A 115,343-nucleotide genomic window follows, 5' to 3' on the forward strand; every position below is an offset into this window, starting at 1 on the left:
GGTAAAGTAGGTTACAACTCTCTAAATGATGCGTGTTACCTAAACGAACCTTGTGACGACGACAGTTTTGCAGCATCTATGCACCTGGGCTACAGCTTCAACGAGTACGTTGCAGCAGAGTACGGTGTTGATTACCTTGGTGACTTCACTGCAAACTTCAAAAAGCCGGGCCTAAACACCGTTGACGGTGATCTTTGGGCGTTGACTCTTGCTCCTAAATTCAACCTACCGCTAACGGATTCTTGGAATCTATTCGCGAAAGTTGGTGCTGCATACATGATGGCGGGTGACGAAAAAGATTTCGTACCAACAGGCTCTCTGGGTGCTGAATACCAAATCAACTACAACTGGAGCCTACGTGCTGAATACCAACGTTACCAAGATATGTCTGATGACGTGATTGAAGATATGGATTCAGATTTCTTCGGTATTGGTTTTAACTACAAGTTCGGCTCTGAGCCAGTAGTTCAAGAAGAAGTGGTTGAGGAAGTAGTAGAAACACGCCCTGCAACACGTATTGTTGAGCATGTTTACCCTGCTCAAACAACAGCGACAGTACAATTCGACCTAGAAAGTGCAGAAGTGAAAGATGCATCGACCCTTTCTGGTACCGTTGATCTGATGAACACTTACCCACAAGCTCAAGTTGAGATCACGGGTTACAGTGATACGACGGGTTCTGCTGCGTACAACCAGCAACTTACAGAAAAACGCGCGAAAGCCGTTGCTGACGAGTTCCAAGCAAAAGGTATTGCGGCTGAGCGTATGACAGTGAAAGGCATGGGTGAAGCTAACCCAGTAGCAAGCAACGAAACACGTCAAGGTCGTCAAATGAACCGTCGTGTTGAAGTAGTTGTCCCTGCGTTTGAATACCAAACCACTGAGAAAGCAGAATAATTCCTGCTTAAGAGACAGTTCCAAAAGCCAGCGTGTATCACGCTGGCTTTTTTGATCCCGCTTAACAAACTCAGCACTTTCATCAATTTGTCATCACCAGTTCATACCATGGCTACTGAGTATTTGGGAGAGTGTTATGCAAAGTTTACCGCCGCTTAATTTGCTCCGAGCGTTTGAAGCCACGGCGCGATTACAGAGCTTCACTAAAGCCGCAGAGGAGCTAAATGTGACCCGTGCGGCCGTCAGTCAGCAGGTGAAATCGCTAGAACTGCAGTTAAATGCAACATTATTCGAGCGCAAGGGTACGCACCTTACGCTGACCAGCTCAGCAAAAGAATACTGGCCGGTGGTTAACCATGTGCTTCAAACCTTATCAACCTCTACCCATCATTTATTTACTCGCCCACAGAACAAGCAAATTACCTTACATGTCGCCCACAGTTTTTGCTCGCAATGGCTAATGCCAAGGCTGGCCGATTTTCAGCGTCAATTTCCAGATGTTTCCTTTAAGATCTCGACAACCGCGAATACGGTTCCAAACGCCAGTGCGATTGCAGATATAGAAATTATTAACGGAGATGGCGATTGGCAAGAGCAACAAGCTATTCAGCTTACCCTAGAAAACTGGATCGTTGTAGCAAGCCCCGGCTTTATTCAGTTAAATCCGATTGATGACCTCACGAAGTTGTCTCAAACACCTAAAATTTGCACCGGGGGTTATCATGAATCTTGGCAGGTATGGTTTGCGTACCAAGGTTATCAAGGCAAGGTGAGCAAAGTGATAGCCGAATTTGAACATTCATTGCTTGCTATTCAAGCTGCAACCAATCAACTTGGTGTCTTGCTGGTGAGAGACTTTCTTGTTGAGGATGAGCTGCAACAGGGGATATTAGTGCAAATCGGAGATTGGGGTATGCCCAGCTCCGGCGCACACTATATGATGGTTAGAGCATCAGAAAAGTCACACGTAAACACCTTTGCCCAATGGTTAATACAAAGCCTTTGATGTTTTACGGTCTATTTTTACAGCGGTACTTATTCTTGCGATTTACCTAACAAAATGCGCGGTTTCTTATAGGGTCAGTCAACCTTCTCTAAAAGCTTTGAGTGTATGATGATCTAACTTTACGTTATCTGATGCGCGCTTAATCCACACAGGATACTGTTATGGAAACAATGCAAGGCGGTAGAGAAAATGCCATCTATCGAAAAGGGAATTTGATATCTCGTCCTGCCAGTTATTGGACGATGACTATCCATCAGCTACTTACCTATCTTCATTCACGAGGCTTTACGGCATGCCCTAAAGCGGTTGGTATTGAAAAAGGAAAAGAGTGGGTTAGCTATGTCGAAGGAGAGACTTACAACTATCCATTGATTGGCAACATTGCTTCTGTTTCCGCGCTCCAATCTGCGGCAAAAATGTTACGCGATATGCACGATGCATCTGAGGGTTTCCTTAAGCAATATCAAAATGAAACGCTGCACTGGATGCTGCCACCACGAACACCACAAGAGGTTATTTGTCATGGTGATTTCATGCCATATAACGTGGCACTCCGTGGAGAGTTTGTCGTTGGTGTGTTTGATTTTGATACGGCGCATCCGGCGCCAAGAGTTTGGGACGTCGCTTTTTCGGTCTATGGTTGGGCACCATTTAAAACCGATGAGCACGATAAAATGGGCTGTTTGGAACAACAAATTCAGCGCGCAAAACTTTTCTGTGACGCTTATGGCTGTTCGAGATTGGAACGGGAAGAGCTGGTGGAGGTGATGACACATCGACTCTCCGCGTTAGTTGATTATATGAGAGGGGTCGCAGCTCAAGGTGATGATAGGTTTCAAGCGAACCTAGAAGATTGCCATCATACCGCTTACCTCAACGATATCGAGTACCTAAGAAAACATAGACAAGTCATCACCCTAGGACTTTTAGGTTAGGGCTGGGTGATATCTTTAATGACATTGAATAACCACTGGTTTATCGGGGCTTGCTGTTGTGAGCGACGACAGCTCATCACGTAGCGAACATCAAGTTCTAACCCGCCAGGAAGCGCGATACTTCGGCAGCCCTTAGGCACATGTCCACTCATGGTTATACCAAAATGATCCGTTTGTAGGAGCACTTTTTGAATCATCGCAGGGTGTTCAATTTCTACCTTAGGTGTGGTTCTGAACCCCATATGGTTGAGTCTTTCCAACAACGGGTATCGGTAGTCGTTCCATCCCGGCGTTTTGAAAAGTAAAAAGGGGTAGTTTTCTAGCTCTTGGAAATGTTGAGCGGGATGCTCATCTCGAACAAAAAATACGGCTTTTCCTCGACCTAGTTCGTTTTGAATAATTGACTGCGGAAGATCCTCATCAAAATAATGAATCGCAATAGCGTTTTCACCCTCAGTTAATCGCTTTTTCGCGTCGCTCCCCCAACGTAAACAAGAGAACTTTGCTTTTGGGGCGTGTTTTAGTAATTCTAAGTAAAACTTGTCACCAAAGTAATCCCAAAACAATGTGTTCGCATAAATAGTGATCGAGCCGTCAAAATGAGCGGGTGAAAAACTCTGTGGTTTGATGGAATCAATACTGGTGAGTATTTGTTCAAAATGTGGCATGTTCGCTTCGACAAAAGCGGTCGGTTCAAAGCCATTTTTAGTCTGAATGAACAAAGGATCATCGAGCTGCGCTTTCATTTTTGTCAGGTTTTTGCTGATTGATCCTGAGGTCTTTCCGAGTGAATCTGCCACCAATCGGACGCTACGTAACTCATACATCCGTTTTAGTACCAATACGTTTTGAATGTCCAGATTAATGCTCATACATCGTCTCATTTATCTTCTGCCGAGAAATCATATCTCTGAATTTCTGAATAAAAGACAACGTTCGGTCAATTTAAGCATGCTGTCGTATCTTATGGTTTATTGAAGGCGACGGTGGACAGCAAATATGCTTGGTCATATCAATTTAGTGGTTTGGATTTCCATTTGGTAAATGATGACTTTCCTCGTATGAACATGTTTCTGTTGTTACAGTTTTTTCATCCAAAGAAAGTAAGAACAAAAACAGAGGTGACGTATGAAAAAATTAATCGCACTTGGTTTGATGGTTTGCTCAACAAACATAGCATTAGCTGGCGATGGGTCATACACGGGCACGATTGATATGACGATGGCTACGAAAAATCAGGTCGACGTCGAGCGCGCAGATTCTCAACTGACGCTGAAAGGTCGAAATGAAACGGCCTATGGCGGGGTAATCATCCAAACGGATGCTGCTACACAAAAAATTGAACTTCGTGGTCGACGTGATTAATCGAAGATGTTGTTGTTAAGAAAATGCCGCGAATATCGCGGCATTTTTTATATTTTGAGATAGGTAAATCATCAAACTCAGCTTTGAACTTCAACCCCAGCTTCGATCTCGACTGGTTGCGCTTGAGTATCGCTTTCTTTCGCCGCATCAAGCATCTTGCGAATAATGAGTGACGCTGCCATTGCGATAGCGACCATCACGACAGCAAGGACAGTGAGTAATTGGAAATAATCACCATATACGTTTTGTACAATGTCTTGTGTGATGGTCTGTCCTTTCTCTAACGCGATAGAGGTTGAAAATGCAGCACCAATAATACCGCTCAATGCGATTGCCACAGAAAATAGGCTAACAGAGAAGTTTTCGATGTGCTTCGGCGCGACGGAAAGAATAAACGCTACGACCATCGAACCCACGATGACTTCTGCAATCGCCTGGAAGAAGTGAATAGCGAGAAAGATTTCTGGCATGATCACGACATCTTCACCCACGGTAGTCACGGCAAACGTCAAGATACCAAACGCTATCGCGGTCAGTACAAATGCCAAGGCGATTTTTGTCGCGGTAGAGAGGTAGATATCGCGCTTTTCCAGCAACCCAAAAAAGCCAGCTACGATAGGACCACCAACCATACACCAAAGCGGGTTCATTGCCATTGCTGCTTCTGGTTCGAGCGGAATAAAACCAAATAGAGAGCCTTTTAATGTGTTGATAGCCACCATGTTCATCGAGGTCATCATTTGTCCGTAGTAAACAAAGAAACAGGTTGTCAGCAAGGTCACAATTAAGATGGTCCCCATCTTCAAAGACTCAGCTTTGCTTGCTTTAAGCATCAGAGATATGAAGTATGCGATCGCCGCCCCTCCGATGGCGTATACGATATTTTGGCCAATATCCATGTTTGAAAACATGAAAAATACCAACGCGATCATTGCCAATGAAATCAATGCAAAGAGTACCCAGTTTTTTAAACTTACGGTTTTTTGATCAAGCTCAGAGGCTACGCCAACAAGATCTTTGCGGAATACCAATAGCATGATCAATGCCGCTGCTGCCATAACAGCAGAGATGGTAAAACCGCCATTAAAGCCGATCACAAGGACAATCATTGGGAACAAATATTGACCTAAAAAGGCGCCAACATTATTCACTGAATAATTGATTGGGTATCCTTTTTCAAAATCTTCTTGTGATTTGAACGTTCGTTTATAGAGGCTAGGGTAAGAGGGTGACATCAAGCCGCGGCCATAACTGGCGAGCGCAATACCACACATTGAAAGTGGAACGTTAGAAGCAGAAGCCCCCAGCACGAGTAATACGTAACCGGATGCAAAAGCGAAATATGCGATAGAAAGTGAGCGATAAGCGCCTAAAAACTTATCTGCAATAAAGCCGCCCGCAATCGCGAAAAGTGGCCCGATCGCCGAAAAAGCACCAACGATCATCATCGTATCGGCTTCGTTGTAATTTAGATCCTCTAGAAAAAACCGAGTTAGACTTACTAATACACCGTAAAATGATAAGCCAAACATCATTTGGCAGAACATCATGGATTTATTGAGTTTATTCCACATAATTTTGTACTCACATTAGCGGAGAAAGGTAGGTATTGTTATTTCTATTAAATAGTAATGAAACGAAAGATTGAGTATTGAAATAATTGTCGCATAACGTGGAAATGCTGCACTATATTTTCTAATGCTTAGATGGCTAAATGCTAATGTGTTGTTCTAGATCAATTTGAATAAAGCAGTTCTTAATTCTGCTTTTGTTTATTTTTTTTGTATTTATTACTGATTGAGACCGAAGGGGTTTTATAGGATTACTGGTAAATAAAAAGAGGTCTTACGAGAAAGGAAATTGCTGACGAAGTGCATCGCCAGCAATGATATAGCGGGCTTATTTGACTATTCGCATGGCGGTGCCATATGAATGACGGCCAAGCCACCTAAGGAAGTTTCACGGTATTTTTTGTTCATATCTTTACCAGTTTGATACATGGTTTCGATAACTTTATCTAATGAAATAAGGCATTTGCTCGTGCGCTTTAATGCCATACGTGAGGCATTAATGGCTTTCATTGCGCCCATGGCATTTCTTTCAATGCAAGGCACTTGAACCAAGCCGCCGATCGGGTCACAAGTCATTCCTAATGAATGCTCCATCGCAATTTCCGCAGCAATACAAATCTGCTCGTTACTGCCGCCTCTGAGTGCCGTTAAACCAGCGGCTGCCATGGATGAAGAAACCCCGACCTCTCCCTGACAACCCACTTCGGCGCCGGAAATTGACGCGTTAGTTTTATATAAGATGCCGATAGCGCCAGCGACTGCGAGAAAATCTTTCAGCTGTTTAATATCAAGCTCTTTGATGAAGCGATGGTAGTACATCAATACCGCCGGAATCACCCCTGCGGCGCCATTAGTTGGAGAAGTAACGACTTGTCCTCCAGCTGCATTTTCTTCGCTAACCGCAAAGGCAAAGAGGTTAATCCAATCCATGATCTCCATTGGATCATTCTCAACTGCAGCGTTGGCTTCGAGCTTCTTCAAAAGGTTTGGTGCACGACGAGTGACATTGAGACCACCTTCTAAAATCCCTTCCGTATCGAAACCACGTTGCATGCAGAGCGACATCACTTTCCAAATTTGTTCTGCTCTTTGGCTAATTTCTTCATCTGAGCGGAATGCCAGTTCGTTTTGTAGAATCATACCTCCCAAACTAAAACCGTTAGTCTCGGCTTTTTCCAGCATCTCATCCGCTGATGTGAAAGGAAATGGTACCGCGACTTCATCTTGTTGCGTGCCGTTTTCTAGTTCGTCAGCGGTGGCGATGAACCCACCTCCGATGGAATAATAAATTTCAAACGCCACTTGGTCTCCCGCAGCGTCTAGTGCAGTAATCGTCATTCCGTTTTCATGCAGGGGAAGGTTGTCACTATGAAAGACGATGTCATGGTCGTAGCTAAACTCAATCTGGTGCGTACCAGCGAGCAGCAGCGTGTTGTTGTCTATCGTATTTTGTAGCGCACTTTTAGCGCTACTCATTTTAATGGTATCGGGTTTATTTCCCATCAAACCAAGGACAGTGGCTCGGTCTGTGTGGTGCCCTCTCCCAGTGAGCGATAATGAGCCATAAAGGTCCACTTGCACCCGATGCACTTTCGCCATAGAGTCGCTAACTAGTTGAGTGAAATGGAATCCGGCAAGCATAGGACCATTAGTGTGGGAGCTAGAAGGCCCGACACCAATCTTAAATATATCGAAAATCGACAGCATAATTGACTTCCTTTAGCAGTGAACCTTTATAAAGGTCTCTAGAACAGTGTTGTTAACTAGATGTTAAAGCCTGTAGGCCGGGAGTGAAAGAAGATTTTTGTAACACTGCCAACTAAGCGCGAGATTTTGAAATGAAGTTAGACAATGTGGTCATCGTTTTAGGTAAACGCCTCGTCAATAGCAGATTGACCGTTGAGGGGGTAACAAGAGTCGAAGCCTTATCTAATGCGATTGCGTCATTGCCCACAGAGCGAACGGCGATTATTTTTTGTGGTGGATTAACGCAAGGCCAATGCATTTCTGAAGCAGATGCAATGTACAGTTATTTTAAATCTCTAAATGCGGCCGCTGTGCATCCGTTCCCTGAACATCAAATACTTTTAGAAAATCGATCTTTGAATACGTTCCAGAACATGCGTTACGCTTCTCGCGTTTTGTGTGATAGTGGTTTGTTCCAGTTATGGTCAGCGCGTTCGGTTGAGGTCACCTTGTTGTCGAATGACTACCACCTTGAGCGAATCATAGAAATCCAAACCTTGATGGATGAGCAGGGATTATTACGAGTACTAAAATCTGAGTGCGTATCCATGGGCGTTACTCTCAACTTACCATTGGATATCAACAAACATATCAGCGTACCATACCCACATAAAGGGCCTATGGCAGCGGCATTTTTATTACTGGATGAACTCACGACTTACCGAGTTTATTTAGAAGGGGTCAAGCAGGGAGCATTTTTACGAGACTTATCGGTTGTCCGAAAGAAGCCGCTTATGATCGCGAGACATGCCATTCAGCAATTGCTCGCTTTACCACTCGATAAAGATAGTTTGCAACAGATTGAAGACATGAAAAAGGCCATCGAAATGACGGCCTTGGATGAATCTGTAGGAGCTGCGGAACAAGCGTTAAGGATCGTTCATCCGATATTAACTGCATTGAACCGCCGCTTGGATCCTGAGTCTATTCATTAAGTTCGCGTTTTGTGCGGACTGCGCTCAATGCGATCAAACAGTAGCAAAGGAGTTCCATGCCTTCTTCTGAAATATTTTTAACATCACGGATGTAGTTCTCGTCCATCACTTGTTGCCAAAAACTGCCCATGCCATACAAGCGAGAGAAGACCAACAATAGCATCACGGCACCAATTAACAGTTTCATGTGGGGCACCGTTAAGATGGTCGCCATTTCGTTCATGGTACCTTTACCACCTTGGTAAGCTTTGGCGCAAGCCAGTGCGGTTACAGCGAGCGCAGGGAAAACCCAAGAACCATGACGAATCATGTCTGTCCAATAGTCTGTTTCACGAATAATGAGCACCGCGAAAAAGCCGGCAATCAAAATGGCCGCATGCTTTAGCTGAGGCTGTTGTTTAGATAGGCTGAAAAATGACCATGACGCAATCGCGAGCATCACAAGCTGGAGTGTTTCTGTTATGGAAAGCTCACCAAGGCTTGAACCCAACACGACATAATCAAGGCGAAGACTGAGGTTAACGAGAATACTGATAGCGACAATCATCAATGCACTTAAACTCGATTTATAAATGATGCGCTTTGACTCTTCAGTAACAACGTTGCTTGGGGCTGACTCGGCTTCTTTTACTATTTGTGTTTTCATCTTGCTCACCTGTTCCAGAAAATGTGGAAGAAATGTGAATTAGTGTGATCTGTGTTTGGGATTTTATTGTCCAAGTGGAAAGTTATGTCAGAGGAATGTCAAGAATAGAACACTGTTCGATATAGTATCGATGTGCGGTAAAGTCAGAGGTATGTAAAAATGAAGTGAGAAAGTTTTGATAAATCAAATAAAAAAGGAGCCTAAAGGCTCCTAAGTGATAGAGGGAATCTGACGTGTCGACAAAAAAATTTAGTAGTCGCCACTCTCACTTTCTTTATGATTGTCGCGATAGTATTCCCATTGCTCGACACGGTTATCGTCAGACAGCACGCAGTAAGTCACACGTTCGCCATTTTCCGAAACGGTATCCAACTCACCACCTTGCTGAACACAGTAAACGGCTGCAGGATTTGCGACGGAGGTATACTCAGTCGAGCGAGTGGCACCTTCGTAAGTTGAACAACCAGCCAGTACCAACGTTGCAGCCATAGCCATCATTAAATTTGTCTTTTTCATTCTTTATCTCCGCATGGGGTGGGCGAGTATTGTATTGATTATAGGCAACTTTCAGAGATTATTGTCTTATCGATGTTAAAAGTAAGAGGGACGTATAAGAATTTAGATATTCTCATCTTTTACTGGTTATCACGTCACACTTCTATTTGTTGCGGATTGTTACGAAGGTTAGAACCGTTGCGTTCAAACCAATGTCTTGAACGCATTTGGACCGACAACGATGATTTAAAGCGTGAAGTTCGGTAATATGCGCGCAAAACATGACAGTGGTATTTTCGATGAGACACTTAAAATCGACCGTTCATCCGGACATTGAGCACTTGGACGACAAAATTATTTTCCAGCGCAATGCGGCACGCGCCATCGTACTAGATGGTGAAGATGTGTTGTTGCTCTATACAGAGCGTTACCATGACTACACTTTGCCAGGCGGTGGTATTGATGATGGTGAAGATGTGATTGCTGGACTAGTTCGTGAACTAGAAGAAGAAACCGGCGCGCAGAATATCCATGGTATTAAGCCTTTCGGGATCTTTGAGGAATTTCGTCCTTGGTACAAAGACGACGCTGACGTAATGCACATGGTGTCGTATTGCTATACATGTAAAATCGATCGTGAGCTAGGCGAAACGGCTTATGAAGACTATGAAGTTAAAAATGGAATGCGTCCAGTATGGATGAGCATCCACGAAGCGATAGCGCACAATGAAAAGACCATGGCAGAAAGCCCAAAAAAAGGCATGAGCATCGAGCGCGAAACGTTTTTGCTTCAGTTGATTTCTAAAGAATTACTATAAATAACTTAGCTCGCCTCATAGTGACTTACCCATTCATTGTTCTGTTGATAGGTCAGCTTTTAAATCGATAAAAAAAGTCCGGACTCCCCCCCGGAACCCGGACTTATTCCAGACGCGCAAGCGAAGCGTCATCTTGATATTTTAAATTTGTTTCGAACTATGAAAACAATAGCTGTTTTACATTTAGTGTGTAAATAATTATTAGGTCCAACCATTGGTTTTCATGTTTTTTGCAAACGCAATGTGACGCATATCTACCCAATTGGCAAGCGCAATTTGGGTACCTTTTAATAAACCACTACTCTTTCTTATCTTTGAGATACCTTACCTCAACTTTTTTGCACACGTTTGCATAGAGATCACGAGTTTTCAAATTGGCCGAACACGATCTTGTAATTTTACGTTTTTCTGACATTGGATTTTGTCGTGATTTTTATCACAAATTGACCAACGGAGGTAGTGGACTAAAGTCGATCAGCGGTTGCGAAACCATCGGAGCATCTGAAGAAAATAAGAGTAAAGGTTGAAATGATGAGGATTGTAACTGACCGATATCTATCAACTTTTCCAGCGCGAAGAATCGACTAACGTATTGGCGAGTCTCTTTAGGTAGTGTGAGCTTCTGGAAGTCGTTACTGCCTGCTCGCTGAATAGCGCGTGCGACACGCCCTTCACCTGCATTGTAGGCCGCTAATGTCAGCGCCATGTTTTGATCGAATTTGTTGTATAAAAACGTCAGATACTTGAGTGCTGCAGCTGTGCTTGCTTCTGTATCAAAACGATCGTCTTGTTTTGTATCTACAGTCAATCCGAATCGTTGAGCTGTTGCTGGTATCAGTTGCCAAAGTCCGGCGGCGTTGGCATGAGAAACGGCTTTGGGGTTGTAAGAGGATTCCAACATTGGCACTAAGGCTAGACTCTTTGGTAAAGAGTGGCTTTGCAGTTGTTTGAAAATGTGATGAATTACCAGGCTGGATGAATCGAGACGTTTGGCAATTTGTGGCTTGTATGGGGCTAAAACTTGATATTGCGTTTGAATATCAGCTGGGCTTGGTTTCGCCTGACAGGTGATTGAAAGGCAGGATAGTAAGGCGATAAAAATAAAAAGGCCTACAGTACTCAGCCGAGATGGCGACTGAATCTGTAGGCAAGACGAACATCGTTTAGAACGATTTATCTTCATAAGTGTGTTGCACAGGTTGTTTGAGTTGACTGACCAACTCATGGAACGCCGCAGAGCTGTGGCCATTGCTCTGATTGTATTGTTGGCACTGACTTACCAACGTTTCCAATAGCGCCCATTGTTTTCTAGCTTGCATACCTATTTGGGCAGGCAAAGCATTGAAAATTCGTTTTACGCTGGCGTCATTACACGCTAACCCCAGCTCTCGCATACACTGGCTTCTATCACTGGCTGAGCGGCTAAGTTTATTGAGTATTGGCATTTGTTTCTGAACATTGTTGCTCAGTGCCTCACCATCAAACTTTAAGTACAACGTTTTTTGCTGTTGAAGCAAAGGGATAAGTTGTTGATAGAGCTTGATATCCTCAGGTATTGAGCGAATAAATTGTTGAATTCGCTGCGATACTGCGCTTGCCATGATCTCTTCCTAGTGTGTTATTACTCGTGACCTGTATGGAATTGCATGATCGCCTTTGATAGTGCTTTGGTATCTAAGCTAAGTTCGCCACGCGCTAATGCGTTACGTACTTGTTCTACTTTTTCCATATCAACATCAGGTAGTGATGCCATTTCAGCTTGAGCGCGATCTATCGCTACGGTATTCGCTTGAAATGCAGGCTCGTGTACTTTGCTCTGTTCGACGACGTCGACAGGCTGTTTGCTTGCTTGCTGTAATTTTGTTTGTGGGACATGACCGCCCGCGACTTTGTCGATTTTCATGCTGTGGTCCTCATCATCATGTTCTAAATTAAGTAGGCGGTTAGGATGTGATAAACATTAAATATTTTTTTTGTACTCGAAATTCAGCGTTACTGACGAGAGCCAAAATTAAAAAATGTTACTCTGAGTCCAAAATCAAAATTGAGTATGAACCTGGTTTAACCCGGTTACGACAGCTCTAATGACCTTGCCTGAACTTAGGTTTTCTACTTCAATTTGTTGCCCTTTCGCACCATCTTCTAAGGCGACTCCTTTCGTGCTGGCGCTAAATCCATTTTTGCTCGCAATCACTATGACTTCATTGCCTTTTTCGATTAAAGGTGGAGCCGATAAATTGGATGGGTTGACCACTTGCCCTGCACGTAAACGGCGAGAGGTTTCTAAGCCTATTGCTTGTCCTGGGCGAGTATAAAAATCGTCTTGTCGCGAGATGGTGCGCGTTTCCAGTTTAACGTGCTTGGCAGTCACAACTTCATTTCGACCGACCGTGGTTGTGGCAACCAAGACAGGCAGTGTCAGAGAAGATTTTATCGTGACGTTAATTCGCCAGGGTGAAGCGATGTCATCGCAACTTACTGAGCGCTTAAGGTTTCCAACTGGCAACGCTTGATTGTCGCGACCAGTGATGACCAGAGGCGATTCACACTCAGGTAGGTGATTCGCCGAGCCTGGTACCCACATGTCGAAATCCAGTTGGTATTCTCCCCACTGGTTAGAGTGAGCATTTTGGGCCACTTCTTGTTTGAAATGCTCTGCTACAACGGATTTTATCTCCTCAACGCTTAGGGTTCTGCCAGAGGTGTTGGCGAAAGTTTGTCCTGGTATTAGAGCAAGCAGAGTTAGCATTAATGTTGAGGAAGTAAGCACTTTCCCCTTGCTTTTAATGCTTTCCGTGAGCCGGAAGTTTGGCTTCCATCCTTGTTTGTAAATCATTGATATATATAACTATTTTTTATGGCACGCATCTTGTTTGTATGTTGGCGTATTCGAGCCAACTGTAAGGAAGATGCATGGCGATCACATTTGAAAATGCTTTAGGTGTACATCCAGAGGCACTTAATTTTCGCGTTCAGCGTACCAAAGTCCTTGCCAGTAACCTAGCAAATGTTGACACCCCTGGGTATTTGGCGAAAGACCTAAGTTTCACCACCGTAATGAACCAGGTGGCTGCAGGCGGTGTGAACAAACCAGTGCCTAAGTTTCAGGTTCAGGCCCAATACTCGGTGCCTTACCAGAACAGCAAAGATGGCAACACTGTAGAACTGGGTGTTGAACAAGCGAAATTCACGCAAAACAACATGGACTTTCAAACTAGCCTGACGTTTCTCAACATGAAATTTAATGGCTTAACGAAAGCGATTGAGGGACGTTAATTATGTCATTCACTGATATTTACTCGATCACTGGATCCGCGATGACGGCACAAACTGTGCGTCTTAACACGGTCGCCAGTAACTTAGCTAACGCGGACGCGGTGTCTGCAAATCCAGATGACGCTTATAAAGCGCTGAAGCCCGTATTCGCGACTGTGTACCAAAAAGCGCAGCTGACAACGGAAAACGGGGTTTATCCCAATGCTGAAGTTCGCATTGTTGACGTTGTAAAAAATGCGGGAGAAGCCGAGAAACGCTTTGAGCCAAACAACCCGTTGGCCAATGGTGAAGGTTATGTGTATTACCCAGATATCGATGTCGTGGCTGAAATGGCAGACATGATGTCAGCGACACGTAGCTTCGAAACCAATGTTGAAGTGTTATCAAATGTGAAAAGTATGCAGCAAGGTCTGCTTAGATTAGGGCAGGGCAGTTAATGAGTCTCGCACAATATACACCTTTATCGTCTGATGCTCCTGTGAGCACTAAAGCAAAAGAGAACAATGGCATTGCACCAAACCCTAAAGATATGAACAGTGCTTCTTCATTAGAGAACGAATTCATTTCTTTGATGGTGGCGCAGATCCAAAACCAAGATCCACTTAACCCACTTGATGGCACGGAATACGTTGGTCAGTTGGCTCAATTCTCTCAAGTTCAAAGTACCGAGAATATGTCCAAGACAATGCAACAGAGCATGATTCTCCTCGACAACATGCAAGTGCTATCGACAGCGGGGCTCGTCGGACAAACTGTTTACGTCAACTCCAAAGAATTTGAGCTTGGTGAAGGCGTACAGAACGGAAAAATCGAACTCGCTCATAGCTCAAACCAAGTGACGTTAGTTGTGAAAGATGAGTTTGGTCAATCTACTAAAGTGCCATTAGGTGCTCACGGCAAAGGTGACGTCGACTTTTCAATTAATCCTGAAGAACTTGGTCTTAAACCAGGCAAATACTCAGTGGCAGTAGAAGTGCAAGAAGGGCAAGCAAGTCCAAATGTGCTCATGGCTGGTACTGTTGAGCAAGTGCGTATTCCAAATACTGGCGGCGCAGCATTAGTCAATGTCCATGGCGTTGGCAACGTTCCTTTCTATCAAATCACTCAGTTTGGTGCTTAACCAAATAGGGAAATCAGAGGTCTTTTTATGAGTTTTAACATCGCACTAAGTGGTCTGGACGCGACCAACACAGAGCTAAACACAATCAGTCACAACATTGCCAACGCATCAACGTATGGTTTTAAAGGTGGCCGCACAGAATTCTCCGCAGTATACAACGGCATGCAACCTGGTGGTGTAGAAGTCGCGTCAATTTCACAGAACTTCGACAAAGACGGCAGTATCTCAGGAACTGGCCGTGCGATGGACTTGGCGATCAACGGTGGCGGATTCTTTGTCACTAAAGACAATATGGGTCAAACGCTATACACGCGTTCAGGTGTATTCGCGACAGATAAAGATAACTTTGTTACCGCTAACAGTGGCGCAAAACTGCAAGGTTACAGTGTGGATAGCAACAACAACCTGATGACAGGCTCTGTGGGCAATATCCAAGTATCTACGTCATCACTGAATGCAAAAGCGACAGACGGTCTTGATTTTGTTGCAAACTTTGATGCAAGTGCGTCTGCCATTGATAAAACGGTAACGCCGTTTAATCCGGACGATCCAAACTCATTCAATTCGTCTTACACCACAAAAGTCTATGACTCGCTGGGTAACTCGCACACGGTAACCCAGTATTTCACTAAGACCGCTTCTAACTCTTGGGAAGTGAATGTTCAAGTGGATGGTGGCGCAACACCAGTGACAACGGTACCAGTAACGTTTGACAAAGACGGTTCGCTTTCTTCACCGACGGCTCCGTTTAATGTTTCATTCCCTGCGGCAGGCGCAAACGCGATGAGTGTCGACATTAACTTGAAAGGCAGCACGCAGTTTGGTGCTAAATTCGGCGTAAGTACTAACAGCCCGAACGGTTACACATCCGGTGAGCTTGCAGGTGTACGCGTTGAAGGTAATGGCATGGTTTACGCGACCTACACTAACGGCCAATCACAGCTGCAAGGTCAAGTTGTACTTGCAGACTTCGCCAACACACAAGGTTTAGCAAAAGTGAGTGGTACGGCGTGGACTCAAAGCTTTAGCTCTGGTGCGCCAATCATGGGTGTCCCTGGTTCAGGTACGTTGGGTGATTTAACCCCAGGTGCGCTAGAAGGTTCTAACGTTGACCTAACCAGTGAGCTTGTGGCGCTTATGACCGCACAGCGTAACTACCAAGCAAACGCGAAAACCATCTCTACCAGCGACAAGCTAACTCAAGCTTTGTTTAACGCGGTGTAATGGGAGTTTTGCATGGATAGCTTGTTATTTACTGCAACGTCAGGTGCGAGTCGAGTTCTTAAGGCTCAGCACGTGCGTTCAAACAACTTATCAAACGCTGATACTGCTGGCTTTCGAGCGGATATGGAGCGCGTGCGCAGTGTAGAAATGCAAGGCCCAGGTTTTGATGGTCGCACTATGGTTGTGACCAACTCTGCCTCAACGCGCTTTGATTCTGGCGACATTATGAAAACGGGACGCCCGTTGGATGTCGCCATCATGGGTGAGGGTTATCTTGCTGTTGAAACCCCTGCGGGTAACGAAGCGTACACGCGAGCGGGCAATATCCAAGTCGACACTTTTGGTGCCATGACCATCAATGGTTTCCCTGTTCTTGGTGAAAATGGGCCTTTGGTTGTGCCTGATTATCAAAAGATTGAAATCAGCGAGCGTGGTCAAGTATCCGTGATTCCGCCAGGTGGTGGCGCAGAAATCGTCGCGGGAACGTTGAAGTTGGTTAAACCAGAAATGAACCAGCTTCAAAAAGAGAGTGACAGCCTACTGCACAGTGTAGATGGCGTGCCATTCGCTGCCGATGAAACCGTGCAACTTTCTCCTGAGCACATTGAGGGCAGTAACGTATCTGCCATTGATGAGTTGATTAGCGTGATGTCGTTAACGCGTAACTTCGAGATGCAAGTTCGCATGATGAAAACGGCCGAGACGTTGGCACAAGCTGGTAATAAATTAATGGCGGCGAGATAAGTCTCGCCCCGCAAGGAGTAATAAAAAATGCATTCAGCATTATGGGTAAGTAAAACAGGCATGGCAGCGCAGGACACGAAGATGACTGCCATTTCTAACAACCTAGCGAACGTAAATACAGTTGGCTTTAAGCGTGACCGAGTTGTATTCGAAGACCTTTTCTACAGCATTCAGCGTCAACCTGGTGCTCAAGTAGACCAAGTTAACGAGTTGCCAAGTGGTATTCAGCTAGGTAGCGGTGTTCGCGTAGTTGGCACGCAAAAAGTGTTTACGCAAGGTAACACTCAAAATACAACACAAGAGTTGGACCTTGCCGTTATGGGACAGGGTTTCTTTCAAATCGAAAACTCGGATGGACAGATCATGTACACACGTAATGGTCAGTTCCATGTTAACTCTGAAGGCTTGATGGTTAACAGCCAAGGCTTGCCGTTAGAGCCACAAATTCAGATCCCAGATAATGCCTCTTCATTCTCTGTTGGTGTTGATGGCACGGTAACAACAACGACGGCGGACGATCCTACGCCACAGCAGCTTGGTCAAATCACACTTGCAAAATTCATTAACCCAGCAGGCTTAGAGGCGGTGGGGGGTAACTTGTTCCGTGAAACGGAAGCCAGCGGCCCGGCAGATGAACTGATTGCTGGTGAAGATGGCGCAGGCCTCATCAAGCAAGGTGCATTGGAAGGTTCAAACGTACAAGTAGTGGAAGAGATGGTCGACATGATCACGACTCAACGTGCGTATGAGATGAATGCGAAAGTGGTCTCTGCTGCAGATGACATGCTGAAGTTTGTTTCGCAATCAATGTAAGTATGAAATTGGTGATGATGAAGGAAAAAGCAATGAAATGGCTTTCTAAGAGTTGGGCAGTAGCCGCCGTGTTGCTGGTGGGATGTGCCGGCCGTCAGGAATTTATTCCGCCTGAGCCAAATGCCGAGGAATATGCACCACCAACGCTCGATTACACGTTGCCGGAAACCCAATCTGGTAGCCTTTATCGTCACCAATACACGATGACCCTGTTTCAGGATCGTCGTGCTTACCGAGTTGGCGATGTGTTAACGGTTCAACTATCAGAAGAAACCTCATCGAGCAAAAAAGCGGGTACTAAGTTTGGCAAAAGCTCAGCGGTTAATTTCGCGGCGCCGACCATAGGAACGAAAACGTTCGATGAGTTAGGCGTTAGTGTCGATGGCAGCCGCAACTTTGATGGCAGTGCTTCAAGCTCACAGGGTAACAAGCTACAAGGTGCTATCACCGTAACGGTACACGAGGTGTTACCTAATGGTGTATTGCGTATCAGTGGCGAAAAATGGCTGCGCCTTAACCAGGGAGATGAGTTTATTCGTCTCACTGGCATTGTTCGTGTGGATGATATTAATCGCAGCAACCAAGTTTCTTCTCAACGAATTGCTGATGCACGAATTACCTACGCAGGTCGCGGAGCTCTGGCTGACAGCAACGCAGCCGGATGGCTAACTCAATTCTTCAACAGCCCATGGGTACCTTTCTAATGAAGACAATGCAATCTTTCTTTACGTCTTTCCTATTGGTGTTGACCTTGGGATTACCAACCACTTCACATGCTGAAGTGGAAATTCCGATCATGGACTTGGTCGATGTGCGCGGCATTCGAGAAAACCAATTGGTCGGTTATGGTTTGGTGGTTGGCTTAGCTGGCCAGGGTGACCGAAACCAAGTGAAATTTACTTCTCAATCTATCACCAACATGCTCCGTCAGTTTGGGGTTCAAATTGATGACAGTATGAACCCTAAGCTACGAAATGTGGCTTCTGTGAGCGTGACAGCAACCGTTGATCCAATGGCGGGCCCCGGACAAACTTTGGACGTGGTCGTGTCTTCAATTGGTGACGCGAAAAGCCTCCGTGGCGGTACGCTATTGTTGACGCCGTTACGCGGTATTGATGGTGAAGTGTATGCCATTGCACAAGGAAACGTCGTGGTGGGCGGTTTATCAGCAGAAGGGCGAAGTGGCTCCAAAGTCGAAGTTAATACGCCAACGGCAGGTCGCGTCCCGAATGGTGCGACGTTAGAGAGAGAAATCAAAACTGATTTCAACCAGCGTGATGAAGTCACCTTAAACCTGCGTAAACCAAGCTTCACGACGGCAAAAAATATCGCGCGTGAAATTAACAATACTTTTGGGCCTAACGTTGCTGTTGCGATCAATAAAGCGCGCATTGATATGCGTGCACCAAAAGATACCCAACAGCGCGTAGTGATGATGTCGATGCTTGAAGAAATGAGCGTCGTGGAAGGCCGCAAGCCAGCTCGAATTGTCTTTAACTCTCGCACGGGAACGGTCGTGATCGGTAAGAGTGTCAAAGTGAGTGAGGCAGCAGTGAGCCATGGCAACTTAACCGTGCGAATTTCTGAATCACAACAAGTCAGTCAGCCAAATGCGTTTGCAAATGGCGATACGAAAGTCGTTAACCAAACGGATCTTGATGTGAACGAAGATTTAGCTCAAATGGTGATTTGGCCTCCAGGCACGGAGCTCAACACTATTGTGACTGCGGTAAACAGCTTAGGTGCCACACCTACTGACTTAATGTCTATCCTGCAAGCACTGAGCGAAGCGGGTGCATTGAACGCTGAATTGGTCGTGATTTAAGGAGTTAAGGATGAAACTAGACAGTACCAATGAACAAACTCAACTGAATTCGATGCTGTATCACGACAACAGCGCACTTGCCAACATCAAGCAGAGTCGAGATCAAGAAGGCGCGCTTGAAGTAGTGGCGGGTCAATTTGAGGCGATGTTTTTACAAATGGTGCTGCGTCAAATGCGCAGCAGCAGCGATGTTCTAGCGGATAAAGACAGCCCGTTTGCGAGCCAACAGCAAGGTGTTTTCCGCGATATGTACGATGGGCAACTGGCAATGGAACTGGCGAAAAAGCAGAGCTCCGGCATTGCCAATATGCTCATCCAGCAACTTAGCCCCTCTATGCGCGAAGTCGCCTTTGATGCTGCGCGTAACATCTCATCTGCAAACGATGGTAAAGGTGCGAATTCTGAATCTATCTCACAGCTTGATGCTAACGAGATTGAGGGGAACTCAAGCTTATTTAATACCGCCTCTCAAGCTGTCGCCTCTGTAAAACAGGTGCTCGGTGATGCCGGTATGACTACCGCGTTTTCTCAGCCGTTGATCAGGAAAATGGAGCTGTAAATGAACCTAGTTAATATTGCCCTTTCAGGTTTAGGCGCGAACCGCGTGGCCTTAGACGTAACGGCACAAAACGTGGCGAACGTGAATACTGTGGGCTACAGTCGTCAACAAGCATTGATGGCATCAGTCGATGACGGAAAAGCTAACCGCTTAAGCCCTGGTTTAGGGGTAGAGGTCACCAGCATTCGCCGCGTTACAGACCAATTTCTGATTAAGCAAACGTGGTCAACTAACAGTATGGCGGCGTACGCTTCTGGTTACACCAGCAACATGAGCCAATTGGAAAATACGCTAGGGGCCGATGGCTTCAGTATTTCTGCTGGTTTGGACTCTCTAAACGCTGCGCTTAACGATGCTACGGTTAAGCCTGAGTCGATCCCTTACCGTCAACAAATCATCAACGAATCTGAAGCGTTGGCGCGCCGCTTTAATACGTTGACCGAGTCTTTGCACAACCAACATAAAGATATGAGCGACCAGCGTAATGCGGCACTCAACCACGCGAATAGCCTCATGGAAAACATCGCGAAGGTAAACAAGCAGCTGGTTGAAATGCAAGGAACAGGCGGCAACCCATCGCAACTTATGGATGAACGAGATAAATTGATCGGCGAGTTATCTCAAACCATCGAAATCAGAACAACAGAACAGCCTGACGGCAGTGTTCAGGTAACGTTGACCTCTGGTCAGCCACTTGTGATGGGCACGGACCATGGCAAACTCGCAGCCGTTCCAGATCCTAGTGACCCTTACGTAGCAGACTTACACGTAACATTCTCAAGCCAAAGTTTTGCGATTGGTGACTCTCTTGGTGGCAAATTAGGTGCGATTAACGATTATCAAACCGATGTATTAAAACCAAACCAATTGGCTTTGAATGACATGGCGAAAGCATTAGCGGATGAATACAACGCTGTGCTCGCTACTGGACAAGATTTAAATGGTAACCCAGGTAAACCATTGTTCAGTTACGACCCTGCCAACCCAGCGGCAAGTTTGGATATCACTGAGTTGACTCCAGGTGAGCTTGCGTTTTCAAGTGATGGTACGCCAGGTAATGCGGATGTATTGCAGTCGTTGATTAATTTAAGCAACAAGCCTGTTTCTGTGACTGGCTATGGCTCAGTGAGCTTGAATGACGCATTCAGTTCTATGGTGGGTCAAACCGCGATTAAAGCACGCCAAGCAGACGCTGATTACCAAGCTAAGTTAGCCATGAACAAGCAAGCACATGCGGCTCGTGACAATGTGAGTGCCGTTAACAGTGATGAAGAAGCGGCTAACTTAATGACGTTTGCTAATGCACACAATGCCAACATGAAAGTGATCAGCACAGCGAATCAGCTGTTCGATTCTGTATTGCAGTTATTCTAAAGGAAACCCAGATGCGAATCAGTGACAATCAATTTAGCCAAATGATGCTGCAAAGCCTGCAAGGTAACAATGCAGGTCTGGGGCACGTGCTACAACAAATGACGACAGGTGAGCGTCTAACTAAACTATCTGACGATCCAATGGCATCGATTAAGCTGCTTAATTTGGATCGTGAAAACAGCGCCATCTCCCAATATCAAAACAATATCGCAAACGTCAAAACCACGCTTTCGAGTCAAGAAACACATTTAGACTCAGTGAAAGAGAGCCTAATGAGCATGCGTGATATTGCATTATGGGGCGCGAATGGCTCACTGACTGATCAAGACCGTACCGGTATGATCACGGAGCTAAAGAGCTATCGTGATTCAATTGAGTCGTCTTTCAATGCTCAGGATGAAGAAGGACATTACCTATTTTCAGGCACCAAAACTGACACCCCTGCTATAAACAGTGCAAGCGGTAGTTATGTCATCGAGGGCAACAGCGATAAACGTGTCGTGACGATTGCGAAAGGCGTAACGATGGATTCCAACATGACGGCAAAGGACATTTTGGACCTTGGTGGCGGCAAAAACGTACTGGATCAAATTAATAATCTAATTACAGAATTTGAGAACCCGAGTCCGAATTTCCAAGCTGAAGTGGACGCAAGCCTGAGTGCCATTGATGATACGTTGGCAAGCGTACTTGGCACGATGACGGAGATTGGTGGCCGACACAATAACCTAGATTTGGTTGGCGGTGCTCATGGTGAGAATAAACTGTTCGTCGATAAAGTATCAGGTGACCTCTCAGCTCTGGATTACGGTGAAGCATCGGTACGCTTGAGCAATTACATGGCGGCTTTGCAAGCAACGCAAGCGAGCTATGTAAAGATCAATGATCTATCGTTGTTTGACCGTCTATAAGGTTAGGAAGTTCTTTTATGGTAATGAGTACAGTAGAGGTTAGACCCCATAGCATACGCTTGGGTGGGCAAGAACAAGCCTCTATCATGCCGACCCGTTCTGCAGACTCAAGTGCTGCAATTAAACCGCGCCCGGCGCAAGTTCAGGCTGACACTGCGTCAGCCTACTCTGTCTCTGGGATTCAACTGACCCAGGGTCAGCAGCAAGCGACGGCAGTGCAGATCGCATCGAAATCGTTGCAGGTGATTGGCAAAGAGCTGACTCAAATTAAACGTGGTTTGACGCAAGCGGTGAATCAAGGCGTGCAAAATGTACCTGGCTTGCAGGATACATTGGTTCGTTCTAAAGCCACCATTCAGAACGTTGTGGAGCATGCTCGTTTCGACGGCCAGAAAGTGCTCAACAACGAACTGCATTTAAAGCTAGATAAAGCAGACATTCGTCGCTTTTCCATTCCTGGCTTGAACGTGCATCGCTTAAGTGACAAGGCTGAGCAAATTCGTTTGGATTTCCCTCAGGGTCAAGCGGTAATGATTCAGTTCGATGGACAAGCCGATGGTGCTCGAACTGTCAAAATGCTTGACCGAAGCTTGATTGCTTTAGGGATGCGTGCCTCATTAGCTGACGATGGCAGCATTTTATTTGAAGCCAGAGACAACGCTTATCAGCAAATGCAGCAGAAAGTGATGGTCACGGGCGAAGGGCACCGTTTTCCTGCGGGCCAGCCGAACGTTCTAAATCTAAAGTCAGAGCCAGATGGTATTGCAGAACTTGGGTTTGATTTGGCGTCACGCGATGGTATGAAACAGACGATTGCCAAAGTGAACCAGCACCTAAGACAAGTGCAAACGAGCTTGCAGGAAGCGAAAGCATTTCATGGAGAGTTGAATACTCAAATGCGCTCAATTCAAAATAAAACCGCGCAGCTTTCTGTGGATGATGTGAATGCAAAACTGGATGGTTTTGTGCAGAAGTCTGGTGAGTTTACCTCGACTTTTCAAGCGTTGAATGCACAAGCAAACGTGCGTCGTCATACGGTTGTTGCGTTGCTAAAATAACGAACACTCCAATGATTCCCGGCTTTGCATCGCTATCGCCCCCCAATAACGAGAACGGTGCATTGTCGGGAATCTCTCTTTAATTCGTTTATGGTTCGAGTGCTTTTGCCACCGAGCGATTCAATTTCTGGAATAACCACCCAAGCGCGATTAAAGATGCTCCTAAACCTAAGAAGCTGATTGCTCTCCAGAACCCATCCAGAGAACTAACATCCCATAAGAATACTTTGAGTGCGACAAAAGCTAAAACCACTAGACCCACGCGCTGCATCATCAACCCTCTGTGTGTCACACCGCGCCAAGTAAGCAATCCACCCACGAGCAAACCTGCTACTGAATAACTGAACAGTTCTGCCATGCTGGTCGGTTGGTACAACATCATGGATGTGGTTTGCCAGAATTGACGGATAGACATACCTAACCAAATAGCAGCAAGTGCAAAGCCTAGGCTAGCAACCGCAAATCGATGAACCTGTAACGTATTCCAGCCTCTAAAGGTTGCGATAAGTAGAATGCAAGCTGGCAGCAACCAGCCGACGCTTAGCATATTAATGACGGGAAGAGCTTGGGCTGAGACGTTGTCAGTCACCAATGGCGACTCTGCCGTATTAAGCAAAATTATCAGCAATGCGAAGGCACACCAAAGCAGGTAGCTGTAGGCTTCATAGATGCGGCTTAAGCGTTGTGCAAATTGGCTACGGTAGCTGTACACCAAACCCATAACCAACGCTTGGTTAGCAAAAACGATGGCGCTTGTGAAATCAAGGTGTCCTAAATAGCCGTACTGCCCAGTTAACCAGTAGTTGGTTTGGGTGAATAGCGCCATTAAGAATACATGCAAAAATGCGCCTTCAAACCAGTTGGTCAGTTCGAGGTCCACTTGCTTTAGCGTTGCTCGAGCATAGAGCAGGATGATGAGAGACGGTAGGTAACTCACAATAACCCAAGCCCAATGTCCTGCTTCTACGGGTTGCCATTCAGGGATGAAGGGTAAAAGAGTGAGGCGGATGACCAGTATCCCCATCGCGACTTTAATCGCCCAACTTGCGGGGCGAAATACCCCTGATTGAGTCTGTAACGCCATTACGGCAACTTGTATCGAGATGGCTGTCGTCAACCAGGTATCGCTTAACCAAACAAAGGCGACGCCTACAATTAAAGCGTGCATGACGGCTGAACATTCCAATGCTAGCGAATGCAAGCGTTGACCAAGTACAACGTAATAAACGGTCACCAATGCGCAAAATGCAGTCCAGTGCCACAGGTAGCCTTGCATAAATTCGTCGATATAAAACAACGTAATCAAACTCATTGCTGGAGCCAGTACCAACAGAAGTACGCCGCTAAGTTGCGATCGGTCACTGAGTGACTGGCAATAAGTTCGACAGCAGATCAGTGCAATACTGGTGGCCAATGCGAGTAAGATACTGGCACCATGTTCTGGCATATACAAAGAGTCAAACGCGACAGTGAGGATAACAAGTGCGGTCGCAGAGACCAATATGGAAGGCAAAAATACGCGCAATGACCAACCTGTGCGAACCGCTGGGAGCCATACTGTCGCAACGAGCAGCGCATAACAGTACACCATGTGCAGTGTGTCCAATTCTGGCATTCTAGTGACAGCCGAAAAGGTCAATAACGCAATCGCGAGAGAGGTAGCGGTCGGCGGATTTGTCCACTTATTCTGGCAGTGATGAGAACGAGGATTGAGTGTCCAACCCAGTCTTGGAACGGCGAAAATAAGATAGAGCGTAATTGAGAGATAAATAGCCAGCCAAGAAAAAAGCGTCTCAAGCGGCATGCTTTCAATGAGCAACAGCATCCAAACAACATGTGGAAGCGCGATGCTTGGAGAAATCCATGCACTACGCACTTTTTGCATTAGCAATGTTGCCGCGACCGAGATCGCGCTGATATACCCAGCTAATAAGAAGTAATTAGGCTCGCTTCCACCAATCCATAACGGTGCGGTATATCCACCAATCAGACCAAGCACCGCCATCAACGGCCCTTGCTGTAAAGATAGAGCCAAGCTACAAAATGCAGCAGCGGCTAAGATGATAAGCGAGACACTAGGCGTCAGCATTTGATAAACAACAAACGCAAAGATAACCGTGCAGTAAATACCAGTTAGCCCGGTTCCGGTAACGGCGGCAGGCACATAAGTAAAGCCTTGGGCTCGTGTTGCTCGTTGAGGATTTTGTTGTTCTTTGCGGTGGAACCATTCTCCAACAAGCACCATAAGTAACGAGAGTACAAACGCAAAGGACACACGCATAAATGGCGAAAATTCAATGTGACTACCAATAACCTGTACGAGATACCCCCCACCAATTAGCATTGCCAGCGCGCCCACCCAAACCAACCAGTTTTCTTGAATGTTGCTAAACAGGCTCTGCACTCTACTTGGCAATATAGACTCTTGTTCTTGACTAAAAACGTCCAGTTGAACTTCGCTTGCCTGGTATTGAGCTTGATGTGTCGTGTTTGGATAAGATGCTCGGTCGGTAATCGGGTCATGCTCCTTAGAGGATGAGGAGTTTGCCTCTTTTGTTACCTCTTCAACGCTGGATTGTTGACGCGTTGGTTGGTTCGAGTCCTTATTTAGACTGACTCGCAGTGATGTTACCTCTTCACGAAGTTTGGTTAGCTCTTTTTCTAAAAGTGCTGCTCGGTTGGCGGCTTTCACTCCGATGAGGATGGCGAGCAACGCCATGAACAGTGCTAGTATTACGTACAATCCATTTCTCCCTGCGTACGTCGCGTGACACACGATTCTTAACTTTGAGCACGTACGCTAAAGCTTAGTCCAAGCGCTTTGCCTTAGCTTCATATAGTGCTAGGTTCCGCGCTTTCTTTAAGAATCATTCTACATAATGAAACTCAATGCGTAATGATGAATTCGACAAAGCGACATACTTGTGTGTCACTTTAAGATCTGATGAACAGAAATGAGTCGTTAAGTCATTGGGGGTCAACTATATTCATAATTCTGATGCGATACCCAAGTGACCTCAAAAATGTGCATTTCAGAGGCATGCTGTCGAAGAGTCGAAGGTAAGCCGTTTAGTCTGCATGCCAAGTCATGCTTATTGAACCGCACGCCCGAGGTTATTTGGGTATAGCGCATTCACGCGAAAAAAGACAAAACAGGTAATGATTAATGCAAGTGGGTAATGAAGCGCTGGTTCTATCAGCGGTTGGGGTCATTGGTTTAGGTTGTCAGTGGTTGGCATGGCGATTGCGCTTACCAGCGATTTTATTTTTGCTGCTAGCTGGGTTGATTGTCGGGCCATTTATGCAGTGGTTAAATCCAGATGAGATTTTAGGGAATTTGCTCTTTCCGTTGGTTTCATTGGCGGTTGCGGTGATTCTTTTCGAAGGCAGCTTGACCCTAAATTTTAAAGAAATTCGCGGTGTGAGTGGCTCAGTCTGGAGTATCGTTTCCATCGGGGCCATCATTTCGTGGGCAGCAACCAGTATTGCGACGCACTATTTCCTCGGTTTTACTTGGGAGCTCGCCATGTTGTTCGGCAGCTTAACCGTGGTAACAGGTCCGACGGTGATCGTGCCACTTCTTCGGACGGTAAGGCCTAACAGTACGCTTGCTAATATTTTGCGTTGGGAGGGGATCTTGATTGATCCACTCGGTGCGCTTTTTGTTGTGATGGTTTATGAGTTCATCGTATCGCACAGCGCGATAAATAGCGTCGAAGTGTTCGGGACGCTCATTGCCGTGGGCGTCATTCTTGGTGCGGCCTCCGGCGCAGCAGTCGCAACGATTATGCGCCGTGCGTGGCTACCGGAATACTTGCAGCCATTTGCGGTTTTGATGATCGTGCTCGGCGTATTTTCCGTCTCCAACCATATTGAGTCTGAAGCCGGATTACTCACGGTTACTGTAATGGGTATGTGGCTTGCCAACGCAAAGGGCATCAATATTCAACAAATTCTACACTTTAAAGAGCACTTGACCATATTGCTGATCACCGGCCTATTTATTTTCCTTGCTGCACGCATTAGCTTGGATGATTTTGCTGCGCTGGGTAGTGGCGCGTTATTGCTGTTTGTATTTATGCAGTTGGTGTCGCGCCCGTTGTCGATTTTCCTCTCAACCATCCGCAGTAACTTGAGACTTAAAGATAAACTGTTTCTGTCTTGGGTTGCACCGCGCGGTATTGTCGCTGCCTCTATTTCGTCTCTTTTCGCGATCAAATTGACCGAATACGGTATTGATGAAGCGATTTTACTGGTACCTATGACCTTCATGGTGATCATCGGAACGGTTGTTTTACAAAGTGCAACGGCACGTCCTGTCGCATTGATGTTGGGCGTCGCGGAGCCAGCGCCACGCGGCTTCTTGTTGATTGGTGCTAACCGAGTAGCCAGAGAAATTGGTCAAGCGTTGGCACGCTATGACCGCCGTATATTGATGACCGATTCTAACTGGGAGTACATCAGTCAAGTTCGTATGTTGGGGCTGGATTACTACTACGGGAATCCGATTTCTAGTCACGCAGATGACAATTTGAACCTGATAGGGGTGGGACAAGTCGTTGCATTAACGCCTGACCAGCATTTCAACATTATGGCTTGCATGCAATTTGTCGACGAGTTTGGTGAAGATAAAGTTCACTGCTTGCAAAAAGTGAAAACCAACGGCAATGGTAGCGAGAAGCACTCCGTGGCTCAGGAGTACCACGGTAAATTGCTGATGGGCGGTAACGTAAGCTATACCCAACTGGCCAGTTTGTTGAGCCGCGGTGCAGAGATAAAACACACGAAATTGAGCGACAACTTTACGTATCAAGACTATTTAGCGCATCACAAAGGGAACTCGGTAGTGCCGTTGTTCCACGTTGAAGAAAAAGGGAAAATTCAATTCTGTGATGATCCTGAGCAGTTTGCTCCAACCACCACAAGCACCGTTGTGTCTCTGATTCTGTCAGAAAGCGCAAAGTAAATTAGAGAAGTATGCGGCCCATTTTTATCGTGGTGTCTCGCACGCTGATTACTTCAACTTGGAGAAACACTCGCCTGCTTGTTTAAAACAGAAGGCGAGTTTCTCTTTCTATAATGTCAGAGTAAGTCGTGATTCATTACTGGTTTCGGAAAAGTAATCTCGTGAATTCAGAAAATTCGCATTGACGTTACTGATAAGGATCGCAATACTGCGCGACTGTTTTACTTTAGGGTGACATTATGGCTCCGCAAACTAACCGAAAAGATTTACATCTAGACGCTGTTTTACATCATGACATGAGCATGAAGCATAAAACGGCGGGCTTTGAGTCTGTCGAGTTTGAACACTGCGCGCTGCCAGAATGTGACTTTCAGGCGATCGACCTATCGACAGAGTTTCTTGGCCACCGACTGGCGCTGCCGTTTTTGATTAGCTCAATGACAGGTGGAGCGAAAGACGCTGAAGTGATCAATTGTCGTTTGGCTGAAGCTGCCAGTGAATTAGGCATTGCGATGGGCGTGGGTTCGCAGCGTATTAGCTTAGAAGATCGCCAACACGCAGGTCTAGGCAAAACCATTCGTGATTTAGCCAAAGATGTGCCGCTTTATTCTAACCTTGGAGCCGCTCAATTGCGCGACAAAGGTAAACTTGATAATGCGCAGCGTGCGGTTGAATCCATTCAAGCGGATGCGTTGTTTGTACACGTAAACCCAATGCAGGAAGCGTTTCAGAAAAATGGCGACCATAATTGGATTGGGGTCTTACACGCTATCGAGCAGCTTAAATCTCGCGTGAATGTTCCGATCATTATTAAAGAAGTCGGTTTTGGTATTAGTGGTCACGTTGCGCAGCGATTGGTTGACGCCGGTGTGGATGCCATTGACGTAGCGGGCGCGGGTGGCACAAGTTGGAGCGCGGTTGAAGGCTATTGCCAAGATAACCCGAAAATGCAGCGTGCAGCCGAACTTTTCCGCGATTGGGGCATCCCAACGGCAAAATGTTTGACTCAAATACGAGCACAGTATCCTACATTACCTTTGATCGCCTCAGGTGGTGTGCATAACGGACTTGAAGCGGCGAAAGCCATACATTTGGGCGCCAATCTCGTTGGGCAAGCGGGCGCAGTTTTGAAAGCGGCTACCATAAGCACTCAAGCGGTGGTCGAGCACTTTGAGCAAATGGCGTTAGAGTTACGTTTAGCATGTTTTGGCACGGGGTCTTCTAAGATCAGCGCATTAACGCAAGCGCGCTGCCTATAGGTGTTTATGGTGTCATTTACGCAGCTTGGCTCAATAATTTTTCGGTGTCTTAACACGTAGACTGATAATTTCGTTATAGTTGATACAAAAGTCACTTCAACAAGTGACTGCTTAGTTCAGACAGTTGAATGGGCATTTGTTGAAGCGATTGAGTTTTATTTTAATATTGTTTGCAACTGGAACCTTAAATTTATGAAAAAACTAGTCATGCTGATGTTGGCGGCTTCTGCTTTAACCGCTTGTAGTGATGAAGTGGGCACTGAAGGCTGGTGTAACGACATGCGCGATAAGCCAAAAACAGAATGGACAGCAGACAACGCAGTAGACTTTGCGAAGCACTGTGTTCTTCAAGATGGTGTGGGCAGCGAGCAATGGTGTGAGAACTTGAAAGATAAGCCAAAAGGTGACTGGAGTGCAAACGAAGCCACCAGCTTTACTAAGCACTGCATTTTCTAAGCACTACACTTTCTCAACACGGCGTCTCTCATTAAGAGCGATGACTGTGTTAGACAAAATATTAAGAAAACACCAAGCGTCTTGCTTGGTGTTTTTGTATCGACAATAGCTTGAGCTCTCACGTGCTGAGCACACCTATCTTTCCTCTGAGTAGAGTGTTTTACATTTTCGTTTCATTTTTGAAAACCTGTATTACCTGCCTTTAATTTTTCGCATTGCAGTGGCATGGTGTCGGTGTATTCGTCTAATTCAATTAGATTCATAACAAAAAGGGACTCAAATGGAAGTACTCAAAGGCTCATGTCTGTGTGGTAAGGTGAAATTGGAAGTGGCAGATGAATTCAAGTACATGGGAAATTGCCATTGCTCGGAATGTCGAAAATTTACTGGCTCTGACTATTCATCGGCGGGCGGTATTGCTCTAGATAAGTTGCTCATTATCCAAGGAAAAGAGGATATTCAAACTTATCAGAAAAGCGAAAATACCATGTTATGTTTTTGTCGCCATTGTGGATCGAGCCTGTATTCGAAAAAGAACAATGGGATTGTCAATATTCGCCTAGGTGTCTTGGATGATACTCCATCCCACAAGCCAGATTTCCATATTTTTGTCGCGTCCAAAGCGCCGTGGCTTGAGATATCGGATAACCTGACTCAGTTTGAGGCCGGGCCCAAATAGAGTAGTAGCGGAAGAGAATTATTTAGTAACAGAGGGCGTTGCAATAAGTCTGCAACGCCCTCTGCACTTTTATTTTTGAAATTAGAACAGAGATGATTATTTGGCGTCTTGCAGTTCTTCTAAGCCACCTGCATTGTGCAGATTCGTGAACCCTTGAGATTGCAAATATTGATACGCTTTACCAGAGCGGTTACCACTGCGGCAGTACAATACGATCGCTTGATCTTTATCGACGTCTTGGAAATGTTTATCAAGCTCAGATAGAGGGAAATTGACCGCATTGTCTACATGCCCCTCAGAGAACTCTTGCGGCGTGCGCACATCGACAATCATTGCGCCTTTCTCAATCAGTTGCCACCCTTGCTCAGCACGCTCAGAAGCCGCAACGCTGAAAGAAAGCAAACTAACGCACAATGTTACAAGAAACAGAGATACGACCTTTTTCATTGTTTGATTATCCTTTTTAAGAGTATGTAACCACTCTAGATTTGATTGAACACATTTTCCATCATAAAGAGGTTTTAAGTGGTCGTGAATGTCAAAATTTTCGATAGAAGATTTTATTCAATTCAATAAAAAATTTTTATGAAATCCACCTCTTGAACTCCAATTTTTCGACCTTATTATTCTCATCGAAAGCGAGCGGTCGACTCGCAAATCCATCTTGATGTTTATTCTGTCTTTTATTTTTGGTTCCAAGTAGGAGGCACTTAAAAATGAAAATTCGTCCTTTAAATGACAAGCTAATTGTTGAAAGACAAGAGGTGGAAAATAAATCTGAAGGGGGAATCGTTTTAACTTCTCAGTCGGTGAAAAAATCAAACCGCGGGAAAGTCATTGCTGTTGGTTTAGGTAAACGCCTTGAAAATGGCGAACGCGCTGCGATGGAAGTCAAAGTGGGCGACCAAATCATTTTCAATGACGGTTACGGGATGAAAACCGAGAAAATTGACGGCGCAGAATACTTGATTCTGTCCGAATCTGATGTGTTAGCAATCGTTGAGTAATTATTTTTGTAGTAGTTTTTTGAGGAGATAATTATGGCTGCAAAAGACGTATTATTTGCTAATGACGCACGTCAAAAAATGCTGAAAGGTGTGAACTTACTGGCGGACGCAGTAAAAGTGACACTAGGCCCTAAAGGCCGCAACGTTGTGCTTGATAAATCTTACGGCGCGCCAACCATTACTAAAGATGGTGTGTCGGTAGCGAAAGAAATCGAACTGAAAGACAAGTTCGAAAACATGGGCGCACAAATGGTGAAACAAGTGGCGTCCAAAGCGAATGATGAAGCGGGTGACGGTACAACGACCGCTACTGTACTGGCGCAATCTTTCATCAACGAAGGTCTTAAAGCGGTAGCTTCTGGCATGAACCCAATGGACCTAAAACGTGGTATCGACAAAGCTACTGAAGCGGCGGTTGAGAAACTACGTGAAATGTCTAAGCCATGCAGCGACAAAGAATCCATCACCCAAGTGGGTAGCATTTCTGCAAACAGCGATCGCGCGATCGGTGAAATCATTGCAGAAGCGATGGAAAAAGTGGGTCGCAATGGCGTGATTACGGTGGAAGAAGGCCAAGGTCTAGACAACGAATTGTCTGTGGTTGAAGGTATGCAATTCGACCGCGGTTACTTGTCGCCATACTTCATCACTAACCAAGAAAATGGCAGCGTAGAGCTAGACAACCCTTACATCCTATTGGTGGACAAAAAAGTCAGCAGCATCCGCGAACTATTGCCAGTGCTAGAAGAAGTGGCGAAATCTTCTCGCTCGCTATTGATCATTGCTGAAGACATCGAAGGTGAAGCGCTAGCGACATTGGTTGTGAACAACATGCGTGGCATCGTGCGTGCGACGGCGGTGAAAGCACCTGGTTTTGGTGACAACCGTAAAGCGATGATGGAAGACATTGCGGTACTAACCGCAGGTACGGTCATCTCTGAAGAAATCGGCCTAGAGCTTGAAAAAGCAACGCTAGAGCAACTAGGTAGTGCGAAGAAAGTGACCATCACCAAAGACACAACAACCATCGTGGGTGGCGCAGCAGAAGCAAGCGCGATTGCTGATCGTGTGGCTTCGATTGAAAAACAAATCGAAACAACCACTTCTCAATACGACAAAGACAAGCTTCAACAACGTGTTGCGAAGCTTTCTGGCGGCGTAGCGGTGATCAAGATCGGCGCTGCAACTGAAGTTGAGATGAAAGAGAAGAAAGACCGCGTGGACGATGCGCTACACGCTACTCGCGCAGCGGTTGAAGAAGGTATTGTTGCTGGTGGTGGTGTTGCCCTAACTAAGATCGCGAAAGAATTGGCGGATCTAAAAGGTGACAACGATGACCAAAACGTGGGTATCCGAGTTGCGCTACGTGCGATGGAAGAGCCTCTTCGTCAAATCGCAACTAACGCAGGTGACGAAGCTTCAGTCGTAGCGAATGCTGTCAAAGCGGGTGATGCCGATTACGGTTACAACGCTGCAACAGGTGAATACGGCAGCATGATCGAAATGGGTATCTTGGACCCTGCGAAAGTAACACGTTCAGCGCTTCAATTCGCGGCGTCTGTTGCTGGCTTGATGATCACGACTGAAGCGATGATCACCAACCACGTTGAAGACAAAGAACTTGATATCTAACGTTATCAATCGTTAGTGATTAAGTAGGCGTTAAAACAACAATAACATTGCAAAACCTAAGCGGGCTCGCTTGAGCCCGCGAATCAGTCATTTGAGGTAAGTGTTATGACCCGTTTACCCGCGTTTTCTTTCTCAATATCTGAGCCGAGCGGTAATGAAGCTTCGTCAACGTGGCCGACGGCTATTCACTTCCCCCTCGTTCCAGCTGGGCCAGAGTTTTCGATCGAAAATGCTCTGCCTAAACGTCCGACAGTGACAATATTCACTATCGATTTGTCTCAGTTATTTAAAGGGGACGCACGGGTCATTCATTAACTGCATCGAAACAGCCAGCGTAAGTTGGCTGTTTTTTTTTCATTTCTGGGTGTAGGTCAAACTATTGATAATGTGAATCGTTTTCGTCACGTTGATGCAGTGTATTCAATATGTTAGCTTGATTTGGGACTGTTCCCAAGTAAGGTAATAAAATAATGAATAAGAAAATACTGCTTCCCCTAATGTTAGGGATTTCCGCTACTGCTGCTGCTTCTGATAACAAGGTTGTAGAAAGTGTCTTGATTGATAACATCGCGCTAGAAGGTTACGTGAAGAAAAGTTATGAGGTCGTGATGCAAAGCGAGCCTGAGCTTTTCCCGTACGAGTTTCGTGGTAGCCGCGTGCAGATGAAGTTACTGGTTGAGTTATTCCATAACTCAAAGAACGACAAAAAAGCGGCTCGCGTGATCACTCTAGGGAATGGTTATGTACCAGGTAAGCCGGGTGTAAAACACACTTTTGATGCAGCGATTGTTGACCGTTTTACTCAAAACTACCCAGTTGCGTTCGATTACAGCATCTATCAAGCTGGTGGCACGCCTGTATTTAGTGAGGATTACTCACCGCAAAACGAAGCCAATGATGTTTCGGTATCGACAACCACGGTTGCACCGTCTATCGGCTTAACCGCGACTGCAACACCGGGCTCGGCACCAAGTTTTTCTGGCTCGTTGACGACCGATCTCGGTGTGGCTTATACGTCTCGCTACTCAAGTAAGGATTACGTCACCGCAGCCAAACCAAAGGCGTCCATGGAACGCGGTATGGGCGTTAAGTGGACCACCTCTCTTAGCCAAATTTACACCAACGATTACCAGTACTACGGTAAATGGGCGGGCGTTTACCACTACACAGGTTGTTCAAATGAGAACCTATTACCAGAAGAGAACTTGCCGCGTTTGATCTACGGTTTCAAACCGAAATTCCAGTACGTGTTCACACCAGAATTTGAGCGCGGAGAAGAGCCAAAAACGGAGATGATCGCACGAGCTGGCATGAAAGAAGTTGAAGAAGGTTTCTCTCGCAATGCGTGTAACTGGTACGATCAAGGCACAACGAGCCACTACACTGAGGCACAAGTTCGCTTCACGATTGATTGGGATACGCTCACCGTTATCACTCAATAAACGTTTCACTTATCAGACCGCAGGTTTGTGGATTGTCATGCGGCTCTAGTAGCCGCATTGTTTATGGTCGAAATCTGATCGCAAGCGCATTAAGTCTTTAAGCCCAGCATCGCGCCGAAAATGACCAATCCCGCCCCACATGCTTGATTGAGTCGATGCTTAATCTTCAACAAGAAGGCTTGTAATTGGGGTGACGTGAATAAAACAGCAACGATAGAAAACCAAATACCGTGCAGCGCAATCATATAAATCCCGTAAAATAAGGCGATATGTTGCTGACTAGAATCGGGAGAAATCACTTGGCTAAAAATACTCAGAAAAAACAGCATCGTCTTAGGATTGAGTAAATTACACAGAAATCCCTGTATGAAAAATCGCCACATTGAATACTCGCTCTGTTGAATGGTTTCTGAGTTTGACGCAGGCTGCGAGGAGAATATTCCTTTAATCCCAAGGTAGACAAGATAAGCAGCCCCAAGGTAGCGTACGAGATTAAACAACCATTCATTTTGTGAAATTAAGTAACTGATCCCCAGCATGGAGTAAGCGATGTGGATGCTTATCGCCATGCTGATACCAATCGCACTGTATACGCCAGCTTCTCGTCCTTGATTTAAACTGTTTCTTAATACCAAAACAAAGTCTGCGCCAGGGCTAATAACAATAAGTACACCCAATAACGCAAGAGTTACAAATTCCATATCGGTTTCCTGTTTGAATGATAAAGTCTGTGATGTAGCGGAATTGTAGGCGTCTTTGTTACTGACTATAATCGAAAAATATTCCCATATTGGTGAGAAAAACTCACAGATGCGTCACCTAAAATCTTTCTATGTCTTCCACGTTGCAGCGAGCTCTTCAAGCTACACTGAAGCGGCTGACAAACTGAACATCACCCACGGAGCCGTGAGTAAGCAGATCAAGCAACTTGAGCAATACCTGTCGCAACCTTTGTTTTTGAAAGAGGGTAGGAAAGCCGTGTTGACGGCAGAAGGTGAATTACTCAAGACATACACAGAAACGGCATTCCAAGCGCTAGAAACAGGCGTGAATACACTCATTCAAGAAAAGCATCAGCATCTTGAAGTGTCTTGTGAACCGACATTAACCATGCGTTGGTTGATGCCAAGGCTTGCTGCGTTTAATGACGAACACCGTGCTGATGTTCGTTTGTCGACGGCCGGAGGCCCGGTAACATTAGGATCAACCGGGCTTTCGATGGCGATTCGTCGAGACGATTTTGCTCAGCAGCACGATTACAACAAAAACATTCTTGTGGAAGAGTGGGTGGGGCCAGTCTTTTCTCCTGAATATTGGCAATCCATTCGAGACGATTTGGATGCAGTTCGATTGTTGAATAGCCAAACTAGACCGCATGCTTGGGCGGATTGGCAGCGATCAACACGTTGTGAAACCTTCAACGGCAACACTCAGCAATCATTCGCGCATTTTTATTTTTGCATACAAGCCGCAGTGGATGGCTTAGGCGTGGCGATGGGATCGTATCCTTTTGTTATGGACGATATTAAGCGCGGTAATTTGGTCGCGCCATTTGGTTTTGTGTCATCAGGTTGCAATTATGTTTTATTGAGCCAAGATAAAAAGCGTACAGAACTCGAACACAAATTCATCACGTGGTTACAAACGCAAATGGTAGAGTGTGTACCACTGCCATCGCAGAAAAATACGTAAGGCGAATAGAAGGCGTAGAGCGTGATTACGTCAGTCAGTTTGATGGAAAAGGGCTTAGGAAATTGGAAATGGAAAACCTCAATATTGTTGAAATCAAATCATTTGTTCCAGCGAAAGATTACGCGCTCTCAAAACGTTTTTATGAGGCGATAGGCTTTGATATGGCGTCAGACTTCGGTGATGTGGCGTACTTCTCTCAAGGCAGCTGCGCGTTTCTTTTACAGAATTTTTATGAGCCAGAACACGGCAATAACTTCATGATGCACTTGCTCGTAGAAGACGCAGAAAGCTGGCATCAGCACTTATCCAAAGTGGGTCATGAGGAATTTGGTTCGCGTTTGACTGAGCTGGTCGAGCAACCTTGGGGCATGCGCGAATGTTGTTTATTTGACCCTAGTGGCGTTTTATGGCGAATCGGTCAGAACATGAATACTGACTAACGCCAGTCCTGTTTTCAGAACATCTATATCGCGCAGGTATTGAGATCTCGATACCTGCGCGTTTTGTTTTTTGCTTAACCTTGCCAACGTTTCTAGCGCACTTACGCCTTTTTCGAGGTGGTGTGCGATGGGCTGACCCCAAAAAGATCCTCAAGCAGCATGGCTTTGAGTTCTGCTCTGACTTCTGCCCCACCGATTAACGCCAAAAGTGCGAGTCCACCTGGTATGAGAATCACCATCAATATTGGTCTTAAAATATAAGAAAAGCAGAATATGGTCGGCAAGAAAATCAATCCTTGGCCTAGTTTGTTTAATACGTACATGAGCGATTCCTTTTGTTTTTATATAAAATTTGAGCGTGCTCATTTTTTATAATTGAGCGCGCTCAATTTGTCAATGTCAGCCGCTCAAGGTATGATCCTTTCAGGCTCATTAAGCAGATACATCAATGACGAAGCGACAACAAACCAGAGACAAAATCCTAAAAGCCGCGTGGGCATCTTTTGCTCAGAATGGCTATGACATGACGACCACAAGGCAGATTGCGAGAGAAGCAGGAGTCGCCGATGGTACGGTGTTCAGCCACTTCCCGACCAAACTGTCGATTTTGCGCGAAGGGATGCTGACACAACTGCAACAGATCAGCCAAGAAACGCTAGTCAGTGTGGAAGGTAAGACAGCTATCGACATTGGTTTGGCGCTGACGGAGAAATACTATCGCTACTATTTTGCGAACGTCGAGCTGAGCCGAGCCTTGTTGAAAGAGGTGATTTGGGATTTGGATTATTACCAGTCGTTTAACCAAGAGTTGTTTCAATCTGCGAGCGTAAGTTCTGTTCTTGAAGACAAAATGCCGTTGATTTTTGACTGCTACTTCATGACGCTAATCGCACATTTAAGCCGAGCAGAACCGGATGTTGAAGCGGCACTTGAAGAGCTTCATGCTAAGTTTCAGCAAATCATTGCGACTGCATAAAATGGCCCCAACGCAGGATCTGAAAGAATATACTGCCTGTCATTTTATTTGCTGGACTCCCATTTTCTCGTTTCAGTTGGCGTCTCACCAAATAGCCGCTTGTAGCTTTGACTGAACTGCCCGAGATGGAAAAAACCAAAGTCAAAAGCGATTTCTGCAATTGTTCGATTACCTTCAGGGCTTTGTAGCACTCTACGTACTTGATTCAGGCGCATTCGATGTATGAACTGCTTTGGCGAAGTATTACAGCAATGTTCAAAGGTGTACTGTAGTGTTCGGCGACTGACGTGTACTGCGTCACACAGTTCACTGACGGTTATCGGTGTACGGTAGTCTAGATCCTGTAGCTGTTGTTTTATACGGTGCATTACGTGTTGACGATGAGAGATTGATATCGGATGGCTCGTGTGCAGTGAACTGAGTGAGAACAACTCCAGCACAACATCTTTTAAGATTGCTTGATGTGTGGTTTCAGACCATCTTGGCTCGGCGGAACCAAGTAACGTGCCTAAGTAGTATTTAAGTTGTTGAATGTGTTTTTCCGTCAAACCCGTTAAGTGCAATGTGTTGTTTTGGATGCTCCCAAGCTCAAGTTGATTCTCTATGGTGTGAACGAAGTTTTTGTCGAGCACTATTCCATAGATAGAGAACTGCTCCGGTGTCATTAACTCAAAATCTGCACCACCTTGTCTAAGCAAAAGCTGGCTTGCATTAAACTTGCTGTGATTTAGGTGTAGCGGTTTATTTTCCGCACTCAAACCCAACCAAATACCTCCCTGTTCAACCCTGCATTGCTGTCTTAGTGAGCGGTTACTGTCTTCTCGAAATACATGGAAATTGGGAAATCGTCGTTCTCGAATTTGACCTAAAAATCGGCCATCGCTGAGTTGATCGTATTCCTGTTGCCAGTTTATTAGGCTTGCAGCTTGTTGGTTTGCATCCTTTGTGTGATTGATGCACAGCATTGGTGCGGTTTGGGGTGTTTGGTCACTCATCCTTGTGATGCTCATTCCTTTTTTGTGAGTCATGTTGGAGCAGTTTTTATGTAACTCATTGTTTATTATTGTTTATTATTGTTTTATAAATGTTGCCAGTTTTTGATAACGCTACGGAACACATTTGGCAATACTTTCTTAAAGCTTATTGATAGTTCAGCAAAAAGCGAACCAAATAGTGAAGAGGAAGAGCAATGACGGCAACTTATCGTCGGCAACAAGGAAGTAAAGTCTATACCTTTAAGTCATTAGCTGACTTGATGGCGAAAGCGACACCGGAGCGATCAGGCGATGCGTTAGCTGGGGTTTGTGCTCAGTCAGCGGCAGAACGTGTAGTCGCACAAATGGCGCTGTCTGAGTTACCACTTAAAACGTTTCTTAACGAGGCGGTCATTCCATACGAAAGCGACGATATCACTCGCCTAATTATCGATACGCATGACCTTGAAGCCTTTAAACCGATTGAGCACTTGACGGTCGGAGATTTTCGAAATTGGCTGCTGAGTGAAGAAGCCGATGGTGAAACATTGGCTAAAATTCGTCAAGGTTTAACACCAGAAATGGTGGCCGCAGTCAGTAAGATTATGCGCAACCAGGATTTGATTCTCGTTGCTAAAAAATGCCAAGTTGTCACGGCTTTTCGGAATACGATTGGTTTGCCGAGTCGCCTGTCTACTCGCTTACAGCCGAATCACCCCACTGATTCTCTAAACGGTATCGCAGCGACCATTTTTGATGGTCTGATGTACGGAAATGGCGATGCGGTTATCGGTATCAATCCGGCAACAGATAATGTGCCTCAAGCTATCAAGTTAATGAACTTAATGGATGAGGTGATTCAACACTATCAAATACCGACTCAGTCTTGTGTGTTAACTCATGTAACGAACACGATCGAAGCCATTGAAATGGGTGCACCAGTCGATCTAGTTTTTCAGTCGATAGGCGGCACGCAAGGAACGAACGATACCTTCGGAATAGACTTATCAATTTTGAAAGAGGCCCATGAAGCCGCGTTGTCTTTGAATCGAGGTAGTGTAGGAAACAATGTGATGTATTTTGAAACCGGACAAGGTACAGCGTTGTCTGCGAATGCATTTCATGGGGTCGATCAACAGACTTGCGAAGCTCGTGCTTATGCTGTCGCGAAACAGTTCGATCCTTTGTTGGTTAATACAGTTGTTGGGTTTATTGGCCCAGAGTACCTGTTTGATGGCAAACAGATCATTCGTGCTGGGCTTGAAGATCATTTTTGTGGGAAGCTGCTTGGTTTACCCATGGGTTGCGACATCTGTTACACCAATCATGCCTATGCCGATCAGAATGACATGGATAATTTGCTGACACTGTTAGGCGTGGCCGAGTGCTCTTTCATCATGGGTATTCCAGGGTCTGATGACATCATGCTCAACTATCAAACTACCTCATTTCACGATGCCCTTTACGCAAGAAAAGTACTCGGTCTGAAGCCAGCTCCAGAGTTTGAACAATGGTTAATGGAGATGCAGATTTTCGAGAGCGTGCAAGACGTTCGGTTAAGTGAGCAAATCTCTCGCTCGTTTTCGGGAGCAATTAATCAACTGAATAAGGGGTATTCTCATGGGTAAAGTGATCACCATTGCTCAGTCCACACAAGACGAGTCTGAAGTTGTCACACACAACCCTTGGAGCAAGTTACGCGACTTCACCTCTGCTCGGATCGCTCTGGGTCGCAGCGGGAACAGTGTACCAACCAACGAGTTACTCTCATTTCAGCTGGATCATGCCCAAGCTATGGATGCAGTGCATTGCAGTTTGAATATTGAGTCTCTCGTTGCTGGTTTATCTGACTCTTACTCGATTCTTGAAAACACCTTAGAACCTCCTGTGGTAGTGAGCAGTCAAGTGAGTGATCGGCTTATGTACCTGCAAAGGCCCGATTTAGGACGGCAGCTCGATGAATCTTCTTGGCAAACGCTAAACTCGATAGCAAATGAGCATAACACTGACATTGATCTTGCGATTGTTATTGCTGATGGACTTTCTTCTGTCGCAATTCAAAACCATGCCGTGCCTGTTGTTACTCGATTGATTTCTCTTTTAAGCGCTGATGATGAACATCAATGGAAATTCGCACCTATCACAATCGTAAAGCAAGGAAGAGTAGCGGTAGGGGATGATGTTGGTGAATGTTTTAACGCTAAGGCCGTGCTGGTTTTAATTGGAGAGAGGCCCGGTCTAACTTCTCCGGATAGCATGGGTATGTATCTCACTTGGGGGGCTAAACGAGGCTCTAAAGATTCCCAAAGAAACTGCATTTCCAATGTGCGTCCCCAGGGGCTCAACTATGACGATGCCTGTGAACGCGCATTTTACTTGCTCAAGGAGGCTCGAAAATTACAACTGTCAGGAGTGAACCTGAAAGATCGCTCCGACATCAATGAGCCAAGTGGCGCAAGCGTTGAAGATAAACACAGCGACAACTTTTTAATTTCATCAAAGTAGAAGGATTTACTATGTCTAAACATCAGGAGTACTTGGCCAAAAGACAGCTAAAAAGAGGCACCGCAGGTTGGATTTTACTTGCGGGCTTAGGTGTCTCGTATGTTATATCAGGTGACTTCGCCGGTTGGAACTTTGGCATCGCTCAAGCAGGATGGGGAGGCTTTCTTATTGCTGCTATCGCGATGGCAGTAATGTATTTCACGCTAGTATTGTCTTTAGCTGAAATGTCTGCGGCGATTCCTGCTGCGGGTGGTGGTTACAGCTTCGCAAGACAGGCGATGGGGCCGACAGGCGGCTTTTTCACTGGCTTATCAGTTTTGATTGAATATGCGCTCGCGCCTGCTGCGATAGTGATTTTTATTGGCTCTGCAGTAAATGAATTGGTTGGTATTGATGGCCCTGTTGTTTACGCACTTTTCTACGCCGTCTTTATCGCTATTCATATGGCAGGGGTTGGCGAAGCTCTCAAAGTAATGATGGTCATCAGCGGTTTGGCTGTGTTAGCCATTCTCATTACTGCAGGTGTGCTTATTGGTCACTTTGATGTGAACAACTTATTCGATATTGCTCCGGCGACGGCTCAGGCAACAGAAATCTTGCCGTTTGGGTGGTATGGCGTATGGGCTGCGTTGCCATTTGCTATGTGGTTATTTCTTGCGGTTGAAGGTGTGCCTTTAGCGGCAGAGGAGGCAAAAAATCCGGCGAAAGATGTTCCAAAAGGCATCATTGGTGCGATGTTGTTTTTATTACTAACCGCAACTCTGGTGGTCGTTCTTTTGGCTGGTGCGGTTGGTTCAAAGGTCATAGGCGATAGCGCTGTGCCATTAGTTGACGCGCTGAAGCTTACAGGCAACTCAACGATAGCAATGGCCGTGAACTTACTCGGGTTAGCTGGTCTTATCGCTTCTTTCTTCTCTATCATTTATGGTTACAGTCGCTTGGTGTTTGCGCTTTCCCGCGCGGGTTATTTGCCGCAAACTTTGTCATTAACCAGCGACAAAAAAGTGCCTTCTCGTGCGCTTTTGGTTCCGGGAGTTTTTGGGTTCTTGGTTTCTCTTACGGGGGAGGGGGACTTAATCTTGGCGATGGCTGTTGTCGGCGCGACGGTATCGTACGCATTAATGTCCTTGAGCCATATTTTATTGCGAATTAAACAGCCGGAGTTAGCTCGCCCATATAAAACGCCTGGCGGGGTAATCACTTCGAGTATTTCTCTGGTGCTTTCTTTGATCGCAATGACAGGTGTTTATGCTTTTGATCCCTCAGCCTTCTTCATGACAATGGGATTGTTTCTTATCGGTGGTGTGTATTATGGTTTATACAGCCGCAACAAACTGGTGGCAGCAACCGCCGAGGAAGAGTTTGCCATGCTGTCTGTAGCAGAGCTAGAGCTTGAATCAGATGTCGTACGATAGTCACTTTGATTCTTGTTATTCAGCATATTAAGGGAGCCATAGGCTCCCTTTGTCATTTCTATCAAAAGTGCATAGCGCACAAATGCATCACTTTAACTTTATAAGTGGTTAATCATGTGAAAGTCTAGTCTGGATAACGATGGCGCAGATCCATCACAGGTAAAGGTTAAGTTTTCAAGGAAAGGTCATGATAAATAAGGTATTTAATACACTTTTGGGAACAGAGTTACCGATTATTCAAGCCCCAATGGCTGGCGTGCAAGATAGCCAAATGGCCATTGCAGTGAGTAATGTTGGCGGGCTTGGCTCGTTACCTTGTGGAATGCTGAATAAAGATGCCATCGTTAAAGAACTTCAACTTATTCAACAGGCGACCAATCGACCATTCAACCTCAACTTCTTTTGCCATGAAATGTCGGAATACGACGCTAACAAGCACGAAGAGTGGCAAAAAACGCTGCAAACGTATTTTGCTGAAGTTGGTGCAACCGTACAGGCTCAGCCAAACGCTCCGACAAGGATGCCTTTCAATCATGATATTGCTAACGTGATTGAACCATTTGCACCGCCAGTGATCAGTTTCCACTTTGGTTTGCCTGCCGATGACTTGTTAGCGCGAATTAGAGGCTGGGGAGGGAAGATCCTTTCGACAGCGACCACAGTGGATGAAGCACTGTGGCTGGAAGCAAAAGGCGTTGACGGCATTATCGCTCAAGGCTTGGAGGCTGGTGGACACCGAGGCATGTTTTTATCGGATGATTTAACTACTCAATTAAGTCTGATGGCGTTATTACCACAAATCGCCAAACGGGTGAATTTGCCTGTTATTGCTGCAGGCGGAATCGCTGATAGAAGCGGTGTGGAAGCTGCGTTGAGATTAGGAGCGAGTGCCGTTCAAGTTGGCAGCGCCTATTTGTTGTGTGATGAGGCAAAAACCTCGTCTTTACATCGATATGCGATTGCCAGTGAGCGCGCGCAGCATACGGCGGTGACTAATGTTTTCTCGGGCAGACCAGCACGAGGCATTGTGAATCGCGCGATGTCGGAGCTAGGCTACATCTGTGAGTCTGCGCCGAAATTCCCATATGCTTCCATTGAAATGACTCAGTTAAGAGCGCTTATGGAGAAGCAAAACCGAGATGAATTTACGCCGTTGTGGTGCGGACAAAATTCGTCGGGTTGCAAAGAAGTTTCGGCAGCAGAAATGACACTGTCATTAGTGGAAGGGATTGATTTGAATTGACTTATTCGATAATAAATAGAGCCCTTTGGGGGAAAGGGCTCTTAGGGGGAGGAGCTTAAGGTTTAAGCTTTCACAAGAGTCGCTGCATTACGCATCGCTTCTTTCGTTGAACACTCAACAACGTTTGCTTTTGCAAAGCGGTGAGCGTCTTTTACTTGGATATCGTGAGCTAGAATAACCAGCTTCGCGTTTGCTACATCTAGGTCAGTGATGCGGTTCTGGATACCGTTTTGACCTTGAGTTTCTACTTTGATTTTCAGACCCGCTGCCGCACCTGCTTTCTCTAGTGCTTTCGCTGCCATGAATGTGTGTGCTACGCCAGATGGGCAACATGTTACTGCTACGATGTCGTACTCGCCTTCGCCTGCTGCTGGAGCCGCTTGAGCTTGTGCAGGTGCTGCTTCTGCGATTTCGTCTTCTGCTTCTTCTTCAGCAACGGGTTTCCAGAAGCCAACGATAACTGCTGTTGTTAGTGAGCCTAGTGCGATACCCACAACGTACATTGGGATGTTGCTTGATACAGGTGCTGTGATTAGACCGCCCCATGGTGCGTGTAGTAGTACGTCTGTTAGGAAGCCGAACACACAGCCAACGATACCACCAGCAACGATTGAAGGAAGAACGCGTACAGGGTCGTTTGCTGCGAATGGGATAGCACCTTCAGAGATACCGATAGAACCCATGATTGCTGCTGCTTTACCTGCTTCTTGCTCTTGCTTAGTGAACTTCTTCTTGAATAGGAATGTTGCTAGTGCCATACCTAGAGGAGGCGTACAGATTGCGATACCAACACCACCCATTAGCCATGGTTGAGTATCAACTTGAGTTTGAGCGAATAGCGTTGCTACTTTGTTGATTGGACCGCCCATATCGAATGCAGTCATACCACCAAGAATCGTACCTAGAACCACTTTAGAAGCGCCAGCCATAGAAGCTAGGAATTCGTTCATAGAAGCCATGAAGATCTTGATTGGCTCACCGATACCCCATAGAACGATACCTGCAGAGATAAGCGTACCAACAAGTGGGTAGATGAAGTAAGCGCCCAACGCAGTCATGTTAGCAGAAAGAGGGATCTTCTTAAGTTGTAGAACTACACCACCAGCGATAAAACCAGCGACGATACAACCTAGGAAGCCGCCGCCCATGTCAGCCATGATGCCAGAAGAGATCATCGCTGGCGCTAGTGCTGGTTTGTCTGCAATTGAGTAACCGATGAAGCCACCAAGAATAATTGGGAACAACACCAGACCTTTAATACCGATATTAGAAATATCAGCCAATAACCCGTCTGCAGGAACCGCACCTTTACCGGATGCCATTACCGCCAACGCCAGTAGTACACCACCCGCAACGATAAATGGAAGCATGTGAGAAGTACCGAATAAAAGGTGACCTTTCATGGTACTTAGGAGTTTTTTGAAATCGCTATTATTGCTAGCTTGAGCTGTGATTGTACTCATAATTTCACGCCTTATGAATTAATTAAAATATTTAGTATTTGGTTTTCGTCTTTTGCGTTATGAATATCTTCAATAAACTCTTCGCTAAATTTTCCGAATAATTCTTGAAGAACATAAATATGGTGGTCGGCACCGTTATCAGGTGAAGCAATCATAAAGAATACGGTTGGTTTGACTCCCTCTTCGTCGCCATACTCGATGCCTTCGTGCTTTACGCCAACGGCGATTGCAGGCTCTGTAACCGCTTTGCTTTTTGCGTGTGGGTAGGCGATGCCGTCCATTGAAGTCACGCTTAATGCTTCACGTGCTTCGATGTCGGTTAAAAAAGCCTCTTTGCTACTGATTCGATTATTTTCGAATAGCATCTGTGCTAGCTCTTCAAAGACTTCTTTTTTATTATTTGCTTGAAGGTTGCCGTTAATTAAATTGACGTTTGTTAGTTCTGTAATCATTTTGTGACTCATTGGTACTGAAGTAATGAGTCAAATTTAATTAATGAAGTGGTTTTCGGAAATAGTAAAAAAAAACCAATAACTATACTTTTGTATCACTCAATCTTAAGTGTGATAGCCGTCATTAATAATGCGGAATATTATAAAATTTATTATGTGATTTATATTCCAGTTATTTTGAAATAAATAACTGGACATGAAAATGAACTGGAGGAGGATCAATAGCCCTGGTTAGGATGCAAAAAGAGGCGTTGCGCCTCTTAGTTTTGAGATAATAGAAACAGTGATAAAAGCTGGCCATTAATTTCTATATTTATGCAGCAAATCTAACGGGATATGGCAGTAGTCGTTTGGAAAGCGCGTGAGTCGGTCTTGGTGCTCATCATCACTTGGCACGTAGTTTGTGAGTGGCAGTACTTCTACGGCGATTTTATCGGCATCCGGCCTTGCTGCGATAAACGCTTTAGCAATCGTTAGGTGTTGCTCGTTTTGGCTATAAACACCGGTACGGTACTTCTCACCTACGTCTTCACCTTGCTTGTTAACACTGTGCGGGTCGATGATCTCAAACAGATACCCCATTAAAGTTTCAACCGACACTTGTTCAGGGTCGAACTGGGTTTTCACGCATTCTGCGTAACCATCGTATTCGGATTGAGTGTTATCCGTCGTGCCATTTGCTCGTCCTGCTTCGGTGCTGATTACGCCGGGAAGGTGGCGCATAAATTCTTGAACGCCCCAAAGGCAGCCGCCTGCGAAGTAAATCTTTTCCATCATTTTATCCTGTAAAACTTTGCGCCATTATGGACATCACTTTCGCTCAAACACAACTCCAACCATAGATTTAATGACTCATCGATGAGCAGTTCGGACATAAAACAGGAACAACTCGGTGATGATTTGCTCTCTTTTTTGTGCTGCTTTTCCTCGTTAGATTGAGCGCAGTTAAGAGCTAAGGGGAACCCTAATGAAAATTGAACATATCGCGATTTGGACAGAACGTTTGGAAGAGTTAAAAGCCTTCTATGAGAAATATTTTAACGCGGTGTCTAACGATAAATACCACAACCCAACTAAGCAGTTTTCATCTTACTTTCTTTCGTTTGAAAGTGGAGCGCGATTGGAGTTAATGTCGATGGAGGGTGTGACCGCTTGTGAAAAATCTCATGCGATGCAGGTAACAGGATTAGCACACTTTGCCTTCGCTTTAGGATCAGAGCAGGCGGTGGATCAATTAACCAAAACCTTAGTAGATGATGGTTACCAATGGATCGACGGTCCGAGACAAACGGGTGATGGTTACTACGAAAGCTGCGTATTAGATCCGGATGGCAACCGTCTAGAGCTTACGGTGTAACGCAGCTTCGCTTATTTCTATCGTTCACAGGCTGCTTTCATATGAAAGTATTCGGGCGTATACTGCAAGCTCATTAATAAGGAGTGAGCCTGTGAACCCAAGACAAAATGAAATCCTGCAATTAGTGAATGATCGTAAACGCGTTCAAGTCACGGAGCTTTCTGACATTATCGGCGTGTCGGGCGTGACCATCAGGCAGGATTTGAATTTTCTGGAGCAACAGGGCTATCTAAAGCGCGTACACGGCGCAGCTACCGCATTGCAAAGTGATGATATTGATACCCGATTAGAAGTCCGTTTCGATATTAAACAATCACTTGCAAATAAAGCGGCAGACTTGGTCGCGCCAAGTGAGACAGTGCTGATTGAAGGTGGGAGTGCAAACGCATTACTGGCTCGCACTTTAGCTGAACGCGGCGATGTGACCATCATTACCCCATCGGCGTACATCGCCCACCTCATCCGTAACACCTCAGCTAACATCATCTTGCTCGGTGGTGTGTATCAGCATCAAGGCGAGAGCTTAGTTGGACCGTTAACTAAGCTATGTATCGAGAACATTCACTTCAGCACGGCTTTCCTGGGTATTGACGGCTTTCATCAAGACACTGGTTTTACTAGCCGAGACATGATGCGTGCCGATATCGCAGAGGCTATTCTGGCAAAGAATAGACGTAACATCGTACTGACGGACTCCAGTAAATTTGGACAGATTTATCCATCTTCAATTGGCAATACCAACGAAATATCGGTGTTGTTAACCGACAAAGCCGCTCCGAAAAGCGACCTTGAGCAAATCAAAAAGCTAGGTGTGGAAGTGGTGTTGGGGTAAGTGCTAATGGCTCTCCGACCATACTGCGAATTCATTTCCACTTGGTTCGGTGAAGTGGAATCGGCAGCCGCCGGGAAATTCGAAAATAGGGCGGATAATTTTTCCACCATGCTGCTCAACTTTTATCTGCGTGGCCTGAATATCTGAGCTATAAAACACTAAAAGTGCGCCACCATTTGCGGTTTGGTTTACAAACTCAGATTTGAAGAATCCGCCATCTAACCCTTGTCCTGAAAATGCAGAGTATTCAGGACCATAATCGATAAAAGTCCAGTCAAAGGCACGCTCAAAAAATTGTTTTGTAGCGTTAATATTGGTGGAACCAAATTCGACGTAATTCAATTTTTCATGTTGATGCATAGTGAAATCCTTCTCGGTTACTATCGTCTCTAGGCGAATTTTTCTACGATGATGTCATCCGCTTTTTCGACAAATAATGCGCCTTGATCCTTGAGCTCTGTCAGCACATTTTCAACATTATCAGGCAGCACTGCGCGAGTTGAAGCAAGGTTGACCACCACATTGTAGCCAAGATCCAGTGCTTGCATGACGGATTTCTTCACACAAAAATCTAGCGCGAGACCACCGATCACTAGGGTATCAATCCCGTTGAATTTTAGAAATTCATGTGCACCTGTCGTTTTAGTATCGGCAATATCATGGAAGAAAATACCGTAAGGATGCGCATCAGGATCCATGCCTTTATTAACTTGAAAATCATAGTCCAAAACAGGTGGTAAACCGTCTAAAAGTTCAGAACCTGTTGTGCCAAGTACACAATGGCGGTTCCATTTTATATCCACATTGGGTAGACCGACGGGTTCAAGCATGTTGGCTGGTGTTTCGGCATCCCATTTTGCTTTTGGTGGGTGTAAGTCACGACTGACCAGTTTTAATCGGCCTTTGGCATGATTACTCAGAAGCTCCGGTACGATTTCCAACGCACCTGCAACGGGCAGTTCATTTGGACATAACTCGCTAAAGCCTTTCTCTGGATCAACGTCGATCACTGCTGTAGTTTGATAGTTTACTCGAACAGTCATGGCAGACTCCTTGTCTGTCTGATTGCCTGCGTTTATCCACGCAAACAGTTTTGAAAAAAGGTTACTTCGTCGCTGGTCAGCGTATATACCATTGCGGGTTTTCCACCTTTGCCTTTGTTGGTAGAAGCGACTTTATTGGTGGGTTTTAGTACGCCTGAATCTATCAAGCGGCGCTTAATCGTCATTCGGCTAATATCAATACCAAACTCTTGATAAGCAGAAATGATGTCGGCAACCAAAAACTCTTTGTCTAATGCAAACAAAAGAACCGATGTGTATTCAATGGATGCACGAAGCTTCTGCCACGCTTTTTCAATGGTTTTTTGATGGTCAAACGCGAGGGTCTCTTCTCCATTGAGTATAGACTGTAGCGAAAACCATTTAAGTTGGCACTCTGGTACACCTGCATTGTTGATTTGCTCTACATTGTTACGATCGACCAAGGCGTAGTGCGTAATGTTTAAGCTCCAGTCTTCTGGATCACGCTTTGGATCACCGTCGATAAAAGCTTCACTAAAGTGACGAGGGTAAGTATGGATTTTCTCGCGGCAAATTCGGCGGCGCGCCGCCTCAAAGTTTTCATCGGCCGGGCGTCCTCCTTCACTGGTTAAGTCTTTATCAAAGACAAATCCGCCCGGTAGTGCCCAGACTCCATGGTATGGCCGATTTGGATTTGAACGTTTAATCAACAACACTTCCAGTCCTTTATCGGCACAGCCAGATAGCCTGAATGGAATAATGTCGACAGATACGATCATGGTTGGGTCCTAATATTGATTTGTAAGTAATCTAGCGCATAACAAGTGGTCAATCAATGGGTAAGTAACGAGTTGTGCGAAACGTTTTCGGTAGGGCTTCATAGTACGCCTTGAGTATAAATCTACGAATGAATCTGACTTATTCACAATCTTTGTGCGAATTCTAGACAGAAAAACCTTATAAAAATGAGTGGTTAGTAACAAAAGTTGACAAACTATAGATGGGTGTTTATTGTTTACGCAAATTAGTTAGTAACAAAAAGTTATATACCCAGGAAGGGCGTGTAGAAGGGCACCTAATGACCACCAAACTATTTTCTTCCCGCATCATTCAAAGCGCTTTGGATTTTGATGTCTACAAAGTCAATATGATGAGCGCAGTAACAGCGCTTTACCCTGATGCGATGGTGTCATACAAATTTATTGTGCGTAGCGAGGAAGATCTCTCTGAACTGCTACCAGAGGTAAAAGCAGAAGTTCTTAAACTGCAAGACATTCAATTTACGCAAGAAGAGATCGAATACATCAAGCGTGTCGCGCCTTACCTGAATCCTGATTTTGTTGATGCATTGCGCCATTTCCGGTTTAACCCGCAAAGTGATGTCTCTTTCCATAATAAAGCCATGGCTGATGGCTCAAGCCAGTTACGCATTACTATCAATGGTTTGTGGCGAGATACTATTTTGTACGAAACGATCATCATGAGTATCGTGTCTGAAGTTCGTAGCCGTCAGCGTTGGTCAGATATCCCTGTAGCGCAATTTACCACCGTTTTAGAAGAGAAAGTTCGGTACCTAAAATCCGAACTAAAACGTCGTAACATCACTAACTTTAAGTTTTCTGATATGTCGACGCGTCGACGTTTTTCCTTTCAAGCTCAGCGCACCATGCTGGAGTTCTTGTGCCAGGAAGTGCCGGAATGTTTGACAGGAACAAGCAACTACCACTTAGCAAAAGAACTGAATTTGACGCCTATCGGTACCGTTGCTCATGAATGGTTTATGGGCCATCAAGCTCTGGTGAATGTGCGAGATTCGCAAAAAGTGGCTTTGCAACGTTGGCAAAAAATGTTTAACGGTGCACTAGGTATTGCACTGACCGACACGATTGGTATTGATGCCTTCCTTAAAGACTTTGATGAAGAGCTAAGTAACGCGTATTTCGGTGTACGTCACGATAGTGGTTGCCCTTATAGCTGGGGTGAAAAAATGATTGCACACTACCAGTCGCTTAATATAGACCCATTAACAAAAACACTGGTGTTTACCGACGGACTTAACTTCGAACAAGCGTTAGATATTTGCGAGTACTTCCAAGGACGTATTCAGGTGAGTTTTGGTATCGGTACTTTTCTTGCGAACGATATGGGTGATTATGTCAATAAAGAGGGTGAAGCCTACCAGCCACTTTCTATCGTGATCAAAATGGTCACGTGCAATGGTTCACCAGTCGCAAAAATCAGTGACGAACCTGAGAAAGCCATGTGTGAAGATATCTTCTTTTTGATGAACCTCAAGCGCCGCTTCGAGCAACCTCTTGATTTAAATGAGTGTCGTAAACTGATTGATCGTCTAGAAACTGAAGGTCAAAACTATCTCATCGACGCGTAGGCGTTATCCCTCCTTCTTGATAAGCACCCTCTATCGTAACGACAAATTTATATAGACAAACGTAGAGGGTGATTTCGTTATAGTAATACGCAGAAGTAACCAGATACAGCGTAGGAAAGCACTCGAAAATGAGGTTGTTTTTTTGATGTGCTATGTGCCTATGATTGGTGTAAATCGATGCGTTACAGCATTGTGGAAGGTGTATTTTCATCGGACACTAAACTCAGTCTAATCACGTAGTTTATTCCCATGTACCATGAGGTCACTCGGGTATAGACGTCTATCTGCTTTTATGACTTTGGGCTTCGCGTAATTGCTTGAATCAGGAGTCAAAATGAACCTAGTAGTACATTTGCAAAAGAAAGCGATCCGAAAATATGGCTATGAGATGGCCACTCGTCAAGCATGGAAATGTGGCATCAAGGCAAATCTTGTTAAGCGCGTGATCGGCCTTTTTAAAGGACAAATTGTTTGTGTGGTTGAAGGTTGTCGCGCAGAGTTTTCTTCTCCTCTTAATAACCCCCTTCACGAAGATGACAAGCAAGGGCGATATGTGTTTGTTGGCGGTGTATGCTGGGAACCAAACAACATTATTGCTCCTGGTTTTCCTGACTTTATGTTTATGCACGTGCGTAACCTGAGTCACCGTCATAAGTATTTAACGGATGACGAACTGTTTTTAAGCTTGGCTTAAAAATAAGCCTCATAGGTTAATCAAGCCTAATCATAATCAGTAATGATACGGTTTTAGCTCAGTTGACATTCTGTTGAGTGTTTCTTGACGTACCTTTTATAAAACAGTGTTTCTTTACTCGTTAATGACAGAGGGTTTGTTTTCGCCTGATGTGATTTCCTAATTGCGATTTACTATACCGCTCATCAAAGCAAACCATACTGGGATGTAAATCATGAATATGAAATCTATCGCAATTGCAACGGCAGTTGTTGCTGTACTAGCAGGCTGTAAAGACAAAACGCCACCAGCTCCAACTCAAGCAAACATTACTTTGGTTGAAGCGGTGACTGAAACGGTGAAAAAGCCGCACCAAGTATGTAAAGACGTGGTAGTAACCGAGCAAGTTGCCCCTACGGATGACAATAAAATTATTGGTACGGTTGGTGGCGCAGCAGCTGGAGCAGCGTTGGGCAACCAAATCGGTGGTGGCTCAGGTAAAGTGATTGCAACTGCAGCTGGTACGATTGCTGGTGCATTGACAGGTCGTAAGATCCAGGAAAATGTGCAACAAGGCGATGTAGTGACAACGACGAAAAAGCAGTGCCATACAGAATACACAACATCTGAAAAAGTAGTGGGTTACGATGTCACTTATGAAGTTTCAGGTGCGCCAACGACGGTTCGCTTAGCGAGCAAGCCAGCGACAAAAACGTTCCCAATTCAAGATGGCAAAGTTGTTCTTCCGCAATAACTAGCTCCTCAACCGAAGTAATTAACAAGCCCTTTTATCTTTGAGACGAAAGGGCTTTTTCACATAAGCGGTGTTTTCATCTATTTTCCCACGGGAATGTGCAGCCAGAATTACCAGCTAATTTCAGCGTTCGATACAATCACTTTTCGAAAAGTACGAACGGAAAAAACATGGAAGATTTTTACCTGACCGATCGCGGTTTAGCTGGTTATTTCGAAGCGCAATGGTTCGACAAGTTCATCGAAGATAAGCAGATTGAGACGATAACCAGTCGCTCAAAACAAGTCCCACTTTCTTTTTTGTCATCACCACATTGTTCCCAAGTCGCTGACTTTATTGCGCAGACGGCACTCGAGAGCGGCGTTCAGCCGTGTTCCCTACTTGAGGTTGGGGCTGCGCTGGGAAGAAACTATTATGAGTTAGTGCAACGCTTATCTAGCCTTAAAGAAGCGACGCTGGTTGAGCCTTCAAATAGGTTAATGGATGGCTTTAAGCAGCTTTTAATAGAAGAACAACGGGTCGAGTTAACTTATCTGCACGATGTGAACACCATAAACACGTTAGAAGTAGAGAATAGAGATATCGTGCAAAAATGTGCTCATGTTGATTTGACGCTGATTAACCAACCTTTTGAGCACGATACTCTCCAGTCTAGCTTTGATTTAGTCGTATGTTTGAACGTGGTTGATCAATGTGAGTCGCCACTTAGCGTGATCAACGCTCTAAAAGAAGCCACCAAGGTTGGCGGGCTGATGGTTGTCTCTTGCACTTATCAGTGGAACGCGAAACATATCAAAAATGAAGACGAAGCGGTCGATGATATCAAAGCGTACTTTGCTGAAGGTTGGCGTTTAGTATCGGAAGCCGATCATGAATATCGCATCCGGTTTAATGATCGTTTTGCAAGGCAGTTTTTATCTCATGTGGTCGCTTACATCAGAATGGATTAGAGCTACATAAAAAAACCGAGCACTTACGACTCGGTTTTTTAGTCCTTGAGATAGAGCGCGATTTTAAGTAACGTGCGCCTCTTTTTGTTCTCGCTCTTGCTGAGCTTGCAGCTTTTTCTTGCGACGCTCTCGTTTAGAAAGCCAAACCAGCGGCACAACAATCATTATTGTTCCTATCGCCATGAATATGTCTGGCACTTCTCCAAACCAGATTAATCCCACAAACACGGCACCAATTAAGCCACTGTATTCAGCGCTGGCAATTTTGTTGCTATCAATCGAGCGGTAAGCGATCACACATGTTGCCGCATAAATCATGATGAACAAACTTGAGCCAGCAGCGACAGGGAAAGCACTCCAGTCCCAAGGTTCCGCTTCGATCAGAACAAGTAAGAAAGCCACGGGAATACCTGCCAAGTTTGTCATTAATAGCGTTTGCATGACGGACTGATTTTTTGGCAGTTTTCGAATAAGCAAGTTATTGATTGCCAGGGTAATAGCCACAACTAAAGCCGAAATCGCTGCCCAGTCGATTTGATCTGGACGAATGATGACCAACACACCAGCAAAGCCCATGATCGCAGCCGCGACCGATTGTTTAGACAGCTGTTCGCCAAAAAATATCGCGGCAAGCGGCAGCATGATTAATGGCGCGGCGTAGAAGATTGCGTTCGCAGTTGCGAGCGGTAAAGATGAAATCGCCAAAACCATAAATATAGCACCAAGCAACCACACGTGAGCGCGGACAGCATGCCATTTAAATCCTTCAAGAAAATGAGTCTTTTTTGTCAGCAAGCAGACAGGCAGTAGGAAAAGCACTGCGGAAATTTGTCGGAAAAAGACAAACTGAAAAATAGGCACTTCATTTCCGACACTTTTAATTAAAGAGTCCGAAAGCACCGCAATGAGATTCCCAACAATTAATAGCAGCATAGCTGCGCCGACCGATGTAACTTTCACTTATTTCCTCTCCTCTTTCTTTGCCAAAGAGTAGGTGATGTCATAGGATGAAGTGAAGTGATATTTATTAGTTTAAGTATGAGATTTTTAGATAATGAAATTGCCACCACTCAGAGCGGTTCACTGTTTTGAATCTGTCGCTCGAAACTCTAGCTTTTCGCTTGCGGCTGAAGAGCTCAATGTGACGCAAAGTGCCGTTAGTCATCAGATACGATTATTGGAAGATTATTTGGGCGAGTCATTATTTATTCGTCAAGGAAGAAAGCTCTCTTTATCGGATACTGGTGCTCGTTATTTAGAGGATATTAGCCCGGCAATTAGCTCTATTGCGATGGCCAGCCAAAAGGTGAGAGAAGGGGACAAAGGCAGCATACGTTTAGCGATTTATAGCTCGCTTGCCGTAAAGTGGCTTATTCCGCGTTTGTCTGATTTTAAGCGGTTACATCCGGAAATCGATCTGACACTCAATATGGTTGTTGGTGATCCTGAGCAGACAGATAGCGTTGGTGATTGCTTTATCACGGTAGAGAAGCCAAAGCGCAACTATATGTCGGTGAAGTTATACGCGGAAACGCTGTATCCGGTATGCAGCCATAAAATTTGGAAAGAGTTACAAGATCAACCCATTCCAGAAGCGCTTTGGCGATATCCTATTTTGTCGACAGATTCTATTTATCGTGAGAGAGGAAAAGACTGGGCAGAGTGGTGCAGAGCGGGTGGTTACACTTTGCCAAAAGATGTCGATGTTCAACATTTTAGTCATATGTTGTTGGCAATTGAGGCTGCACGTTATGACCAAGGCATCGCATTTGCGAATGATTTTATGCTCAATGAAAGAGATAAAGCGCATGATTTGGTGTATATCCCTTCTCATGGATTAGAGACGGGGGACAGCTTTTATTTTATTCATAAAAAGAGCCGAGCCAAGCAGGCGGAAATTATCAAACTCACTAATTGGTTGAAGCAACAGTGCTTGTAAAATGACTAAATTGTCATAATTAAGAAATAAAGTGGCAAAGTTGTGTTTAAATATTTCATGTTTTATTGAGTTTTTATTCATTAACATCAACTTGGTTTTGAAACCGAGTGAAATGGATAGCATGACGTGCTTAAGGATGGGCAAAACACAACCTCAATAATTAACAGGCAGTGAAATACAATGTTTAAAAAAACATGGCTAATGACAGCCCTTCTAGCAACATGTTCTGTTGCAAACGCAGCTCCTTACGTTGGTGCATCGGTAGGTCAAGCATCGTTTGGTGATGTTAATGGCTCTATCAATGGTGGTGGTACTAACGCTAGCACTAAACTTAAACTTGAAGATGACTCAAGCCTTTCAGGTAAAGTATTTGGTGGTTACAAATTCAACGAATACATTTCTCTAGAAGCAGCCATTGGTGGCTACGACGCTTTAGACGGCAAAGTTGTTACTGTTGGTGATATGAAGTATCTATCGATTCAACCAAAGGCGACTCTACCTATTGGTGATCGTTTCAACCTTTTTGCTAAAGCTGGTCTTTCTTACTTCAATGCTGAATTCAAAATTAGCAACTCTGTGATTGACGGTAGCGCAGGCCATACCACCATTTCTGACAGCACTGTAACAGGCATGTACGGTTTAGGTGCAGAGTTCGCTATTACTGAAAACTTTGCTCTGCAAGTTGAATGGGAATACATGATGCCTGAGCTAGACATTGCGAAATTTGGCAATGAAAAAGTAACGGTTGATGCAGACATCAATGTGTTCTCTGTAGGTATGAGCTACCGTTTCTAAGAATACTTATTCAAGTTACCTCTTGGCTTAGTACACGTTTTTGACTTCTGTTGGTCGAGCTGAGTCCAAGCTTTGAATATGTTTAGATATAGCACAGGAAGTTTAGTTGCTAAGCATCCTGTGCTATTTTTTTCTTTGGAATAACTCTTAGGAATCTTTGTGAACGATGTCAATCTTAGGTATCTGGATCTACTGTTAAAGCACTTTGAACCTCATCAATATCACTTCGTTACGCTGTCTGAGCTTGAAGTGGTAATTTGTACGTCAAGGCGCAATGTTTCTATTGTGATGAAAAAGCTTGCCTCTTACGGTTGGGTAGATTGGAAACCTGCAATTGGCAGAAGTAACGCTAGTCGTCTGAATATTACTATTTCCCTTCAACAAGCGATGACCGAATTTTTGGTTGAGGAGCTTGGTCGGGGAAGAATGAACTCGATAACAAAACTTATCGATTGGTTCGGCCAAAGTGCTGTCAGGGCGCTGACGATTGCCTCTGAAAAAGTGAACCAGTTGAATGAGTCAAATAACGCTATTTTGATCTCCTCTTACCCTTGGGTGTCTAAGGTCGATCCTGCGAATACTTATCGTCATACTGAACTGCATGTGGCGAAAAGTGTTTATGATGTTTTGCTGACTCAAAATTCCAATGGTGGCATTGAGCCTTCGCTAGCACATGAGTGGAAAATGGAAGGCAATGTGATGACGTTATGGTTGAGACCTGGAATATATCGTCACGATGGCGAACTTCTCAGCATACAAGATGTTGTTTGGAGCATAGAAAGACTTAAGGAAATAAAAGGACCAGTACACGAGCTCTGGCAATGTATTGACAGTGTGATTGCCGAAACATCGAGCTGCTTAAAAATTACATTGAAACATCCGAACATGTTTTTTCCATATATGCTAGCCACTCCTCACGCTTCTATTCTTTGTCGAGATGTTGTTTCTTTCGGTTCTGGTTATTCTTACCACATAGGCACCGGACCATTTAAAATCAGTGGTTGGAACCAAGAGAGTATGATTCTTCAAGCACACAAAGAATATTTTTCAGCGCGCGCATTGTTGGACCAAATTACGCTGTCTCATGGTGATGTTAAGACCCTGAATATGTTGAGTTTTAACCAAACCTCTGATCACGTTGAAGTGGAAAAAATCAGCGCATTTTCATATTTGACCTATCGTGAACGCGCGGACTCTAATCTCGCAAAAGAAGATTGGCATCAACTCGCCGATTACATCAATGCGCAAAAGAGAATCTATGAGGCGCAAAGTGCCGTTGACAGCATTCAGTTAGCGACTCAAGAGCAAGATTTACTAATAGCAGAGGCTATTGTGACGCCTAAGCTACAAGGTAAAGTAGCGCTAGCTGAGCCAATCTGGACGATACCAAGTTTAATTCGTCACTCTGAGTGGTTGCACCGAGTGATTCGGGCGACGGGATTAGAGCTAGAGATCGTCATTATTGATGACATTAGTTTTCCTGAAGTCGTATCACATCGAGCGGACTTGCTCCTAATTGAAGAAGTCATGGAAGCGCCGTTTGAGTATGGCGTATTTGAATGGCTATCGATAGCAACAGGTTTGCGTTTTAGTTTTGATCAAAGCCAGATGTTGATCCATCGAGAAAACCTTCGCGAAGCCATGACAAATGCTCAATCTTTACAATCTCTTTTAGGCGTAGAAAAAGCGTTACGAGAGCAGTATCTTTATTTTCCTTTATTTGTTGGCTATGAAGAGGTGACAAAAACACAGCAAGTGCGCGGTGTTCAGGTGAAAAATACGGGTTATAGCGATTTGCATCGTCTCTGGATAGCTCACTCTAACTAGCATATTTCGATACGGTGAGCATAGAGTATGAATACATAAAGCCATCGTAATGATGGCTTTATGTGGAATGTAGAGTTAGAAGTTGTACGACACACTCGCACCAACAACCCATTGGTTTGCACTATCAACAATTGAGGAATCGCTGATACCGCTGCCTAGGCGAGTGTATTGTGTCATTTGGCTCACTTGCCAGTTATCGTTGATTGGCATGACTAGCTTGTAGCCTAAACCATAGCTTACTGTTGAATCACCTTTGTACGCTTTGCGGTTTGCATTTGCTTCGCGTTGTTTTACGCCAAAGTAGTAATCTACGTAGTCTTCACTTTGATAAGTTAGGTTAGCAAAAGGAACAAAATCAACACTACCGAAGTTCATAATGTGGAAGTAAGTCGCACCCGCTAAGTAACCTTTGTAAGCACCACTGATATCATGTTGAAGGTATGTTGAAATCACATTGTGTTGATCTAACGTAAAGTCAGTGTTCAAACCTAAATCGACAGCAAAGCGACGTTTATCCGTGCCTTTCAGGCTCTTTGCAATATCACCGTCACGCATGACACCACTGCCAACAAGGTAAGCACTCATGTTGATTAATTCATTGGTGTTACCGAAGAAGCGGTAGTTAATGCCACTTAGATCGGCGTTAAAGTCGTCACCATGGTAACCGCCATTTAGAATTGGAGCTGTATTGTATTTTTGATCTTTGAAAAGATCGCTGCCATGAGCCACTCCGACTTCCGCGTTCCAGCCACCTTCATTGTTGTAGATGTTACCGTTACGAATATAAGTATCACCAGCAACCGCTGAACCAGCAGCAGTCAGAGTTAGTAGTGCAATTAATGTCTTTTTCATCATTTTTCCGAGTTGTTCTGATTTGTTTTGAACACTGTACAAAATGAAGTTGTAAGCCTCTATCAGCAAAGCGTATGGAAATGTAATGAACCATCAGGATAAGAAGCGGAATGTAAGATCAGAGGAGGAAGATAAGAAAGGCAACCGCCGTCGATGGAAACAAAAATCCGAGCTGGGGTAGCTCGGATTTAGATTATTTATCAGGTATCGATACGAACTTATTGTTGTTTCGTTAAGTTGTATAACGGTGCTAGGTCACCTGTTACTTTTTCGCCATTCATGTCTAGCTTCATAAGTACATTTTCACCAACAAAGTATTGGTTTGGTGCATCTTCGTTTGTCAACGTTACGATGCTGCCGTTTGCATCCCAAGTGAATTGGCCTTCAGACTTTGACTGACCGTCTTCTTTGTCTTGGTAGCTTTCTTCAAGTACGTAAGTGCCATCTTGATTTAGTGTGATGGTCATGTCGATACCTGAACAATCCGCACATGGAAGCGTACCTTTATATGTGCCGTTCCAGTCCAGGGCATTTTGTGCGTTATGCTCAGAGTCTACAAATGTTTCTTCAGTGATGACTTGTTCTTCTGCTACTGGCAGCGTGTCAATTGTCTCTGTAGTAACTTCTGCGCTAGTGGTGACTTCAGTTTCCGTCGCTTGAGGTACTTCAACTGCGCTTGTTTCGGCAGGTTTCTCATCTTGACAGCCTGCAAGAATGATTACCGCGCCTGTTAGTGCCAACATTGTTTTTTTCATTTTATCCCTCTTTAAATCAAGATTTTGTATGAGAGTAATAGTAGACATTTATCAGGTATTTGCGTCATCAAAAAGCAATAGAATGATCTATCTATGTCAATAAAACCGAATATGAGCATGAAATTGTCAGGAAAATCAGAACAATGTAAATGTTGATTGGGATATCAAGCTTGAGTCTACAAATAAATATCTAGAGGGGTGGGGGCAGAGATAGTGAAAACAGCCCACATTGCTGTAAGCTGTTTTATTAAATCAGTTAAGAGGCCTTATCGATGTTTGAACGTGAGGTGCTTCGTTTTGTGCTGTCTTCATCAGCGAATAAACCAGCAACAGTACGACGCTCTAATTCACCTTTCAAATGACCATGCTCATCGACAACGGGCAGTGAGTATTCGCACGACATGGTTTCAGTCAATATTTGCTCAATGGCCGAATGGGGAGAGATGATAGGCACTTCTTCATAGATATCATCATCCCAGCTTGGGGTTTGAGCTAACTTCGTCGCGTCTAGTAACCCTTGTTGCGTTATCACGCCTTGATAGCCTGCATCGGTCACATGATAAGCATAATCACGTTTAACACGTTTCATCTCACTGAGCGCTTCTTCAATGGTTTTAGCGGCAATACGATATGAAGGTGGCTGCATCACAGTCTCAACCGTCAATGCTCGCGCTCTATTGACGTCTTTTACAAAGGCTTCAACGTACTCATCGGCAGGATGCAGCAATATTTCGTCTGGTGAACCTTGTTGGACAAGCTCACCGTCTTTAAGGATCGCAATGCGATCGCCAAGGCGCAGTGCTTCATCTAAGTCGTGAGTAATAAAAACAATCGTTTTGTGTAACTGCTGTTGCAGTTCTATTAACTGATCCTGCATTTCGCTCCGAATCAGTGGGTCCAACGCTGAGAATGCCTCGTCCATTAACAGTATTTCGGCATTGGTTGCCAATGCTCGCGCGAGGCCTACGCGTTGCTGCTGGCCACCTGATAGCTGAGCGGGGTATTGGTTCTCATAACCCGTTAATCCAACGGTATCCAACCATTCGTTTGCTTTTGATAAGCGCGCTTCTTTACTTATTCCTTGAATTTCCAAACCGTAAGCGATGTTGTCGATAACAGTGCGATGAGGCAATAAGCCAAAACGTTGAAACACCATCGACATCTTATGACGACGAAACTGCTCTAACTCCTTGTTAGAAAGCTGCATGACATCTACCCCTTCCACCAAAATCTGTCCCATGGTTGGATCGATTAGGCGATTGAAGTGGCGAATCATGGTGGACTTTCCTGAACCGGATAATCCCATGATGACGAAAATCTCGCCCTTTTTAATTTGGAGGTTGATGTCTTTTAGCCCGACCGTGTGGCCCGTTTCCGCTAACACGTGTTCTTTACTATGTCCCAACTTGACGCGCTCAATCACGCTGTCGGGTTTGGGTCCGAAGATTTTATACAGACCGCTGATTTCGATAAGTGGACTAGTCATGCTTTAAATCTCCTAGATGGGCTTGAGTGCGTTTCGCATACGCTTGTGAAGCGCGGTCGAAAAGAATCGCTAGAGCGACAATGGCTAGACCATTTAAAAGACCAAGAGTGAAATATTGATTGGTAATCGACTTAAGAACGGGCTGGCCCAAACCTTTTACCCCAATCATCGATGCGATGACGACCATCGACAGTGCCATCATGATCGTTTGGTTGATTCCCGCCATGATGGTTGGCATTGCGAGCGGAAGTTGGACCCCAAAAAGCCGCTGTTTACTGCTGGCACCAAATGCGGTTGCGGCTTCCAACACTTCTTTATCCACCAAACGAATACCCAAATTAGTTAAACGAATAACAGGTGGAATCGCGTAGATCACTACTGCGATGAGGCCAGGAATTTTGCCGATCCCGAGTAACATCACAACTGGGATGAGGTACACAAATGCCGGCATGGTCTGCATGACGTCGAGTAATGGCGTCACAACAGACTGAATACGATTAGAGCGCGCCATGGCGATGCCGATAGGGATCCCGAGTGTGATTGCCAGCATGGTACACACCGTGATAATACTGAGCGTGCGCATTGTGTCTTCCCACATGCCGAAGTAGCCAATCAGGATAAGTGAGCCAAAACATGCGATGGTCAGTTTCCAAGAGCGACTAGCGGCATAAACGAGGGCGGTGCAGACGCCTAAAACAACGACCCAAGGTGTTGAAATAAGCAGTTTTTCAAACCAGACAAGAAATGAAAGGAGCGGATCAAAGAGAGACTCGATAAGTTCACCATATTCACGAGAGAAATCTCGGTAGGCGCCATCGAGTGTTTTGCGAATCGCTCTAAGATCAGAGCGATCCATTTCTGGGAATTCGCTGAGCCAATTCGAGTCAGACATATTTACTTCCTTTTCTGATATATCTAGGTGCCCTCAAGAGACGTGATTCAGCAAGAATGGCTGGGATCGTAGACCAAGTAATGATTGGTGGTTCGATAGGTCCTCCATCTATTGTTTTACCCTTTAGGCTCATTTCAATGCAGTCGACCTGCACTTTATAGTTACTTAGGGAGACACTCTTTTAATAAAATAATCATTAGTGTTCAAATGAATGATTTGATCGGATTATAGTTTTTCTTCTCCAATAAAATGAATACATTAGCGCGTATTTGTATGAAAAGTCTGCGCAAACTAACGTTTTTATTATCTAGATAATTAGAATTGATCTTTTTGCTCGTTTGTCACCAAAGTTTGTCAATTCTTAGATGTCTAATTAATCCTGATGTCTTACGTATTTATCGTGTCGATTTTTGCAAACTTAGTTTATTGGCATATGCTAAAAATGTTATTGGCATATGCCAGTTTAAGGCGTAATTTGACCCTGTGTTTTCGAGGGATAATGATGGCAAGACCAAAGATAGAAAGACGAATATGCGGACGTGCTGCACACCATTGTTTCAAACCTAATGGCGTGCCATTTCATCAGTTGGAGCAAGTCGCCATATTACCAGAAGAGCTAGAAGCACTGCGTTTGGCCGATTTAGAGGGGCTTAGCCAGCAGCAAGCTGCTGATCAGATGGGCGTCTCTAGACAAACTTTTGGTAACACAGTAAAAAGTGCAAGATTGAAAGTCGCAAAAAGTTTAGTTGAAGGTCATGCATTAGTTTTTCCGGATGAGGAGTCAAACTTATGATTTATGCTATTCCTAATGATGGTGAGCGGGTGGCAAACCACTTTGTTAAAGCACCATATATTGCTATTTATTCTGATACTGACGGCATGCTAAAAAACTTAGCGAACATTGCTTCGATGCCACAAGCAGGTTGCAATGCGAAGTCTCAGTTAATTCAGTCTCTGCAAGAGTACAATGTGGATGCTGTACTTGTACGAAATATCGGTGAACGCGCATTAGCCAAATTACTTCGTAGTGGCACGCAAGTATTCAGGCTTTCTACCCGTAGCTCATTGGAAGATGTACTTGCGGTTCCAAGAGAGCCTCTCATTGAGCCGTCTCAAGGTCGTCCCTCAAACAATCATAAGAAAAATGCTCACAAGCCAAAAGGCGGTTGCGGTTCCTGTGGTTGTGGTGGCAAAAAATCCCAACCCTCCTTGCTGGCAAGACCGAAAGCACCAGCAGGGCTACTTAAAGTGGCATCTCGCCCTGCTATACTTAGGCTAAAGACGATGGCTAATAAGGCAGGTTAATATGGTTTGGTTATTTACCTTTCTTGGTTTTCTCGCAATCATTTTGTTGATGTCGCTTGGCGTCATTTTCCACAACAAGCGTATTCAAGGGAGTTGTGGCGGATTGAATAATGTCGGTGTTGATAAGGTGTGCAATTGTGAAACCTCTTGTGCAGAGCCTGCAAGACGTTTGTATCAAATATCCGAACCTAACTCGTCATCTGAGCGCTAAGATCTTTTGCCCATTTCGGTAAGGTGTGTTTAAACCAGTCAATGTATTTACTGGTCTGCGGGTTCTGTCTCGAGACCAGTATGTTCACCACTTCTACCACCATCCACGTTTTAGCTATTGCAATCGTTCTTGCTAAATTACTCGCATCGCCTTGCTCTGCCGTCTTGGTATAGGTATGCGCCACACCAAGATAATCTTCGTATGTGCCCATGCCTTTGACTAGTGGCGCTAAATCTATCGCGATATGCCCTGTCGAAAAACGTTCCCAGTCGAACAGCACCAAATCGCCATTATCTCGTCGCCCCCAGTTCCCGGCATTGGTGTCTCCAGAGATCAAATTTTTGGCGTTGAAAAGCGGGCCGGATTGCTCTTGTAGCTGATAAAAGAACCGCTCTGTTTTTGCGTCTAGTTTGAGCGTGCTTAAAGCTTGGGAAGTGGCTGGTTGTGTCCACTGATGAGGATGATAAACACCATTTGATGTCGGAGATAGTCTATGTATTTTAGTTAGTTGTTCTATCACGCGCGGCTCTTCAAGCAGGAATTCTTGATTGACAGAGTGCGGGATATACTCGATTCGTAACGTATTTTGTTGGTGATCGTAATCAATGAGCTCAGGTACAAGAATGCCAAGTTCATTGAATGGTTTAGCCTGGTGTTGATAAAAAGCGACCTCAACCTGTTCTACCTGTTGCTTTTCAATGAATGAAATGCCGTGTTTTTCTACCAGATAAACTTTGGCACTGCCCATCTGGTTAAGCTCTTGCTTTGACATGAGACATCCTGTCTTTTGATGGTGGAACCTTCACTTACCTTAAACGCGAAAGGTGTGTGCGCCAAGAATACTTAAAGAGAACATTGAAACAAAATAATGCAATGGTTTGAGTATAAAATTGTCGCTAGTGTCTAAATTTTACACAGTGGCTTTTACGCATCGTTAACCACGTTCTACGCTTAATATTCGATTTAAACAAGGAGAACCACTATGGCTGTAATAAAGCAGGATATTCCAAATCGTGTAACGGTTTATCATGACAATGTCGATCAAGAACAAGAGCTGAAAAATGCGATGCTGCCAGAGAAACCGCGCTACTTTAACGGTGCTCCGACTTACAAAGCGAACAGCATCGAAGAGTTTGAAAATAAAATCAGTCAGATCGGTTTGTCTCTCGATAAATAAATTTTAATTTACCTAAAAGCGCCCTCATTTTGAGGGCGCTTTTTTATTTGATTGATTTGAATCGTAGGGAATTAACCTTGTTGAGCACTGCCTTGGCAGACTTGTTTTTGCACTGCTGGTGGCGCGGGCTCGTAATGGCTTAAAGTCATACTAAAACTGCCTTCACCACCCGTGATAGCTCGCAATCGACGAGCGTAATCTTGCAACTCGTTTACTGGCGATTTGGCTTTCAACAACGTGAATTGGCTATCAATCGGTTCGGTGCCTTCTATTAATCCTCGATTACCTGACAAATCCCCAGACACGTCACCGACGTTTGTGGTTGGGACGTGTAACTCCATTTGGACAATGGGCTCTAACACAATAGGATCAGCGTTGTTGATCGCGTCTAAAAAGGCTTTCTTACCTGCGATGACAAACGCAATTTCTTTTGAATCGACAGAGTGATATTTACCGTCATAAACGGTGACTTCCACATCCTTGATTGGGTTGCCAGAAATCGCCCCTTCTTCGAGTACTTGTAAAATACCTTTTTCGACCGCGGGAATAAGCGCGGTTGGAATGGCGCCACCCACCACTTTGTTGATGAACTTAAATCCGGCGCCACGTTCGAGTGGACGAACCTTCAATTGCACTTCACCAAACTGGCCTGCACCGCCACTTTGTTTTTTGTGTCGATAATGCCCTTCGGCAGGTTTGGTGATGGTTTCAAAGTATTCGACGCTTGGTTGGCAGGTTTCGACGTCCAGCTTGTACACGTTCGCCATCTTTTCTAATGCGACTTTGAGGTGAAATTCCCCTTGGCCGCTGATGATGGTTTCGTTGGTGCGAGCGCGATGTTCGATGCGCAGCGAAGGATCTTCGCTGGCGATTTTATTCAGTACATCGCCTAATTTTTGCTCACCTCCACGCTTAAGAGGCTTCAAGCACAAAGAATACATGGAGTCAGGAAGGTCCAACGTCTTGAGTTGAACACCATCTTCTTCGTGAGAGTCATGAACGATTGAATCGAATTCGAGATCATCCACTTTGGCTAAAACGCAGAAGTCGCCGGCAAGCGCGCGAGGGATCTCGGTTCTATCTTTGCCCTGCAGTTGATATAAGTGCCCAACTTTAAATGCCTTGTTGCTTTCGCCAATATAAAGCTGGCTGCCCGCATTGATTTCACCCTGATACACACGTAAGTAGGCAAGTTTTCCCATATATGGGTCGACGCTGACTTTGTACACGTGTGCGACGGTGTGCTCTAAGGTTTCGCAATTTACTTTGATTTTTTTGCCGTTCTTTTCCAATAGAGGAGGGTTACCTTCGTTTGGCATGGGCATGATCTCCGCCAAGGTACGAAGCAGAAGTTCGACGCCCGCGCCGGTTTGTGCTGAGACAAAACAGACCGGAATAACATGTCCAGTTCTCAGTGCTTCTTCAAACGGATCATGCAGTTGCTCTGCGGTGAGTTCGGAACCTTGTTCCAGATACAGTTCCATCAGTTCTTCATCGACTTCGATAACTTGGTCAATCAAGGTCTCATGAGCTTCATCTACCGTTGCAAGTAAGGTTTCTCGTCCCAATTCTGGTTCGAAATAGCAGTCAACTACAGATTCCCCGTCAGCCGAAGGTAAGTTGATCGGCAAGCAGTGGTCACCAAAATGCTCAACGATGTTCTCCATCAATCTCTCTAACTGATGACCGTGGTTATCGAGCTTATTGATGATGATCATCTGACATTTTTGCTGCTCTTTAGCAAAGGTAAATAAGCGATCGGAAGTTTGGTTTAGTGGTGTTTGAGGGTCGATGACAAGGGCGGATGTTTCAACGGCAGGAAAAACGCTGATCGTACGGCCAAGTAACTCGTTTTGTCCCGGAGTGTCGATGATATTGAGCCGATGTTTATTCCAGCGCAGTGCGACTGGCGTTGCTTCAATACTGTGTTGATATTGGATGGATTGAGGGTCGAAGTCGGTAACGGTATCGCCTTTTTCTACGCTGCCTAAATGGTGAGTGGCATCGCAGGTGAAGAGCAGTTTTTCTATCAGCGTGGTTTTACCGGTCCCGGTTTGGCCGACGAAAGCGATATTGCGTATTTTGTTTATAGGCATAGAGCCTCCTTGCAAGATGGCGTGAAAAACCTACGAATTGCTAGGAAGTGGGTTGTTAGAGAAACCCACGCACTGCATTGGAGTAGGGCGGGATTACCGCCTATTCGTCTTCCATGTCATTTTCCGGATGACTCGATGCATAAGACCACCTTATTGGACTACTGTAATCTTAGCATGCCGTAATAACCATATAATTTATGTGACTTATTTCATGATGGGGCTGATTGTTTTTTAATCGAGATCATAAACTCAGAGGTTCTGACTTTTGGAGCAAAACCTCTGGATTGTTTAGGCTATTTGGAAAGAACGATTTCGCCGTCGCGATAAACTAAGCTCGGCGTTATATCTTGTCCGAGCAACACCGGGCCATCAAGATCGACAACGCTCGCCTGAGCAGCAATGGGTAACGCAGCACGCATCGCCAGCGACGTCCCCAACATACAACCGGACATGAGGCTAAAACCGAGTTTTTTTGCATCGTCGGCCAGCAATAATGCTTCACTGAGCCCGCCCGTTTTATCTAGCTTAATGTTCACCATTTCATATTTGCCAAGCAGTTGATGCAATTGCTCTCTGGTGTGACAGCTTTCATCGGCGCAAAGTGGAATGGGGTGCGGAATGCTGGCGAGTACGTCATCACGGTCTTGTGGCAGCGGTTGCTCGATCATGATGATATTAAACGGTTCGAGTTGATCAAATACCGTCGCGAGGTCGAGGTTTTGCCACGCTTCATTCGCATCTAAGACAATTTGTACGTGCGGCGCGGCATCGCGTACTGCTGCAACGCGCTCAATCACGTTTTCACCATCCAGTTTTACCTTAAGCAGTTTTGCGCCTTGGCTAAGGTAAGCTTGCGCCTGTTTTGCCATCGCTTGCGGCGTGTCGATAGAAACCGTCATCGCCGTCACAATCGCCTCGGGTAACGTAAAGAGGTCGTGAACTTGTTGCTTGTGGCTCAAAAGCGCAAGAAGATGCCAAAGGGCGCAATCCAACGCATTTCTTGCCGCTCCTGCGGGCAATAATGATTGAAGCTGGCTTTTGAGAGCGATCGCATCAGCTTCGCCTTTGGCGTACAAACTTTGCAGTTCATGCGCGGCGTGAGAAATCGCCTTAATTACCGATTCAACTGATTCACCATAACGAGGGTATGGTGTGCATTCTCCTTGGGCGATCATGCCTCGATGTTCAATTGTCACGCGGACTACGTGGCACTCTGTCCGACTGCCGCGAGAGATGCGAAATGGTGTCGCCATAGCAATCGTGACGGGTTCTACATGAATTTTCATCTCACTAGTTTTCCCTAAACCGCAGTTATTTTCTAAACCGTAAATGTTTCCTAAATAGTAAGGATCTTATCTGCAACCGCATCAACGCCAAAACGCACAGGGTCGGTGACGGGCACCCGATATTTGTCGCTCCAATCCTGGCATAACTGGGCAGTATCTTCTTCGCTGATCGCCGAAGTGTTTAAGCAAATACCCACTAATTGAGCTTTTGGATTTGTGAGGCGAGCAGCGGCCAGATTCGCTTCTATCGTTTGTTCAATGGTTGGCAAGCTCGCATGTGGTAAGTTGCGGATGTGCGGGCGACCAATCTCATGGCACAGTACCAGAGCGTCCGCTTGTGCGCCGTGAAGTAAGCCCAAACTTACGCCAGCAAACGAAGGGTTAAATAACGAACCTTGCCCTTCGATGATGTCCCAATCGTGGTCGGTGAAGTCGGGGCTGATCGCTTCTACTGCGCCGGAGATAAAATCGGCAACTACGGCATCAATTGAAATGCCACTGCCTGCGATGAGAATTCCGGTTTGACCCGTTGCTTTGAACTCTGCGCGACAGTTTTTACGCTTTAATGCATGCTCAATGGCAAGAGCAGAGTACATTTTGCCCACGGAGCAATCTGTCCCTACAGTAAGTACTCGCTTGCCTGCGCGTGCTTTGCCATTGCCGACCTTGAGCGGGGCATCATAATGGCGAACATCATACAGTTTGGTTAATCCGCGTCGTTCTAGAGCGGCAAGAGAAGTAAACTCCGCCAAACGTTGGTGCATGCCCGATGCAATTTCAAATCCCATTTCTGCCGCTTCAAGTAAGGTTGCTTGCCAAGCTTCGGGAATGACTCCCCCCGGGTTTGCTGTGCCAAGTACCAGCGTTTTTGCTCCTTGCTGCTGCGCTTGTTGTAGTGTCATGTCGGTTAAACCAAGCGATACGGTTTCTGGCGTCAGGCGGATTTGGCCAAGACAAATCTCAGGTCGCCATTGGTAAATGCCACGCGCGGTTTTGGCTGCGAGTGGATCGGTTACATCGCCAAGAAAGAGTAGGTAAGGTTGAGCAATTTGCATGATGGTTCCCTTCGTCATCGTTATTGCTCATTAATGTAGCCAGACTGATTTAGGAAACCGAATGCTTATTTGTTAGGCAGGTATAACTTCAAGTTATACCTTTAAACCATCTGTTGTTTTAGGGCGGTGATAAATTGCTTTGTCGCAATGGATTGAGGTGTGTGCTCTGCGAATAAAATAGAGACAGAGAAGGACATGTTTGGCTCCAAAGCATGCACGGAGACGGTATTATCTTGGCGATATTGTTTTGCAGTCCATGGATCGACAATGGCGAACCCTGCTTGGTGTTTCACCAGTTCAGCCGCCGCGGAGTAGCTGCGTACAGTGATGGCATGTTGATAATGCTCGTCACGCGCTGACAAGGTTTGATGCAACAGCAAGCCCAGAGGGTCTCGGCTATCTAAACCGATAATGGGTAAATCGTGACTGATGAGTTCTTCTAAAATGACGGTTTTTTCTGCGGGTATCGCTGCGCTTTTAGGAGCGATCAGTGCTAAGTTTTCTTTCAATAACACGTGCCCCATGATCGCTGGTGGTGTTTCTTCACCGAACGCGATGGCGACATCCAATTCATGTTTCAGCAACCCGGAGCACAGCTCATCGCGATTGGCCGTTAATAGCTCAAAGGAGATGCCGTGCTCTTTCGACAACAACGCGACAGTCGGTGCTAACAAGTGTGCGGCCAAAACAGGCGGGGCACCGACTCGTAAATGTTGAGTTCCCTGTTTGACTTTGTTGGTCAGAGAACGAAATTGTCCAAGTTGCTGATAGACTTTTTCTGCCTCTGGCAATAAGGCTTTGGCTTCTTGAGTGGGAACGAGGCGACCTTTTACGCGTTCAAATAAAGCGAAGCCCAGTTGTTGCTCTGTATGGGCGAGAACTCGAGTGACATTAGGTTGGGAAACGTGCAGTAAGCGAGCAGCACCAGACACCGTTCCTGCTTGCATAATGGCGTAAAAGACTTCCAATTGTCTTAAGTTCACTGCGATTTCCCTCTGCTCATGTTGGTCACCTCAGAATACCCAACCTTGCTGATGAGCGATAGAGGCAAAAGTGCTGGCGTAAAAAATAGGAAGACGATGTTGGTTGCCTTCTTATCTCGCTTTTTCAATTTCTCAACTTCTTAATTTCTATGCTTCACTTTGCTGCTGCATGAAGGGGCAGGTTGTTAAACGGCTCGACGTCTCGGCTGAGTAATCCCATCAAAACCACTGCTAACACTATGACAACAGCTGCTATTGCAAAACCGTATTGTGTTAGTTCGTAATGACTCAACATTGCAATCAGGACGTAACTGACAGATTGAATGGTGGTGGCGAACATGCTGATGCCGCCATCGACGCGACCTCGTTGATGAACCGCTACGGTGTGATGCATCCAGTTGACTCTCGCAATGCGATTTAGCGCGTTAAACACACCAAACAGAGCCGTAAACAATAAGATGGTCAGCGGGCTTATTGCAAAACTCATTCCGATAAACGCTAGAGATACCATGACCATCGAAGCAAACATAATGTGGCTATGGGAGGCGCGACTCAGCACTTTGGTGACAATGAAACCTGTTAGTAACGAGCCGAGACCAAAACTGATGTTGAACCCTGCAAACCAATCGCCAGAGATGCTTTGTTCAGAAAACCAAATCGGCACCAATTTGCTCAAATACGTCAATGCAGGATAAGAGAGGCAAGAGAGCAGAATAAAGCCATAAAAGCGGGGTTCGAGACGGAATATTTGTTTGCTCTCTTTGAGTTGTGCGATGAAAGCTACGGATTTTGATGCCCTTAATTGTTGGGTATAAGGCGTCAGAATATAGAACATCGCCGCTAAAGCAGAAGCGCTGGCCGCAAACAAAGCAAACTCTTTCATGCCCCACATTTCAAGCAAAACAATACCCAACGCGCCAGCTCCGAGGGTTGTGGATTGCATTACAATTTCTTGCTGACCCGAAATTTTCGCATACTCATGGTGCTGATAATTTTCTTGGGTGAACGCGTTGTTGGTTGTCCATGCAAAGTTACTCGAAACCCAATACACCAATTGCGCAAAAGCCAGCAGCCAGTGGGACTCAAACCCTAACCAATAAGCAATGAACACCACCAAAGCCATACCCGATTGAATCCATTGATTGAGCACGAGGAGTGCTTTTCGTGAATGTCGGTCCACTAAAGTGGAAAAGAAAGGCGTTGCCAGAAAAGAAATCGCGGTGCAGCTCAGTGAAACTAAAGCGACGAATGTGCCCATTTTTGGCTCGGAAAGCATGACCCATGGCAGTGCCATCATGAACAAGCCAGAGGAAATGCTGTCGAAGAAGCGGCCAGCTAAGTACGGCTGAGTTTTATTTTTCATTATGTTTGCCTCAAATTCCCAATGGATTTCAAAACGTTGACTTCTAGCGGTGCTGTGTTTGTCAACCAAGTTATGCGTCCTGAACGCAATATTTCGATACCGTCTGGGTTTAGCGTTATTTAAGATGGTGTAACTTTAGAACCTCAAGTAAACTTGAGGTAAAGCTTTTTTTAACAAAATAGAAACACGGGAAGTCAAGGATGGAAATCAGCGTAGGAGAAGTGGCAAAACGTTCCGGAGTGAAAGTCTCTGCCCTGCATTTTTATGAACAAAAAGGACTGATTTCGAGTTGGAGAAATCAAGGCAATCAGCGCCGCTACCACCGCAGCGTTTTGCGCCGTGTCGCGGTGATTAAAGCTGCTCAGCAAGTTGGGTTATCGTTAGAAGAAATCAAACATGCGCTAGATGAGCTGCCGAAACATCAAGCGCCAAACAAACAGCAATGGGAAGTCATGGCGAGCCATTGGCATGAACAGTTGGAGCAAAAAATTCAAAAGCTCAAAGCCCTGCAAAACGATTTGGGCGGATGCATTGGCTGCGGGTGTTTGTCGTTAGAAACCTGCGCACTGCGAAACCCAGAAGATGTGTTAGGCAAAGACCACTCGGGTTCTAATTTGACCTTAGAAGAAGGGGCGTAAGCGTTATTCTTTGTCGAAACTGTCCACCACAATCGCGCCCATTGACGCCGGCATTGTGATGACGATAACGCGTTTTATCGCAACCAAAGGCTCATTCATTAGTGGCAACTTATCAAGACAGAAAAGAACTAACGCCACCACAACGGCCGCAATGAGGTACGCGATAACCACACGAAAAATAAAAATGGATACGCGATTTTTGATGTGGCTTTGGAACACGCTTTGATAGGCGAAAAAACTGAGGAAAATGACAGAAAGGCTTAACAGCATGAGCAGGTTTGCCATTGGCAAGCTTTCACCCAGTCGCCACGCCTCTTCAGAAAAAGAGATGGGGACGGCGAGGGCAAAAGCGCCAACCAACACTTGGCTGGCGTCTTCTAAGTTAAAGTGACTACTCATGCTGCTCATTCCATTATTCGTTTGCTAGGTGTAAGAGCTTTTCAAAGCGCTCGTTACCATGCAGCAATTCGAGGTCTCGCTCTTCGGCAAGCAAGTCACGAATAGATGGGCTGTATTCAATAGCGCGTTCCAAGTCTTCAATGGCTTGCTCTTCAATGCCAAGACGAGAGTATGCACAAGCACGTTGATACAGTGCAGGACCATTGGTGTAATCGACTTCAAGTACGCGGTTACAGATGCTAAGTGCCCAGTGGTATTCGTTGATTTCCATCGCGGCATCTGCTTTGTAAGTCAACGCTTCTAAATCACCTGGGCGAATCAGCAAGATCTCATCATAGATTTCAATACGTTGCTCTGGTGTTTGTGAGCTTTGCGCACGCAACCATAAGTTATGGATCTCGTTGATTTTCTCAATTTCTTTATTGTTTTCACTGATAATACGAGTTTTACGCTTTAAATCTCGCTCCAGTGCTACAAATTTCTTCTCGTATTCTTGGGCGATCTTTTCTAATCGTTTATCCGCCATCTCTTTGGTGTTGTGTTTAAACTCACGCAGAGATTGCCAGCCTACAAAGGCGATCAGCGATGCGACACCTGCGATGATGTAGAAGAAGTAGGTTACGGTCACGTTGGCATAGTTCAACGATTTATCCGCAACCGTCAGCTCGCGATCGGTGATCTCTGTGATCATTCGTTTTTCTAGGCTCTGATAGTCCTGACGTAGTGCTTTTAGCTCATCTAAAATATAGCGTTCCATTAATGGTCTATCTAACAGATCCGATTCTGAATACTTTTCGTCCGATGCCATTGTCGGCAAGGCAAGTATCAGCGAGAAAAAAATACTAATAAATAAGCGCATAAAACGTCCTTTCACGAGAAGAGTACAGATAGACCATGCAACAATAGCAAATAGCACAAACGTTTAGCAAAGTTATTACAAAAGAAATAATTGTCGTCTACGTAAAAGTCATATTCTTGTTGTTTTTCAGTTTGTTCCTTGTGGTTATTTGTCGAGATATCTTTTATTCTCCTTGCGAATTTATGATTAATGGAGTGAGCATGGACGCGCGAGCTAAGGATTACTTAGAGCAGTATCTAAAAGTATTATCACCAGAACAAAGAGCAGCCGTACCATCAGTTAGTGCTGACTATTATTGTGCCGATGAATACAACGCCAACGTATGCGCCGATTTGGTTCGAATTGGACAGAAAACCGCCTCTTGCAGTATGGAGCTTTGGTATCGAGAGCATGGCGAAAGCATGCCACAAGTGGGCCATTTACAAGTCGTCACGAATTGGAACGGGGACCCCGTTTGTGTGATACGAATTACTGATGTCAGCACATGCAAATATGAGGATGTAACCGCAGAGTTTGCCTACGCAGAAGGCGAAGGTGATAGAACCTTAAACTGGTGGCGTGACGCGCATAATGCATTTTTTAAAGCTGAATGCGATGAGTTGAACATAGATTGGCATGAGAAACGTACGCTAGTTTTGGAGCGTTTTGAAGTGGTGTATTCAGTCAATTAATCTCTGATAGCAGCACTGATTTGAAGTGCTGCTTTCTTGAGAGACCGCTTTTAGCGCTTGCGAGCGGTCACACTAAACATGTGCCAGTGTTTTGGGCTTCCGACTACCGTGGTTCCGTCTTCATCTCTTTCATTCAATGAAATGAGTTCGTAATCCGCGAATAAACTTTCCACTTCCTTTTTCGTTAATGCGGTAATGTTCGGATGCATTTCTGATGCAACCCAGGAGTCTTTTACTCCTAAGAAATCACCGCAAAAGATACCGCCAGGTTGTAAGGCACTGTCTATTTTGGTCCAAACTTGCTCAAAGCTTTCGTCCGGGCAAAAGAACAAACTGGCATTCGCGATAACTAGGCTGCATTGAGGGTAGTCAAACTCAGTAAAACAGCACTGTGAAATTGAGAAACGCTTATGGCCTTCAAAGCGTGTTAAACAAGTTTTTACTGCATCTTCATGGCTATCAAATGCGTGAACGTTAAACCCCTGTTCGAGGAGGAAATGACTGTCTCGACCTATTCCGCAGCCAATATCAAGAGCGACTTTGCTCTCGAGTTTCAGTAGGTTTACGGCATTTTCCACGTTTGGGCGGTGAGGTTGGTTTAAAATTTTCTGATAGTACTCGTTCCATTGTGCTGACATTGAACTTCCTTGTATTTATTGTGTTTCCCCAAATCTAGTGCCCATTCTTGTATTGCTTTATTGGGGAGGTTTTGAAACATTGGCACTTGTTATAGCTGCTCTTCAATCGGTAATATGCCCGAGAACCAAGCGCCCATTTTTCGCCATACTCCGGCCTCTGGTTCAGAATCATATTCTTTGCCTGTTTTTATGTCAGTCCAGACAATGTCTCCGTCGCGTAGAGTTAAGGCATAGGCGTTATTCGACAATTGATTCGGCAGTTGTTCTAGAAACATTTGCACATATTCTGGCTGTTCGATAACAACGGCCATTTCGGTATTCAAAGCGGCTGAACGTGGGTCCCAGTTCATCGAGCCAACAAACAGAGTTTTGTCATCAATCGTCATTGCTTTTGCGTGTAAACTTGCTCTGCTGCTCCCCGTGAGGCTCCACTTGCTTTTGAGTTTCGCGCTCGCTTTTACTTCCCATAGCTTGACCCCAGCTTCGAGTAGGTCTGTTCGATATTTTGCGTACCAACCATGCACGGCAAACACGTCGTTAGAGGCGAGACTATTGGTCACAATCGTGATATCAACGCCTCGCTTGGCCGCGTTACTCAATGCTTGTGTGCCGACTTCGGTTGGGACGAAATAGGGTGAGATAAGAACAAATGAATGTTCAACACTTTTAACCAGCTCCGTTAAATTATCAATAAGTTGGCTCTCTCGGGTCGCAACTTTATCGGGTAAGTCAAACCATACTTTTGCTTCTCCCCAGTAGAGCTTAAGATTGCCTTGTTTGAGAGCTTGGTACATATCCAGTTTAGTGAAGTCATAACGGCCGGTTGAGAACTTTTCCTCTAGCTGGAGTTTGTCGACCTGCTTTTGAATCGCCAGGTCGGTAATTTGCTGTGAGTCCGGTGTTATCCATTCCATTGGTATCGCATAGGCGCTATTCCAGTAGAGGTCGAACTGATCTGCAGTTTGTTGTACCGCCTCACCATAGAGCAGTAGATCAAAATCACCAAATTCGACCTGTGATTCAAAAGAAAAGTACTCATTGCCGATATTCCTACCCCCGACAATGGCAGAAACACTGTCTGCAATCAGAGACTTATTATGCATACGACGATTAAGACGTTCAAAATCGCTAGCAAGAGCGAACCAGCGGGAGTCGCGATACTGATGCGGATTGAATAAGCGGATTTCGATATTAGGATGTGCATTGAGTGCAGCCATCACGTCGTCGTTTCGCTTTTGCATATCGTCAAGCAACAGCCTTACTCGGACTCCACGCTTTGCAGCTTCATACAAGCGCCACGTTATTAGCTGACTCGTTTCGTCACCACGGTAAATATAGTATTGAAGATCAAGGCTTTTTTGTGCGGACTCGATCAAAGAGGTGCGAGCAAGAAGGGCATCGTGTCCTTGATTTAAAGGAGAAAAGCCAGTGATTGACTTTGGGTCTTTCCCGTAAGCTTCAAAGTACTGTGCAAGCACAGAGTCACCTTGATACCCAAGTTGGAAGCTAGTGGATTTTTCACTGGGATCGTTCAATGACACGGATGAACATGCCGATAAAATTGTGAATAAAGAAGGGAAGAGCAGCTTAGCGAGTGTATGTAACAAAGTACATTTCCTTGTCTTACAGAGTGTTACTTATCAGAAATTATAGACCTAAGTTGCCGCAGCGTGCATCCAACAAGGTTGGATAACGGGCTATTAATCAATGAATTGTCATGTTCTCGGGATTAAGTTCACCTTTTTGAACGCAGATAATCATTTATTTTAATTATGATTGTGTCTGAATTGGTCATAATCACTAATATCTGGTGATTATGACCAATAGCACACTGGTTAAAATAATTGAGTGATAATAACTATTTGAATTTTAATAAATAAATGCCTGGCACGTCCCTTGCTATTCAAAAGAAGAGTTAAGTCAGGGCAACTTGCGAAGTTGGTTAATTTTTTGTTAATTTTATTAACTTTGAATTGGCAATAACTCTGTAGTTAGCAACCGAAAAAGCAAGGTACGCGCTGCTTTGACGTCTATTCAAATGTAATTCCCTCACCATCATGCTTACAGGGAGTCAAAGATTTAATAAAAGCATGGTGATGAAAACAACAATAAAAAAGGATTTTCGATGTTAGCAAAACCCGTATTACGTTGGCTTTTACCTTTCGTTGTCGTTGGTGGCTCTTATGCAGGATATGCCGCAATCGCCGCGACAGCTCCGGAAAAAGAGTCAACCAAAGATGCCATTACAGAGCCTACCGTTCAGGCTTCTTCTCTTTTTCCTACCGATCATAAAGTGGTGATAACCAGCCATGGTGAGTTAGTCCCTTTTGAAAAAACACACCTTTCCGCGCAAGTCAGTGGTGAAGTGATAAGTTGGCACCCTAATTTTGTAACGGGTGGGATCGTGAAACGAGGAGAAGTGCTGTTCACGATTGAAAGTGACAACTACGAAGCGTCGGTTTTGCAAGCCGAAGCCAATTTAGCTAGCGCACGTGCGAGCTTGATTGAGGAGCAAGCCAAAGCGGAAGTGGCAAAACGCCAGGCTAAGAGACTGAGCGATAAGCAAGTGACAGACCTGTATTTACGTAAGCCTCACGTTTTGAGCGCGCAAGCGCAAGTGAAGTCGGCTCAGGCGGCACTCAAACGAGCAAAAAGAGATTTAGAAAATTGCAAAGTCGTTGCACCTTACGATGCGCTGGTTGTTGAGCGTGATATTGGTGTTGGTCAATTTGTCACATCTGGCTCTCGAGTTGCCACGCTAAACAACATTGAAGTGGCGGAGGTGCACGTACCAATTGCCGGTTTTGATAGTGCATTTTTACCCGAATCCATTGGTGAGCTCACTGCGACAGTAACGCAGCAAGGTGTGTTTTCTACCACTAGAGAAGGTCGAGTGGTTCGTGATTTAGGCATGATTGATAGCGCTACCCGAATGATTAACATGGTCATTCAAATCGCGGACCCATATGGTATTGATAATCAGCAGCCTCCAATTAAATTTGGCTCCTACGTTGAAGTGAGCTTTACAGGTAAGGAGCTAAAGCATATCTATCGCCTGCCACAGGAATTAGTCAAAAATCGCACGGTATGGGTAGTGAATGGTGAGAATCAACTTCAACCTCGGACGGTAACGGTCTTGAGAGCAGAAGGTGAATTTTTACTTGTGGGGGAAGGCTTAGAGCAAAGTGATAAGTTGGTACTTACCTTGCCGGAGTACCCTCAAAAAGGCATGGCGGTACAAATCGCAAAAAAGAGTGACGACTCCGAAACCGTCGTACAGTAAGTAGGAGTTTGTCATGGAAGATACTAAACAAAAGGGCTTAATTGCCTATTTTGCGAATAACCCCGTCGCTGCCAACCTTTTGATGGTGTTCATCATCATCATGGGTGTGGTGAGTTTTCTCTTTATTCAAAGGCAGATGTTTCCGAATATTGAGGTTAACTACATTGATGTTCGTGCGACTTATCCTGGCGCTTCACCTCAAGAAATTGAAGAAAGCATTCTCGTTAAGGTTGAGGAATCGATTAAAGATGTCACCGGGATTAAAAAAACGGTCTCAACGGCCTCTAGAGGTAGCGCGTATGTCTCTATCGAGGTCGACGTTAATGCTGATATCAAGCGTGTCTTGGATGATGTAAATCAACGCATTGATACTTTATCCAACTTACCTGCCGGTATGGAACCGATCAATGTCTACCAAGTTGAGTGGCGTCAAGATGTGATAGAAATGGGGTTAGTTGGGGACCGACCGCTTGAAGAGCTCAAACCCATTGCTAAGCAAGTCGAGGATGAATTACTTCAACTCAAAAATGTCATGTTGGTGTATTTGAGTGCACCAGAGGAAGAGATAGCGATTGAAGTTGATCCACTCGTTCTTCGTAAATACGATTTGACGTTGAGCGATATCAGCAGCGCGATCAGTCGTTATTCTGCCAACTTTTCTGCGGGCGAAGTCAAAACAAACTCAGGGATGATCGCAGTAAGGATTGAAAATCAGTACTACCGTGGTGATGAATTTAGGAATATTCCTGTAAAGCTTGGCGCAAATGGTGCGAAGGTTTTACTGCAAGATATCGCCACGATCAAAGATGGCTTTACGGAAGAAGAGCGCTACTTTGAATACTCAGGGCAAAATGCGATCTACATGTCTGTTGAAGCGACTCGTGATCAGAACATTATCCCTGTTGCCGAGTCTGTTCGTAATTATATCGAAGCAAAAAACAAGACATTGCCGCAGGACGTTAAGCTCAAAGTCTTAGTGGATACGACCTATTATTTAAACGGTCGTCTCGACATGATGTTGAAAAATTTGCTGCAAGGCGCTGCTCTAGTGGCGATTATGCTGACAATTTTCTTGCGCTTTCGCTTGGCAATGTGGGTAATGATTGGGCTGCCAGTGTGTTTTCTTGGCGCGGTGATGATGATGCCTGCATTAGGGATCACGGTAAACATCGTATCTCTTTTTGCCTTCATTATGGTGCTCGGTATTGTGGTCGATGACGCCATCGTGATGGGAGAGAGCGCCTACAGCGAAATTGAAGAAAAAGGCGGTGGCGTCGAAAATGTGGTTCGCGGTGTCAAACGTGTTGCCACGCCAGCTACTTTTGGCGTTTTAACCACAATTGCCGTGTTTGCCCCTTTCTTGTTGTCTAGCGGTATTGATAGTGCTTTCTTCTATGGTATCGCGGGTGTTGTGATTCTTTGTTTGATCTTCAGTTTGATTGAATCAAAGTTAATCCTTCCTGCTCACCTCGCACATACCCACTTTAAGCCAGTTAAACCTGGTGGCTGGCGTGACCGATTTAACCAACGTTTTTTTGGCTTTGTAAACGGTACGTATCGTAACTTTGTAACGACATGTACGCATTGGCGCTGGACCGTGTTTGCTGTGTTTTGCGGTTTACTGCTGATCAGTGCGGCTTTGGTCAACGCGAATTATGTTCGGGTGATCCCTAACCCTAAAGTGCCTACTGATTATCCTGCGATCACTATTGAAATGAACGATACCGTTTCAAGTGAGCAAACAATCAGTGCTCTTAAGACCATCGAACGTGTGATGCAAAAAATTGAATCAGAGACCATCGCAGAACATGGTCAAGGTATGATTCGTGATGTGCTTTCATACAACAGAAGTCGTACCGAAGGCCGTGTTTTGGTGCCATTGGTTGATGAGGAATTGCGCCCGTTCAATACATTTGAACTTGCTCGACGTTGGCGTGAAGCTATGCCAGTTATTCCTGGAATGAAGAGCATCAAAATCCGCGAGCAGAGCGCGGGTGGCGGTGACAGAGATGAGTTTGGTTACTTGCTGTTTGGTTCTAATATTAATGAATTGAACGAGGCTGGGCGTTACTTGATAGAGCGTTTACAGCAGGAAGAAGGGTTATACGATATTTCATCTTCTATTGATTCAGGAAGCAAAGAAGTACTCCTCTCTCTTGCGCCTGTAGCGTACGATCTCGGACTGGATCTCACCATGATCGCAGAGCAAGTGGGTGGCAGCTTCTACGGTGGTGAAGCACAGCGTCTTATTCGTGATGGTGAAGAAATCAAAGTTATGGTGCGTTACCCGCAACTGACACGTGAAGCATTTTCATCATTACGTTACGCTGTGATTACCACGCCAGCAGGTAAGAAGGTCATGCTGGGTGATGTGGTGAAGATCAACGAGCAGCCGGGCGTGAGTAGCATTCGACGTGAAGGCGGGTATCAAACCGTTTATGTCTATGGTTCGATAGACGAAGAATTGGTTGAACCTCAAGAAGTCGTGAAGGTCATCGACGACAATATCTTACCGGAAATGAAGCAAGTCTTCCCGAGTGTGAAAACGGAATTGGGTGGTGATATTGAAGAGCAAGCAGCGCAGCGTAATGAACAGATTCTGTTCTTTATTGCAGGCATGATCATCGTCTACATCTTGTTAGCCGTACCGTTAAAAAGTTACACCCAACCTTTGATTGTAATGTCAGTCATTCCATTTAGTCTGACGGGGGCGATTTGGGGCCACTTCTGGCTAGGTTTGGATATCAGTATGATGTCGACATTTGGTTTGATCGCCGCTGCTGGCGTGGTTATCAACGACTCTCTAGTTATGACAGATTACGTAAACCAAGTGAGAGAAAAGGGTATGAACATCAAACAAGCGGTGGTTGAAGCGGGCTGTGCACGCTTTCGAGCGATCACGCTCACCTCCATAACGACGTTTGCGGGTGTATTGCCGATTATGTTTGAAACGAGCTTGCAGGCGCGTTTTGTCATACCAATGGCTGTAGCTTTGGGCTTTGCGGTGTTGTACGCAACGGTTCTGACTTTAGTGCTGGTGCCTTGTTTGTATTTAATGCTTGAAGATATTAAAAATATTTTCAGATCGATTAAGGGGTTTATTCATCGCTTTATCAATCGTTTCAGAAAGTCGCCAGTGACGTCGAGCGTTGAAGTAAATACATAGAGTTAACAAGCTTGATGTTAACGATTAGGAGCAGCCTTCGGGCTGCTTTTTTATTTCTGTATTTTGATTCAAAGCAGTTCTAGAGTGGGTTGTTACGTAATTTATTCGATGAAAGAACAGCGAGAAAATCTCCTGATAAGTTATTCTTTTTATGAATGCCTTTTGCGTGTTTGATTTCCTTGGTTAATTTAACACTTGGTTAGCGAAATTTACCAGATGGAGATAATGATGAATATATGGGCTTTGTTAAGTCATTGAAAAATAACAAAATAAAAGTTGGCATCGTATGTGCAATATATAAATTGTAACTAAAACGAACTGCTAATCCTCAAGGAGCTTATTATGAAAAGCGTATTTCTATCTACTCTAAGTCTTATTGTTGTAATGTCATCACCAATCGCTGCTGCTAACACTTTAGACAAAGAGGAGTGGAGCTCAGATTTACGTCAGGACTTTTCTGAAATGAAGCATGAAGCTGTAGCAGATATTCAGCAAATGAATATGGATGCCATCCACGCACGCGATGAGCGTATCGTGAAAAACATTAAAGATGAGCAAGAACAGTTAGTAAAGGTAACGTGCCACAAAGAGAAAGCAAGCAAGTCATAACCGCCGATAAAGAGACTAACAGACGAAAATGAATCCAATACGAGTTCAGTGCTAGTTAGCAGTAAGCACTGACCTTGTTGCTCTACTTGCCAGCCTTTTAAGACTGGCTTTTTTGTTTTTACTGCCAGACCAATAAAGCAGGAAGAAAAAAGCCCGCAAAGAATTTCCTCTGCGGGCGTAATAAAGGGCACCAAATTGGGTGTCTATTCATTTTGGAGGTGGTCGAACGTCCATATAAAACTGACAATAGGCTTGGTGAGAGGCTTACCACCAGCGCGACCAACGGAGCTAAAGTTAACATTGTTGCAATGATTGTTAAAATGTTAATTCTTCAATCAATGTTTTCATTATCGTTAGTCTGGATTGTGAATATGTTGTTCTATTGTTCCTGGAATGCTTGACTGTCGAATTTGAATGCATCATTAGATATAGATGATCCTTTCTTTATTCGTTTTGGTTATATAAATCTTGTCATATCACACTACTAAATATTCATAATTTTTAGCAACCCGGCATAGGTTAGGCAGGACTGTTACTGGTGTGTAAGTATCTTTGATTTTCGTTAGTTTGAATTTTGCATTGTACTTCTTGGAACGAGAAAGTCGCTCACATGGAGATTCAAATTATAAGATTGTTTTTTTATCCTTTGTGTAACTGTGGTAATAATAAGTTACATGCTTTTACCGCTTTCCTCTAAAATAATAAAATTGCTCTTTAGATTAGAATATATATTGAGTAATGTTGGCCTTATTTTAAGTTTGGAGCCTAATATGACTTGGGAAATACTTAACCAAAAGCCAACAGAGAGTAATGCTAGAGATGTTGTTGTATTGAATAGATTTAGCAACTTTTTAGGTCAGTTCGATATTGATCCTAGAATATTAGATAAGAGAGATGTTAAGATTACAAGGCAGGCGATTTTAGTTATTCAAGCAATGACAGACTTTGATCGCAAGAATGTGATAAAAGACATTTATAAAATTATAGATAATCCTAAAAGGGCGAGTCTAACTAAGCATAGCAGAAATCCTTTTTGGCGTTTGGCAAGGAATATTGACCCTTTTAGAACTTATCATTTTTTAATTCTTTATCGTATATCTGACAGTGGTTCTGTAGTCATTGAAGAGATTATGCTAGATAGTAATCTCCATGGTTCAAAGTTAGAGTCAAAAAAACAAAGAACTATGTTGTACGATGTAAGAAAAGAAACAAAATCCCGCTACTCAGAAGATAAAAATACTAATGAAGATATTCAGTCTGCATTGAATAGTTGGGATGGGAAAGGTGCCAATATCATTCCGAAGATTAACTGTGAACACGTTACTATAAATGGTATGAATAACGATTATGATACAGCATCAAAGTTAATGGGTGTTCATACTGACGTCGCATATAGGAAAGATAATATAGTTAGGTATAATTTGTTTCATAACCCTACAGATGGAGGGGTTTTTGATTTGGCAGAGTGTATCTTTGATCAAACTCGTATATTTAAAAGTAGAAATGCGAAGCAACTTGCTTCTTTAATTATTAAAACACACAGTGAGCGTCGTCGAGTAAAATGGACTGTTCATAGTCAAGGAGCTATTATATTTCGCTCTGCGATTGAGGAAGTAAAAAGTCTAAGGCCTGAACTAAGATTAGATGGACATGAATTGGCAGTGCATAGCCCTGGTGGTAATTATGGTATTTTATCAATGAAAGCAAAGCGTTTAGGTATGAAAGTTCAGCCACTTAGAGCTAACCCTGCAGACTTTGTACCTAACGTAATCGGGTTAAATGGTGTAACAAGCATAACCAAAATGAACTTGAGCTTGAGTCCTGTTTTTATTTGGGCTTGTTTTTTGTCCAAAACCATAGGTGGCAGCCCTCATTCATTACCTTATCTTGGGTTAAATACTTATGAAAAACAGCTGAGAGAGTCTGGTGCCCGGCAAAAGGCTAGGGTGATAGGTAAATATGCGAAAATTGGTAAGCATTAATGAGTATTATGTCTCTTCTAAAATTAAAATTTCGATCAGGAGCGAAATTATCTAAACCTAGCCACAGAATCTATAGGTTTGGGAGCCTCGTTTGTGATTTGACCGTGCCTGGAGGGGGGTACGAATCACATAGAGCTGAAGAGGACTCAGAGATTACGCGTGATTTCTTAGAAAGTAATGTTAGGAATGATTACCATAATCAGTTTTTTTTGGTTGGGCGCTTAGAGTGGCCTTACCACACGATAATTCCATATCCTGGAACATACGATTATTATGGACAGTTAACAATGAAGCTTAGCTTGATTCCATATGTTAAGAGCTCAAATATTAAAAAATCACTATATGATATACGAGATGATATTTTCTTTCGATATAATGATTTTTACAATGCCGAAGAGCATGATCCTAAAACGGGTAGAGGTTACAATAAGTATAAAGCAAAATCTATATATAAGCATTACACCGAAGAGGTGGTTGTAGGTAATGAAGAGTTAAGAAATGAACTTATTAATACTAGGGTTTCAGATATATTGGTAACTCCCCCTAATATAAGCTTACATAATAATTATATTAAATATGAGTCTGAGAAAAGTTTATCTAAATTTAAGAATCATTATTGCTTTTTATTTAATGAATATTGTTACCTGTGCATAGAGTTCCATCATGATGGATGGACTGATCGCTATATGAAAGTATGCCTTGAAAATGCGCAGGAGGCTGAAAATATGATTGTATCATCGATAAATATATCAGAGTTATTAGATGAAGAGCTTCCTGATAATGAGGTACGTAACATAAAACCAAAGAGCAGCAGTTAGCTGCTCTTTATTTCTATAAAGACTGAAGGCTAATTCCAACGTAATAGCGTCCAGTTTGACCGATTCGCGTGTTCTTTTAGGCGTGGGCATGGATTTACCAGGTAAGCGTAGTCCGCGTACTCACAGAGCGGCAAATCGTTGATTGAATCGGTATAGAAGTGGATTTCTGAATAAGGCTCAGGCTGATTTTCTAGCCACTGTTTTAAGCGCGTGACTTTACCTTCACGATAACTAGGGACACCGTCGATTTCAGCGGTATAACAGTTGTCTTTCTCAATTAAATCAATTCCGAGTACGGTTGGAATATTAAGACGGCGACCAACGGCTTCCACCAAAAAAGTGACGCTGGCAGAGATGATAACCATATCTATACCATCACGAGACAGTTGCTCAATCAGAGTTTTGGCTTGAGGAAACTGTTTAGCCAGAATATGGCTTTCAACACATTCTTCAACCAAGGCGTTTACTTCTTCAATCGGCATGTTTTCTAGTGGCTTCATGGAGAACGCTAGGTAATCTTCCATGTCCATTTTGCCTTCAGAGTACAAGGCCATTAGACGCTGATCTTCCTTAATAAATAAAGGATCAGTCGCGATGCCTCTCTCAACCATAAACTCGTTCCAAATCATTGCGCAGTCAGCGTTTATTAGGGTTTCATCCATATCAAAAACATACAAAGGTTTGGACATGTTTAGGCTCTCACTGGTTGTATTTCGTTTAGGTTAAAGAGTAGCTCTAGTTGGCTGCCATTCGCTAGTAAGCGTTCTGAAGAGCGGTTAAGTAAGTCAACAGTGAGCTCACACTCTTCAACGTTCACTTGATAGCGAATAATATTACCTAGAAGCTGGTGGTTGGTGATCGTACCTACTTGTGGCGCTGAGATGTGGCTATCATATTGACGACCTTGCTCTTTTACATATATAGACTCTGGGCGAATCGCTACTTTCCATTCGGTATCAATATTGAAGAGTTGCTTGGCTTTATTGGCCTCTACAAGGTTGTAGTGCCCCATGAAACCGGCCACAAACTCGTTAGCAGGATGAGTATAAATTTCTTCAGGTGTTCCTGCTTGAACAATTTCCCCTTTACTCATTAGGAAGATACGATCAGACATAATCATCGCCTCTTCTTGGTCATGAGTTACGAAGATAGTGGTGAGATTCATTTCTTTCTGAATATCTCGGATTTGCTGACGAAGATGTTTGCGGATTTTGGCATCAAGCGCAGAAAGTGGTTCATCAAGCAATAATATGCGAGGTTTCACCACCAACGCTCGAGCGAGTGCGACACGCTGGCGCTGACCGCCAGAAAGTTGATGCGGATAGTGTTTTTCTTTACCAGCCAGATCCACCAGTTTGATGACTTTAGCCACTTCACGTCGAATATCATCATTCGCAAGCTTTTTCATTTTTAAGCCAAATGCAATGTTGCCTTCGACGGTCATATTGGGAAACAGCGCATACGATTGAAAGACCATCCCAATACCACGCTCTTGCGGGACTTGATGCGTGATATCTTCTCCGTTAACCCAAATCTCGCCCCCATCGACAGGGTTAAGCCCTGCAAGGCTGCGAAGTAGAGTCGATTTACCACAACCGCTAGGGCCCAAAAGCGTAATGAATTCACCTTGCTCGATGTTAAAGTGAATGTCCTCAAATACGGTGTTATCACCAAAACGTTTAGTCAGATTTTTCGCTGTTACGTAGCTCATTGTTTGACTCCTCGGCTGAAACGACTTGCTAACCAAGTCAGTAAAAAAATAAATAGGAAGTAAGTCATCACTAAGGCTGACGTAAAGTGGCCGCTTGTCTGACGCATGTTATACAAGTAGATTTGCAGGGTTTCATAACGTGTGCCGACTAAAATATTGGCGAACACAAACTCTCCCAATAGAAATGAAAATGAAAGGAAAAGCGATGCCATCAGCCCTTTCTTGAGGTTAGGTAAAATGACCATCAAGAACGCTTTGGTTGTGCTTGCCCCTAGTAAGTGTGCCGCGTCCATTAAATCATTGAGGTTAATTGCTTCGAAGCTATTGGAAATCGCACGATACATGAACGGTAACGCGATAGTTAAGTAAGTGCCTATTAAAATCCAAGGGGTACCGATAAGAGATATTTCACTGTCAGCATAAAGTTGAAGCAAGCCGACGGATGACACCACTGGTGGTACAGCGAATGGTAGCAAAATTAGTACGTTCATGAGCTTATCGAGCTTCGGGAAGTAGTAAAACACCACGAATATCGCTGGCAGAACCAGAAGCACACTGAGGGTTAGCGAAGCAATACAAATATACAGCGAACGCCCAAATGCTTGCAAAAAACGTGGGTCGGTCAGCAATTTAACGTACCAATCAAAAGTGAAACCATCCGGAAGCACCGTGGCGCCCCAGCGTGATGAAAGCGAATAGACAAAGGTCGCTAAAATAGGGATGAGCATGATCCCAACAATGGAATAAACCACTGTTTTATGGAATCGAGTATTAACGTTGTTCATGACTACTTCCTACCTGCATAGCTTTTCGAAATGAGCCATTGGTTAATCACTGTGATAAAGGCAAGTAACGCCATTAGAATCACCGAAATTGCAGCGGCGAGATTAGGTTCAAGGAACAGGTCTCCCGATACCAGACTCGCAATTCGAATTGTGATGACGTTATAGTTACCGGAGGTCAACGCATAAACACTCGCATATGCGCCGATTGCGTTGGCTATTAAGATAATAAAGGTACCGAATAAGGCTGGTGAGAGCACTGGCAGCGCGATTTTCGTCCAATACTGCGATGTTTTGGCTCCCAGTAGCGCAGCAGCTGCTTGCCAATCATCACTCAACGCGTCGAACGCAGGGTAGATCAACAACACCGCCAGCGGGATTTGGAAGTAGATGTAAATGGCCAGCAGGCCCCATTTACCATAAAGGTCGAAATCACCGAGTAAGCCATACTGCTTGAGCAAAAGGGTAATTGCCCCGTTGGTGCCTAAAATAATAATAAAAGCGAATGACAGAGGTACGCCTGCAAAGTTGCTGCTCATGTTCGTAAACGCAATTACACCGTCGCGGACTTTAGAATCGACTCTGCGTAGAGAAGAGACCAACAAAGTCGCAATGGCTAAGCCAAAAATGCTCGACCACACAGCTAACCACAAGCTGTTGCTAAACGCCTGCATCATAAAGGCGGAGTTGAGCACTTCAATGTAGTTATCTAAGGCAAGCTCGTCATCGTAGATAAAGCTGTTTAACAATACCCAAATCATCGGTGCAAGTTGAAATAGGTAGAAAAACAGCGCGAAAGGCGCCAACCAAACGGCTGGCTTAAAGCGCTTTAACCAAGTACTTGCCAAATTTGAGCGTGATTCGCTAGAGCTTGGGGAGAGGACAGAACTGCTCATAGTGCTAACAATTCCTGAGTGTATGGCTTCGTGTGGTCAAGGTTTAGCAATTGACAAACGGTGCCACAAATATCAGTTTGCTTAATATGACAATCTTGATGGGTAAACTTATCACCAATGACAAACAGGGGAACTTCTCGCTCTTCAGGTAAAATCCCACCGTGAGAAAGATCGTTGTTCATGCCATGATCGCTGGTCACAATGATTTGATACCCATCAGCAAGCCATTGATCGATGTAGTTGGAAAGAATAATGTCTGCACCTCGCGCACAATTGCGGTATTGGCGAGAGTCTAGGCCAAATTTATGTCCTGTATCGTCGATATTCATCGGATGGATCAGTAAGAAATCAGGTTGATAGTTTCGACGCAAATACTCTGCGTCCAGGAACAAGGCTTCATCAGGATAATGATCCCAATGGTAAAAGCAGCCGTGCTGGATATTCATGGTTTCATCATGCGTGAAACGATCGCGAACAGGTTCAAATGGCGCGCGATTATAAAGCTCACTTACCCAGTGGTAGGCAGCCGCAGCGGTCACTTTGCCTTGGGCTTTTGCCAAACTGAAAATGGAATCGTGTTTGGATAGACGAACGATATTGTTGTTTACGATGCCGCTTTCTACAGGGCGAACGCCCGTTAAAATGCACTCATAAAGTGGGCGAGACATTGAAGGCAGCTCACACTGCACAGGATAAAGCGTTGCGCGAGTTTCTTGTTGGGAACGACTTTGTTCTAGAAGACCATTGAGGTAGCCCATGCAATCACGGGCTACCTGATAGTTCAGTCCATCTAGAACAACAAGGATGACCTTATTGCTCATAACGACTTACTCTTATTGCTGGTGGATTAAGACACTTTCTTGCCATTGACGCGGCAGCTTACGTGCGGACTTTTCCCAAGCTGAGAAGTCAGTCACTGGGTGAACATTGCTGTATTGGTCGTTAGCTATTAGCTTGTCTTGCACTGCTTGAGGCAGTGTGATGTTGGTGCGGATTGGACGCGCATAACCTTCTGCTAAGTTGATTTGCCCTTGATCGCTGAAGATGTACTCACGAGCAAGCTTTGCTGCATTAGGGTTCTTCGCGTATTTATTGATTATGGTTGTATAACCAGAAATCACAGAGCCATCTTGAGGAATGCTCACTGTAAAGCGGTCGCGGTCAATTTTGTCGCGGTAGTTCAACGCATTGAAGTCCCACATGATCGCCACTTCCACTTCGCCTTTTTCTAGGTTGGCGATGTTCGGATCGGTAAATGAAAGACGACCTTGCTTCGCGAGTTCAGAAAAGAATTTGAGCGCAGGCTTGAGGTTGGATTCGTCCCCACCGTTGGCGAACGCTGCGGCGAGAACCGCGTTGTTTGCCTGCGCTGCTACGCCTACGTCACCTACGGTCACTTTGTAGTCGCCTTTTAATAGGTCATCCCACGTTTTTGGCGCGTCTTTTACGAGGTTATTGTTGGAGATAAAAGAAATAGTGCCAGTGTAAGCAAGTGCCCAATGACCATCTTCGTCTTTTGCCCAATCTGGAATGTCATTCCAAGTTGTTGGTTTGTATGGCTGAGTGACGCCTTTTTTAACCGCTACACGTGCGAAGGCAAAGCCTACGTCACCAATGTCTGCGGTCGCGTTTTTCTTCTCAGCTTCGAATTTTGCGATTTCTTGAGCCGAGCTCATATCCGTGTCTTGGTGCTTAAGGTTGTAGTTTGACTTTAAATCAGCCCAAGTGTCTTTCCAGTTCGCCCAACTGTCAGGCATACCTACACTGTAAACCGCCCCTTCTTTTTGTGCTGCGGTAACCAATGACTCAATATCGGCTTCTTTCGCTACTGTTGGTGCTGCAAGCGTTACCGCGATGATTGCCGCTGGTGCAGTAATTGAACGACTTAGCAAAGTTTTCATTGTCTCCATCCTTCTGGACTAGGTCAGTAAGTTCGCTTTGTATGCTATGGATGGAATGTGACGATTTAGAGCAAGTAATTTGACAGTTTTTATTAATTTCTATGGCACTTATATTTCATACGCTCAATATGTGTTCTGTTGATTAATGTCATATTTTTGTTACTTACACGCCTTATGTTGTTCATCAAATTATCGTTGGACTAGATCAGAATGAGAGCGACAGGCACCGGACAATTTGGTACCCAATTAGGAAAAATTAGAAGCAGATTAAAGCAGCAGATTCTTTCCGGCATCATGTCGGAAGGACAAAAATTGCCATCAGAAAGAGAGCTCAGTGAACTATTTTCTACGACTCGAATCACTATCAAAGATGCGTTGGTGTCTTTGGAAACCGAAGGCCTGATTTACCGAGAAGAGCGTCGTGGCTGGTACGTATCTCCGGAGCGTATCTGTTACAACCCGTTGTCTCGTTCTCACTTCCATCAAATGATTCGAGAGCAGCATCGTATTGCAGAAACCAAGTTACTCAACGTGCGAAGTGAAATGGCCGCAGGTGAGTATGCAAAATCGTTAGAGGTTGAGCGAATTACCCCAATTTATGTGATTGAACGGTTACGTTTTATTGATGGGCGAGCGGTATTGTTTGTTGAAAATATACTCAAAGCAGCACTGTTTGAAGGTATATTGTCCGAGAACCTCACCATGTCACTGACAGGTATTTATCGTGAGAAGTATGGCTACGAGACAAAGCGCTCTCGTTTTGATGTGATTCCAACGTCAGCGCCTGCTCATGTCGCTAAGGCGTTGAACCTAGCTGAAGGACAACCCGTCCTGAAAATTCGTCGAGTAAACTACAAACAAGATGGCAAATTAATGGACTGCGAATTCGAGTATTGGCGTCCAGATGCAGTGATGATTCGCATTGATAGCGTAGGATAAAGCGCAGAATTAAAAAGAGCCCAATAAAGGGCTCTTTTTCGCATATTGGTTAGAGAGGCGGTTTAAACGAGGCCTTGCTCTTTTGCCATTTTACTTGCTATGCCAGGCGCTTTCCAAATGCTTGGCAGCAAAATGAAAGACACAGGTACGGCGGTAATTACAATGAAAGACTGCAATGCAGAAATACCACCAGAGCCCATTGAGATAAGCGCAATAGCGACAATACCCATCATCAAGCCCCAGAATGAGCGAATCACTGCGTTTGGTTCCGTAGAGCCCGTCATTACCACACTGATTGTGTAAGTCATCGAGTCACCTGTCGTCACGATAAATGTTGTCGTTAAGATCAGGAACAGAACCGAAATGATCATTGGGTAAGGTAATTCACCGGTAATCGCTAGCAGTGCTGCAGGCAAGTTAAAGCCTTCAAACGCAGATGAAATCAAGCCAGGGTTATCAAGTTCAAACGCAAGGCCACTGCCACCAACGATACTAAACCAGAAGCAAGTAATCAGCGGTGCGGCGATACTAATAGACATAATCAGTTGGCGAATTGTACGACCACGAGAGATACGAGCAATAAAGATCGCCATCATTGGGCCATAACCGATAAACCAACCCCAGAAGAATACTGTCCACCAGCTTAGCCAGCCCGTATCACCACGGTAAAGCGCCATTGGGAAGAAGTTATCTACCATGCGACCAACGCCTTGTACGTAGCCATCAACAATAAAGCTTGTCGGTCCAAAGAACAGGATGTAACCAATTAACAGCACAGACAAAATAATGTTGTAACGACTGACGATTTGAATACCTTTGCTCAAACCGCTTAGTGCGGAAAGGGTATACATCAGGATCGCTGCCATGATAACCATGCTTTGCGTTACGAACGTATCTGGCAGGCCAAACAATGAGTTTAGCGCGTAGCTAATTTGTAAACCTAAGAAGCCGATAGGGCCGATTGTTCCTGCTGCTACGGCAATAATGCTACATGCGTCAGCAACATCACCAATCCAGCCTTTAATGGCTTTATCGCCAAACACAGGGTAAAGCAGAGTACGCGGCTTAAGAGGCAGGCCTTTATCGTAATGCAAGTGCATTAAGACAATGGAAGATAGACCACCAAGGATCGCCCAAGCTAAGAAGCCCCAGTGCATAAAAGACTGAGATAGAGCATTGATTGCGGCAGTTTTCGGTGAAGCTTCACCGTATAAAGGTGGGGCAGTCACAAAGTGCGCGATAGGCTCAGCAGCGGCCCAGAACACACCACCACCTGCAAGTAGGGTACAGAGTACAATTGACAACCACTTAAAGTTATCAATATCAGGTTTCGCTAGACCACCTAGACGCACATAACCAGTGCGACCAAACGCAAGAGCCAAACCAATAAGGAAATTCAGAAGAAGCAGTACTTGCCAGTAAGCTCCGAAATATTTAGTAGCAAAGCCGAAGCCGGTGTTAACCATTGCGGTTAGAGAGTCGGTATTCGTTAGGGCAAGTAAAACGAATAGAGTGAGGAAGCTACCACTTAACCAAAAGACAGGATTGGTGAGTTCGAGGCGCTTGAGCAGAGATGGGGGATGAATAGCAGAATAGTCAGCATCCTGAATAGGCGCTGTGTGGGAGGCGGCATTCGTCATATTTGACATAATTACTTCGCTTTTTAGGGCTATGAAGCCGTGCATTTCCCCTCACATCGTTTCGACGAAAAGTGTGAGGATGTTCAAAAAGCCGATGATGTTAACATGTCGAAGTCGCAAATATAACCTTAGATTTCGATTAATTTTTAACAGGTTAGCCAAGTTGCTGATTTTTGGGTAGAGATCAAAGGAAAGTGTTTTTACGTGAAGTGCACCGCATTTCGTATGTAAATAACATTTCCCTTGTTTTTGCATGGATTACTCAGGATTACATTGAGCAAACATGTTTCTTCTCCAAACTGAGGTTTACTCAATGGCTCATTTCGAACTTAATGGACAGTGGTTGCTTACCTCGCCACAGCGTCCCGATATTGAAATTCCAATGTCTATTCCGGGCGATAATATTTCGGCGCTTTTACAAGCAGAGCGCATTCCGGATCCTTATTTTGCCGATAATGAAAACAAAGTTCGTTGGATTGAAGAGTGTGAGTGGCATATCTCGCGTGAGTTTGAAGTCGACGCGTTTACGTTGTCTGCCAAGCAAGTTTGGATGACGCTAACTCGTGTCGATACCTTGGCAACCTTCTATATTAATGGTGAGTTAGCACTAACTTGCAGCAACATGTTTACTCAACAACGAGTTGATATCAAACCTTATTTAAAACAGGGCATAAATACTGTTCTTGTTCAATTCGCAAGAGTCGATATAGAAGGTGTGGAACGTGCTAAAAAATTGCCTTTCCCAATCCCTTCCGCAATGGGAAATAATCAAATTCCGCACATGAATTTGATCCGAAAAACGCAATGTCATTCCGGATGGGACTGGGGCATTTGCTTGATGGTATCGGGTATTTACGACCCCATTCAAATCGACATTGTGAATGAGCTTTGGCTCAAAGGCTTTTCGACAGAGCAGCAATGGCAAGCCGATGAGAGTGTGTTTCTTGATGTATTAGTTGAAGTGGAAACGGACAGTCAACGCCATGAACTGATTGTTGAATTTAATGGTGAGCGTCAATGCATTCAAACAAAAGGAAGTGGTCACTATCATTGCCAGTTCCACATTTCGGACCCTCAACGCTGGTGGCCATCGGGTTATGGCGAAGCTTATCTTTACCCCATTACCATTTCTTGCAGAGAGCAAAAGTTAACGCGCAACGTTGGTTTGCGTCAGTTAACCCTAAATAACCAAGCTGATGAACATGGCTCTGCGATGGAATTTATCGTCAATGGCGTACCAATTAATGCCAAAGGCGCCAACTGGATCCCTGTTGACGCAATGCCGGGGCGAGAGTGCGAAACACGTTATCGCAACCTTTTGCAAAGTGCGGTTGACGCCAACATGAATATGATACGTGTGTGGGGCGGTGGTCAGTATGAGAGTGAAACCTTTTATAACCTTTGTGATGAACTTGGCTTGTTGGTGTGGCAAGACATGATGTTCGCATGTTCACTGTACCCATCTGATAATGACTTCTTAAAAGAGGTCGAAGATGAGCTTCGATACCAAATCCCTAGGCTTAAAGAGCACCCATCAATAGCACTTTGGTGTGGTGACAATGAAGTGATTGGTGCCATTGGTTGGTATGAAGAATCCAAGCACAACAAAGTCAAATACACGGTTAACTACGATCGCCTCAACCGCATGATTGAGCAGGTGACTACTGAGCACGATAGCGCTCGTCGTTTCTGGCCAAGTTCCCCGTGTAATGGTGAACTGGATTTCGGTGACGCGTGGCATGATGATAGTAAAGGCGATATGCACTTTTGGGACGTTTGGCACTCAGGAAAATCATTCAATGCCTACCTTGACGTGAATCCTCGTTTTTGCTCTGAGTTTGGTTTTCAATCTTGGCCGTCTTTTGCAGAAGTTAAGCAGTTTGTCCCGGAGCAAGATTGGAATATCACGTCCCTAACCTTTGAACAACATCAGAAGAATCCTCGTGGTAACAGTATCATCACAGAGATGTTCACGCGTTATTTTCGTTTTCCCTCTGGATTCGAGAGCATGCTGTATTTAAGCCAAGTTCAGCAGGCAATCGCGATCAAAACTGCGTGCGATCATTGGCGCGCCATTTCTCCAGTTTGTCGCGGTATGCTGTATTGGCAACTCAACGACAACTGGCCTGTCAGTTCTTGGTCTAGCTTGGAATACAGTGGTCGTTGGAAGCAGTTGCACTACCATGCAAAACGCTTTTTTGCGCCGCAGTATTTGGTATTTTCCGAGCATACAGGCAAGTTGAGCCTGCATTTGCTCAATGATGCCAAAGAGCCCGCAAGCGTCAACGCACTGCTTAAGTGGGTAGATTGGCAAGGGGAAGAAAAGCAATGTTGGAGCTTAGAACAAACAGTCATAGCAGACAGCAATACGATTTTGTGGCAGTTGGATGAATTGATCGAGAAGGATGAACTTACGTCAGGCTTCTTCTATGTTGAAGCGCAAATCGGTGAAGACAGAATAAGCAACACATGGTTTAGTACTCACGAGCTAAAAACCTTGCCGATAGCGAAAGCCAATATTGATGTCTCGATTGAGGGTAGCCAAATTACATTGGTTGCGGATAAGCCTGCGTTTTTTGTTCATTTGGAGAGTGATGTTGATGGAAGGTTCAGTGACTCCAGTTTTACTCTATTGGCCAACGTTCCAATGACGGTAGAGTATTTAGGTGATGATGTTTTAGGCATGCAACAGTCGTTGAGGGTATACCACCTTAATGATTAAAACGGGCATAGAACATCTATATGCTGATATCTGAGAAGGGGGCCTTTGCTCCCTTTTTAGTTATCAAGTATCCGTTATTAAGCTCAGGTTGAGACAGAAGGTTATTTAAGTTTCTGATGAATACGGTAGCCAACAACAAAACCTATGTAGAATAGCGCTGCGAGAGTAAGCATTGCCGTAGCGTACGCCAGTAGGCTGTTTAACCCTAAACCAAAAGCCAGAGTGAAGGCGATACCATGAATGGCTTCCGCAGGGATTCGGTACCAAGCAGCGTGGACGGAAGATCCGAAGAGGATAAAGGTACTAAGTAAGACAATCGTGCCGCCTATAAAGCCGACCCATCTGCTGTTGTTCATGTTGTAATCTCAGGTGTTACCTAGGTAACGTAACAAAATATTTCAGAGCCTGTATTATACAACCGAGAGAGGGTATAGGTGGTAGAAATATTTGCCTCACAAACTAAGAGGCCATCTAAGTGGCCTCTTTTTAACCGATTTAACGGTATCCGTTATGACGCAAAGGTGTGAGGCTTGTAAGAAACCTAACCTTTGGCATTCGTTTGGGGTTGTGCTTCTGGTTGTATCGTCCAATCACCACCAAGCGATTTGTAGAGCGCAATCGTAGCGTGTGCGGTTTGTAACTTTGCCGCGACTCGCTGATCTTGCATCATGCGTTGCTGACGTTGCGCATCTAAAACCGATAAGTGATCAATCAAGCCAGCGTGGTACAGTGACTTGGCTTTGTTGACGGCGTTATTGGTGGCTTTCAATGCCTCATCGATTCGGCGCTGATTTTCTTGGCTGCGACCATAAGTAAACAGCGTGGATTCGGTTTCTGCCAAAGCTGCCTCGACCGTATGTTGATAAGACAATGTCGCCGAATCAAAACGCGCTTGGTTGATGGCTTCAATCGCCTCCCCACGCCCCCCATCGAACAAGTTCCAGCTTACGCCTGCCGCGCCCATCCAACCGAAAGAATCGCTACTGAAGAGATCGTCAAAGCTTGACGCCGACAACCCCGGAGCGCCTGTCAAAAAGAACTTCGGATATTGATCAGCAACACTTGCTGCTAACTCTTCATTGAGCGCGGCCATTTCGCGCTCTGCTAAGCGGATATCGGTACGACGTTTCAACAGATCGGAAGGTAAACCGACCGGCACCATGTCTTGCATGACAGGTACACTATGCTGCTTAGACAGACGGATTTCGACTTGCGTTAGCGGCTCACCAAGCAATACTGCTAAACGATGTTTGTGCGCTTGTTGTGCAATTTCTAACTGCGGAACGAGCGATTCCATCGCCGCAAGTGTGGCCTTCGCTTGGGCTAAATCGAGATCAGAACCGTAGCCGCTGCGCACGACTTTCTCGACGAGATCAAGTGTGCGTCGTTGATCTTCTAAGTTCGACTTTGCCAACTCAAGGCGCTCGCTTGCACCTTGGTATTGCAAGTAGTTGTGAATCAAATCCGCCGTGATCACCGTGTTCAAGCCGCTTTGATAAATCTGAGCTTGTTCGAGACGAATTTGTGCCGCGTTTGCTTGGCGGTCAATACGCCCAAACAGATCAGCCTCCCAAGCGATACTCGCTCCTGCAAATACGCCATCGTGTTGATTATCCATTAGGGTGACGTTACCAATTTGAGGTGGCAGACCCGACACGGAATCACTGAGTGGATTCAATATCGGACCGAGTGAAGAGTCATTTTTACTGAACTGATAGTTCATGTAACCCGCACCGAGATTAATTGTCGGTACCTTGAATGACTCCACCATGGTTTTATAGTTGTTGGCCATTTTCACCCGCTCGGCCGCCACTTTCAGCGGAATGTTTTGGCTCTGCATGTCTTGAACCATTTGATTCAACACCGGATCGTGAAACTTAGTCCACCAAAACTCAATGTGTTGTGAATCGGTACTCAACCCTGCATTTTCGGCGTTCAAGTAGGTTTCTGCCATGCTGGTGGTCGGTGCTTGGTAGTCGGGGCCCACTGCACAACCTGCTAAACTTAGGGCTAGAACGACAGGCGTTAGAATGAATTTTTTCACGATGACGCCTCCTCTAGCTCAGCGTTGGTTTGTGTGGACGGTGCTTTTTCTTTATAAGCAAGGCGATACAGTGCCGGCATGACAAACAGTGACAATATGGTTGCGGCCGCCAAGCCTCCGATGATGGTTGCCGCCATTTGGTCAAACAGCAGATCTGACAGCAGCGGGATCATGCCGAGCGCGGTCGTTAACGCACCCATAGAAATTGCCATAGTACGGTTGACCGTGGCTTCTTTAATGGCGTCAGACAAGCTCATGCCATTTGCGCGTTCGAGCTCAATTTGATCCATTAGTACGATGCCATTCTTGATGATCATCCCGGTCAGTGTGATAGCTCCGATCAGCGCCATAAAGCCAAATGGTTTATCGAATCCAAGCAGAGCAAACACAGCCCCTGATGCTGCCAGTGGTAGCGTTGCGAGGATGATGATTGGCTGCTTAAAGCCGTTGAACATCGCAACTAGGATGATCACCATGATCAGCATTGCTTTTGGTTGCTGCTTCATGATGTCGGTGACCGCTTTGTCTTCATCGTAATATTCGCCGCCCCATTCCATGCTATAACCCGCCGGAAGTTGGATAGATTCAACCTGATCTTTAATGGCATTTCTAACGTTCGCTGGTGTGGAGTCTCGGCTCACACCCGCTTGAACCGTGATGGTTTTCACGCGGTCGCGTCGCCAAATCATGCTCTCTTCGGTGACCAGTTCGAATCCATCCACCACTTGACCAAGCGGAACGCTGTTAAAGCCAAGTAGCGAGCGCACAGGTAGCGTTTCTAGTGACGCCATGTTTTGCGATGTGCCACGTAACTGAATTGGAATCAACTCATCATTCAGGTTCATTTGTCCGAGCGGCATGCCGTCTGATGCACGTTTTAGCGCGAAAGCGACATCGGCGCGGTTAATGCCTGCTTGACGCATTTTGTCTTGGTTTAGAATCGGCTTGAGCACTTTGCTTTCTTGGCGCCAATCATCGCGAATGTATTTTGCATCAGGGTTTGAAGAAAAAATCGTTTTCGCTTCTGCCGCTAGTTGATGTAATACGGTTTCATCCGGACCAGAAAAACGCACCTCAACCGCGAACTTATCTTTGGTTGCCAGCTTCAGCGCTCGAAAGCGAGGTTCGGCATCCGGAAACGCCTCTTTCAGCCAATCATCACCACGCGTCACCAAGTGACTGATGCTCTCGTAGTCTTTAGTGTTGATCAGAATCTGGCCGTAGGCAGGGTCGAGCGGCTCAGGCTCTACCGTTACCGAGAAGCGAGGTGCACTGGTGCCGACATAGCTAGAGATACTTTCCACTTCTGGTTGTGCGACCAACCATTCTTCAACTTTGCGCATGTCTGCCGAGGTTTGTTCAATCTTGGCACCATTGGGTAGCCAGTAATCGAGAAACACAATTGAACGATCCGACTGAGGAATAAAGTTCACGGCCACATACGGGATTGCCACGGCGGTGACTAAAATTAACGGAACCAAAGCGGCTAATGCTTTACGCGGGTTGTCCACCGTCCAGAATACCAACTGTTTATAACGGCTCGGTTTGGTCTCTTCTCTGTTAGCTTTTGGCTTGATGAACATCCACGCCATTAATACCGTAAACGTCATCGCGACGATCCATGAAAGCAACAGTGACGATGCCACAATGTAGAACACAGAGCTTGCAAACTCGGCGGAGTCGGTTTTGGAGAACAATACTGGGCTTGCGCCCATAATCGCGATGACAGTTGCGCCTAAAAGTGGCACGGCGGTTTCTTTGACGGAATCAATCGCGGCGCGAGTTCGCTCGATACCTTTGTTGAGCTTGGCGATCATCATATCGGTGATCACAATGGCGTTATCCACCAACATGCCCAGTGCGAGAATAAACGTACCTAGCGAGACACGGTGCAAATCGATGCTGGCGATGTTCATGTATACAAGCGTGAGCAAAATCGTCAGGAGCAAGCTTGCGCCAACGATGGTCGCACTCTTAAAACCCATGAAGACCAACAACACCACAAAAACAATCGCGACACTTTCAAGCAGGTTGCCAACAAAGTCGTCGATAGACTTTTGTACTTCTTCAGGTTGATAAGCAACGGTCGAGATGTCGACACCCAGCGGCAGTGTTGCTTGGTAGTTAGCGATGATGTCTTGAATCGTATCGCCAAGTGACACCACGTTAATGCCTTGAACTGGGCTCACCGCCAAGGTGACAGCGGGCTCTCCGTTGTAGCGGTTTTCTGCCAATGCTGGTGTTTGATAACCCATGGTGATATCGGCGATGTCACCAAGACGAATCAATCCCGAGCCAAACTCTCCGGTGCCACCATTGATGATTAAATTGCGAATGTCTTCTAGAGACTGAAACTCACTGGTTTGCGCAATACGAATACGCTCTGTACCTGCATCGAATTTTCCCGCTTCGAACGTGCTGTTTTGTGTGCTCAGTTGGTTCCAAACTTGTGCGATCGACAAACCATATTGAGCCAGGCGCTCATCTGGCATATCGATATGTACAACGCGAGGTTGAACGCCGTGTAGCTCGATCTTTTTGATGCCGTCGACGGCTTTGATTTGGCGTTGCAGCTCTTCGGCGTAGCGACGCAACTCTTCTGGTGCAGCATCTGTGCTGTGGATAGAGAAAAGCATGCCGTAGACTTCAGAGAACTCGTCTTGCACTACGCTGATCTGCGCGCTGGAAGGCAACTGCAGTTTTACATCGTCTACTTTGCGTCTCAATAAGTCCCATTCCTGCGGAAGTGCTTTGGAATTAAGGCTCTCTTTGAGGTCAACAAAGACCATAGATAAACCGGGGCGAGACAATGAGCGCAAGCGATCTAACTCCGCCATTTCCTGCAATTTGGTTTCCACGGTATCGGTGACTTGGTGTTCGACTTCTTCGGCAGATGCACCCGGATAAAGGGTCACGACTACCGCAGTTTTTACCGTAAAGCTCGGGTCTTCCAACTTGCCTAAGTCGAAGTAAGAATAGATGCCAGCGATCACGCTCAATACGATAAAGAACAGAACGAACTTACGTTGGCGAATCGCGAATTCAGCTAAATTGATCATGGATTCGCACCTACAACGTCTTGATGGTCAGGTTTGGGGCGGCATCGCCCTCGCTCAGATAATGGCTACCGCTGATCACCACGTAATCGCCTTGCTCAAAACTTCCGGTCACACACGCTTGGTATGCGTCGATAGAGTCAAGATTGACCGGCTCTGAATGAATAACCGCATCACGAACCACATTCACGTGCAGAGTTTGTTTCTCACCCAAAATTGCAGAGTAAGGAAAGCAATGGCTTGAGTGACTGGTGTTGAGCGCGGTGTTTACCGTGACTGCTTTACCGTTGAATAGCGCACTGGAAATCGAATCGATGTCTAGCGTGACGGTATAGGTTTGTTTGAGCAGGTGCTTTTTCGGCGCGATTTCTGCCACGGTTGCTCGGTAGGATTGCTCCGAATCATACCAAGTCAACGATGCTGGCTGACCTAGTGCGAATTGCGCAATCATATTTTCCGGCACGTCGATGTCGACTTCCCAGCTGCCTTCTTGCTGAATTGACACAACACTGCCGCCCGGCAAGGTTTGCTCATGTGGATCAATTGAAACGTCGGCAACAATGCCAGTGAATGGTGCACTCAGAGTGGTGTAACGTAGGGCATCTTTTGCACGTTGGATGTTTTTCTCAACCACTTTGACGGCAGAGAGGCTACGTTCGTAGCTGCTGATGGCTCGGTCTAAGTTTACGCTGGCAATGGCATCATCAGAAGTTGCTTGTTTTACGCGCTTTAACTCGGCTTTCGCGAGTTTGTGTGCTGATTGCGCTTCTAACATACGCGCTTGTAATTCTTCTAGTGAGACTTGGTAATCGTGCTTGTCCAGCGTGGCAATGACTTGGCCTTTTTCTACCACGCTGCCTTTATTTACGAACACGCTTTCCACGGTGCCAGGTACACGAAAAGAGAGTGAGGCGGTTTCTTTTGCTTTTACGATCCCGCTGAATGATTTGTTGAGTTCTTCATTCCTTTCGTTGACTTCAATTACTTGAACGGGTCTGGATGCGCTTGGCTCCTCAACCTGAGGTTGAGCTTGATTACAGCCGAGTAGAGAGAGCGCGATAGTGCTCAGCGCGGCGGTTTTAATTTGATGATTCATAAGATGGCTCCATAATTTCGGCGCCATCTTATAATTCACAGATGTTCAGATAATCATGCGTGTGCATGATTCAATGTCACGAATTTTATGACAATAAATGCAAGCTACAAAAGTTTTGGAATTTTATTGCACAAATGTTCAATAAGTAACCGGCTAGCTTGGTTCAGCGTTTTCGGCTTAGGGTAGAGTAACCACCCCGTTTCTTCTGTGACGGCATATTGAGACAATACTTGCACCAATGCACCGGATTCGAGCTCATTTTTTACCAACAGTTTTGGGATATAACTAATGCCGCGGTCAAGCACTGTGGAGCTTTTGATAAAGCCGATGTTGTTGGAAATGAGTTTCGGTTTGAGCGCTACGTTTTGTTCCTGAAAATGCCAAAGGTTGTCGACATTGCCATTTGGCCAACGAAAACAAATGCACTGATGATCGCTCAACTCTTCTAATGTGGCTGGTGTGCCGTGAGTTTGAAGATAGTTCGGTGAGGCAACGACACATCGGTCTAGCGTTAAGATCTTTCTGGCGACAATGTCTGAATCAAACAGCATGCCGCCGTGCAGCGCGATGTCCAACCCCTGCTGAAACATATCAATAAAGCCATTGTTGATATTGCGAATGTCGAGCTCAACCTGCGGGTATTGATCCTGAAATTCAAACAAAATGGGTTGAAGAGGTTCATAGGTTTCTGGCAGAAGGCCAAGTTTAATTTTGCCTCTGACCTCGATGCTTTCGTTACTGGCTTGCTGGTTTGCCGAATCAAGCAAGGTGAGCACTTTTTGCAGATCTTGGTAATAGGCATCGCCTTTGTTTGTCAGCGAAAGGCTGCGAGTGGTGCGGTGAAAAAGTTGCGTTCCGAGGTAACGTTCCAGTTCTCCAATGCGTCGGCTAACATTTGCTCGTGGCAAGTCCAAAGCATTGGCTGCCGCTGTAAAGCTGCCAAGTTGGACGACTTTGGTGAACAGTTTTAGATCGTCAATTTTCACTCTTGAACTCCATACTTTTTGAGCACCATGCTAAACCCTGACACTCTAGAGTATTGATGTGTGGTATACAAAACTTATTATTAATTATCGAAATATAAATAAGGACTTCAACATGTTGAGATTTATACAACGTCGCCGCATTAAGAAAGTGATTAAGCTTATGAGTACGAGATTGATGGTGGGATACGGCAGTCGTGAGTACTTTTCCGTCGGTCAGGTAAAGACGAGCACCTGCGAGTTAAGCTCGTGCCAACAAAAAATTGCGTTGGCGTTGTTCGCGAATCCGCAAGATCTTGATTTGGAAAATCAACCAGAGTTGCAAGCCATCCGCTCTGATGTGGCGAATGACTTCTTTGCTGATGCCGATTATACCGCTCAGGATGTGCTTAATTTATTCGGTGCTGGTGGCTGGAAAGGCGGCCGAATGGAAGATGGAATGTCTCATCATTTTGGTATGCACAGCCGATACTAGAGCGAGCTAACCTTATAAAGTCTTGTCAGTTAACTCGCTATATCACTTTGCCTTGTGAGGTGTCACTCCGATGCTTTGTTAAGCGGCACGCTTTACGAGGCAGAAGTGCTTTTTACCGCGTTGCAGTAACCAGTATTGGTCAAACAGTGGGAAGCTTAAACTCGGGTTATCAGCCGACACTTTTTCACCGTTTACACTGATGGCGTTGTTGCTGATGTGTTCGCGCGCAACACGTTTCGAGCTTGCTAAGCCCGACTCAATCAATAGCTCAACCAAATCTTGTTGTGCGCTCTCAATGCTTGGTAAACCATCCAACTCCAATTGTTTTAATTCACCCAAACTCAGTTGTTGCACATTACCGCTGAATAAAGCTTGCGTGATGCGTTCGGCACTGGCTAGACCTTCTTCGCCATGAACAAATCGCGTCATTTCCTCAGCGAGAATACGTTGTGCTTGCGGCTTGCCTTGGCTTGCTTGGTCTTGCGCTTCAATGCTGGCAATTTCTTCGCAGCTCAAGAACGTGTAGTAACGCAAGAAGTGGTAAACGTCGGCGTCTTCTGCGCCAAGCCAGAACTGGTAGAAGGCGTAAGGCGAGGTTTTGCTAGGATCTAGCCATACTGCGCCGCCTTCGGTTTTGCCAAATTTGGTGCCATCGGATTTGGTGATCAGCGGCAGAGTTAAGCCAAATACTTGCTCACCATTTTGGCGACGAGTTAAATCGATCCCGCTGACGATGTTTCCCCATTGGTCATTGCCACCGATTTGCAGACGGCAACCGTATTGACGGTTTAGCTCGGCAAAATCGTACGATTGCAGCAGAGCGTAGCTAAATTCGGTGAAGGAGATACCTTGGTCAGGTCGTTGCAGGCGTTGTTTTACCGATTCTCGGTTGATCATGGTATTGATCGAGAAGTGCTTACCCACATCACGGAAGAAGTCGATGACGTTGATCGCTTTCATCCAGTCAGCATTGTTCACCATGATCATTGGCTTGGTCAGTTGGTGATTCATCAACTGCTGAATTTGATTAGAAAGATCGTTAACCCAACCTGAGACGATTTCTGAAGAATTCAGGCTGCGCTCGGTCGCTTTAAAGCTCGGGTCGCCAATCATGCCCGTTGCACCGCCAATCAAGGCAACAGCTTGGTGTCCGGCATCTTGAAAGCGCTTAAGCATGATCAAAGGCACAAGGTGGCCGATGTGCAAGCTGCCAGCTGTAGGATCGAAGCCGCAGTAAACGGTTTGTGGCCGTGAGAGAAGTGTCTGAATTTCTTCCAAATCGCTGGCCTGCGCAATCAAGCCACGATCTTGTAAATCTTGCAGTAATGGTGTCGTCATTCTTTTTGTCTGTCTTATTGGTTGTTGTATTCAGACTAAAACGCGACACCTTTTGTCGATATATCCCTTAAGGGACAGTTTTTTATCTTGAATGGAGAATAAGGTGATTGAGGAAAAGCTGGAATAACTCACTCAATGAAGACACATTTAACTGCGAGTAAATGCGTTTTCGATGATTTTTGACCGTGCCTTGCACTAAGTGTAACCGCGCGGCAATTTCTTTGGTGTCAAACCCTTGAGCGAGAAGTGAAGCCACCTCTTGCTCGCGACGAGTGAGTGATTCTACGCCAAATGTTGCTAAAGCTTGCTCAATGGCCAATCGCATACTGCCAGAATAAGCACTTTGGGCAAAAACAGGCTCAGAAAAGGTAAACTCCGTTTGTTTCCAGTGCTGCTGACAAAGCGATTGAATTATCGGGAAGTAGGGCTTTAATTTATTGATTTGCTGTTGAGAAAAGTATTTTCCATCATTCATATACCCGAAGTACAACATGACCCAACGGCCAGGTTCGACTTCGACTAGCATGCTCAGTTCGTCTTTCCACCCTGTCTGATGGTAGAACTGCTCGCAGTAGGAAGTAAAATCAACGCCTTTGCGTGCTACGTCTTTGAGCGTAAATACGCCTTGTTGCTTTGTCTCGTTTAGTTTGAGAAAAAAAGGGTCATTTTGAAATGAGTCAGTAAGGTAGCGTTGAAAAAGTAACTCTCGCTCGTTCTCAATCGAGTCGTAGAGATAGATAGGATGTTTACCTTCTCGATAACCTAAAATAACCGCGCAATCAAAATGAAAAAGAGTGCGAATGACACGCATAAGCTTAGGAGTAAAGTTAGGCGTATTAAGAGCAGAAATTGCTTCTGCCAGCAGATTATTAAAGTTATTGTCAGGCATGGGATACCGAATCGCAGATGGTTTTGGGCAAGCATAACGAAAAGCCATCCAACGAGAAAGGGAAGTCACCATCTTCTGGTGACTTCCCATGAGAAAGTTGCACAAGTACTCAGTTTTGAGGAGTCATAGCTACGTTAACTTATTGATAAGGGTGCATAACAACCGTTCTATTTAAGCGATTAGTTGCTATGCGTTACTGCGAGTTGGTGAGCTCTTCGTTAACCCAATATTTAGAACCAGACACGTTGGCATCGATGAGCAAGCCTTTTGCATTCAACTGATAAACGGCGACGCCACTGTTAAATTGCTTTGAAAGTTGCTCAGAATCTTCGCCAGCTACAGCAGAGGCTTCACTGGTCGCTTCCCATCCTTCGTTGACGAAAGTGTCAAAGTCTTCTTTGCTCTCAAACAGAATCACTTGTTGGTAAAACTTGCCGCCAGCCCCAAGTGCGACGCCCAAACCAAACATATTCATATAAGTGCGTTTTTCTGTTTCCTTATTTACTGCGACACCTGACCCTGAGTTGGTGTGAAACAACAAAGACAATTTACGAGAATCAAAGACCGCGTAGCCATAAGCGTTGTCGTAAATGGCTTTGGCCTCCGGCTTTTCATTAAACAACTTGAGCAAAGCACTATCCGCCATTAAGTCTACGGCTTGGCGAGCTTCTTCTGGCGTGTCGCCTTCCATTAGTTCATCAATTTTCTTGTCGGCTGCATCTATCCATTCTTTGCTTTTCTCGATACTGGCTTCTGTCCACTCGCCCGCGGTATTGATTGCTTCCTCGGACCAATTAGTGAAATCTTGCCACGCTTGCTTTGAAAAGGCTTTGGTATCGTCCCAAGCATCTTGCGCAGTATCAGAAACCGCTTCGCCTAGCTCAGACATTTTGTTGGAAATATCATCCCAATCTGCGTAAGCGGGAGATGCTAGGAGCATCAATGTGGTAATGAGTGCGATAGACTTTTTCATCAAATTCTCTCTGGAGTTGTCGATACATCTTCATTCTAGGTCATCAGACTTTGATAATGAAATTGACTAAATGGCGATCTTGAGAGAGGAATCACGAACTGATTGCGAAATGACGTATGAATAACAAAGCCCTCACAAGGGGAGTGTGAGGGCTTGAGTTTTTAGCGCGTTACTTGCTGCTAACTTTACCGAGCTGTAACCAAGTATCGATAACGGTGTCTGGATTTAGTGAAACAGAGCTGATGCCTTGCTCCATCAACCATTCCGCCAAATCTTCATGATCTGATGGGCCCTGACCACAAATACCCACGTACTTGCCAGCTTTGGTTGCTGCGTCAATTGCCATTTTCAGCATGATTTTCACCGCCGCGTTACGCTCATCAAATAGGTGAGCAACGTCGCCAGAGTCACGGTCCAGACCAAGCGTTAGCTGAGTCATGTCGTTTGAACCAATCGAGAAGCCGTCAAAGTACTTCAAGAACTCATCGGCAAGTACCGCGTTGGATGGCAGCTCACACATCATGATGACTTTCAGACCTTGGTCGCCACGGCGCAGATCAAACTTCGCTAGCAAATCTATCACTGATGCAGCTTCGCTTGGTGTACGCACGAATGGGATCATGATTTCAACGTTCTTCAGACCCATTTCGTTACGAACGCGCTTGATAGCTTGAGTTTCTAACTCGAAGCAATCTTCAAACACTGGAGAAATGTAACGAGACGCACCACGGAAGCCGAGCATTGGGTTTTCTTCATGCGGTTCGTAGGCTTTACCACCAACCAAGTTGCTGTATTCGTTAGACTTAAAGTCAGACATACGAACGATGACGCGTTTTGGCCAGAAAGCAGAAGCGATAGTCGCGATGCCTTCAGTCAGCTTGCTCACGTAGAAATCGATAGGATCTTTGTAACCACGAATGCGCTGTTTAATTTCTGCTTTTAGCTCATCGCTTTGCGCATCAAAGTTAAGTAATGCTTTCGGGTGAATACCGATCATCTTGTTGATGATGAACTCTAGACGAGCAAGACCAACACCTTCGTTTGGAATCTGAGCAAAGTCGAATGCGCGATCTGGGTTGCCCACATTCATCATCACTTTGGTCGGCAGTAGTGGCAGTTCATCAACAGAAGAGCGTTTTACATCAAACTCAAGCTCACCTTGGTAAACGTAACCCGTTTCGCCTTCTGCACAAGATACTGTCACTGTTGCGCCATCAGTCAGTTTGCTTGTCGCATCGCCACAGCCAACGATTGCAGGAATACCAAGTTCACGAGCAATGATTGCTGCGTGACAAGTACGTCCGCCACGGTTGGTAACAATAGCAGAAGCTTTCTTCATCACTGGTTCCCAGTCTGGGTCAGTCATGTCTGTAACTAACACATCACCTTCTTGAACCAATGACATTTGGTCCAGAGAGTCAACCAAACGTACTGCACCTTTACCGATACGTTGACCGATTGCACGACCTTCAATCAAAACATCTGCTTTGTTCTGTAGCTCGTAGCGCTCAATCACGTTTTGTTCCGTTTGTGAACATACGGTTTCAGGACGCGCTTGAACAATGTACAACTTGCCGTCGATGCCATCTTTTGCCCACTCAATGTCCATTGGACGCTGGTAGTGCTTCTCGATGATCATCGCTTGTTTGGCGAGCTCTTTGATCTCTTCGTCGTTCAGTGAGAACGTGTTGCGCTCTTCATCAGAAGTATCAACGATATCAACTTGTTTGCCGATCTCTTGGTTGTCAGAGTAGATCATTTTGATCAACTTAGAACCAAATGTTTTCTTAACGATCGGGTGCTCACCTGCTTCAAGCATTGGCTTATGAACGTAGAATTCATCAGGGTTTACTGCGCCTTGAACGACCATTTCACCTAGGCCCCATGAAGAGGTGATGAAGACAACTTGGTCGAAACCAGACTCAGTATCAAGCGTAAACATTACACCCGAAGAAGCTTTGTCTGAACGCACCATACGTTGGATACCCGCCGATAGCGAGATACCACGGTGATCGAAACCTTGGTGTACACGGTAAGAGATCGCACGGTCGTTAAATAGAGAAGCGTAAACGTGCTTAGTTGCTTCTAGTACTGCGTCGATGCCTTTCACGTTCAAAAACGTTTCTTGCTGACCAGCAAAAGAGGCATCAGGCAGGTCTTCTGCCGTAGCAGATGAACGAACTGCGACTGAAAGCTCAGGGTTGCCTTCAATCAGTTCTTGGTAGTTTTCACGGATTTCTTGTTCAAGGTCCGCAGGGAAAGGGGCCTCTAATACCCATTGACGGATGGTTGCACCTGTCTTACGCAGAGCTTCCACATCCTCAACGTCTAGTTCATCAAGTAATTGGTGAATACGCTCATCCAAACCTTCGTGGTCAAGGAATTGGTTAAACGCGTATGAGGTTGTCGCAAAACCATTTGGTACAGAAACGCCTGCGTTCGCTAGGTTAGAAACCATTTCGCCAAGTGAAGCATTCTTACCGCCGACTTTGTCGACATCATCCATGGATAGGCCATTGAACCAGAGGGTGTTCTTTTGCATGTCTTTCTCCAGAAACATTGCAGCTTAGTAGGGGGACTTAAATCGCTCTAAACAATCGCATGTTGGCTGTTATTACACTTTGACCATACATTGCTTCATTTAGATTGATATCAAAGGCAAACGATTACGTTCTGGCTGAAAAAAATTCAAAAGAATTTTTAAAGCTGTGGTGAACCTAACTGAAAGCCAAACTGATTTATTAATATTATGTTTACCATCCTACTCAAAAGATTTTGAAAAATTAAACAGAAATGCAAATAAATAACCAAAGTCGTGATGTGTTCTATGTTTCTGACGGTACGGCGATAACATGTGAGACATTAGGGCATGTTGTTCTCGGTCAATTTCCGTTCATTCCTAACGAAAAAACCTTTCCGTTCGTAGAAAGCCAGGACAAAGTTGCTGACGTTGTAAAAGAAATTGAAACTTCCTACCAACGCAATGGCGTCAAACCTCTGGTGTTTTTCTCTATCGTGGTGCCAGACGTACGTGAAATGCTGCTGGAAGCGCCTGCATACAGCTACGATGTGTTGGAAAGCATTGTACAGAAAGTGCAAGACGACATTCAGATGGCACCAAAACCCAAGTTGCAACGTTCTCGCAGTGTGGGGAAAGATTCCGATACCTATTTCGACCGTATCGCGGCCATTGAATATACATTGGCGCATGATGATGGCATCACGCTAAAAGGGTTGGAACAAGCCGATATCATCCTGCTGGGAGTATCGCGCAGCGGAAAAACCCCCACCAGCCTATATATGGCGATGCAGTTTGGTTTGCGTGTCGTGAACTACCCATTTATCGCGGAAGACGTGAAGATGATGCGCTTGTTGCCTGAGTTTGAGATCCATCGTCATAAATTATTCGGGCTTACTATCGACCCTGAACGTTTGACTGAAATCCGTGAGAATCGTTTGTCTGGAAGTGATTACGCCAGTACTGAGCAGTGTAAGTTGGAGCTAGACACCGTAGAGGCGTTGTTTAGAAGAGAGGCGATCCCATACATCAATACGTCCTCTCTGTCTGTTGAGGAAATTACTACGCGTATTCTGGAAAAAGCAGGAATGAAGCGCCGTTTGTTTGGTTAACCAGGGGCGCCAACATCGTCGTGTGCAAGAGGAGGCGAGTAACACCTCCTCTTGTGCATCTAAAGATGCCTTACACAGAATGATTTAATAGTATTGGAACATCTTTTGGATGTCTTGATAGTTTTTGGTTTGAGTCAGTGACAGCATCAGTAAGATACGTGCTTTTTGTGGGTTTAGTGTGCCTGAGGCAACAAAGCCATATTTTTCGTCATCAATTTCAGCATCCAAAGTGGTTGATCCGCTAGGCGTTCGGGAGCTCCTTACAACAACAACGCCATCTTTGCTCGCTTTTTCTAGCTCATCAAAGACCGTGTGGTACAAGTTACCATTACCCACACCAGCACTTACAATACCGTCAAACTTGGCATCAACAAAGGCTTTGACTGGTAAGCTCGACGCATTTGCATAGTTATAAACAATGCCTACTTTAGGTAGTGTGTTAAGTTTTGATACATCGAATGGTGTTTCTGTGGTGTGTTTACGCTCTGGGCTTCGTTGATATTTGGCATCGCTATTATGAATGTAACCGATAGGGCCAAAGTTAGGTGACTGGAAAGTACTGACGGAAGTGGTGCTTGTTTTAGTTACGTCTCGCGCGTCGAATATAGTGTCATTCATCGCGACTAACACGCCGCGCCCTTCAGAATCTTCATCGGTGGCTGTCACGACGGCGTTGTATAAATTAACTGGGCCATCAGCACTCATTGCGGTGGAAGGACGCATTGCACCGACGATCACGACTGGCTTTTTGCTCTTGACGGTAAGATCAAGGAAGTAAGCGGTTTCCTCTAACGTATCAGTACCATGAGTGATGACGATACCGTCAACATCATCTTGAGCGAGCAGTTCGTTGACGCGTTTGGCTAATTTAAGCCATACCTCATCATTCATGTCTTGTGAACCAATGCTGACTACTTGCTCTCCGGAAATATCGGCAATGTTGGTCATGCTAGGTACCGCAGAAATCAATGATTCAACGCCGACTTTACCTGCTGTGTAGTTTGACTCTGTCGCAGATTGACCTGCGCCTGCTATGGTGCCGCCAGTGGCAAGAATTTTAATGTTCGGAAGATCGGATTGCGCAAAAGAGAACGAACTGATGCATAAACCGAGAGTTATCGTACTGAGGCGGAAAAGATTTTTCGTCATAGGAATCACCTGCTATTAGGTTGGATGTTGGGGAACTCATCTATCCTAAAAACAGCGGGTTAGATTTTTTGAGCACTAGTTCAACAAATTGCAGATGAAGATCGTGATCAAGCAATCAGTTAAAGAACATTAATTCAAACAATTAACTTAAATAACGTGCTTCTTTAACAAGTGAGATGTACTAATAACGTGCATAATGCGTTATATGCTCTAATCTATTGATTGGGAAATAAAGAGGGAAGGGAGGCGCGATTAGGTTACTAAACACGAATTGAGAAGTGCAATTTCTTCAAAGTTTACAGTGTAAAAAAAAGCGGCTTTACCCCGGAACAGATAAAAGCCGCTTGCCAATGATGTGTTAATTCACATCTTATCGCATAATCATTTGTTCACGACCAGGACCCACAGACACCATTTTTACTGGTACGCCCATCAGTTCCTCAATGCGTAGAACGTATTTCTGTGCTGCTACTGGAAGCTCTTCAAACTTACGACAACCTGTGATGTCCTCGCTCCAGCTTTCCATCTTCTCGTAGATTGGCGCAAGAGATGCAGTTTGAGGCCAGATTGGGTTTTCGCTGTGGTCGCCTTCGTAGCCAACACAGATTTTCAGATCGTTAAGACCAGTCAAACAGTCTACTTTCGTTAGTGCAATTTCAGTTGCGGCTTGAAGTTCAACACCGTTCTTTGTTGCTACTGCGTCGAAGTAACCCATATCGCGTGGGCGACCTGTAGTTGCACCAAACTCGCCTGCAAGTTCGCGGAAAGCGTCTTGCTCTTCCATTGCCGTGATCAACGTACCGGTACCTACTGATGAGCTGAATGCTTTTGCAACCGCAATAACGCGCTCAGGACGAAGTGCTGGAAGACCACTGCCGATACCTGCGTACATTGATACAACGTTAGAAGACGTTGTCCAAGGGTACTCACCGTAAACAAGGTCACGACCCGCGCCAAGCTGCGCTTCGAACAACAGTGTTTTGTCTTTTTCTTGTAGCTCTTTTAGAGGAAGCGTTACGTTGCAAATTGAATCGCGCCAAGGTGCAGACACCTCTAGCAACCAGTTCGCCATTTCTTCAGCGGTTTGTTCAAACTCGAACGTCGGGTAAAGCGCACGCAGTTGCGGCAGTTTCCAATCCATCATGAATTGAAGGCGTTCAACCAATACTTCTGGTTGCTTCAACCAACCAACAAGGATGCCTTTCTTCATTACGCGGTCACCGTACGCAGGTGCAATACCTTGACGAGTTGAACCGTATGCTTTGTCGCCTAAACGTTGTTCTTCCAGCGTATCTTCTAGTGCGTGTAGAGGTAGACACAGTGTTGCGCGATCAGAGATGCACATATTCACTTTTACGCCCGCTTCTTCAACTTCCGCAATCTCCTGAGACAGCAACGCAGGGCTGATAACCATACCCGGACCTAATACTGCCAAACAGTCTGGATTGAAAACGCCACTTGGTAGCTGGTGCAGCTTGAACGTACCTAGGTCGTTAACCACGGTGTGACCCGCGTTGTTACCACCTTGAAAACGAATGCTCGCAGAAGCTTGCTCTGCCAAAAAGTCAACGATGCGGCCTTTGCCTTCATCACCCCAGTTTGCACCCACAACAACGATAGACGACATAATTTAATCTCCAAAAACAGATGCAAAAATCTTAAGGTGTTCGCCATAATAAGAGAAATTAATTATACTCATTAACTTGATAAGAATTTCATATCGGAATTGGCTATGTTAGATTTGAACTGGCTGCGAACCTTCGTAACTCTTGCAGAGGTAAAACATTTTGGCAAAACAGCGACGGAGCTGCACATGACGCAACCGAACGTCAGCTTGCATATCAAGCAGTTGGAGCAGGCCACGCGCACGAAATTGATTGAGCGAAATCCTGTGCAGTTGACGCAAGCGGGGAAGCGTTTGTTAGATACGGCGCAGCGGATGCTTAATGAGCTGCAAATTTGCCAATCGGATCTCAATGCCATCAACGATCTTACGCAAGGAACGCTTTCTATTGCGGCGAGCGATATCGTTTCACGTTTACTGCTTATCAAACCATTTCAGCAATTCAAAAGTGAATACCCGGGTATCGACTTGGCATTGTTCAATACCACGTCTTCTCAAGCGGTGGATTTGGTGAAAAGTGCGCGTGCCGATATCGGCTTTGTTATCGCACAAAAAGAGAGTCAACCGTTGCATTTTACGCCTCTCACGCAAATTCACTGGTGTGCGTTTGGCGATAACATTTTTGAGTGGCAGGACAATCGAAAAGAGAGCCAGACGTTGATTCTGCTAGGGCACGACACGCGAACCCGTGAGCTGATAGATGCGTCTTTACCTGAGTTAAATCTGCCTAAGCATCGCGTGATGGAAGTGGGCAGTGTGGAAGCACAAATCGACTGGGCAGAAGCAGGATTTGGGACCGCCATTGTGCCGGATTTCTCTCTTGATCCGAGGTTAATGCTTTCCCGAGAAGTCACGCCTTTGCCTAGTTTTCCAAACACCGATTTCGGCTACATTGTGCGCCAAAATCAGGTGCTCTCCAAAGCCGCCAAACAGCTACTCACTTGGGTTGGAGAGAATGTGTCAGTGGTGGGAGAGTAACGGATGAAAGATGACGACATTATTGTTTCGCTGCCCTCTCTGATTCATCGCATTGGCGGTGAGAATGCTAAACGCATTAAAGTCATTGCGGCGGATTGCGGGTGTGACGTTAAGCGAGTTAGGCGCTCTCGTCATTGGCAAGTTTCTGGAGAAGCTTTGAACTTAAAAGCGTTACTTGATCAGCTAAAAGCAGGGCAGTGTGAAGAGCTAAGGTTTGTGATGAATAAGTTGGAGAAAGGGTTATCCGTTCATCAGGACAAACTGGAACCGTTGGAAGAAAAACTGATTCGGTTGGTGGTGCAAAACCCAAATATCACCTTGGCGGAGTTAATGACAGAAACGCACTGTACGATTGCACAAGCCAGAGCAGCTCGGTTTGAAGCGGAAATGCTCTAGCGTAGAATTTTTATTTACTCATTCTAGCAGCCAATGTTACGGTGCTGGCTATTACTAAAAATTAAGGCCATTTTTTATCATGGATATTTGGAAGCTCCTCCTTTTTATTCCCGCTTGCTTTGCTCTGAATATGACTCCAGGCCCAAACAACTTATTGGCAATGAATAATGCGCGTTGTTACGGTTTTCGTGCCGCGTTTGTCGCTAGTTTAGGGCGTATTACGGCATTTTCTGGCATGATCGCGTTGTCTGCCTCTGGGCTGGCAGTGATTTTGTACACATCAGAAATGCTGTTTTTAGCGTTAAAGCTGGTGGGGGCGTTGTATCTATTGTGGATTGCATTCAACCTTTGGCGTTCGGAATCGAGCCCGATCTCTGAGTTAACTAACTCACGCAACTATGCAGGGCTTGCGAAACAAGAGTTTACGCTTGCCGCCGGTAACCCGAAGGCGATTCTTATTTTTACTGCATTTTTGCCGCAGTTTGTAGACGTGAACGCCAACGTTCAAGAGCAGTTTTTTGCCCTTGGCTCCACGTTTTTGATTTTAGAAATGGTCGCCATTTCAATTTACGCGATTTTTGGTTTGTACCTTAGACATTGGTTCTCAAATCCAAAAATGGCGAAACGTTTTAATCGCGGATGTTCGCTGTTTTTAGCCGCATCTGGTGTGAATTTGCTACTAAGTAAGCAATAACGCACATCATTTCTGTAGCGTATTTTTCTATTAAAAAAGAGCCGCTGATGTTATATCAGCGGCTCTTTTCGTTGATGCATCTATTGTTTGTTGTTACCACATCAAGTCATCTGGCACGACGAAATCTGCGTATGGGTCGTCTTCTGCTGGAATGTCCGATTCTGGTTCTTTCTGTTCGATGATGACGGATTCATCACGTTGAGCAATTTTATTTGCTACTCCGCGTGGAATGACAACGTAGCTTTCACCGACAATAGCAATGGCTAGAATGCCTTTAATCAACTGTTCACGGATGAGAGCATCAACATACAGTGACTTAACCAAGGTGCCATGGGTGAAGTTGTACTTAATATCGCCATCTTTTAAGTCGATCTTGTTCATCTCAATCAATTGATTGATCTGCGCTTTGATCTCTTTATTCAAACGCTCGGCATTTTGCTGTTCGC

114 protein-coding genes (2 of these 114 running past the window's edge) are annotated in these 115,343 nt (G+C 45.1%); 60 read left to right on the plus strand and 54 right to left on the minus strand.

Going from position 1 to position 115,343, the window contains the following annotated elements; all coding sequences use genetic code 11:
- The 3 genes from CBX98_RS07290 to CBX98_RS07300 all read left to right on the plus strand — a co-directional run.
- Positions 1–897 carry the 3' portion of an OmpA family protein gene (locus CBX98_RS07290; protein WP_109168867.1) on the plus strand. The gene continues 84 nt to the left of window position 1, outside the view, so the window shows 897 of its 981 coding nt (coding positions 85–981); the start codon falls outside the window, past its left edge; it ends in the stop codon at positions 895–897.
- A 136-nt stretch (positions 898–1,033) separates the two neighbouring features.
- Positions 1,034–1,903 (plus strand): LysR substrate-binding domain-containing protein, encoded by an 870-nt coding sequence (locus tag CBX98_RS07295; RefSeq protein WP_109168868.1) that lies wholly within the window; start codon positions 1,034–1,036, stop codon positions 1,901–1,903.
- Positions 1,904–2,064: 161 nt separating this feature from the next.
- The gene (locus CBX98_RS07300) at positions 2,065–2,838 is read left to right on the plus strand and encodes an aminoglycoside phosphotransferase family protein (RefSeq protein ID WP_109168869.1); all 774 of its coding nucleotides are present in this window, start codon (positions 2,065–2,067) and stop codon (positions 2,836–2,838) included.
- On the opposite strand, the gene CBX98_RS07305 is transcribed toward CBX98_RS07300, so the two are convergent.
- Positions 2,835–3,710 carry a LysR family transcriptional regulator gene (locus CBX98_RS07305; RefSeq protein ID WP_047008005.1) on the minus strand — a complete coding sequence of 292 codons (876 nt, stop codon included), beginning with the start codon at positions 3,708–3,710 and terminating at the stop codon, positions 2,835–2,837. The genes CBX98_RS07300 and CBX98_RS07305 overlap by 4 nt on opposite strands.
- A 256-nt stretch (positions 3,711–3,966) precedes the next feature.
- Here CBX98_RS07305 and CBX98_RS07310 point away from each other — a divergent pair, with 256 nt between their 5' ends.
- Positions 3,967–4,203 carry a hypothetical protein gene (locus tag CBX98_RS07310; protein ID WP_005395322.1) on the plus strand — a complete coding sequence of 79 codons (237 nt, stop codon included), beginning with the start codon at positions 3,967–3,969 and terminating at the stop codon, positions 4,201–4,203.
- Between the two features lie 77 nt (positions 4,204–4,280).
- On the opposite strand, the gene CBX98_RS07315 is transcribed toward CBX98_RS07310, so the two are convergent.
- Together CBX98_RS07315 and CBX98_RS07320 are read right to left on the minus strand one after the other, a co-directional pair.
- A complete protein-coding gene (locus CBX98_RS07315) occupies positions 4,281–5,777 on the minus strand; it encodes an MFS transporter (RefSeq protein ID WP_005395321.1) in 1,497 nt (498 codons plus the stop codon).
- A 333-nt stretch (positions 5,778–6,110) separates the two neighbouring features.
- Complete coding sequence (locus CBX98_RS07320) at positions 6,111–7,481, minus strand: L-serine ammonia-lyase (protein WP_005395319.1); 1,371 nt, start codon at positions 7,479–7,481, stop codon at positions 6,111–6,113.
- Positions 7,482–7,612: 131 nt separating this feature from the next.
- Here CBX98_RS07320 and CBX98_RS07325 point away from each other — a divergent pair, with 131 nt between their 5' ends.
- Positions 7,613–8,455, plus strand: coding sequence for a YdcF family protein (locus CBX98_RS07325; protein ID WP_109168870.1), 843 nt, complete (start codon positions 7,613–7,615; stop codon positions 8,453–8,455).
- On the opposite strand, the gene CBX98_RS07330 is transcribed toward CBX98_RS07325, so the two are convergent.
- Together CBX98_RS07330 and CBX98_RS07335 are read right to left on the minus strand one after the other, a co-directional pair.
- A complete protein-coding gene (locus CBX98_RS07330; RefSeq protein ID WP_048624711.1) occupies positions 8,445–9,101 on the minus strand; it encodes a hypothetical protein in 657 nt (218 codons plus the stop codon). The genes CBX98_RS07325 and CBX98_RS07330 overlap by 11 nt on opposite strands.
- Before the next feature lie 249 nt (positions 9,102–9,350).
- On the minus strand, positions 9,351–9,617 hold the full coding sequence (locus CBX98_RS07335; protein ID WP_005395313.1) for a DUF333 domain-containing protein: 267 nt from the start codon (positions 9,615–9,617) through the stop codon (positions 9,351–9,353).
- A gap of 278 nt (positions 9,618–9,895) precedes the next feature.
- Here CBX98_RS07335 and CBX98_RS07340 point away from each other — a divergent pair, with 278 nt between their 5' ends.
- Positions 9,896–10,414, plus strand: a complete 519-nt coding sequence (locus CBX98_RS07340; RefSeq protein ID WP_109169003.1) for an NUDIX hydrolase — start codon at positions 9,896–9,898, stop codon at positions 10,412–10,414.
- Positions 10,415–10,850: 436 nt separating this feature from the next.
- On the opposite strand, the gene CBX98_RS07345 is transcribed toward CBX98_RS07340, so the two are convergent.
- From CBX98_RS07345 to flgA, 4 genes are all read right to left on the minus strand, one after another.
- Positions 10,851–11,597: a lytic transglycosylase domain-containing protein gene (locus tag CBX98_RS07345; RefSeq protein ID WP_109168871.1), complete on the minus strand. Its 747-nt coding sequence runs from the start codon at positions 11,595–11,597 to the stop codon at positions 10,851–10,853.
- Positions 11,578–12,015, minus strand: coding sequence for a flagellar export chaperone FlgN (gene flgN / locus CBX98_RS07350; RefSeq protein WP_006741304.1), 438 nt, complete (start codon positions 12,013–12,015; stop codon positions 11,578–11,580). Before flgN ends, CBX98_RS07345 begins: the two co-directional genes overlap by 20 nt.
- A 20-nt stretch (positions 12,016–12,035) precedes the next feature.
- Positions 12,036–12,317, minus strand: a complete 282-nt coding sequence (flgM, locus tag CBX98_RS07355) for a flagellar biosynthesis anti-sigma factor FlgM (protein ID WP_006741305.1) — start codon at positions 12,315–12,317, stop codon at positions 12,036–12,038.
- A 135-nt stretch (positions 12,318–12,452) separates the two neighbouring features.
- Entirely contained in the window at positions 12,453–13,250 is a 798-nt protein-coding gene (gene flgA / locus CBX98_RS07360) for a flagellar basal body P-ring formation chaperone FlgA (protein WP_006741306.1), read from the minus strand.
- Between the two features lie 77 nt (positions 13,251–13,327).
- Here flgA and flgB point away from each other — a divergent pair, with 77 nt between their 5' ends.
- The 12 genes from flgB to CBX98_RS07420 are packed head-to-tail and all read left to right on the plus strand — an operon-like array spanning position 13,328 to position 23,318.
- The gene (gene flgB / locus CBX98_RS07365) at positions 13,328–13,690 is read left to right on the plus strand and encodes a flagellar basal body rod protein FlgB (protein ID WP_005395306.1); all 363 of its coding nucleotides are present in this window, start codon (positions 13,328–13,330) and stop codon (positions 13,688–13,690) included.
- Between the two features lie 2 nt (positions 13,691–13,692).
- Entirely contained in the window at positions 13,693–14,127 is a 435-nt protein-coding gene (flgC, locus tag CBX98_RS07370) for a flagellar basal body rod protein FlgC (RefSeq protein ID WP_005395305.1), read from the plus strand.
- Positions 14,127–14,810, plus strand: a complete 684-nt coding sequence (gene flgD, locus CBX98_RS07375; protein WP_005395303.1) for a flagellar hook assembly protein FlgD — start codon at positions 14,127–14,129, stop codon at positions 14,808–14,810. Before flgC ends, flgD begins: the two co-directional genes overlap by 1 nt.
- A 27-nt stretch (positions 14,811–14,837) precedes the next feature.
- Complete coding sequence (gene flgE, locus CBX98_RS07380; protein ID WP_046873843.1) at positions 14,838–16,034, plus strand: flagellar hook protein FlgE; 1,197 nt, start codon at positions 14,838–14,840, stop codon at positions 16,032–16,034.
- 12 nt (positions 16,035–16,046) lie between these two features.
- Positions 16,047–16,778: a flagellar basal-body rod protein FlgF gene (gene flgF / locus CBX98_RS07385; protein WP_006741308.1), complete on the plus strand. Its 732-nt coding sequence runs from the start codon at positions 16,047–16,049 to the stop codon at positions 16,776–16,778.
- A gap of 27 nt (positions 16,779–16,805) precedes the next feature.
- Positions 16,806–17,591: a flagellar basal-body rod protein FlgG gene (gene flgG / locus CBX98_RS07390; RefSeq protein WP_005395297.1), complete on the plus strand. Its 786-nt coding sequence runs from the start codon at positions 16,806–16,808 to the stop codon at positions 17,589–17,591.
- A 32-nt stretch (positions 17,592–17,623) separates the two neighbouring features.
- Positions 17,624–18,295, plus strand: coding sequence for a flagellar basal body L-ring protein FlgH (gene flgH, locus CBX98_RS07395; RefSeq protein WP_005395295.1), 672 nt, complete (start codon positions 17,624–17,626; stop codon positions 18,293–18,295).
- On the plus strand, positions 18,295–19,416 hold the full coding sequence (locus CBX98_RS07400) for a flagellar basal body P-ring protein FlgI (protein WP_031780462.1): 1,122 nt from the start codon (positions 18,295–18,297) through the stop codon (positions 19,414–19,416). The genes flgH and CBX98_RS07400 overlap by 1 nt, the downstream gene beginning before the upstream one ends.
- Before the next feature lie 10 nt (positions 19,417–19,426).
- Positions 19,427–19,975, plus strand: coding sequence for a rod-binding protein (locus CBX98_RS07405; RefSeq protein ID WP_109168872.1), 549 nt, complete (start codon positions 19,427–19,429; stop codon positions 19,973–19,975).
- Positions 19,976–21,349 (plus strand): flagellar hook-associated protein FlgK, encoded by a 1,374-nt coding sequence (flgK, locus tag CBX98_RS07410; RefSeq protein ID WP_005395291.1) that lies wholly within the window; start codon positions 19,976–19,978, stop codon positions 21,347–21,349. It abuts the gene before it with no gap.
- Between the two features lie 11 nt (positions 21,350–21,360).
- Complete coding sequence (flgL, locus tag CBX98_RS07415) at positions 21,361–22,260, plus strand: flagellar hook-associated protein FlgL (protein WP_109168873.1); 900 nt, start codon at positions 21,361–21,363, stop codon at positions 22,258–22,260.
- 17 nt (positions 22,261–22,277) lie between these two features.
- Positions 22,278–23,318, plus strand: coding sequence for a hypothetical protein (locus CBX98_RS07420; RefSeq protein WP_031780461.1), 1,041 nt, complete (start codon positions 22,278–22,280; stop codon positions 23,316–23,318).
- Between the two features lie 88 nt (positions 23,319–23,406).
- Here CBX98_RS07420 and CBX98_RS07425 read toward each other — a convergent pair whose 3' ends face one another.
- Positions 23,407–26,061 carry a DUF2339 domain-containing protein gene (locus CBX98_RS07425; protein WP_109168874.1) on the minus strand — a complete coding sequence of 885 codons (2,655 nt, stop codon included), beginning with the start codon at positions 26,059–26,061 and terminating at the stop codon, positions 23,407–23,409.
- A gap of 423 nt (positions 26,062–26,484) precedes the next feature.
- Between CBX98_RS07425 and CBX98_RS07430 the strand changes: the two genes are divergently transcribed.
- The 4 genes from CBX98_RS07430 to CBX98_RS07445 all read left to right on the plus strand — a co-directional run bounded on the left by CBX98_RS07430 (position 26,485) and on the right by CBX98_RS07445 (position 30,678).
- Positions 26,485–28,284 carry a sodium:proton antiporter gene (locus CBX98_RS07430; protein ID WP_005395287.1) on the plus strand — a complete coding sequence of 600 codons (1,800 nt, stop codon included), beginning with the start codon at positions 26,485–26,487 and terminating at the stop codon, positions 28,282–28,284.
- Positions 28,285–28,523: 239 nt separating this feature from the next.
- Entirely contained in the window at positions 28,524–29,543 is a 1,020-nt protein-coding gene (fni, locus tag CBX98_RS07435) for a type 2 isopentenyl-diphosphate Delta-isomerase (RefSeq protein WP_109168875.1), read from the plus strand.
- A 192-nt stretch (positions 29,544–29,735) separates the two neighbouring features.
- Positions 29,736–29,999, plus strand: coding sequence for a DUF3012 domain-containing protein (locus tag CBX98_RS07440; protein ID WP_005395285.1), 264 nt, complete (start codon positions 29,736–29,738; stop codon positions 29,997–29,999).
- Between the two features lie 280 nt (positions 30,000–30,279).
- Positions 30,280–30,678: a GFA family protein gene (locus CBX98_RS07445; protein WP_109168876.1), complete on the plus strand. Its 399-nt coding sequence runs from the start codon at positions 30,280–30,282 to the stop codon at positions 30,676–30,678.
- Between the two features lie 96 nt (positions 30,679–30,774).
- Here CBX98_RS07445 and CBX98_RS07450 read toward each other — a convergent pair whose 3' ends face one another.
- Positions 30,775–31,125, minus strand: a complete 351-nt coding sequence (locus tag CBX98_RS07450) for a rhodanese-like domain-containing protein (protein WP_109168877.1) — start codon at positions 31,123–31,125, stop codon at positions 30,775–30,777.
- Positions 31,126–31,394: 269 nt separating this feature from the next.
- Here CBX98_RS07450 and CBX98_RS07455 point away from each other — a divergent pair, with 269 nt between their 5' ends.
- The 4 genes from CBX98_RS07455 to CBX98_RS07470 all read left to right on the plus strand — a co-directional run bounded on the left by CBX98_RS07455 (position 31,395) and on the right by CBX98_RS07470 (position 34,759).
- On the plus strand, positions 31,395–31,685 hold the full coding sequence (locus CBX98_RS07455; protein ID WP_109168878.1) for a co-chaperone GroES: 291 nt from the start codon (positions 31,395–31,397) through the stop codon (positions 31,683–31,685).
- A 33-nt stretch (positions 31,686–31,718) separates the two neighbouring features.
- Positions 31,719–33,317 carry a chaperonin GroEL gene (groL, locus tag CBX98_RS07460; RefSeq protein WP_005395280.1) on the plus strand — a complete coding sequence of 533 codons (1,599 nt, stop codon included), beginning with the start codon at positions 31,719–31,721 and terminating at the stop codon, positions 33,315–33,317.
- Positions 33,318–33,422: 105 nt separating this feature from the next.
- Complete coding sequence (locus tag CBX98_RS07465; RefSeq protein ID WP_005395278.1) at positions 33,423–33,632, plus strand: hypothetical protein; 210 nt, start codon at positions 33,423–33,425, stop codon at positions 33,630–33,632.
- Positions 33,633–33,787: 155 nt separating this feature from the next.
- A complete protein-coding gene (locus CBX98_RS07470) occupies positions 33,788–34,759 on the plus strand; it encodes a leukocidin family pore-forming toxin (RefSeq protein WP_109168879.1) in 972 nt (323 codons plus the stop codon).
- Positions 34,760–34,848: 89 nt separating this feature from the next.
- Here the strand turns inward: CBX98_RS07470 and CBX98_RS07475 are convergent, their stop codons facing one another.
- Complete coding sequence (locus tag CBX98_RS07475) at positions 34,849–35,460, minus strand: LysE family translocator (RefSeq protein ID WP_109168880.1); 612 nt, start codon at positions 35,458–35,460, stop codon at positions 34,849–34,851.
- Between the two features lie 109 nt (positions 35,461–35,569).
- On the opposite strand from CBX98_RS07475, the gene CBX98_RS07480 reads away from it, so the two are divergent.
- Complete coding sequence (locus CBX98_RS07480) at positions 35,570–36,451, plus strand: LysR family transcriptional regulator (RefSeq protein ID WP_109168881.1); 882 nt, start codon at positions 35,570–35,572, stop codon at positions 36,449–36,451.
- A 68-nt stretch (positions 36,452–36,519) separates the two neighbouring features.
- The gene (locus CBX98_RS07485) at positions 36,520–36,891 is read left to right on the plus strand and encodes a VOC family protein (RefSeq protein ID WP_005395273.1); all 372 of its coding nucleotides are present in this window, start codon (positions 36,520–36,522) and stop codon (positions 36,889–36,891) included.
- Between the two features lie 101 nt (positions 36,892–36,992).
- Here the strand turns inward: CBX98_RS07485 and CBX98_RS07490 are convergent, their stop codons facing one another.
- Positions 36,993–37,214, minus strand: a complete 222-nt coding sequence (locus tag CBX98_RS07490) for a hypothetical protein (protein WP_029795550.1) — start codon at positions 37,212–37,214, stop codon at positions 36,993–36,995.
- Between the two features lie 125 nt (positions 37,215–37,339).
- On the opposite strand from CBX98_RS07490, the gene CBX98_RS07495 reads away from it, so the two are divergent.
- A complete protein-coding gene (locus CBX98_RS07495; RefSeq protein WP_109168882.1) occupies positions 37,340–37,867 on the plus strand; it encodes a TetR/AcrR family transcriptional regulator in 528 nt (175 codons plus the stop codon).
- Between the two features lie 44 nt (positions 37,868–37,911).
- On the opposite strand, the gene CBX98_RS07500 is transcribed toward CBX98_RS07495, so the two are convergent.
- Positions 37,912–38,862: a helix-turn-helix domain-containing protein gene (locus tag CBX98_RS07500; RefSeq protein WP_109168883.1), complete on the minus strand. Its 951-nt coding sequence runs from the start codon at positions 38,860–38,862 to the stop codon at positions 37,912–37,914.
- 194 nt (positions 38,863–39,056) lie between these two features.
- On the opposite strand from CBX98_RS07500, the gene CBX98_RS07505 reads away from it, so the two are divergent.
- The 4 genes from CBX98_RS07505 (at position 39,057) to CBX98_RS07520 (ending at position 44,004) form a co-directional block, all read left to right on the plus strand.
- Positions 39,057–40,469 carry an ethanolamine ammonia-lyase subunit EutB gene (locus CBX98_RS07505; RefSeq protein ID WP_005388715.1) on the plus strand — a complete coding sequence of 471 codons (1,413 nt, stop codon included), beginning with the start codon at positions 39,057–39,059 and terminating at the stop codon, positions 40,467–40,469.
- A complete protein-coding gene (gene eutC / locus CBX98_RS07510; RefSeq protein ID WP_109168884.1) occupies positions 40,462–41,346 on the plus strand; it encodes an ethanolamine ammonia-lyase subunit EutC in 885 nt (294 codons plus the stop codon). Before CBX98_RS07505 ends, eutC begins: the two co-directional genes overlap by 8 nt.
- A gap of 11 nt (positions 41,347–41,357) precedes the next feature.
- Entirely contained in the window at positions 41,358–42,761 is a 1,404-nt protein-coding gene (gene eat, locus CBX98_RS07515; protein WP_065645660.1) for an ethanolamine permease, read from the plus strand.
- 187 nt (positions 42,762–42,948) lie between these two features.
- Positions 42,949–44,004: a nitronate monooxygenase gene (locus tag CBX98_RS07520; RefSeq protein ID WP_109168885.1), complete on the plus strand. Its 1,056-nt coding sequence runs from the start codon at positions 42,949–42,951 to the stop codon at positions 44,002–44,004.
- A 62-nt stretch (positions 44,005–44,066) separates the two neighbouring features.
- Here the strand turns inward: CBX98_RS07520 and CBX98_RS07525 are convergent, their stop codons facing one another.
- From CBX98_RS07525 to CBX98_RS07535, 3 genes are all read right to left on the minus strand, one after another.
- Positions 44,067–45,467: a fructose-specific PTS transporter subunit EIIC gene (locus CBX98_RS07525; RefSeq protein ID WP_006741333.1), complete on the minus strand. Its 1,401-nt coding sequence runs from the start codon at positions 45,465–45,467 to the stop codon at positions 44,067–44,069.
- Between the two features lie 11 nt (positions 45,468–45,478).
- On the minus strand, positions 45,479–45,919 hold the full coding sequence (locus CBX98_RS07530) for a PTS sugar transporter subunit IIA (protein ID WP_006741334.1): 441 nt from the start codon (positions 45,917–45,919) through the stop codon (positions 45,479–45,481).
- A 300-nt stretch (positions 45,920–46,219) separates the two neighbouring features.
- On the minus strand, positions 46,220–46,693 hold the full coding sequence (locus tag CBX98_RS07535) for a peptide-methionine (S)-S-oxide reductase (protein ID WP_109168886.1): 474 nt from the start codon (positions 46,691–46,693) through the stop codon (positions 46,220–46,222).
- A gap of 193 nt (positions 46,694–46,886) precedes the next feature.
- Between CBX98_RS07535 and CBX98_RS07540 the strand changes: the two genes are divergently transcribed.
- Positions 46,887–47,276, plus strand: coding sequence for a VOC family protein (locus CBX98_RS07540; RefSeq protein WP_005429448.1), 390 nt, complete (start codon positions 46,887–46,889; stop codon positions 47,274–47,276).
- Positions 47,277–47,367: 91 nt separating this feature from the next.
- On the plus strand, positions 47,368–48,108 hold the full coding sequence (locus CBX98_RS07545; RefSeq protein ID WP_006741337.1) for a DNA-binding transcriptional regulator YciT: 741 nt from the start codon (positions 47,368–47,370) through the stop codon (positions 48,106–48,108).
- A gap of 3 nt (positions 48,109–48,111) precedes the next feature.
- Here the strand turns inward: CBX98_RS07545 and CBX98_RS07550 are convergent, their stop codons facing one another.
- From CBX98_RS07550 to CBX98_RS07560, 3 genes are read right to left on the minus strand one after another with little or no spacing between them, the layout of a single operon-like run.
- The gene (locus tag CBX98_RS07550; RefSeq protein ID WP_047008027.1) at positions 48,112–48,468 is read right to left on the minus strand and encodes a VOC family protein; all 357 of its coding nucleotides are present in this window, start codon (positions 48,466–48,468) and stop codon (positions 48,112–48,114) included.
- A gap of 29 nt (positions 48,469–48,497) precedes the next feature.
- Complete coding sequence (locus tag CBX98_RS07555) at positions 48,498–49,151, minus strand: isochorismatase family protein (protein WP_005392655.1); 654 nt, start codon at positions 49,149–49,151, stop codon at positions 48,498–48,500.
- A 32-nt stretch (positions 49,152–49,183) separates the two neighbouring features.
- The gene (locus tag CBX98_RS07560) at positions 49,184–49,909 is read right to left on the minus strand and encodes an NUDIX domain-containing protein (protein ID WP_065646362.1); all 726 of its coding nucleotides are present in this window, start codon (positions 49,907–49,909) and stop codon (positions 49,184–49,186) included.
- A gap of 299 nt (positions 49,910–50,208) precedes the next feature.
- Here CBX98_RS07560 and pncB point away from each other — a divergent pair, with 299 nt between their 5' ends.
- From pncB to CBX98_RS07580, 4 genes are all read left to right on the plus strand, one after another.
- Positions 50,209–51,519, plus strand: a complete 1,311-nt coding sequence (pncB, locus tag CBX98_RS07565; RefSeq protein ID WP_074190011.1) for a nicotinate phosphoribosyltransferase — start codon at positions 50,209–50,211, stop codon at positions 51,517–51,519.
- Between the two features lie 334 nt (positions 51,520–51,853).
- The gene (locus CBX98_RS07570) at positions 51,854–52,213 is read left to right on the plus strand and encodes a hypothetical protein (protein ID WP_005373947.1); all 360 of its coding nucleotides are present in this window, start codon (positions 51,854–51,856) and stop codon (positions 52,211–52,213) included.
- A 214-nt stretch (positions 52,214–52,427) separates the two neighbouring features.
- A complete protein-coding gene (locus CBX98_RS07575) occupies positions 52,428–52,946 on the plus strand; it encodes a glycine zipper 2TM domain-containing protein (RefSeq protein WP_109168887.1) in 519 nt (172 codons plus the stop codon).
- A 170-nt stretch (positions 52,947–53,116) separates the two neighbouring features.
- A complete protein-coding gene (locus tag CBX98_RS07580; RefSeq protein WP_109168888.1) occupies positions 53,117–53,896 on the plus strand; it encodes a methyltransferase domain-containing protein in 780 nt (259 codons plus the stop codon).
- A 63-nt stretch (positions 53,897–53,959) separates the two neighbouring features.
- Here the strand turns inward: CBX98_RS07580 and CBX98_RS07585 are convergent, their stop codons facing one another.
- Complete coding sequence (locus tag CBX98_RS07585) at positions 53,960–54,856, minus strand: DMT family transporter (protein WP_046873824.1); 897 nt, start codon at positions 54,854–54,856, stop codon at positions 53,960–53,962.
- 94 nt (positions 54,857–54,950) lie between these two features.
- Between CBX98_RS07585 and CBX98_RS07590 the strand changes: the two genes are divergently transcribed.
- From CBX98_RS07590 to CBX98_RS07600, 3 genes are all read left to right on the plus strand, one after another.
- A complete protein-coding gene (locus tag CBX98_RS07590; RefSeq protein WP_005392662.1) occupies positions 54,951–55,835 on the plus strand; it encodes a LysR family transcriptional regulator in 885 nt (294 codons plus the stop codon).
- 180 nt (positions 55,836–56,015) lie between these two features.
- The gene (locus tag CBX98_RS07595; RefSeq protein ID WP_005373936.1) at positions 56,016–56,630 is read left to right on the plus strand and encodes an outer membrane beta-barrel protein; all 615 of its coding nucleotides are present in this window, start codon (positions 56,016–56,018) and stop codon (positions 56,628–56,630) included.
- A gap of 159 nt (positions 56,631–56,789) precedes the next feature.
- Complete coding sequence (locus CBX98_RS07600; RefSeq protein ID WP_109168889.1) at positions 56,790–58,457, plus strand: ABC transporter substrate-binding protein; 1,668 nt, start codon at positions 56,790–56,792, stop codon at positions 58,455–58,457.
- 75 nt (positions 58,458–58,532) lie between these two features.
- Here the strand turns inward: CBX98_RS07600 and ompV are convergent, their stop codons facing one another.
- The 4 genes from ompV to CBX98_RS07620 all read right to left on the minus strand — a co-directional run bounded on the left by ompV (position 58,533) and on the right by CBX98_RS07620 (position 62,442).
- Entirely contained in the window at positions 58,533–59,309 is a 777-nt protein-coding gene (gene ompV / locus CBX98_RS07605; RefSeq protein ID WP_005392665.1) for an outer membrane protein OmpV, read from the minus strand.
- 218 nt (positions 59,310–59,527) lie between these two features.
- A complete protein-coding gene (locus CBX98_RS07610) occupies positions 59,528–60,064 on the minus strand; it encodes a copper resistance protein NlpE (RefSeq protein ID WP_046873821.1) in 537 nt (178 codons plus the stop codon).
- Positions 60,065–60,320: 256 nt separating this feature from the next.
- Positions 60,321–61,550, minus strand: coding sequence for a glycine betaine/L-proline ABC transporter ATP-binding protein (locus tag CBX98_RS07615; protein ID WP_109168890.1), 1,230 nt, complete (start codon positions 61,548–61,550; stop codon positions 60,321–60,323).
- Positions 61,543–62,442 carry a proline/glycine betaine ABC transporter permease gene (locus CBX98_RS07620; RefSeq protein ID WP_109168891.1) on the minus strand — a complete coding sequence of 300 codons (900 nt, stop codon included), beginning with the start codon at positions 62,440–62,442 and terminating at the stop codon, positions 61,543–61,545. The genes CBX98_RS07615 and CBX98_RS07620 overlap by 8 nt, the downstream gene beginning before the upstream one ends.
- Before the next feature lie 502 nt (positions 62,443–62,944).
- On the opposite strand from CBX98_RS07620, the gene CBX98_RS07630 reads away from it, so the two are divergent.
- The 3 genes from CBX98_RS07630 to nqrM are packed head-to-tail and all read left to right on the plus strand — an operon-like array spanning position 62,945 to position 63,958.
- Positions 62,945–63,235 carry a DUF134 domain-containing protein gene (locus CBX98_RS07630; protein WP_048625148.1) on the plus strand — a complete coding sequence of 97 codons (291 nt, stop codon included), beginning with the start codon at positions 62,945–62,947 and terminating at the stop codon, positions 63,233–63,235.
- Positions 63,232–63,747 (plus strand): NifB/NifX family molybdenum-iron cluster-binding protein, encoded by a 516-nt coding sequence (locus CBX98_RS07635; RefSeq protein ID WP_109168892.1) that lies wholly within the window; start codon positions 63,232–63,234, stop codon positions 63,745–63,747. Before CBX98_RS07630 ends, CBX98_RS07635 begins: the two co-directional genes overlap by 4 nt.
- A 1-nt stretch (position 63,748) precedes the next feature.
- Positions 63,749–63,958, plus strand: a complete 210-nt coding sequence (nqrM, locus tag CBX98_RS07640) for a (Na+)-NQR maturation NqrM (protein ID WP_054866942.1) — start codon at positions 63,749–63,751, stop codon at positions 63,956–63,958.
- Here the strand turns inward: nqrM and CBX98_RS07645 are convergent.
- On the minus strand, positions 63,936–64,730 hold the full coding sequence (locus CBX98_RS07645; RefSeq protein WP_109168893.1) for a phosphotransferase: 795 nt from the start codon (positions 64,728–64,730) through the stop codon (positions 63,936–63,938). The two genes, nqrM and CBX98_RS07645, sit on opposite strands and share 23 nt — an antisense overlap.
- Before the next feature lie 210 nt (positions 64,731–64,940).
- Here CBX98_RS07645 and CBX98_RS07650 point away from each other — a divergent pair, with 210 nt between their 5' ends.
- Positions 64,941–65,135, plus strand: coding sequence for a hypothetical protein (locus CBX98_RS07650; RefSeq protein WP_005392673.1), 195 nt, complete (start codon positions 64,941–64,943; stop codon positions 65,133–65,135).
- Between the two features lie 71 nt (positions 65,136–65,206).
- On the opposite strand, the gene fusA is transcribed toward CBX98_RS07650, so the two are convergent.
- The 5 genes from fusA to CBX98_RS07685 form a co-directional block, all read right to left on the minus strand.
- On the minus strand, positions 65,207–67,231 hold the full coding sequence (fusA, locus tag CBX98_RS07655) for an elongation factor G (protein ID WP_109168894.1): 2,025 nt from the start codon (positions 67,229–67,231) through the stop codon (positions 65,207–65,209).
- 293 nt (positions 67,232–67,524) lie between these two features.
- A complete protein-coding gene (gene dgcA / locus CBX98_RS07665; protein WP_005392675.1) occupies positions 67,525–68,517 on the minus strand; it encodes an N-acetyl-D-Glu racemase DgcA in 993 nt (330 codons plus the stop codon).
- A gap of 50 nt (positions 68,518–68,567) precedes the next feature.
- Entirely contained in the window at positions 68,568–69,572 is a 1,005-nt protein-coding gene (gene dgcN, locus CBX98_RS07670; protein ID WP_109169004.1) for an N-acetyltransferase DgcN, read from the minus strand.
- Positions 69,573–69,673: 101 nt separating this feature from the next.
- Positions 69,674–70,555, minus strand: a complete 882-nt coding sequence (locus tag CBX98_RS07675) for a LysR family transcriptional regulator (RefSeq protein WP_109168895.1) — start codon at positions 70,553–70,555, stop codon at positions 69,674–69,676.
- A gap of 154 nt (positions 70,556–70,709) precedes the next feature.
- Positions 70,710–71,918: an MFS transporter gene (locus CBX98_RS07685; protein WP_069526045.1), complete on the minus strand. Its 1,209-nt coding sequence runs from the start codon at positions 71,916–71,918 to the stop codon at positions 70,710–70,712.
- A 200-nt stretch (positions 71,919–72,118) separates the two neighbouring features.
- Here CBX98_RS07685 and soxR point away from each other — a divergent pair, with 200 nt between their 5' ends.
- Positions 72,119–72,556 carry a redox-sensitive transcriptional activator SoxR gene (gene soxR / locus CBX98_RS07695; RefSeq protein WP_025629511.1) on the plus strand — a complete coding sequence of 146 codons (438 nt, stop codon included), beginning with the start codon at positions 72,119–72,121 and terminating at the stop codon, positions 72,554–72,556.
- Between the two features lie 3 nt (positions 72,557–72,559).
- Here soxR and CBX98_RS07700 read toward each other — a convergent pair whose 3' ends face one another.
- On the minus strand, positions 72,560–72,955 hold the full coding sequence (locus CBX98_RS07700) for a DUF2391 family protein (RefSeq protein ID WP_005373896.1): 396 nt from the start codon (positions 72,953–72,955) through the stop codon (positions 72,560–72,562).
- Between the two features lie 13 nt (positions 72,956–72,968).
- Positions 72,969–73,814, minus strand: coding sequence for a tetratricopeptide repeat protein (locus CBX98_RS07705; RefSeq protein ID WP_172605937.1), 846 nt, complete (start codon positions 73,812–73,814; stop codon positions 72,969–72,971).
- Between the two features lie 200 nt (positions 73,815–74,014).
- On the opposite strand from CBX98_RS07705, the gene CBX98_RS07710 reads away from it, so the two are divergent.
- A complete protein-coding gene (locus CBX98_RS07710; RefSeq protein ID WP_109168896.1) occupies positions 74,015–74,485 on the plus strand; it encodes an ASCH domain-containing protein in 471 nt (156 codons plus the stop codon).
- Positions 74,486–74,535: 50 nt separating this feature from the next.
- On the opposite strand, the gene CBX98_RS07715 is transcribed toward CBX98_RS07710, so the two are convergent.
- Positions 74,536–75,123: a class I SAM-dependent methyltransferase gene (locus tag CBX98_RS07715; RefSeq protein WP_109168897.1), complete on the minus strand. Its 588-nt coding sequence runs from the start codon at positions 75,121–75,123 to the stop codon at positions 74,536–74,538.
- 89 nt (positions 75,124–75,212) lie between these two features.
- Positions 75,213–76,730, minus strand: a complete 1,518-nt coding sequence (locus CBX98_RS07720; RefSeq protein WP_053808079.1) for a phospholipase D family protein — start codon at positions 76,728–76,730, stop codon at positions 75,213–75,215.
- Positions 76,731–77,248: 518 nt separating this feature from the next.
- Here CBX98_RS07720 and CBX98_RS07725 point away from each other — a divergent pair.
- The 5 genes from CBX98_RS07725 to CBX98_RS07750 all read left to right on the plus strand — a co-directional run bounded on the left by CBX98_RS07725 (position 77,249) and on the right by CBX98_RS07750 (position 84,981).
- Positions 77,249–78,406, plus strand: a complete 1,158-nt coding sequence (locus CBX98_RS07725; protein WP_006741362.1) for an efflux RND transporter periplasmic adaptor subunit — start codon at positions 77,249–77,251, stop codon at positions 78,404–78,406.
- A gap of 13 nt (positions 78,407–78,419) precedes the next feature.
- Positions 78,420–81,572, plus strand: coding sequence for an efflux RND transporter permease subunit (locus tag CBX98_RS07730; RefSeq protein ID WP_109168898.1), 3,153 nt, complete (start codon positions 78,420–78,422; stop codon positions 81,570–81,572).
- Between the two features lie 342 nt (positions 81,573–81,914).
- A complete protein-coding gene (locus CBX98_RS07735) occupies positions 81,915–82,181 on the plus strand; it encodes a hypothetical protein (protein ID WP_046873807.1) in 267 nt (88 codons plus the stop codon).
- 770 nt (positions 82,182–82,951) lie between these two features.
- A complete protein-coding gene (locus CBX98_RS07745; protein WP_242446577.1) occupies positions 82,952–84,163 on the plus strand; it encodes a hypothetical protein in 1,212 nt (403 codons plus the stop codon).
- Positions 84,163–84,981, plus strand: coding sequence for a hypothetical protein (locus CBX98_RS07750; RefSeq protein ID WP_109168899.1), 819 nt, complete (start codon positions 84,163–84,165; stop codon positions 84,979–84,981). Before CBX98_RS07745 ends, CBX98_RS07750 begins: the two co-directional genes overlap by 1 nt.
- A gap of 29 nt (positions 84,982–85,010) precedes the next feature.
- Here CBX98_RS07750 and CBX98_RS07755 read toward each other — a convergent pair whose 3' ends face one another.
- The 6 genes from CBX98_RS07755 to CBX98_RS07780 are packed head-to-tail and all read right to left on the minus strand — an operon-like array spanning position 85,011 to position 90,271.
- A complete protein-coding gene (locus CBX98_RS07755; RefSeq protein ID WP_109168900.1) occupies positions 85,011–85,670 on the minus strand; it encodes an HAD family hydrolase in 660 nt (219 codons plus the stop codon).
- Between the two features lie 2 nt (positions 85,671–85,672).
- Entirely contained in the window at positions 85,673–86,692 is a 1,020-nt protein-coding gene (locus tag CBX98_RS07760) for an ABC transporter ATP-binding protein (RefSeq protein WP_109168901.1), read from the minus strand.
- Positions 86,689–87,477, minus strand: a complete 789-nt coding sequence (locus tag CBX98_RS07765) for an ABC transporter permease (protein WP_109168902.1) — start codon at positions 87,475–87,477, stop codon at positions 86,689–86,691. Before CBX98_RS07765 ends, CBX98_RS07760 begins: the two co-directional genes overlap by 4 nt.
- A gap of 2 nt (positions 87,478–87,479) precedes the next feature.
- Positions 87,480–88,370 carry an ABC transporter permease subunit gene (locus CBX98_RS07770; protein ID WP_109168903.1) on the minus strand — a complete coding sequence of 297 codons (891 nt, stop codon included), beginning with the start codon at positions 88,368–88,370 and terminating at the stop codon, positions 87,480–87,482.
- Positions 88,367–89,191, minus strand: a complete 825-nt coding sequence (locus tag CBX98_RS07775; protein WP_109168904.1) for an alkaline phosphatase family protein — start codon at positions 89,189–89,191, stop codon at positions 88,367–88,369. Before CBX98_RS07775 ends, CBX98_RS07770 begins: the two co-directional genes overlap by 4 nt.
- Before the next feature lie 12 nt (positions 89,192–89,203).
- Positions 89,204–90,271, minus strand: a complete 1,068-nt coding sequence (locus CBX98_RS07780; protein ID WP_005392695.1) for an ABC transporter substrate-binding protein — start codon at positions 90,269–90,271, stop codon at positions 89,204–89,206.
- A gap of 210 nt (positions 90,272–90,481) precedes the next feature.
- On the opposite strand from CBX98_RS07780, the gene CBX98_RS07785 reads away from it, so the two are divergent.
- Positions 90,482–91,210, plus strand: coding sequence for a UTRA domain-containing protein (locus CBX98_RS07785; protein ID WP_109168905.1), 729 nt, complete (start codon positions 90,482–90,484; stop codon positions 91,208–91,210).
- Positions 91,211–91,272: 62 nt separating this feature from the next.
- Here the strand turns inward: CBX98_RS07785 and CBX98_RS07790 are convergent, their stop codons facing one another.
- Complete coding sequence (locus CBX98_RS07790; protein WP_005392697.1) at positions 91,273–92,859, minus strand: BCCT family transporter; 1,587 nt, start codon at positions 92,857–92,859, stop codon at positions 91,273–91,275.
- Between the two features lie 304 nt (positions 92,860–93,163).
- Between CBX98_RS07790 and CBX98_RS07795 the strand changes: the two genes are divergently transcribed.
- Complete coding sequence (locus CBX98_RS07795; protein WP_109169006.1) at positions 93,164–95,572, plus strand: glycoside hydrolase family 2 protein; 2,409 nt, start codon at positions 93,164–93,166, stop codon at positions 95,570–95,572.
- 101 nt (positions 95,573–95,673) lie between these two features.
- Here CBX98_RS07795 and CBX98_RS07800 read toward each other — a convergent pair whose 3' ends face one another.
- The 5 genes from CBX98_RS07800 to CBX98_RS07820 form a co-directional block, all read right to left on the minus strand.
- Complete coding sequence (locus CBX98_RS07800) at positions 95,674–95,928, minus strand: hypothetical protein (RefSeq protein WP_046875806.1); 255 nt, start codon at positions 95,926–95,928, stop codon at positions 95,674–95,676.
- Positions 95,929–96,113: 185 nt separating this feature from the next.
- Entirely contained in the window at positions 96,114–97,616 is a 1,503-nt protein-coding gene (locus tag CBX98_RS07805; RefSeq protein WP_109168906.1) for an efflux transporter outer membrane subunit, read from the minus strand.
- Complete coding sequence (locus tag CBX98_RS07810; protein ID WP_109168907.1) at positions 97,613–100,675, minus strand: efflux RND transporter permease subunit; 3,063 nt, start codon at positions 100,673–100,675, stop codon at positions 97,613–97,615. The genes CBX98_RS07805 and CBX98_RS07810 overlap by 4 nt, the downstream gene beginning before the upstream one ends.
- Before the next feature lie 10 nt (positions 100,676–100,685).
- On the minus strand, positions 100,686–101,768 hold the full coding sequence (locus CBX98_RS07815) for an efflux RND transporter periplasmic adaptor subunit (protein WP_172605938.1): 1,083 nt from the start codon (positions 101,766–101,768) through the stop codon (positions 100,686–100,688).
- A gap of 104 nt (positions 101,769–101,872) precedes the next feature.
- Positions 101,873–102,754, minus strand: coding sequence for a LysR family transcriptional regulator (locus CBX98_RS07820; RefSeq protein WP_005392703.1), 882 nt, complete (start codon positions 102,752–102,754; stop codon positions 101,873–101,875).
- Between the two features lie 112 nt (positions 102,755–102,866).
- Between CBX98_RS07820 and CBX98_RS07825 the strand changes: the two genes are divergently transcribed.
- Positions 102,867–103,226 (plus strand): DUF6559 family protein, encoded by a 360-nt coding sequence (locus CBX98_RS07825; protein ID WP_172605939.1) that lies wholly within the window; start codon positions 102,867–102,869, stop codon positions 103,224–103,226.
- Between the two features lie 78 nt (positions 103,227–103,304).
- Here CBX98_RS07825 and tyrS read toward each other — a convergent pair whose 3' ends face one another.
- From tyrS to ppsA, 4 genes are all read right to left on the minus strand, one after another.
- The gene (gene tyrS, locus CBX98_RS07830) at positions 103,305–104,564 is read right to left on the minus strand and encodes a tyrosine--tRNA ligase (protein WP_109168910.1); all 1,260 of its coding nucleotides are present in this window, start codon (positions 104,562–104,564) and stop codon (positions 103,305–103,307) included.
- An 82-nt stretch (positions 104,565–104,646) separates the two neighbouring features.
- The gene (locus tag CBX98_RS07835) at positions 104,647–105,453 is read right to left on the minus strand and encodes a helix-turn-helix transcriptional regulator (protein WP_046876144.1); all 807 of its coding nucleotides are present in this window, start codon (positions 105,451–105,453) and stop codon (positions 104,647–104,649) included.
- A 193-nt stretch (positions 105,454–105,646) separates the two neighbouring features.
- Positions 105,647–106,426, minus strand: a complete 780-nt coding sequence (locus tag CBX98_RS07840) for a hypothetical protein (protein ID WP_006741381.1) — start codon at positions 106,424–106,426, stop codon at positions 105,647–105,649.
- A 169-nt stretch (positions 106,427–106,595) separates the two neighbouring features.
- Positions 106,596–108,968 (minus strand): phosphoenolpyruvate synthase, encoded by a 2,373-nt coding sequence (ppsA, locus tag CBX98_RS07845; protein WP_006741382.1) that lies wholly within the window; start codon positions 108,966–108,968, stop codon positions 106,596–106,598.
- Between the two features lie 251 nt (positions 108,969–109,219).
- Between ppsA and CBX98_RS07850 the strand changes: the two genes are divergently transcribed.
- Entirely contained in the window at positions 109,220–110,056 is an 837-nt protein-coding gene (locus CBX98_RS07850) for a pyruvate, water dikinase regulatory protein (RefSeq protein WP_005392709.1), read from the plus strand.
- 84 nt (positions 110,057–110,140) lie between these two features.
- Here the strand turns inward: CBX98_RS07850 and ansB are convergent, their stop codons facing one another.
- Together ansB and CBX98_RS07860 are read right to left on the minus strand one after the other, a co-directional pair.
- A complete protein-coding gene (gene ansB / locus CBX98_RS07855; RefSeq protein ID WP_109168911.1) occupies positions 110,141–111,205 on the minus strand; it encodes an L-asparaginase 2 in 1,065 nt (354 codons plus the stop codon).
- Positions 111,206–111,575: 370 nt separating this feature from the next.
- Positions 111,576–112,832, minus strand: coding sequence for an adenylosuccinate synthase (locus tag CBX98_RS07860; RefSeq protein WP_109168912.1), 1,257 nt, complete (start codon positions 112,830–112,832; stop codon positions 111,576–111,578).
- Between the two features lie 105 nt (positions 112,833–112,937).
- Here CBX98_RS07860 and CBX98_RS07865 point away from each other — a divergent pair, with 105 nt between their 5' ends.
- The 3 genes from CBX98_RS07865 to CBX98_RS07875 all read left to right on the plus strand — a co-directional run bounded on the left by CBX98_RS07865 (position 112,938) and on the right by CBX98_RS07875 (position 114,897).
- Complete coding sequence (locus CBX98_RS07865) at positions 112,938–113,807, plus strand: LysR family transcriptional regulator (protein WP_006741384.1); 870 nt, start codon at positions 112,938–112,940, stop codon at positions 113,805–113,807.
- A gap of 3 nt (positions 113,808–113,810) precedes the next feature.
- Positions 113,811–114,203 carry a ribosome recycling factor family protein gene (locus CBX98_RS07870; RefSeq protein WP_048624767.1) on the plus strand — a complete coding sequence of 131 codons (393 nt, stop codon included), beginning with the start codon at positions 113,811–113,813 and terminating at the stop codon, positions 114,201–114,203.
- Between the two features lie 79 nt (positions 114,204–114,282).
- On the plus strand, positions 114,283–114,897 hold the full coding sequence (locus CBX98_RS07875) for a LysE family translocator (RefSeq protein WP_006741386.1): 615 nt from the start codon (positions 114,283–114,285) through the stop codon (positions 114,895–114,897).
- 93 nt (positions 114,898–114,990) lie between these two features.
- Here the strand turns inward: CBX98_RS07875 and CBX98_RS07880 are convergent, their stop codons facing one another.
- Positions 114,991–115,343, minus strand: the 3' portion of a protein-coding gene (locus CBX98_RS07880) for a DUF2058 domain-containing protein (protein WP_006741387.1). It continues 169 nt past the right edge of the window; 353 of the gene's 522 nt are visible here — the last part of the coding sequence; the start codon falls outside the window, past its right edge; it ends in the stop codon at positions 114,991–114,993.

The organism is Vibrio sp. T9 (assembly GCF_003123985.1).
In the GTDB taxonomy this organism is placed as follows: Bacteria; Pseudomonadota; Gammaproteobacteria; order Enterobacterales; family Vibrionaceae; genus Vibrio; species Vibrio diabolicus.

Bases quoted from the DNA above. Each gene is read 5' to 3' on its own strand.
- CBX98_RS07295 (WP_109168868.1), top strand. From the start codon at position 1,034: ATGCAAAGTTTACCGCCGCTTAATTTGCTCCGAGCGTTTGAAGCCACG.
- CBX98_RS07300 (WP_109168869.1), top strand. From the start codon at position 2,065: ATGGAAACAATGCAAGGCGGTAGAGAAAATGCCATCTATCGAAAAGGG.
- CBX98_RS07305 (WP_047008005.1), bottom strand. From the start codon at position 3,710: ATGAGCATTAATCTGGACATTCAAAACGTATTGGTACTAAAACGGATG.
- CBX98_RS07310 (WP_005395322.1), top strand. From the start codon at position 3,967: ATGAAAAAATTAATCGCACTTGGTTTGATGGTTTGCTCAACAAACATA.
- CBX98_RS07315 (WP_005395321.1), bottom strand. From the start codon at position 5,777: ATGTGGAATAAACTCAATAAATCCATGATGTTCTGCCAAATGATGTTT.
- CBX98_RS07320 (WP_005395319.1), bottom strand. From the start codon at position 7,481: ATGCTGTCGATTTTCGATATATTTAAGATTGGTGTCGGGCCTTCTAGC.
- CBX98_RS07325 (WP_109168870.1), top strand. From the start codon at position 7,613: ATGAAGTTAGACAATGTGGTCATCGTTTTAGGTAAACGCCTCGTCAAT.
- CBX98_RS07330 (WP_048624711.1), bottom strand. From the start codon at position 9,101: ATGAAAACACAAATAGTAAAAGAAGCCGAGTCAGCCCCAAGCAACGTT.
- CBX98_RS07335 (WP_005395313.1), bottom strand. From the start codon at position 9,617: ATGAAAAAGACAAATTTAATGATGGCTATGGCTGCAACGTTGGTACTG.
- CBX98_RS07340 (WP_109169003.1), top strand. From the start codon at position 9,896: ATGAGACACTTAAAATCGACCGTTCATCCGGACATTGAGCACTTGGAC.
- CBX98_RS07345 (WP_109168871.1), bottom strand. From the start codon at position 11,597: ATGAAGATAAATCGTTCTAAACGATGTTCGTCTTGCCTACAGATTCAG.
- flgN (WP_006741304.1), bottom strand. From the start codon at position 12,015: ATGGCAAGCGCAGTATCGCAGCGAATTCAACAATTTATTCGCTCAATA.
- flgM (WP_006741305.1), bottom strand. From the start codon at position 12,317: ATGAAAATCGACAAAGTCGCGGGCGGTCATGTCCCACAAACAAAATTA.
- flgA (WP_006741306.1), bottom strand. From the start codon at position 13,250: ATGATTTACAAACAAGGATGGAAGCCAAACTTCCGGCTCACGGAAAGC.
- flgB (WP_005395306.1), top strand. From the start codon at position 13,328: ATGGCGATCACATTTGAAAATGCTTTAGGTGTACATCCAGAGGCACTT.
- flgC (WP_005395305.1), top strand. From the start codon at position 13,693: ATGTCATTCACTGATATTTACTCGATCACTGGATCCGCGATGACGGCA.
- flgD (WP_005395303.1), top strand. From the start codon at position 14,127: ATGAGTCTCGCACAATATACACCTTTATCGTCTGATGCTCCTGTGAGC.
- flgE (WP_046873843.1), top strand. From the start codon at position 14,838: ATGAGTTTTAACATCGCACTAAGTGGTCTGGACGCGACCAACACAGAG.
- flgF (WP_006741308.1), top strand. From the start codon at position 16,047: ATGGATAGCTTGTTATTTACTGCAACGTCAGGTGCGAGTCGAGTTCTT.
- flgG (WP_005395297.1), top strand. From the start codon at position 16,806: ATGCATTCAGCATTATGGGTAAGTAAAACAGGCATGGCAGCGCAGGAC.
- flgH (WP_005395295.1), top strand. From the start codon at position 17,624: ATGAAATGGCTTTCTAAGAGTTGGGCAGTAGCCGCCGTGTTGCTGGTG.
- CBX98_RS07400 (WP_031780462.1), top strand. From the start codon at position 18,295: ATGAAGACAATGCAATCTTTCTTTACGTCTTTCCTATTGGTGTTGACC.
- CBX98_RS07405 (WP_109168872.1), top strand. From the start codon at position 19,427: ATGAAACTAGACAGTACCAATGAACAAACTCAACTGAATTCGATGCTG.
- flgK (WP_005395291.1), top strand. From the start codon at position 19,976: ATGAACCTAGTTAATATTGCCCTTTCAGGTTTAGGCGCGAACCGCGTG.
- flgL (WP_109168873.1), top strand. From the start codon at position 21,361: ATGCGAATCAGTGACAATCAATTTAGCCAAATGATGCTGCAAAGCCTG.
- CBX98_RS07420 (WP_031780461.1), top strand. From the start codon at position 22,278: ATGGTAATGAGTACAGTAGAGGTTAGACCCCATAGCATACGCTTGGGT.
- CBX98_RS07430 (WP_005395287.1), top strand. From the start codon at position 26,485: ATGCAAGTGGGTAATGAAGCGCTGGTTCTATCAGCGGTTGGGGTCATT.
- fni (WP_109168875.1), top strand. From the start codon at position 28,524: ATGGCTCCGCAAACTAACCGAAAAGATTTACATCTAGACGCTGTTTTA.
- CBX98_RS07440 (WP_005395285.1), top strand. From the start codon at position 29,736: ATGAAAAAACTAGTCATGCTGATGTTGGCGGCTTCTGCTTTAACCGCT.
- CBX98_RS07445 (WP_109168876.1), top strand. From the start codon at position 30,280: ATGGAAGTACTCAAAGGCTCATGTCTGTGTGGTAAGGTGAAATTGGAA.
- CBX98_RS07450 (WP_109168877.1), bottom strand. From the start codon at position 31,125: ATGAAAAAGGTCGTATCTCTGTTTCTTGTAACATTGTGCGTTAGTTTG.
- CBX98_RS07455 (WP_109168878.1), top strand. From the start codon at position 31,395: ATGAAAATTCGTCCTTTAAATGACAAGCTAATTGTTGAAAGACAAGAG.
- groL (WP_005395280.1), top strand. From the start codon at position 31,719: ATGGCTGCAAAAGACGTATTATTTGCTAATGACGCACGTCAAAAAATG.
- CBX98_RS07465 (WP_005395278.1), top strand. From the start codon at position 33,423: ATGACCCGTTTACCCGCGTTTTCTTTCTCAATATCTGAGCCGAGCGGT.
- CBX98_RS07470 (WP_109168879.1), top strand. From the start codon at position 33,788: ATGAATAAGAAAATACTGCTTCCCCTAATGTTAGGGATTTCCGCTACT.
- CBX98_RS07475 (WP_109168880.1), bottom strand. From the start codon at position 35,460: ATGGAATTTGTAACTCTTGCGTTATTGGGTGTACTTATTGTTATTAGC.
- CBX98_RS07480 (WP_109168881.1), top strand. From the start codon at position 35,570: ATGCGTCACCTAAAATCTTTCTATGTCTTCCACGTTGCAGCGAGCTCT.
- CBX98_RS07485 (WP_005395273.1), top strand. From the start codon at position 36,520: ATGGAAAACCTCAATATTGTTGAAATCAAATCATTTGTTCCAGCGAAA.
- CBX98_RS07490 (WP_029795550.1), bottom strand. From the start codon at position 37,214: ATGTACGTATTAAACAAACTAGGCCAAGGATTGATTTTCTTGCCGACC.
- CBX98_RS07495 (WP_109168882.1), top strand. From the start codon at position 37,340: ATGACGAAGCGACAACAAACCAGAGACAAAATCCTAAAAGCCGCGTGG.
- CBX98_RS07500 (WP_109168883.1), bottom strand. From the start codon at position 38,862: ATGAGTGACCAAACACCCCAAACCGCACCAATGCTGTGCATCAATCAC.
- CBX98_RS07505 (WP_005388715.1), top strand. From the start codon at position 39,057: ATGACGGCAACTTATCGTCGGCAACAAGGAAGTAAAGTCTATACCTTT.
- eutC (WP_109168884.1), top strand. From the start codon at position 40,462: ATGGGTAAAGTGATCACCATTGCTCAGTCCACACAAGACGAGTCTGAA.
- eat (WP_065645660.1), top strand. From the start codon at position 41,358: ATGTCTAAACATCAGGAGTACTTGGCCAAAAGACAGCTAAAAAGAGGC.
- CBX98_RS07520 (WP_109168885.1), top strand. From the start codon at position 42,949: ATGATAAATAAGGTATTTAATACACTTTTGGGAACAGAGTTACCGATT.
- CBX98_RS07525 (WP_006741333.1), bottom strand. From the start codon at position 45,467: ATGAGTACAATCACAGCTCAAGCTAGCAATAATAGCGATTTCAAAAAA.
- CBX98_RS07530 (WP_006741334.1), bottom strand. From the start codon at position 45,919: ATGATTACAGAACTAACAAACGTCAATTTAATTAACGGCAACCTTCAA.
- CBX98_RS07535 (WP_109168886.1), bottom strand. From the start codon at position 46,693: ATGGAAAAGATTTACTTCGCAGGCGGCTGCCTTTGGGGCGTTCAAGAA.
- CBX98_RS07540 (WP_005429448.1), top strand. From the start codon at position 46,887: ATGAAAATTGAACATATCGCGATTTGGACAGAACGTTTGGAAGAGTTA.
- CBX98_RS07550 (WP_047008027.1), bottom strand. From the start codon at position 48,468: ATGCATCAACATGAAAAATTGAATTACGTCGAATTTGGTTCCACCAAT.
- CBX98_RS07555 (WP_005392655.1), bottom strand. From the start codon at position 49,151: ATGACTGTTCGAGTAAACTATCAAACTACAGCAGTGATCGACGTTGAT.
- CBX98_RS07560 (WP_065646362.1), bottom strand. From the start codon at position 49,909: ATGATCGTATCTGTCGACATTATTCCATTCAGGCTATCTGGCTGTGCC.
- pncB (WP_074190011.1), top strand. From the start codon at position 50,209: ATGACCACCAAACTATTTTCTTCCCGCATCATTCAAAGCGCTTTGGAT.
- CBX98_RS07570 (WP_005373947.1), top strand. From the start codon at position 51,854: ATGAACCTAGTAGTACATTTGCAAAAGAAAGCGATCCGAAAATATGGC.
- CBX98_RS07575 (WP_109168887.1), top strand. From the start codon at position 52,428: ATGAATATGAAATCTATCGCAATTGCAACGGCAGTTGTTGCTGTACTA.
- CBX98_RS07580 (WP_109168888.1), top strand. From the start codon at position 53,117: ATGGAAGATTTTTACCTGACCGATCGCGGTTTAGCTGGTTATTTCGAA.
- CBX98_RS07590 (WP_005392662.1), top strand. From the start codon at position 54,951: ATGAAATTGCCACCACTCAGAGCGGTTCACTGTTTTGAATCTGTCGCT.
- CBX98_RS07595 (WP_005373936.1), top strand. From the start codon at position 56,016: ATGTTTAAAAAAACATGGCTAATGACAGCCCTTCTAGCAACATGTTCT.
- ompV (WP_005392665.1), bottom strand. From the start codon at position 59,309: ATGAAAAAGACATTAATTGCACTACTAACTCTGACTGCTGCTGGTTCA.
- CBX98_RS07610 (WP_046873821.1), bottom strand. From the start codon at position 60,064: ATGAAAAAAACAATGTTGGCACTAACAGGCGCGGTAATCATTCTTGCA.
- CBX98_RS07615 (WP_109168890.1), bottom strand. From the start codon at position 61,550: ATGACTAGTCCACTTATCGAAATCAGCGGTCTGTATAAAATCTTCGGA.
- CBX98_RS07620 (WP_109168891.1), bottom strand. From the start codon at position 62,442: ATGTCTGACTCGAATTGGCTCAGCGAATTCCCAGAAATGGATCGCTCT.
- CBX98_RS07630 (WP_048625148.1), top strand. From the start codon at position 62,945: ATGGCAAGACCAAAGATAGAAAGACGAATATGCGGACGTGCTGCACAC.
- CBX98_RS07635 (WP_109168892.1), top strand. From the start codon at position 63,232: ATGATTTATGCTATTCCTAATGATGGTGAGCGGGTGGCAAACCACTTT.
- nqrM (WP_054866942.1), top strand. From the start codon at position 63,749: ATGGTTTGGTTATTTACCTTTCTTGGTTTTCTCGCAATCATTTTGTTG.
- CBX98_RS07645 (WP_109168893.1), bottom strand. From the start codon at position 64,730: ATGTCAAAGCAAGAGCTTAACCAGATGGGCAGTGCCAAAGTTTATCTG.
- CBX98_RS07650 (WP_005392673.1), top strand. From the start codon at position 64,941: ATGGCTGTAATAAAGCAGGATATTCCAAATCGTGTAACGGTTTATCAT.
- fusA (WP_109168894.1), bottom strand. From the start codon at position 67,231: ATGCCTATAAACAAAATACGCAATATCGCTTTCGTCGGCCAAACCGGG.
- dgcA (WP_005392675.1), bottom strand. From the start codon at position 68,517: ATGAAAATTCATGTAGAACCCGTCACGATTGCTATGGCGACACCATTT.
- dgcN (WP_109169004.1), bottom strand. From the start codon at position 69,572: ATGCAAATTGCTCAACCTTACCTACTCTTTCTTGGCGATGTAACCGAT.
- CBX98_RS07685 (WP_069526045.1), bottom strand. From the start codon at position 71,918: ATGAAAAATAAAACTCAGCCGTACTTAGCTGGCCGCTTCTTCGACAGC.
- soxR (WP_025629511.1), top strand. From the start codon at position 72,119: ATGGAAATCAGCGTAGGAGAAGTGGCAAAACGTTCCGGAGTGAAAGTC.
- CBX98_RS07700 (WP_005373896.1), bottom strand. From the start codon at position 72,955: ATGAGTAGTCACTTTAACTTAGAAGACGCCAGCCAAGTGTTGGTTGGC.
- CBX98_RS07705 (WP_172605937.1), bottom strand. From the start codon at position 73,814: ATGCGCTTATTTATTAGTATTTTTTTCTCGCTGATACTTGCCTTGCCG.
- CBX98_RS07710 (WP_109168896.1), top strand. From the start codon at position 74,015: ATGGACGCGCGAGCTAAGGATTACTTAGAGCAGTATCTAAAAGTATTA.
- CBX98_RS07715 (WP_109168897.1), bottom strand. From the start codon at position 75,123: ATGTCAGCACAATGGAACGAGTACTATCAGAAAATTTTAAACCAACCT.
- CBX98_RS07725 (WP_006741362.1), top strand. From the start codon at position 77,249: ATGTTAGCAAAACCCGTATTACGTTGGCTTTTACCTTTCGTTGTCGTT.
- CBX98_RS07730 (WP_109168898.1), top strand. From the start codon at position 78,420: ATGGAAGATACTAAACAAAAGGGCTTAATTGCCTATTTTGCGAATAAC.
- CBX98_RS07735 (WP_046873807.1), top strand. From the start codon at position 81,915: ATGAAAAGCGTATTTCTATCTACTCTAAGTCTTATTGTTGTAATGTCA.
- CBX98_RS07745 (WP_242446577.1), top strand. From the start codon at position 82,952: ATGACTTGGGAAATACTTAACCAAAAGCCAACAGAGAGTAATGCTAGA.
- CBX98_RS07750 (WP_109168899.1), top strand. From the start codon at position 84,163: ATGAGTATTATGTCTCTTCTAAAATTAAAATTTCGATCAGGAGCGAAA.
- CBX98_RS07755 (WP_109168900.1), bottom strand. From the start codon at position 85,670: ATGTCCAAACCTTTGTATGTTTTTGATATGGATGAAACCCTAATAAAC.
- CBX98_RS07760 (WP_109168901.1), bottom strand. From the start codon at position 86,692: ATGAGCTACGTAACAGCGAAAAATCTGACTAAACGTTTTGGTGATAAC.
- CBX98_RS07765 (WP_109168902.1), bottom strand. From the start codon at position 87,477: ATGAACAACGTTAATACTCGATTCCATAAAACAGTGGTTTATTCCATT.
- CBX98_RS07770 (WP_109168903.1), bottom strand. From the start codon at position 88,370: ATGAGCAGTTCTGTCCTCTCCCCAAGCTCTAGCGAATCACGCTCAAAT.
- CBX98_RS07775 (WP_109168904.1), bottom strand. From the start codon at position 89,191: ATGAGCAATAAGGTCATCCTTGTTGTTCTAGATGGACTGAACTATCAG.
- CBX98_RS07780 (WP_005392695.1), bottom strand. From the start codon at position 90,271: ATGAAAACTTTGCTAAGTCGTTCAATTACTGCACCAGCGGCAATCATC.
- CBX98_RS07785 (WP_109168905.1), top strand. From the start codon at position 90,482: ATGAGAGCGACAGGCACCGGACAATTTGGTACCCAATTAGGAAAAATT.
- CBX98_RS07790 (WP_005392697.1), bottom strand. From the start codon at position 92,859: ATGTCAAATATGACGAATGCCGCCTCCCACACAGCGCCTATTCAGGAT.
- CBX98_RS07795 (WP_109169006.1), top strand. From the start codon at position 93,164: ATGGCTCATTTCGAACTTAATGGACAGTGGTTGCTTACCTCGCCACAG.
- CBX98_RS07800 (WP_046875806.1), bottom strand. From the start codon at position 95,928: ATGAACAACAGCAGATGGGTCGGCTTTATAGGCGGCACGATTGTCTTA.
- CBX98_RS07810 (WP_109168907.1), bottom strand. From the start codon at position 100,675: ATGATCAATTTAGCTGAATTCGCGATTCGCCAACGTAAGTTCGTTCTG.
- CBX98_RS07815 (WP_172605938.1), bottom strand. From the start codon at position 101,768: ATGAATCATCAAATTAAAACCGCCGCGCTGAGCACTATCGCGCTCTCT.
- CBX98_RS07825 (WP_172605939.1), top strand. From the start codon at position 102,867: ATGTTGAGATTTATACAACGTCGCCGCATTAAGAAAGTGATTAAGCTT.
- tyrS (WP_109168910.1), bottom strand. From the start codon at position 104,564: ATGACGACACCATTACTGCAAGATTTACAAGATCGTGGCTTGATTGCG.
- CBX98_RS07835 (WP_046876144.1), bottom strand. From the start codon at position 105,453: ATGCCTGACAATAACTTTAATAATCTGCTGGCAGAAGCAATTTCTGCT.
- CBX98_RS07840 (WP_006741381.1), bottom strand. From the start codon at position 106,426: ATGAAAAAGTCTATCGCACTCATTACCACATTGATGCTCCTAGCATCT.
- ppsA (WP_006741382.1), bottom strand. From the start codon at position 108,968: ATGCAAAAGAACACCCTCTGGTTCAATGGCCTATCCATGGATGATGTC.
- CBX98_RS07850 (WP_005392709.1), top strand. From the start codon at position 109,220: ATGCAAATAAATAACCAAAGTCGTGATGTGTTCTATGTTTCTGACGGT.
- ansB (WP_109168911.1), bottom strand. From the start codon at position 111,205: ATGACGAAAAATCTTTTCCGCCTCAGTACGATAACTCTCGGTTTATGC.
- CBX98_RS07860 (WP_109168912.1), bottom strand. From the start codon at position 112,832: ATGTCGTCTATCGTTGTTGTGGGTGCAAACTGGGGTGATGAAGGCAAA.
- CBX98_RS07865 (WP_006741384.1), top strand. From the start codon at position 112,938: ATGTTAGATTTGAACTGGCTGCGAACCTTCGTAACTCTTGCAGAGGTA.
- CBX98_RS07870 (WP_048624767.1), top strand. From the start codon at position 113,811: ATGAAAGATGACGACATTATTGTTTCGCTGCCCTCTCTGATTCATCGC.
- CBX98_RS07875 (WP_006741386.1), top strand. From the start codon at position 114,283: ATGGATATTTGGAAGCTCCTCCTTTTTATTCCCGCTTGCTTTGCTCTG.